The sequence below is a fragment of the Anaerococcus porci genome, from assembly GCF_009696575.1.
GTDB classification, from domain to species: domain Bacteria; phylum Bacillota; class Clostridia; order Tissierellales; family Peptoniphilaceae; genus Anaerococcus; species Anaerococcus porci.
The window spans coordinates 1-115,343 of sequence record NZ_VULQ01000004.1 but is presented as its reverse complement, the minus strand read 5'-3'; the positions used below and the strand labels follow the sequence as shown (position 1 = coordinate 115,343).

The 115,343-nt window shown below is 29.7% G+C and carries 105 protein-coding genes (1 of these 105 running past the window's edge); 5 read left to right on the top strand and 100 right to left on the bottom strand.

The genetic code is table 11. The annotated features are described in order from the left end of the window. The 24 genes from FYJ26_RS04705 to FYJ26_RS04590 all read right to left on the bottom strand — a co-directional run. A protein-coding gene (locus FYJ26_RS04705; RefSeq protein ID WP_154540140.1) for an energy-coupling factor transporter transmembrane component T crosses the window boundary here: on the bottom strand, positions 1 to 134 show its start. The gene continues 568 nt to the left of window position 1, outside the view; 134 of the gene's 702 nt are visible here — the first part of the coding sequence; its start codon is at positions 132 to 134; its stop codon lies off the left edge, out of view. Position 135: 1 nt separating this feature from the next. Further along, on the bottom strand, positions 136 to 717 hold the full coding sequence (locus FYJ26_RS04700; RefSeq protein WP_154540138.1) for an MptD family putative ECF transporter S component: 582 nt from the start codon (positions 715 to 717) through the stop codon (positions 136 to 138). 20 nt (positions 718 to 737) lie between these two features. Then, positions 738 to 2,459: an ABC transporter ATP-binding protein gene (locus FYJ26_RS04695; protein WP_154540136.1), complete on the bottom strand. Its 1,722-nt coding sequence runs from the start codon at positions 2,457 to 2,459 to the stop codon at positions 738 to 740. A gap of 1 nt (position 2,460) precedes the next feature. Further along, positions 2,461 to 4,203, bottom strand: a complete 1,743-nt coding sequence (locus FYJ26_RS04690) for an ABC transporter ATP-binding protein (protein ID WP_154540134.1) — start codon at positions 4,201 to 4,203, stop codon at positions 2,461 to 2,463. Between the two features lie 204 nt (positions 4,204 to 4,407). After that, complete coding sequence (locus FYJ26_RS04685; RefSeq protein WP_154540132.1) at positions 4,408 to 5,649, bottom strand: erythromycin esterase family protein; 1,242 nt, start codon at positions 5,647 to 5,649, stop codon at positions 4,408 to 4,410. Between the two features lie 2 nt (positions 5,650 to 5,651). Next, complete coding sequence (locus FYJ26_RS04680; protein WP_326831240.1) at positions 5,652 to 7,664, bottom strand: FtsX-like permease family protein; 2,013 nt, start codon at positions 7,662 to 7,664, stop codon at positions 5,652 to 5,654. Further along, the gene (locus tag FYJ26_RS04675) at positions 7,648 to 8,415 is read right to left on the bottom strand and encodes an ABC transporter ATP-binding protein (protein WP_154540128.1); all 768 of its coding nucleotides are present in this window, start codon (positions 8,413 to 8,415) and stop codon (positions 7,648 to 7,650) included. Before FYJ26_RS04675 ends, FYJ26_RS04680 begins: the two co-directional genes overlap by 17 nt. A gap of 93 nt (positions 8,416 to 8,508) precedes the next feature. Continuing rightward, entirely contained in the window at positions 8,509 to 9,453 is a 945-nt protein-coding gene (locus FYJ26_RS04670) for a sensor histidine kinase (protein ID WP_154540126.1), read from the bottom strand. Then, a complete protein-coding gene (locus FYJ26_RS04665; RefSeq protein WP_154540124.1) occupies positions 9,450 to 10,121 on the bottom strand; it encodes a response regulator transcription factor in 672 nt (223 codons plus the stop codon). Before FYJ26_RS04665 ends, FYJ26_RS04670 begins: the two co-directional genes overlap by 4 nt. A 92-nt stretch (positions 10,122 to 10,213) precedes the next feature. Further along, positions 10,214 to 11,506, bottom strand: coding sequence for an NAD(P)H-dependent oxidoreductase (locus FYJ26_RS04660; RefSeq protein WP_154540122.1), 1,293 nt, complete (start codon positions 11,504 to 11,506; stop codon positions 10,214 to 10,216). Next, positions 11,499 to 12,701 carry an aminoacetone oxidase family FAD-binding enzyme gene (locus FYJ26_RS04655; RefSeq protein ID WP_154540120.1) on the bottom strand — a complete coding sequence of 401 codons (1,203 nt, stop codon included), beginning with the start codon at positions 12,699 to 12,701 and terminating at the stop codon, positions 11,499 to 11,501. Before FYJ26_RS04655 ends, FYJ26_RS04660 begins: the two co-directional genes overlap by 8 nt. Further along, positions 12,698 to 14,128 (bottom strand): UDP-N-acetylmuramoyl-L-alanyl-D-glutamate--2,6-diaminopimelate ligase, encoded by a 1,431-nt coding sequence (locus tag FYJ26_RS04650; protein WP_154540118.1) that lies wholly within the window; start codon positions 14,126 to 14,128, stop codon positions 12,698 to 12,700. The genes FYJ26_RS04655 and FYJ26_RS04650 overlap by 4 nt, the downstream gene beginning before the upstream one ends. Continuing rightward, on the bottom strand, positions 14,129 to 15,313 hold the full coding sequence (gene ilvA / locus FYJ26_RS04645; RefSeq protein WP_154540116.1) for a threonine ammonia-lyase: 1,185 nt from the start codon (positions 15,311 to 15,313) through the stop codon (positions 14,129 to 14,131). 290 nt (positions 15,314 to 15,603) lie between these two features. Beyond that, positions 15,604 to 19,104, bottom strand: a complete 3,501-nt coding sequence (locus FYJ26_RS04640) for a hypothetical protein (RefSeq protein WP_154540098.1) — start codon at positions 19,102 to 19,104, stop codon at positions 15,604 to 15,606. Between the two features lie 76 nt (positions 19,105 to 19,180). Continuing rightward, positions 19,181 to 22,825: a coiled-coil domain-containing protein gene (locus FYJ26_RS04635; protein WP_154540096.1), complete on the bottom strand. Its 3,645-nt coding sequence runs from the start codon at positions 22,823 to 22,825 to the stop codon at positions 19,181 to 19,183. A 313-nt stretch (positions 22,826 to 23,138) separates the two neighbouring features. Next, positions 23,139 to 23,369, bottom strand: a complete 231-nt coding sequence (locus FYJ26_RS04630; protein WP_154540094.1) for a glutaredoxin family protein — start codon at positions 23,367 to 23,369, stop codon at positions 23,139 to 23,141. A gap of 68 nt (positions 23,370 to 23,437) precedes the next feature. Then, positions 23,438 to 24,277, bottom strand: coding sequence for a 16S rRNA (adenine(1518)-N(6)/adenine(1519)-N(6))-dimethyltransferase RsmA (rsmA, locus tag FYJ26_RS04625; RefSeq protein WP_154540092.1), 840 nt, complete (start codon positions 24,275 to 24,277; stop codon positions 23,438 to 23,440). Continuing rightward, positions 24,274 to 24,804, bottom strand: coding sequence for a ribonuclease M5 (rnmV, locus tag FYJ26_RS04620; RefSeq protein WP_154540090.1), 531 nt, complete (start codon positions 24,802 to 24,804; stop codon positions 24,274 to 24,276). Before rnmV ends, rsmA begins: the two co-directional genes overlap by 4 nt. Positions 24,805 to 24,807: 3 nt before the next feature. Next, positions 24,808 to 25,572 (bottom strand): TatD family hydrolase, encoded by a 765-nt coding sequence (locus tag FYJ26_RS04615; protein WP_154540088.1) that lies wholly within the window; start codon positions 25,570 to 25,572, stop codon positions 24,808 to 24,810. Further along, positions 25,572 to 27,512 (bottom strand): methionine--tRNA ligase, encoded by a 1,941-nt coding sequence (gene metG, locus FYJ26_RS04610; protein WP_154540086.1) that lies wholly within the window; start codon positions 27,510 to 27,512, stop codon positions 25,572 to 25,574. The genes FYJ26_RS04615 and metG overlap by 1 nt, the downstream gene beginning before the upstream one ends. Before the next feature lie 287 nt (positions 27,513 to 27,799). Next, complete coding sequence (locus FYJ26_RS04605) at positions 27,800 to 31,288, bottom strand: hypothetical protein (RefSeq protein ID WP_154540084.1); 3,489 nt, start codon at positions 31,286 to 31,288, stop codon at positions 27,800 to 27,802. A gap of 387 nt (positions 31,289 to 31,675) precedes the next feature. Next, complete coding sequence (locus FYJ26_RS11495) at positions 31,676 to 31,975, bottom strand: hypothetical protein (RefSeq protein WP_154540082.1); 300 nt, start codon at positions 31,973 to 31,975, stop codon at positions 31,676 to 31,678. 120 nt (positions 31,976 to 32,095) lie between these two features. Further along, positions 32,096 to 33,361, bottom strand: coding sequence for a tyrosine--tRNA ligase (gene tyrS / locus FYJ26_RS04595; RefSeq protein ID WP_154540080.1), 1,266 nt, complete (start codon positions 33,359 to 33,361; stop codon positions 32,096 to 32,098). A gap of 1,016 nt (positions 33,362 to 34,377) precedes the next feature. Then, a complete protein-coding gene (locus FYJ26_RS04590; protein ID WP_154540078.1) occupies positions 34,378 to 35,532 on the bottom strand; it encodes an iron-containing alcohol dehydrogenase in 1,155 nt (384 codons plus the stop codon). Positions 35,533 to 36,216: 684 nt separating this feature from the next. Here FYJ26_RS04590 and carB point away from each other — a divergent pair. Next, positions 36,217 to 39,426 carry a carbamoyl-phosphate synthase large subunit gene (gene carB, locus FYJ26_RS04585; protein ID WP_154540076.1) on the top strand — a complete coding sequence of 1,070 codons (3,210 nt, stop codon included), beginning with the start codon at positions 36,217 to 36,219 and terminating at the stop codon, positions 39,424 to 39,426. A 467-nt stretch (positions 39,427 to 39,893) separates the two neighbouring features. Here the strand turns inward: carB and FYJ26_RS04580 are convergent, their stop codons facing one another. The 49 genes from FYJ26_RS04580 to FYJ26_RS04345 all read right to left on the bottom strand — a co-directional run bounded on the left by FYJ26_RS04580 (position 39,894) and on the right by FYJ26_RS04345 (position 84,900). Continuing rightward, positions 39,894 to 40,307 (bottom strand): SH3 domain-containing protein, encoded by a 414-nt coding sequence (locus tag FYJ26_RS04580; protein ID WP_154540074.1) that lies wholly within the window; start codon positions 40,305 to 40,307, stop codon positions 39,894 to 39,896. Continuing rightward, positions 40,304 to 41,083, bottom strand: a complete 780-nt coding sequence (locus tag FYJ26_RS04575; protein ID WP_154540072.1) for a tyrosine-protein phosphatase — start codon at positions 41,081 to 41,083, stop codon at positions 40,304 to 40,306. The genes FYJ26_RS04580 and FYJ26_RS04575 overlap by 4 nt, the downstream gene beginning before the upstream one ends. Before the next feature lies 1 nt (position 41,084). Continuing rightward, positions 41,085 to 41,738, bottom strand: coding sequence for a CpsD/CapB family tyrosine-protein kinase (locus FYJ26_RS04570; protein WP_154540070.1), 654 nt, complete (start codon positions 41,736 to 41,738; stop codon positions 41,085 to 41,087). Positions 41,739 to 41,747: 9 nt separating this feature from the next. Next, positions 41,748 to 42,446: a YveK family protein gene (locus FYJ26_RS04565; protein WP_154540068.1), complete on the bottom strand. Its 699-nt coding sequence runs from the start codon at positions 42,444 to 42,446 to the stop codon at positions 41,748 to 41,750. A gap of 37 nt (positions 42,447 to 42,483) precedes the next feature. Next, a complete protein-coding gene (gene wecB, locus FYJ26_RS04560; protein ID WP_154540066.1) occupies positions 42,484 to 43,581 on the bottom strand; it encodes a non-hydrolyzing UDP-N-acetylglucosamine 2-epimerase in 1,098 nt (365 codons plus the stop codon). Then, the gene (locus tag FYJ26_RS04555) at positions 43,578 to 45,005 is read right to left on the bottom strand and encodes a lipopolysaccharide biosynthesis protein (protein WP_195837847.1); all 1,428 of its coding nucleotides are present in this window, start codon (positions 45,003 to 45,005) and stop codon (positions 43,578 to 43,580) included. The genes wecB and FYJ26_RS04555 overlap by 4 nt, the downstream gene beginning before the upstream one ends. Position 45,006: 1 nt before the next feature. Beyond that, positions 45,007 to 45,990 (bottom strand): nitroreductase family protein, encoded by a 984-nt coding sequence (locus tag FYJ26_RS04550; protein WP_154540062.1) that lies wholly within the window; start codon positions 45,988 to 45,990, stop codon positions 45,007 to 45,009. Between the two features lie 14 nt (positions 45,991 to 46,004). Continuing rightward, positions 46,005 to 47,171, bottom strand: a complete 1,167-nt coding sequence (locus FYJ26_RS04545; protein WP_154540060.1) for a polysaccharide pyruvyl transferase family protein — start codon at positions 47,169 to 47,171, stop codon at positions 46,005 to 46,007. Continuing rightward, positions 47,140 to 48,306, bottom strand: a complete 1,167-nt coding sequence (locus tag FYJ26_RS04540; RefSeq protein ID WP_154540058.1) for a glycosyltransferase family protein — start codon at positions 48,304 to 48,306, stop codon at positions 47,140 to 47,142. Before FYJ26_RS04540 ends, FYJ26_RS04545 begins: the two co-directional genes overlap by 32 nt. Before the next feature lie 79 nt (positions 48,307 to 48,385). Beyond that, entirely contained in the window at positions 48,386 to 49,441 is a 1,056-nt protein-coding gene (locus tag FYJ26_RS04535) for an EpsG family protein (protein ID WP_268234521.1), read from the bottom strand. A gap of 110 nt (positions 49,442 to 49,551) precedes the next feature. Then, entirely contained in the window at positions 49,552 to 50,646 is a 1,095-nt protein-coding gene (locus tag FYJ26_RS04530; RefSeq protein WP_154540054.1) for a glycosyltransferase, read from the bottom strand. Further along, positions 50,643 to 51,548: an ATP-grasp fold amidoligase family protein gene (locus tag FYJ26_RS04525; RefSeq protein WP_154540052.1), complete on the bottom strand. Its 906-nt coding sequence runs from the start codon at positions 51,546 to 51,548 to the stop codon at positions 50,643 to 50,645. Before FYJ26_RS04525 ends, FYJ26_RS04530 begins: the two co-directional genes overlap by 4 nt. An 11-nt stretch (positions 51,549 to 51,559) precedes the next feature. Then, on the bottom strand, positions 51,560 to 52,342 hold the full coding sequence (locus FYJ26_RS04520) for a glycosyltransferase family 2 protein (protein ID WP_154540050.1): 783 nt from the start codon (positions 52,340 to 52,342) through the stop codon (positions 51,560 to 51,562). 4 nt (positions 52,343 to 52,346) lie between these two features. After that, a complete protein-coding gene (locus FYJ26_RS04515) occupies positions 52,347 to 53,033 on the bottom strand; it encodes a sugar transferase (RefSeq protein WP_154540048.1) in 687 nt (228 codons plus the stop codon). Positions 53,034 to 53,038: 5 nt separating this feature from the next. After that, positions 53,039 to 54,247, bottom strand: a complete 1,209-nt coding sequence (locus tag FYJ26_RS04510) for a DegT/DnrJ/EryC1/StrS family aminotransferase (RefSeq protein WP_154540046.1) — start codon at positions 54,245 to 54,247, stop codon at positions 53,039 to 53,041. 10 nt (positions 54,248 to 54,257) lie between these two features. Beyond that, positions 54,258 to 56,216 (bottom strand): polysaccharide biosynthesis protein, encoded by a 1,959-nt coding sequence (locus tag FYJ26_RS04505; RefSeq protein WP_154540044.1) that lies wholly within the window; start codon positions 56,214 to 56,216, stop codon positions 54,258 to 54,260. Positions 56,217 to 56,285: 69 nt separating this feature from the next. After that, complete coding sequence (locus tag FYJ26_RS04500; protein WP_154540042.1) at positions 56,286 to 57,446, bottom strand: nucleotide sugar dehydrogenase; 1,161 nt, start codon at positions 57,444 to 57,446, stop codon at positions 56,286 to 56,288. A gap of 26 nt (positions 57,447 to 57,472) precedes the next feature. Then, positions 57,473 to 58,885 carry an LCP family protein gene (locus tag FYJ26_RS04495; protein WP_154540040.1) on the bottom strand — a complete coding sequence of 471 codons (1,413 nt, stop codon included), beginning with the start codon at positions 58,883 to 58,885 and terminating at the stop codon, positions 57,473 to 57,475. Positions 58,886 to 59,074: 189 nt separating this feature from the next. Next, on the bottom strand, positions 59,075 to 60,160 hold the full coding sequence (locus FYJ26_RS04490; protein ID WP_154540038.1) for a 1-propanol dehydrogenase PduQ: 1,086 nt from the start codon (positions 60,158 to 60,160) through the stop codon (positions 59,075 to 59,077). Positions 60,161 to 60,170: 10 nt separating this feature from the next. After that, positions 60,171 to 61,022 (bottom strand): MerR family transcriptional regulator, encoded by an 852-nt coding sequence (locus tag FYJ26_RS04485; RefSeq protein WP_154540036.1) that lies wholly within the window; start codon positions 61,020 to 61,022, stop codon positions 60,171 to 60,173. Continuing rightward, positions 61,012 to 61,656, bottom strand: a complete 645-nt coding sequence (locus tag FYJ26_RS04480; protein WP_154540034.1) for a DUF4125 family protein — start codon at positions 61,654 to 61,656, stop codon at positions 61,012 to 61,014. The genes FYJ26_RS04485 and FYJ26_RS04480 overlap by 11 nt, the downstream gene beginning before the upstream one ends. Further along, positions 61,657 to 62,583, bottom strand: a complete 927-nt coding sequence (locus FYJ26_RS04475) for a DUF4037 domain-containing protein (RefSeq protein WP_154540032.1) — start codon at positions 62,581 to 62,583, stop codon at positions 61,657 to 61,659. Then, positions 62,580 to 63,371 (bottom strand): tetratricopeptide repeat protein, encoded by a 792-nt coding sequence (locus tag FYJ26_RS04470; protein WP_154540030.1) that lies wholly within the window; start codon positions 63,369 to 63,371, stop codon positions 62,580 to 62,582. Before FYJ26_RS04470 ends, FYJ26_RS04475 begins: the two co-directional genes overlap by 4 nt. 11 nt (positions 63,372 to 63,382) lie before the next feature. Next, positions 63,383 to 63,661 (bottom strand): ethanolamine utilization microcompartment protein EutM, encoded by a 279-nt coding sequence (gene eutM / locus FYJ26_RS04465; RefSeq protein ID WP_326831241.1) that lies wholly within the window; start codon positions 63,659 to 63,661, stop codon positions 63,383 to 63,385. A gap of 36 nt (positions 63,662 to 63,697) precedes the next feature. Then, on the bottom strand, positions 63,698 to 65,272 hold the full coding sequence (locus FYJ26_RS04460) for an acetaldehyde dehydrogenase (acetylating) (protein ID WP_154540026.1): 1,575 nt from the start codon (positions 65,270 to 65,272) through the stop codon (positions 63,698 to 63,700). Between the two features lie 55 nt (positions 65,273 to 65,327). Next, complete coding sequence (gene eutM / locus FYJ26_RS04455; protein WP_154540243.1) at positions 65,328 to 65,609, bottom strand: ethanolamine utilization microcompartment protein EutM; 282 nt, start codon at positions 65,607 to 65,609, stop codon at positions 65,328 to 65,330. Between the two features lie 147 nt (positions 65,610 to 65,756). Beyond that, positions 65,757 to 66,401: a phosphate propanoyltransferase gene (locus FYJ26_RS04450; protein ID WP_154540024.1), complete on the bottom strand. Its 645-nt coding sequence runs from the start codon at positions 66,399 to 66,401 to the stop codon at positions 65,757 to 65,759. After that, on the bottom strand, positions 66,402 to 66,722 hold the full coding sequence (locus tag FYJ26_RS04445) for a hypothetical protein (protein WP_154540022.1): 321 nt from the start codon (positions 66,720 to 66,722) through the stop codon (positions 66,402 to 66,404). Positions 66,723 to 66,733: 11 nt separating this feature from the next. Next, positions 66,734 to 67,003 carry a EutN/CcmL family microcompartment protein gene (locus FYJ26_RS04440; protein ID WP_154540020.1) on the bottom strand — a complete coding sequence of 90 codons (270 nt, stop codon included), beginning with the start codon at positions 67,001 to 67,003 and terminating at the stop codon, positions 66,734 to 66,736. After that, positions 66,997 to 67,290, bottom strand: a complete 294-nt coding sequence (locus FYJ26_RS04435; RefSeq protein ID WP_154540018.1) for a BMC domain-containing protein — start codon at positions 67,288 to 67,290, stop codon at positions 66,997 to 66,999. The genes FYJ26_RS04440 and FYJ26_RS04435 overlap by 7 nt, the downstream gene beginning before the upstream one ends. Further along, positions 67,280 to 68,116 (bottom strand): ethanolamine utilization protein EutJ, encoded by an 837-nt coding sequence (gene eutJ, locus FYJ26_RS04430; RefSeq protein ID WP_176269765.1) that lies wholly within the window; start codon positions 68,114 to 68,116, stop codon positions 67,280 to 67,282. Before eutJ ends, FYJ26_RS04435 begins: the two co-directional genes overlap by 11 nt. A 4-nt stretch (positions 68,117 to 68,120) precedes the next feature. After that, positions 68,121 to 68,645, bottom strand: coding sequence for a cobalamin adenosyltransferase (locus FYJ26_RS04425; protein ID WP_154540016.1), 525 nt, complete (start codon positions 68,643 to 68,645; stop codon positions 68,121 to 68,123). After that, positions 68,633 to 69,088, bottom strand: a complete 456-nt coding sequence (locus tag FYJ26_RS04420) for a EutP/PduV family microcompartment system protein (RefSeq protein WP_154540014.1) — start codon at positions 69,086 to 69,088, stop codon at positions 68,633 to 68,635. Before FYJ26_RS04420 ends, FYJ26_RS04425 begins: the two co-directional genes overlap by 13 nt. Beyond that, complete coding sequence (locus tag FYJ26_RS04415; protein WP_154540012.1) at positions 69,085 to 69,423, bottom strand: BMC domain-containing protein; 339 nt, start codon at positions 69,421 to 69,423, stop codon at positions 69,085 to 69,087. The genes FYJ26_RS04420 and FYJ26_RS04415 overlap by 4 nt, the downstream gene beginning before the upstream one ends. An 8-nt stretch (positions 69,424 to 69,431) precedes the next feature. Further along, positions 69,432 to 70,394, bottom strand: coding sequence for a choline TMA-lyase-activating enzyme (gene cutD / locus FYJ26_RS04410; RefSeq protein WP_154540010.1), 963 nt, complete (start codon positions 70,392 to 70,394; stop codon positions 69,432 to 69,434). Between the two features lie 20 nt (positions 70,395 to 70,414). Then, complete coding sequence (gene cutC / locus FYJ26_RS04405; RefSeq protein WP_154540008.1) at positions 70,415 to 72,964, bottom strand: choline trimethylamine-lyase; 2,550 nt, start codon at positions 72,962 to 72,964, stop codon at positions 70,415 to 70,417. Positions 72,965 to 72,972: 8 nt separating this feature from the next. After that, entirely contained in the window at positions 72,973 to 74,406 is a 1,434-nt protein-coding gene (locus tag FYJ26_RS04400) for an aldehyde dehydrogenase family protein (protein WP_154540006.1), read from the bottom strand. A 12-nt stretch (positions 74,407 to 74,418) separates the two neighbouring features. Next, positions 74,419 to 74,709 (bottom strand): BMC domain-containing protein, encoded by a 291-nt coding sequence (locus FYJ26_RS04395; protein ID WP_154540004.1) that lies wholly within the window; start codon positions 74,707 to 74,709, stop codon positions 74,419 to 74,421. A gap of 8 nt (positions 74,710 to 74,717) precedes the next feature. After that, positions 74,718 to 75,011 (bottom strand): BMC domain-containing protein, encoded by a 294-nt coding sequence (locus tag FYJ26_RS04390; protein ID WP_154540002.1) that lies wholly within the window; start codon positions 75,009 to 75,011, stop codon positions 74,718 to 74,720. Positions 75,012 to 75,018: 7 nt separating this feature from the next. Next, entirely contained in the window at positions 75,019 to 75,282 is a 264-nt protein-coding gene (locus FYJ26_RS04385; protein ID WP_154540000.1) for a hypothetical protein, read from the bottom strand. Continuing rightward, entirely contained in the window at positions 75,282 to 76,376 is a 1,095-nt protein-coding gene (locus tag FYJ26_RS04380; protein WP_154539998.1) for a DMT family transporter, read from the bottom strand. Before FYJ26_RS04380 ends, FYJ26_RS04385 begins: the two co-directional genes overlap by 1 nt. A 1,141-nt stretch (positions 76,377 to 77,517) precedes the next feature. Next, complete coding sequence (locus FYJ26_RS04375) at positions 77,518 to 78,921, bottom strand: carbohydrate ABC transporter substrate-binding protein (RefSeq protein WP_154539996.1); 1,404 nt, start codon at positions 78,919 to 78,921, stop codon at positions 77,518 to 77,520. Positions 78,922 to 79,154: 233 nt separating this feature from the next. Then, positions 79,155 to 80,474: an ABC transporter substrate-binding protein gene (locus FYJ26_RS04370; RefSeq protein ID WP_154539994.1), complete on the bottom strand. Its 1,320-nt coding sequence runs from the start codon at positions 80,472 to 80,474 to the stop codon at positions 79,155 to 79,157. A 9-nt stretch (positions 80,475 to 80,483) separates the two neighbouring features. Then, positions 80,484 to 81,794 carry an MBL fold metallo-hydrolase gene (locus FYJ26_RS04365; RefSeq protein ID WP_154539992.1) on the bottom strand — a complete coding sequence of 437 codons (1,311 nt, stop codon included), beginning with the start codon at positions 81,792 to 81,794 and terminating at the stop codon, positions 80,484 to 80,486. Then, positions 81,775 to 82,593 (bottom strand): carbohydrate ABC transporter permease, encoded by an 819-nt coding sequence (locus FYJ26_RS04360; RefSeq protein ID WP_154539990.1) that lies wholly within the window; start codon positions 82,591 to 82,593, stop codon positions 81,775 to 81,777. Before FYJ26_RS04360 ends, FYJ26_RS04365 begins: the two co-directional genes overlap by 20 nt. Then, positions 82,594 to 83,478: a carbohydrate ABC transporter permease gene (locus FYJ26_RS04355; protein ID WP_154539988.1), complete on the bottom strand. Its 885-nt coding sequence runs from the start codon at positions 83,476 to 83,478 to the stop codon at positions 82,594 to 82,596. Beyond that, positions 83,478 to 83,858 (bottom strand): TOBE domain-containing protein, encoded by a 381-nt coding sequence (locus FYJ26_RS11010; protein WP_326831239.1) that lies wholly within the window; start codon positions 83,856 to 83,858, stop codon positions 83,478 to 83,480. Before FYJ26_RS11010 ends, FYJ26_RS04355 begins: the two co-directional genes overlap by 1 nt. A gap of 48 nt (positions 83,859 to 83,906) precedes the next feature. Next, on the bottom strand, positions 83,907 to 84,548 hold the full coding sequence (locus FYJ26_RS11005) for an ABC transporter ATP-binding protein (protein WP_229771210.1): 642 nt from the start codon (positions 84,546 to 84,548) through the stop codon (positions 83,907 to 83,909). Between the two features lie 61 nt (positions 84,549 to 84,609). Next, a complete protein-coding gene (locus FYJ26_RS04345) occupies positions 84,610 to 84,900 on the bottom strand; it encodes a hypothetical protein (protein WP_154539986.1) in 291 nt (96 codons plus the stop codon). 72 nt (positions 84,901 to 84,972) lie between these two features. On the opposite strand from FYJ26_RS04345, the gene FYJ26_RS04340 reads away from it, so the two are divergent. After that, on the top strand, positions 84,973 to 86,292 hold the full coding sequence (locus FYJ26_RS04340) for a C1 family peptidase (protein ID WP_154539984.1): 1,320 nt from the start codon (positions 84,973 to 84,975) through the stop codon (positions 86,290 to 86,292). A gap of 888 nt (positions 86,293 to 87,180) precedes the next feature. Here the strand turns inward: FYJ26_RS04340 and FYJ26_RS04335 are convergent. The 12 genes from FYJ26_RS04335 to FYJ26_RS04280 all read right to left on the bottom strand — a co-directional run bounded on the left by FYJ26_RS04335 (position 87,181) and on the right by FYJ26_RS04280 (position 98,296). Next, complete coding sequence (locus FYJ26_RS04335; protein ID WP_154539982.1) at positions 87,181 to 88,008, bottom strand: energy-coupling factor transporter transmembrane component T family protein; 828 nt, start codon at positions 88,006 to 88,008, stop codon at positions 87,181 to 87,183. After that, entirely contained in the window at positions 88,005 to 89,717 is a 1,713-nt protein-coding gene (locus tag FYJ26_RS04330) for an ABC transporter ATP-binding protein (protein WP_154539980.1), read from the bottom strand. The genes FYJ26_RS04335 and FYJ26_RS04330 overlap by 4 nt, the downstream gene beginning before the upstream one ends. Before the next feature lie 2 nt (positions 89,718 to 89,719). After that, positions 89,720 to 90,271, bottom strand: a complete 552-nt coding sequence (locus FYJ26_RS04325) for an ECF-type riboflavin transporter substrate-binding protein (protein ID WP_154539978.1) — start codon at positions 90,269 to 90,271, stop codon at positions 89,720 to 89,722. Continuing rightward, complete coding sequence (locus FYJ26_RS04320; protein ID WP_154539976.1) at positions 90,271 to 91,107, bottom strand: SAM hydrolase/SAM-dependent halogenase family protein; 837 nt, start codon at positions 91,105 to 91,107, stop codon at positions 90,271 to 90,273. Before FYJ26_RS04320 ends, FYJ26_RS04325 begins: the two co-directional genes overlap by 1 nt. Before the next feature lie 660 nt (positions 91,108 to 91,767). Beyond that, on the bottom strand, positions 91,768 to 92,268 hold the full coding sequence (locus FYJ26_RS04315; protein ID WP_154539974.1) for an SH3 domain-containing protein: 501 nt from the start codon (positions 92,266 to 92,268) through the stop codon (positions 91,768 to 91,770). A 9-nt stretch (positions 92,269 to 92,277) separates the two neighbouring features. After that, positions 92,278 to 92,883: a P-loop NTPase family protein gene (locus tag FYJ26_RS04310; protein WP_154539972.1), complete on the bottom strand. Its 606-nt coding sequence runs from the start codon at positions 92,881 to 92,883 to the stop codon at positions 92,278 to 92,280. Further along, positions 92,876 to 93,784 carry a YveK family protein gene (locus FYJ26_RS04305; RefSeq protein ID WP_154539970.1) on the bottom strand — a complete coding sequence of 303 codons (909 nt, stop codon included), beginning with the start codon at positions 93,782 to 93,784 and terminating at the stop codon, positions 92,876 to 92,878. The genes FYJ26_RS04310 and FYJ26_RS04305 overlap by 8 nt, the downstream gene beginning before the upstream one ends. 1 nt (position 93,785) lies before the next feature. Beyond that, positions 93,786 to 94,565, bottom strand: coding sequence for a glycosyltransferase (locus tag FYJ26_RS04300; protein WP_154539968.1), 780 nt, complete (start codon positions 94,563 to 94,565; stop codon positions 93,786 to 93,788). Positions 94,566 to 94,569: 4 nt separating this feature from the next. Then, positions 94,570 to 95,715 (bottom strand): glycosyltransferase, encoded by a 1,146-nt coding sequence (locus tag FYJ26_RS04295; RefSeq protein ID WP_154539966.1) that lies wholly within the window; start codon positions 95,713 to 95,715, stop codon positions 94,570 to 94,572. Positions 95,716 to 95,814: 99 nt separating this feature from the next. After that, complete coding sequence (locus FYJ26_RS04290) at positions 95,815 to 96,699, bottom strand: undecaprenyl-diphosphate phosphatase (RefSeq protein ID WP_154539964.1); 885 nt, start codon at positions 96,697 to 96,699, stop codon at positions 95,815 to 95,817. Beyond that, entirely contained in the window at positions 96,696 to 97,505 is an 810-nt protein-coding gene (locus FYJ26_RS04285) for a tRNA 2-thiocytidine biosynthesis TtcA family protein (RefSeq protein ID WP_154539962.1), read from the bottom strand. The genes FYJ26_RS04290 and FYJ26_RS04285 overlap by 4 nt, the downstream gene beginning before the upstream one ends. Beyond that, on the bottom strand, positions 97,505 to 98,296 hold the full coding sequence (locus tag FYJ26_RS04280) for an MBL fold metallo-hydrolase (protein WP_154539960.1): 792 nt from the start codon (positions 98,294 to 98,296) through the stop codon (positions 97,505 to 97,507). The genes FYJ26_RS04285 and FYJ26_RS04280 overlap by 1 nt, the downstream gene beginning before the upstream one ends. A gap of 197 nt (positions 98,297 to 98,493) precedes the next feature. On the opposite strand from FYJ26_RS04280, the gene FYJ26_RS04275 reads away from it, so the two are divergent. Further along, positions 98,494 to 99,555 (top strand): zinc-binding dehydrogenase, encoded by a 1,062-nt coding sequence (locus tag FYJ26_RS04275; RefSeq protein WP_154539958.1) that lies wholly within the window; start codon positions 98,494 to 98,496, stop codon positions 99,553 to 99,555. A gap of 53 nt (positions 99,556 to 99,608) precedes the next feature. Here the strand turns inward: FYJ26_RS04275 and FYJ26_RS04270 are convergent, their stop codons facing one another. The 5 genes from FYJ26_RS04270 to FYJ26_RS04250 all read right to left on the bottom strand — a co-directional run bounded on the left by FYJ26_RS04270 (position 99,609) and on the right by FYJ26_RS04250 (position 104,153). Then, positions 99,609 to 100,421: a Cof-type HAD-IIB family hydrolase gene (locus FYJ26_RS04270; protein ID WP_154539956.1), complete on the bottom strand. Its 813-nt coding sequence runs from the start codon at positions 100,419 to 100,421 to the stop codon at positions 99,609 to 99,611. A gap of 17 nt (positions 100,422 to 100,438) precedes the next feature. Then, positions 100,439 to 101,746 carry a radical SAM protein gene (locus FYJ26_RS04265; RefSeq protein WP_154539954.1) on the bottom strand — a complete coding sequence of 436 codons (1,308 nt, stop codon included), beginning with the start codon at positions 101,744 to 101,746 and terminating at the stop codon, positions 100,439 to 100,441. Continuing rightward, positions 101,743 to 103,032 carry an HAD-IA family hydrolase gene (locus tag FYJ26_RS04260; RefSeq protein ID WP_154539952.1) on the bottom strand — a complete coding sequence of 430 codons (1,290 nt, stop codon included), beginning with the start codon at positions 103,030 to 103,032 and terminating at the stop codon, positions 101,743 to 101,745. Before FYJ26_RS04260 ends, FYJ26_RS04265 begins: the two co-directional genes overlap by 4 nt. Before the next feature lies 1 nt (position 103,033). Then, entirely contained in the window at positions 103,034 to 103,453 is a 420-nt protein-coding gene (locus FYJ26_RS04255; RefSeq protein WP_154539950.1) for a PPC domain-containing DNA-binding protein, read from the bottom strand. A 157-nt stretch (positions 103,454 to 103,610) separates the two neighbouring features. Beyond that, the gene (locus FYJ26_RS04250) at positions 103,611 to 104,153 is read right to left on the bottom strand and encodes an ECF transporter S component (RefSeq protein ID WP_154539948.1); all 543 of its coding nucleotides are present in this window, start codon (positions 104,151 to 104,153) and stop codon (positions 103,611 to 103,613) included. A 209-nt stretch (positions 104,154 to 104,362) separates the two neighbouring features. Here FYJ26_RS04250 and FYJ26_RS04245 point away from each other — a divergent pair, with 209 nt between their 5' ends. After that, positions 104,363 to 105,019 (top strand): hypothetical protein, encoded by a 657-nt coding sequence (locus FYJ26_RS04245; RefSeq protein ID WP_154539946.1) that lies wholly within the window; start codon positions 104,363 to 104,365, stop codon positions 105,017 to 105,019. A gap of 58 nt (positions 105,020 to 105,077) precedes the next feature. Here the strand turns inward: FYJ26_RS04245 and FYJ26_RS04240 are convergent, their stop codons facing one another. The 8 genes from FYJ26_RS04240 to FYJ26_RS04205 form a co-directional block, all read right to left on the bottom strand. Further along, positions 105,078 to 106,298, bottom strand: a complete 1,221-nt coding sequence (locus FYJ26_RS04240; RefSeq protein WP_154539944.1) for an ABC transporter permease — start codon at positions 106,296 to 106,298, stop codon at positions 105,078 to 105,080. Then, entirely contained in the window at positions 106,291 to 107,181 is an 891-nt protein-coding gene (locus tag FYJ26_RS04235) for an ABC transporter ATP-binding protein (protein ID WP_154539942.1), read from the bottom strand. Before FYJ26_RS04235 ends, FYJ26_RS04240 begins: the two co-directional genes overlap by 8 nt. 80 nt (positions 107,182 to 107,261) lie before the next feature. Continuing rightward, positions 107,262 to 107,786 carry an FUSC family protein gene (locus FYJ26_RS04230; RefSeq protein ID WP_154539940.1) on the bottom strand — a complete coding sequence of 175 codons (525 nt, stop codon included), beginning with the start codon at positions 107,784 to 107,786 and terminating at the stop codon, positions 107,262 to 107,264. Next, positions 107,787 to 108,650 carry a nucleoside hydrolase gene (locus FYJ26_RS04225; RefSeq protein ID WP_154539938.1) on the bottom strand — a complete coding sequence of 288 codons (864 nt, stop codon included), beginning with the start codon at positions 108,648 to 108,650 and terminating at the stop codon, positions 107,787 to 107,789. 53 nt (positions 108,651 to 108,703) lie between these two features. Then, positions 108,704 to 109,135 carry a GyrI-like domain-containing protein gene (locus FYJ26_RS04220; RefSeq protein ID WP_154539936.1) on the bottom strand — a complete coding sequence of 144 codons (432 nt, stop codon included), beginning with the start codon at positions 109,133 to 109,135 and terminating at the stop codon, positions 108,704 to 108,706. After that, positions 109,099 to 109,479: a MerR family transcriptional regulator gene (locus FYJ26_RS04215; RefSeq protein ID WP_176269764.1), complete on the bottom strand. Its 381-nt coding sequence runs from the start codon at positions 109,477 to 109,479 to the stop codon at positions 109,099 to 109,101. The genes FYJ26_RS04220 and FYJ26_RS04215 overlap by 37 nt, the downstream gene beginning before the upstream one ends. A 39-nt stretch (positions 109,480 to 109,518) precedes the next feature. Then, entirely contained in the window at positions 109,519 to 110,898 is a 1,380-nt protein-coding gene (locus FYJ26_RS04210) for an MATE family efflux transporter (RefSeq protein WP_154539932.1), read from the bottom strand. Positions 110,899 to 111,076: 178 nt separating this feature from the next. After that, positions 111,077 to 112,240, bottom strand: a complete 1,164-nt coding sequence (locus FYJ26_RS04205; protein ID WP_154539930.1) for a M20 metallopeptidase family protein — start codon at positions 112,238 to 112,240, stop codon at positions 111,077 to 111,079. Between the two features lie 301 nt (positions 112,241 to 112,541). Between FYJ26_RS04205 and FYJ26_RS04200 the strand changes: the two genes are divergently transcribed. Then, a complete protein-coding gene (locus tag FYJ26_RS04200) occupies positions 112,542 to 113,564 on the top strand; it encodes a PTS transporter subunit IIC (protein ID WP_154539928.1) in 1,023 nt (340 codons plus the stop codon). Between the two features lie 292 nt (positions 113,565 to 113,856). Here the strand turns inward: FYJ26_RS04200 and FYJ26_RS04195 are convergent, their stop codons facing one another. Together FYJ26_RS04195 and FYJ26_RS10800 are read right to left on the bottom strand one after the other, a co-directional pair. Then, on the bottom strand, positions 113,857 to 114,516 hold the full coding sequence (locus FYJ26_RS04195) for a winged helix-turn-helix domain-containing protein (protein WP_154539926.1): 660 nt from the start codon (positions 114,514 to 114,516) through the stop codon (positions 113,857 to 113,859). A gap of 709 nt (positions 114,517 to 115,225) precedes the next feature. Beyond that, positions 115,226 to 115,343, bottom strand: a 118-nt coding sequence (locus FYJ26_RS10800; RefSeq protein WP_154541029.1) for a transposase, incomplete at its 5' end; no start/stop codon positions are given.

Here is a 115,343-nt window from a genome sequence, read left to right as displayed (position 1 = left end):
AAAAGTGATAAAAAAAATGGAAAAAGGGCTAAAGAAAGCCCAATAAATCCATATCTTTCAGAAAGCGTCCCTTCTGTCGCAATAAAGCCTACAACAAGAGTCATAAAAAGTTTTGACCTAAAATCAAATCTCATTTTAAGCCATTCCTGCTTTTTTGAAATGTTTATTAAGTAGCTTTATTCCTATAGTGCAACCAATAAATCCACCAACAATTCCAAGAAGAGTTACTGGTATGAATGACCAATTTGGCATAACTGCAAATAAAGTTTTTACATATTCCTCACCATAACCTTGAGAGATTAATTTTTCAATATAAGATTGCCTTGCATAATACATAGGTAAGATATTTACTCCTCCAAAAAGCATAAAAGTTGCAAAAGATAATCTTGCATATTTAATTGATTTATAATTTCCTTTTTTAAGAATCCATTCTGCAAGTAGTGAAATTATAACTATACCAGGAAAAACTATTGCTCCATGACCTGATAGAGAAAAGGCTATTCCAAATAGTATTCCCATTATTAGAATCATACCAAACTTATCTATCTTTGTTGAATAAAGCATAAATACTATTCCTCCTAATATTCCACAGGCAAAGGGTACAAAAGGCATAGTTTGAGGGATAAAGCCAATCATACCTCCACACCATGAAGCTACTAATACCAAAAGAGAAAATACTCCTGCGTTTACTAAGTCTCTTACTGAAAATTTATTCATATACTTATCCTTTCTTTATTTTAATAGACAAACTCTTCAGAAAGTCTTGATGATTCTATCATTTTCTTATAAGCTGAACTTTCTTTTAAAAGTTCTTCATGTTTACCCGATTTTTCTATCCTTCCATCTTTCATTACTATTATTTGATCTACATTTTGAATTGATTTCATTCTGTGAGATATTATTACTAGAGTTTTATCCTTGCTTAATTTATTGAGAGAATCTTGGATATATTTTTCATTTTCTACGTCAAGATTTGCTGCAATTTCATCTAGAAGAATAATATCAGCATCCTTTAAAAATGCTCTTGCAATAGAAATTCTTTGTCTTTCTCCTCCAGAAAGCTTAGAGCCATTTTCTCCAATTTTAGTATTGTAGCCATCTTTTAATTTATTTACAAAATCATCACAAGAAGCAAGCCTTCCTGCTTTAAGAACTTCCTCATCACTTGCATCCATTTTTCCTATCCTAATATTATCCATTACTGTTCCATCTATAAGAAGAACATCTTGAAATACCATGGAGATATGGGAAAATAAATCCTCAGTTCTACTTGTTTTAATATCTTTTTTATCTATTTTTATAGAACCTTTATCATAGTCATATAACTTTGCCATAAGTCTTAAAAGAGTGGTCTTACCACAACCAGATGGTCCCACAAGGGCTGTACTTTCGCCTTCCCTTGCCTTAAATGAAATATTATCTATAACTTTTTTATCCTTTAGATAAGAAAATTCTACATTTTCACCTTCTATATCAAAATTTTTAAAATTAGTTTCTTCTCCTTCTATTATTGGAAAATCTTTTAGACTTCTAATCTTTTCAACTGCTGGGTTTATATACATAATTTCACCAAAATATTGATTAAAAGCTGTTACACTATCTATAATCCTTGCAGCTGCAAAAAGATAGCCTGCTAAATATAAAACATTTATATTTCCACTTATTAATTCTCTTAGACCAAAAAACATGACAAGTCCCAAAGATAGGTTTGAAATTGAAGTTGCTATTGCTATAGGTATAACTTGACCAAGCTCTGATTTTATGTGCTCTTTTTCCAAAACTTTTATAAAATTTAAAATTTCTTTTTCTTTTTTATCTCTTAGTTTATATTCTCTTATTTCTTTTTGAAGGTCTATTATCTCTTGAAAAAGTTCAGACGATCTTCTTTGCTTTTTGTAATAAGTACTTGTTGCCTTACTTTGATTTTTAGCTGATAGGAAACTCGCTCCTATGCTTAAAGCAGTAGGTATTATAATAGAAATCCCTAGAATTGGACTTCCTATAAGTAAAAGTATAGAGATAATTAAAAAGCTTATTAAAAAACCATAGTAACCTGGGAGAGCATGACTTAGCGCATGTTCAATTGTTTCCACATCCTTCATTATAGTTTGAGAAAGATCTGTAAGATTTGTTTTTGTATAAAATGAAAGTGGAAGATCTTTTATCCTGTCAGCTATCTCTATTCTAAGATTAGCTGATTCTTTGTAGGTTTCATTGTAGGTTGTAATATAGTCCCTATTAAGAATAAAGACCATTAGTAAGGCTATTAGTAAAAATCCTATAAGACAAATTTTAAAATCAAATTTTCCAAGCCCCATAAGACCTTGTATTGCATACATCATTAAAATTATAGGAGTCATAAAGGATAAACTTTTAAGTGTTGAAAAAAATATAGCTTTGCATAAGCCACTTGCTCCCTTTTCTGTTATGGAATATTTATTTATCAAGTAATTTTTCATATCAAATCCTCCACTCATTAGCTTTATCATAAAGATCTACAAAATACTTATAAGATCCATCTTTTGCCATAAGGTCTTTGTGATTTCCTTTTTCTTTTATCTTTCCATCATCTATAAGAAATATTTCGTCTACTCCCCTAATAGATGAAAGTCTATGGGCAATCATAATAGTTGTCCTATTTTTCATTAATTCTTTGAAAGCAATTTGTAATTCATGTTCATTTTCGGGATCTGCCGCAGCCGATGCCTCATCTAAGATAAGAATTCTAGGATTTTTCAGAAATATTCTTGCAATAGAAATTCTTTGAATTTCTCCACCAGAAAGATTCACTCCAGCATCTCCTATTACTGTATCAACTCCCTTTTCAAACTTATCTATAAACTCAAAACAACGTGCTTTTTTAAGTGCTTCTATTACTTCTTTTTTCTCTGAATTTTCTTTAGCAAGGGCAACATTATCATAAATTGAAATCCCCTTAAAAAGCTTTGGATTTTGAAAAACCATTCCAATGTTATCCATCAGAAAATCCTTGTCATAGGATTTTATATCACGACCATCTAGAAGAATCTTTCCCTTATCAAGTGGATAAGAACCTGAAATAAGCCTTGCTATAGTTGACTTTCCAGAACCCGAACTTCCCACAAGAGCATAAGACTTACCTTCTTGAAATTTTACAGAAAAATCTTCTAAGATATTTTTTTCATCATCATAAGAGAAATCTACCTTTTCAAAAACAATATCCGCCTTATCTATTTTCTTTGCTTCTCCAAAAATAACTTTCTTTGATTGCATCTCTTCAAATAATCTTTCTAGGTTATCAACCGCAGAATTTGCTTGAAAATGATAAGTTGATACGTACATAATCTTCATCATATTGGCAAAAAACATACCTGTAAAAAGCGTAAAAAACAAAATCTTTGCTGACCATAGATAAGGATCAGATCCATTTTTCACCATGAAAATCGCAAGAAAAATCGGACTTACAATAAATATGTTTAATAACCATTGGAAAGTTACAAAAGGTATCCTACAAGACATTGAATATTCATATACGATATCCCTATAATCTATTATTGATTCATATAAGCTTTTAATTCCCTTAAGAGGAGCATTGAAAATTTTAACTACTGGAATAAATCTTACATATTCTACAGCTCCAGCATTAAGCTTATCTAATTTTTTCATATAGATTTCCATAAAAGTTTTATCTCCCATCATAGCCTTCATTATAAAAAATGAAGCTAGAACAACTCCTACAAAGAATAATCCTAAAAATAGATCAATCTTAAATACTAAAATTAGCATTAAAATTGGAGTAATAATAGCAGCTGTTTGATCTGGAATAAGATGTGCTACTGCCATATGGGTTCCTTCAACATTATTGTCTATAATTTTTCTAACTTCACCTGAGCTATGTGTATCAAAAAAACTTTCGCTAGCCCTAAGAAGTTTTTTTGCTCCTTTCTCTCTTAATCTTGTTTCAAGCCTAAAGGCTAATAAATGACTTTGCCAAAGCCCCAAAAAATATATAAGACCATAAGCTATAAAAAGAATTACAATAAGATTTGAATATTTGATAAGTCCATCGCTTGAATTTTTAGTAAAAATCACTTTAATTATTGTCCATATCTTATAATAAGCAAAAAATAAAGTCAGATTAGAAATAGCTGTAAAAATTACAGCAAATATTGCCTTATTTTTTATCTCTGGTACATAGGCAAATAATTTTTTATATGTGTTCATCTTAACCTCCTAATTTATGATATTAATAACTATTATCATTATATACGAGATATTCTGATTTTTCTTATCATTTATCGTTTCTTATTCATAAAGTATCTAGAAACAAAATCTAAGAATATTAAAAACTATAGGAAAATTAAAAAATACCAGATCTAAACTAGAATTAGATCCGGCATAAACTAAACATATATAAAATTAATTTTTCTAATTTATTATTTCAGTAGGATTGGCTTCATAGATAAATATCATTGAATCATACAAATCTTTTGGAACTTGGTCTATTCTATAAGTTTTTGCAATTACATTCATCATAGGAAAATATCCTTCGCCCAAAGAACCCATTTTCATTTTACTTTCTACTATGGACTTAGTAGCCCCATTTTGAAGATTGTTAAAATCTAGGTAAAAAATCCCATCATATTTTTCTGCCTTTTGGGCTATTGGGTCTGCTGATATAAATTTTTTGATAACTCTTTTTTTATCTGTCATTGAGCTTATATTAACCCTTGTCTTATAAAAGTCTGTACCTATGGTAAAGTACTTATCTTTAAAAAATTCACTAAGGTGGTCACCCATGATTTTGTAAATATTTGAAGTCTTTCCTATATGGCCATTGTGTCCTGCTATCATAAGCTTTGAGTTTCTATTATCTTCAAATTTACTAATCCAGATTACATTTTCTGCCATTAGCCTATCTCTTGTTTCATATTCTTTAAAATTATCATCAAGGCTATAGTAGGAAAATCCTTCAAGAAAATTGTCTATCGCTTTCTTAAAAATTATATCATCATCGCTTTCTTCTTTTATCTTATCTTTAAGAACTTTAAGATTTTCTATCAAGTCTTTTACTTTTGAATCTTTTACTTTTATAGGATAAGTTTCAAGGACTTTTAGCTTATCTAGGGCAAATTCTATCCTATTTTTTCCCACATAATCTTTTATGGTTGGTATAAGCTTCTCTGGATTTTGCATATCAAAACCATAGAAGGAAAGTTTCTCATTGTGAATCTTGTTATATTCTTTCATCCATTCTATTAGATTTTTCATTTCTTCAGTCTTATATATAGAAAATGAAAAATATTCCAATGGATTTACTTTAATATTTGGATTTTTTATATATTTGTCTATAAGAATTCCCTCAGAAAAATCACACTCTAATGCAAAGGCTCTCACATCATTATTTTCTACCAGATTTTTAAATACATCAAGTTTAAGCTTTTGAAACTCTTTATTTCCATGGCTTGCCTCTCCAAGGGCAATAATCTTTGCTTTTTCACCTATTTTAATATCAGAAATTTTACGAGCATTTTTGTCAAGATCTGATATTTCTTTTCTTGCCTTAAACTCAGGATATTTAGTCCAAATTGTAAGTCCAAGTCCTATTGCTATAAATCCTATTATGCTTATACAAAATATAAGTTTTAAAATTTTCTTTAATACTCTCATGCTTACTCCTTGTTTAACTTTCCAATTTCAAAATATATAGGTAGAGTTATCCTAAATATAAGAAAATATATTATAGCAAATATCAATATACATAGAACTTCAATTTTTATAAATAGGGACTTATCTAACACAGTAAATAATTGTAGGATACCAAAGGCTAGCTTACTTGCAACTAGTATATGAATTATAGCAAGGACTAGGGGTGCAAAAAATGTCACATAATTTTGCTTGGCTACTGATTTTCTAATCTCACTATTACTCATTCCGATTTTTTTAAGAATTCCTATACTACGTCCATCATCGATTCCTTCTGCCACTTGTTTGTAATAGATTACAACTATAGCAGATACAAAGAACATGAAAGAGAGAAGTATTACAGTTATATAGGCTCCTTGGTGTATTTGGTCGAATTCAAGTCTTGCTTCGTAGGCATTCTTAAATTCAACCTTTCCTTTTAAATTTTGATTTTTTGATATATGATCAATCATTATCTTAGAAAATTCATCCATTTTTTGGACATCTTTTTCTTCTACATCAAAGTACTTTAAATGAATACTCCTTTCACCAAAATCATACCCAGGTCCTTTTTCTTCAAGTTTTTTTAAAAAGTCACTTTTATCTTTTACAACAACTAAAAGATTATGAAAAAGAGTAGCGGTTGTATCTGTTAAAATGTAGTCTATTTCCCTTAAGTTTTTACTAACATTTAAATCTACCCCATCTATGGATAAGCTTTGGTAGGTCTTGTTTTTAGAATCATAAACTAAGGCCTCTCCATCATTTAAGCTTTCTTTTGTATTATTGGCCTTATTAAATGAATCTATGTCAGTAAGAGATACTATTGTTATGCTTTTATCCATCATAATATTTTTAAATTCATCATCTTCCACTAACTTTAATTTTTCATCTTCTATCTCATTTGTTGTAAGTAAGCTTATATCTGCAATCCCCTCATTTTTTTCTTTTATATTAAAATCGGACTTTTCTAGATTTATAAGCTTATCTATGTTATCTTTTAAGTCTTCACTTTGATAGGATATTACAAAATCTCTTGGACTTATCCTATCTAAAAGACTATTTTTTCCTATAAACATAGCAACCATTACTATAAAGCTCATCAAAAGCATGGATGCTATTATGCTTATAGATGAAAGGGCCATAGCTGATTCTTTGCTTCTTTTTATAAGTTCTCCTATAAAAGTCATATTTGTAGATTTATAATAAATTCTTTTGTTTTTTCTAAGTAGTTTTAATATCCAAATTGTAACTGACCTAAAGAATAAGAATGTCCCAAAAATAGCAAGAATAATCGCAGGAAAGAACTTTGGTATAGCATCCAATGCCCCATCTATTGATAGAGCTATTTTATAGGATAAAGCTAAAAATATTATGGATAAAATAAAACTTATCATTGAAAACTTAGGTTGAGCTTGTCCCTTTTTTGCCATTTGAGAAAGTTCTAATGGATTTTTCTTTCTTATAGAATTCAAACTTATGATAGTTATAAGGATAAATATAAGAGAAAATACTATAAATCCCAATTTTATAGCATCTATATTAAAATTAAGATTTATTTTTCCATATCCTAATAACCTCCCAACCAAATTTATAATTAGGGGTGATAAAAGTAAGGACAAAAATGTCCCAGATAAAAGGCTAAGAAGAGCTAGGATTATATTTTGAATAAATAAAATTCCTCTTAAAGATCCTTTATCCATGCCTAGTCCATATAAAAGTCCCAATTCCTTATAACGACTTTTTACAACAGCATTTGTCATATATATTAGAAATAATACTGCAAAAAGTGCAATTACAAATTGACCATATCCTAGTATAGATTCAATAAAGGCTCCACCCCTAGAATTTAAAATAAAGTCTTCTGTCTTTAAGTCAACTATAAGGTTAAATATAAAAAGCATGAGGGATGATGCTATTATATAAGGTAGGTACAAATACTTGTTTGTAGAAATTTGCCTTTTAGCTAGGGTAAAGTTTAGCTTATTCAAGACCCTCACCTCCAGCAAGTATTATCATTTGGCTTTTAACAAGTTTTTCATACATTTGCTCATTAGTCATTTCTCCCTTATAAAGATCATAAAATATTTTCCCATCTTTTATAAATAAAACCCTAGACGCTCTTGCTGCAGCCATGGTTGAATGGGTTACCATCAAAATAGTTTGACCTGTTTCATTTATCTTTTCAAAAATATTTAGAAGTTCCATTGATGAATTTGAATCAAGTGCACCTGTTGGTTCATCTGCAAGTAGTATTTCTGGATTTGTAATTATTGCTCTTGCAACAGCTACTCTTTGTTTTTGCCCTCCTGAAAGCTCATAGGGAAACTTATAAAGAAGACTGTCAATCTTTAAAGCCTTAGCTATAGGATTTAGTTTTTCTTCCATTTCTTTATACTTAGTATTTTCTAAAACTAAGGGTAAAAATATATTATCTTTAATATTTAAAGAGTTAAGTAAGGAGAAGTCTTGGTAGACAAATCCTAGTTTTTCACGACGAAATCTCGCCTTTTCCTTGTCATTTTTATTTTTTATCTCTTCATTATTTAAAATTATTTCACCACTTGTAGGATTGTCTAAAGTTGCTATAAGGTTAAGTAGGGTTGACTTGCCAGAACCAGACTCTCCCATTATAGCTACAAACTCTCCCTTTTTTACCTTAAAATTTATATCCTTTAAGGCTGTCACTTTTGTTTCTATTTTCCCTTCATTATATACTTTTCTTAAATTATTAATTTCTAAAATATTCATACTATCCTCCGTAAGTCTATATTAGTACAAATCAGAAAATTAATCCCTAATCTAATATTACAATTTAAAAAATTAAACTTACAAAATGTAAGTTTAATCTTGAATTAATTTATTTCTCTTCAAATTTATAGAAAAATCAGTTCCTTTATTAGGCTCTGATTTAATAGAATATGAATATCCAAGTTTAGCAAGTATATCATCAACCAAGAATAATCCTATACCAGTAGAGTTTGCATCTCTTTTATAAGTATCTCCAGAATATCCAAATTTTTTAATATTTTCTATATCCTCTTTCTTTATTCCAATACCACTGTCGATAATTTCCAAGACATTTTCCTTATATCTTATAGATATAAAGCCTTTTTCTGTATATTTTATAGAATTAAATAAAATTTGCTCTATAACAAAAGAAAGCCACTTTGGATCTGATACTATCATTTCATCTTCTATACAAAGATTTAGACTTAATCTTTTTTCTATAAAAAAACTCCTATATCTTTTTGCTATATCTTTTATAAGGCTTTCAATAGAAAATGACTTGAAATTATAATCAAGGCTTGCCCTCCTAGATTTTATAAAAGAAAGTAGAGATGAAATATAATCATCAATCTTTATAAGTTCTAAGTCTATATCCATACAATCGTATCTTTGGCTAATAAGTGAAATTGCTGATATAGGGGTTTTAATCTGATGAGTCCATATGGTTAAAAGCCCTTCCAAATCATCTTGTCTTATCTTGCTTTTAAGTACTATATCCTTAAGTTCCTTATCTTTTTTTTTGAAAATTTCACCTATATGTTTTTCATATATATCATCTCTAAGATAGGTAAATTCGCTGTTTTCTAACAATTTTTGAACTTTTACATATCTAACAATACATAAAATTAGTAAAATAAAGGAAACTAAGGCTAAAGTATAAAGAAAAATCAACCAATCAAGTGAAAAGGCAAAAGAGATAAGTCCAAATGTAAGCGAAAATACAATCAAAGAAATGATATAGTCTTTATTTCCTGAACAAAAATTTTTCAACTTTTTCATTTTATATAATAACCTACTCCCTTTTTTGTATGAATAAGATTATCTAAGCCAAGAGCTTTTATCTTTTTTCTTATCCTATTTATATTCACAGTTAAGGTATTGTCATCTATAAAAGATTCGGTAGCCCAAAGTTTATCCATAATCTTCTCTCGACTTACAATCTTTCTTGGACTTTCAAGTAATATTTCCATAATTAAAAATTCATTTTTAGAAAGAGCTATGCTTTTACTATCAATTTCTAAAATCATCTTATCTCTATCAAGAACTAAGTTCTCATATTTTAACTTTAAATCATCTACATCATTAAAGTCAAAAGACCTTCTAAGAATTGCTATAATTTTAGAATGAAGGACTTGCATAGAAAATGGCTTTGCAATAAAATCATCTGCTCCATAGTTTATAGCAGATATTAAATTTATATCATCTGATGCAGAAGTTAGAAAAATAATTGGAACTTTGGATACTTTTCTAATTTCAGAAGTCCAGTAAAATCCATTTTTATAAGGTAATTTCAAATCCATAATAACAAGGCTAAAATCACTTTTATTAAAATCATCTATTACTTTTTCAAAATTTTCCACCCTACTTGTCTTATAGCCCAAAAGCTCAAGCTGGAAAGATAGCTCTTCTCCTATTTTCTTGTCATCTTCAACTAATAGTATTTTCATAAAATCTCCTTTATATAATTATAAGTGATTTTTAAAAAATATCATAAAAAAAGACTCCTGCAAAATTAATTCTTGCAAGAATCTAACTTAAATTAAAGTTTCATTGAATTTTGTCTTCTTCTAAGTTTTGTAATTATGGCATCTTCATCAAGCTCTACCATAGATAAGTCTATTACTGTATCCTTTTTGATATCAACAATAGCTCTTGTTTTTTCTGTAATAAGGGCTATTGGTAGTAGGTCCTCTTTAATTGACCTATTGTGGTCAGTTAGCTTTCCAAATACCTTGTCACTTCCAATACCATCGAGGGTTTCTCCCTTTTTTATATCTCTTTTTGCAACTGATACAGTATCAGCAACTTGACCATGAAGTGGAGCTATAGTTGGTTCATTTTCTACTACTGCATTAAAGATAGTTATAGGAGTTTCAAGACTTGTTAAATGGTATGGCCTAAATAATAAATAATTTGGACCATCTCCGAAGCCTAAGAATTTCATCAAATCTCTTACTTCTTTTTTATCACTTGTTACTATAAGAAAAACTCCTGGAGCCATACCAGGTGAAAAGTCTACTACCTTATATGAAGATAAAACTCCTCCCTTATCTTTCAACCTAAAGTCTTCTACTGCTGTTTCAGGACTTGTTTTTATACCATGACACCCAAAAGTATCTGGTAAAAATCCTAGGCAGTTGCATACTGAGTTAAGCTCAATCATTGTATTTGTTCCGTCGACAAAACTTGTAAGCATTCTTGGTGAAAGTCCCTTTTTTTCTGCCTCATCTTTTAATTTTTCTGCTGTAGCATAATTATCAAGAGGGTTATTTTTACCCTTGGCAGCTACAAGAATTTCAAGACCTATCCCATAGGCAAAATCACATAATTCAATTATAGAACCTGGTTCATCTCCAGCAATTCCAGTATAAATAACTCCAGCCTTTTTGGCCATATCATAAAGAACTGGCCCAACTACTGCATCACATTCTACATTAAGAGTTATAAAATGTTTATGATATTGGATAGTTTTTGTAGCAAGTAGGGCCCCAAAAGGTGGATTTCCTGTAGCATCTATAACCGCTGTAATTTGTAAAAGTTTATAGGCTAGTTTGTAATTTGAGCTAACTACTACGAAACCTCTATTTAGTGCCTCAAAAGCCTCATCAAAAGAATCAGTATTTATGATTTTATCTTCTGAAATTCCAGAATCGATAAGAGCCTCTTTACCCTTTTTAGGTGTGTGTTCTACCACTAGGGCTACGTCTATTGCATCGATGCTACCTAATTGGTTAATAAGACTTGCTCCCATTTTTCCACATCCTACAATAGCCAATGATATCTTTTCTCCATTGTGCTTTAATTCTTTAAGCTTTCTATTAATTTTAAACATTTAATCTCCTTATATCATCTGATGCAGCCTTTGCCGATGAAAAAGCCCACTGAATATTATATCCTCCACAATCTCCAGCCACATCCATAATCTCACCTATAAAATAGGTATCAGCCATATCCTTTGACTTCATCGAATTCTTATAAATTCTATCGCAAGCTACACCCCCAAGTGTTACTTGGGCATTGTTTTTGTCATGTATATCTACTATATTAAAAGAAAATTTCTTTAATATTTTTACCAACTTTTCCAAGTCATTTTTTGATATTTTTACCGAATCCTCATTTATTTTAGCCCTTTTTAATATATCAATTATGAGTTTTTGGTCAATATTTCCAATAAGTAAATTTTTAATAGCTCTTTTTGGAAATCTTTGGGCTTTTTTTTCTAAAATATCAAAAAGTCCCTTTTTTTTATACTCTGGATAAAAGTCAATGTCAAGCCTAATCTTTCTTTTATCTTTAAGAGCTAGAGAAATTATATTGGAAAGATCAAGTATTGCAGTTCCAGTAAGACCATAGGATTGAAAAATTATGTCATCTGTTGACGATTTTTGGAATTTATCATCTACAAAAAGTGAAGCCTTGGCAAATACCTTACAGCCCTTAGCAGTCTTTGATAGGGGATTCTCAGTCTTAAAATTAGTTATACCAAATGTTTGATCAATAAGTTTAGTGTGTTTTTTTAAAATCTTTAAAATAGACCCATCAGAACCCGAATTTTTAAGGCTAAGTCCTCCACTTGCAATAACTAAAATATCATATTTAAAACTTTTTTTATCGGTAATAATAAGTTTTTTCTTAAAATCAATGTCTACTACTTTTATATTGTAGATAAATTTAGCGTTTTCTTCTGCCTTCATCAAAAGTGAGTCCCTGACAGTTTTTGAGGATTGGGTCTTAGGATAGCATCTTCCAGATGGAAAGTTAATCCATTCTATTCCCAAATATTCAAAATACTCTAATAAATCCTTGTTTGAAAAGCTATCAAGACTGTAATTTACAAAATCTTTTTCGTTTGAGTAAAAGTTTTTATAATCCATATTTATATTTGTAAAATTACACCTTCCATTTCCAGTTGCAAGAAGCTTTCTTCCAGAAAATTGATTTGATTCCAAAACTGTTATATCATTTTTATCTAAAAAAGAGCAGAAGGCAAGCGAGCTTACCCCTGCTCCTATTACAAATATTTTCATATCTCTTTTAAAACTTCCCTTATTGTGTCTTTTTCATAATAATGAGTCTTGATATTTGCCTTAAGTTTTAAGAAATTTTCTTCACCCTTCCCAAGGCAAAGTACAAAGTCGCCTTTTTTTGCACTTTTGATGGCATATTTTATAGCATCTTTTCTATTTTCTATTATTTTATATTTACCATTTCTCTTTTTTATACCTCTTACTATATCATTTGAGATATTTTCAAAGGTATCAAACTTGGGATCATCAACTGTAATTACAGAGAAAACTCCATATTTGGCAGAAATTTCTCCAATAGCTTCCCTAATTTCTACTGTCCTATCCCCACTTATACCATAAACTGCATATATGTCCTTATCTTTTGGCAAAACCTTGTATATATTTTCAAAGGCTGTGCTTGTGTGGGCAAAGTCTACTACTATATTTATAGCAAGGTCATTTTCTATAAATTCAAGCCTTGATTTTACCCCTTTAAAGTCTTTCAATACATCTGCTATATCTTCTAATCTATATCCTAAATCAGAGGCAATCGCTATGGCACAAAGTGCATTGTATATATCATAAATACCAAATCTTTTAAGCTTAAAGTTTATTCCTTTTATCTTAAATGATAGTCCTTCATCAATTTTTTTAATATCTAATGCCCTAAAGTCACTTTCTTCATTTATGGATATGCTTATAGGATTTTTAACAAGTTTTAGGGCTTTCTTACCATAATCATCATCCTTATTTATAATAGCTTTTTTACAATTTTGAATCAAAATCATTTTAGCCTTAAAATAATTTTCCATATCCTTATGAAAATCCATGTGTTCTGGTGAAAGATTAGTAAATACACCATAATCATAGTCTATACCAAAGCATCTTTTTAGATATAAACCATGGGATGATGTCTCCATAACTATATTTTTAAGATTAAGTTTATTTGCTTCTATGAGTATATTATTTATATCTGTAATCTCAGGAGTTGTGTGTTCTGTAGCTATAGTTTTATATATCAAATCTGCCCCATCTGTTCCTATATTCCCACAACTGTCCCCAAGTTTTGTTAAAATAAAAGAAATCATATTGGCTGTTGTTGTCTTGCCATTGGTTCCTGTAACTCCTATCATCCTTAGTTTTTTAGAAGGATAGTTAGAAAGTTTATTTGAAATTTGGGCAAGAGCTATCCTTGAATCATCAACTCTTATATAATTTATACCATCTCTAAAGTCTATATCCTTATTTGTATAAACTATGGTATTTGCTCCATTTTCAATGGCTGAGCCTATAAATTTGTGTCCATCAAATTCTAATCCTTTGATAGCTAAAAATATATAATTTTCTTTTATTTCTCTAGAATTTGAAGAAATCCCCTCTATATCTCTATCATTTCCTATATTTTTGTCAATATAGTCGATTCCTTCTAGTAATTTTTCAATATTCATCTAATGAACGTTATATCCTTTCTCAGTAAGTAAATCCTCAATCTTCCTGATATGGTCTTTTCCGTTTGTTTCTAGTGTCAACTCTACTTGAATGTTCTTATACCTACTTGCTGAAGCTAGAGAATCATGCACTACACTTATAATGTTTGCCTTTGTATAGGCAATTATATCAAGAAGATCTCTAAGTTTTCCTGGTGCATTTACAAGTTCAACTGTAAATCTTGCAATCCTTCCATCTTCATAAAGTCCTTTATGAATAAGTTGAGAAATAAATGACATATCAATATTTCCACCACTTATAACACAAACAACATTCTTTCCTTCACAATCAAGTTTTTTGCTTGCAGCAAGACTAAGAGCACCTGAAGGCTCTGCTACTAGTTTATGTTTTTCCATCAAAGTAGTCAAGGCCACCATAATTTCTTCTTCTGTTACTGAGATATATTCATCAACATATTCTTTACAAATCTTATAAGTTATATCTCCAACTCTAGCAACCGCTGTACCATCTGCTATAGTATCAGCTGAAGCGAGGGTTACCGGACCACCATTTTTAATTGCAGCTTGCATAGAAGCAGCATTTGCTGGCTCTACCCCAACTATTTTAATTTCAGGTTTAATTTCTTTTGCAGCCTTTGCTATACCTGAGATAAGTCCACCTCCACCGATTGGAACTAAAATGTAGTCAGCTTCTTTAAATTTTTCTAATATTTCAAGAGCTATTGTTCCTTGTCCTTCAATAACATCTTCATCATCATATGGTGGAATAAAGGTATATCCCTTTTCTTTGGCTAAATTTTGTGCATATGTATTTGTTTCATCAAATGTTTGTCCATGTAAATCAACTTCTGCTCCATATTTTAAAGTCCCTTCTACTTTAATCATTGGTGTTGTTTCTGGCATACAAACTATAGCCTTTATACCTTGATGGTTTGCAGAATATGCTACACCTTGGGCATGGTTTCCAGCTGAAGCTGTTACAATTCCTACAGACTTAGAAGCTTCATCTAATTTAGAAATTTTGTTATAGGCTCCTCTTAATTTAAAAGAACCAGTCTTTTGTAAGTTTTCTGGTTTAATATATACATTATTCTTTGAAAGGTTAGAAAAAACCTCTGAATAAAGCATATAGGTTGGGTCAATTGCTTCGTCTACTCTTTTTTTTGCATTTTTAAAATCAAACATAATGCCTCCTTTATTTGATTATAACACAAGTAAAATTTAAAATAATGTTTTTTCATAAAGAATAAAAGCTTAATATACTCCAAAAGAGAAATAGCTAAATATAGATATTTAAATGATACTTTTAATCTTTTTTATATAGTTTTTCCCCTTATCTATCTTGTAAAAACGTTTTTTTAAACCTTAATAAGTATACTACAATTCAATCAAAAAAACAAAGATTTGATTAATTGGACATTATTTTTTAAAAATAAAAATCAGAGCCTTAATTTAGAAGACTCTGATTTAAAATATTATTTTATTTTTTTGCTAATTATTAAGCTAATAGAACTTATGATTATAATAAACAGTGCTGGTAAGGAGCTTCTTATACCTGTTCTTACATTTGATGAACTAGACTTAGATTTATTTTTACTTGCATCCATCTTATTTTTCTCATGTGTATTCTTGTCTGATTTAGCATTACTAATTGGTGAAAGCTCAGGCTTATCTTTTTTATCTGTGTTGTTAGAATTGTCATTTATTTCTGAGCTAGATTCTTCTGTATTGTTAGTTTTAGAATTTTTATCTTCTTTTGATTTATTGTTGCTTTCACTAGCATTAGAAACTTGTGTTTTTCCATTTACCTTTGAATTTCCTTCTTGACTATTAGGATTTGTAACCATTTCTCCCTTTTTAACATTTTCTTTAGAAAATTCTTCATCTTTATTTTCACTAGATTTTACTTCTTTATTTTCCAAACCATTTGACTTGCTATTATAGGATGTGTTTTCTTTATTATCAGTTTGTACACCCTCATCTTTCTTATTTTTATCTTTCTTATTTTTAGAATTCTTTAACCCCTCCATTTTCTTTTCAACAGATGATTTTTCTTCTTCTAATTTTTTTACTTTATCTAGAAGTATTTCCTTTTCACTTTGAACTTTTTCTAGTTTTTCTTTAGCTACTTTTTCTTTTTCTAAGGAAGCATTTAGCTTAGCATCATTTTCATTTTTAAGCTTTTCTAGATTTTCTAAGGCTTGTTTCTTATCTTCTTCGGCTTTGTTTTTAGCTTCTTCTAGAAGTCTTATGTTCTCTTTAAGCTTTTCTTTTTCTTCTTCTGATTTTTCCTTATCATTTATTGCTTGGTTTTTAAATTCATTTAGCTTATTGTTCGCATCATTAAGAAGACTTTCCTTTTTCTCTAATTCTTTTTCACATTTTTCTTTTTCTAAAGTAGCCTCATCTTTTTCCTTATTTGATACTTCTATTTCTTTTTCAAGATATTGGGATTGAGAATTAAGATTTTCTATATCTTTTTGTAGTTTTTCATTTTCATTACTTAAAGCTTTTATCTTCTTATCTAAATTATCATCTTTTATTTCATCAACATCTGTCTTCTTATCTGAGTCTTTTTTAGAATCTTTTTTATCCTCTTCGTTTGTAATTGGCTTAGTTTCTTCTTTTTGCTTATTATAATCTGTTTGTTTTTTATCTAATGGCTTGGCTTCATTTTTATCTATCTTAGAATCTTTTTCTTCTATTTTGTTGCTATTAGTTTCTTGAGATTTTTCCTTTTCCCTTTCTATTTCTAGGTCATTATATACAAACTTTTCCTTATCATAGTTAGGAAGTTTTTCATTTTTAGGTGATTGTTGAGAATTTAGCCAATATCCTGGTTGGTCATCATCGTTTTGGAGTTTTTTGTATTCACTATCTTTGGCATATCCTACAGTTTGTTTAGATAGTTTTATATTTTCACTATCAAAGGCTTTCGCTTTTTTAGCGTCACTGGCATAGGTATTTCCTGCCTTTAGATAAGCTTCTTTATTAGATATCTCACCCTTACCACTTACAGCAGCTCCTCCTTCATATGAATGTCCACTTCCTCCTATAGCTATAAGTCTACCTTCTCCATCAACTTTTCCATTATTAAGGATTAAGGCATCCCCTCCAATAGATGTTGTAGCCATTCTTCCTGCCCCATATAGGCCTAGTGTAGAATCTTTTTCTATACTTAATTTAGCATTTTCTATCTTTAATGCATTTTGACCAGTATAGACTCTTTTTGTTTCAGGATCCTTTCCTGTTGGTGCTTCGTCTCCTCTTACATAAACTTCTCCAACAATCTTACTATCTCCACTTACGAGTACTACAGGTTTAACATTTTTATTTGCCTTATTTGAATCTGTTAAAAAGTTTGTGTTTGAATATATGAGAGAATTTTCTAAAATCCCGCCTTTTTTAAGCTCTATTTGACCATTTATAGATGCTCCATTTAAAAACTCTTTATTATATGGGTCATAGTTTACAGAAAGTCTTCCGCCGTTTTCTACAGTTATTTTTCCAAAGATTGAAGAATCTCTTACATTTAATATTCCACCATCTTTAACAATTATATTTACCGATGATAAGACTTTCATATTTTGTATAGTTAAATTTCTTCCCTTACCTACGATTAGTGTTTGTGTTTTTTCCTTATTTAGATAACCAAGCTCTCCTAGCTTTCCACTTTCATGGGAACCAAACCATGCTTTTAAATCTTTTGGAACTTCAACCACTTCTTTATCCTTATCAAATCTTGTAATAAGCCAAGGACTCATATCCCACATAAATTTACCATCTTTAGTCTTTTTGAAGTTTTCTTCTTTTATGAAATCTGATAGATACTCATCTGTCCTATAAATTTTAAAGTCTAAAGAATTTGTAGTAATTTCGTTTCCCATATTATCTACTAATTGTACAGAAATAGGATATATTCCCTTTTCTTTAGGATCTCCATTTAGGATTATAGCTGAGTTATATGAATCATATTTTCCTTTCATCCCTGATTTTTCATTAAGGATTATATTTTTTACCTTAAGATCTCTAAACTCATTAAGTTCCTTATAATCTTCGTCTGTTGGGTTTTCTTTGTCACTTACAAGAATTTTTACATTTGAATTTTTACTATTTGTTGCCGTTCCTGTCGCCGCTGATACTCCGTCATACTTTTTTTGTCCAATGACTGCTGGCTCAAAACTTCCAACAAGTTTTACCTTATAAATTCTTTGTGTCTTATCAGTAATATTTAGACTATTATTACTTTTGTTATAGACATAATTATAGTCTTTATCAGCTATTTTTATACTTACTATATCATTGTTAGCTAATCTATTTATATAGATTTTGTTATCTGAAATAGCATAGGCATCTCTATTAAATATTACTAGTTTACTTGAAGCTTTTTCTAAGACTTTTCCCCTTATTTTTATAGAATCAATTTTTCCTATAAGACTGTTATCCATAAGTTCTATGTAACCGTCAGACACATCTTCATTGTAAGATTTTACTATAGAGTCAGTGTTGTTTTCTTTTTTTACTTCTTCTTTTTTCTCATCTATCTTATTTTCTTTCTTCTCGTCTGATAGCTTCTCCTCTTTTAGTGAATCTTTAGCAAAGATAAGTCCCATAAATCTATTAGGATCTTCAATATTTAGGCTTATTTTCTTATTATCACTTGTTATAATTTCAAGCTTATCTCCCTTTTTTAATTTTGATATAAATAATTGTGGATCTACTTGGTTTATACTATAACCTTCCTTATCTTTAAGCTCAATTTGCTCATCCCTTTTCTCATATGATTCTCCATTGATTTTCACATCTTTAATCTTATCTAAAATATCCCTATTAGAGAAAGTAAATGAACAACCATATATACCATTTGATGTGGTTGATACTATTGTATTTATATTATCGGCCTTACTTGTTAGGCTTGTAAAGTTAAGAGCTAGAGCTAGAGCCGATACAGCTACAACTTTTTTTATGCTTTTCATATTGTCTCCTTTTTTATTTTTATTTTATTTTTTCATTATAAGACCAGATCAAATAAGAATCTGGTCTTTAAGTTGATTATTTTCTTTTTTTAGTTAATTTTAATCCTATTGTGCTTATAGCTAGAACAAGTATGCTTGAAAGAGAAGATTCTACTCCTGTTTTTACATTTGAATTTTTTGATGTACTAGGATTTTTGATAGTTTTTTTATTATAATCTTTAGCTTGATTTTTATTCTCTAAGCTAGGCTTATTATTAGATACCTTATCATCTTGGGTATCATTATTTTCGCTAGACATTTGATCTTTTTTATCATCTTTATTTGTAATTGGCTTAGTTTCTTCTTTACCTATATCATTATCTAATGGCTTTGATGTATTTTTATCTATATCAGTATCTTTTTCAGTCTTTTTCTCATTTGAAATTTTATTTACTTTTTCATTAGAATTTTCTTCTTCAACATTTAGCTTATTGTCTGTGTCTTCTTTTAATTTTTCGTTTAATTCTTTATTTGAATTTTCAAGATAAGTTTTCTCTTCTTCAAGTTTTTCAAGCTTAGCTTTTGCTTGATTAGCTTCATTTATGGCCTTATCCCTTTCAGACTCAGCATTTGCTCTTTTATTATTTGCATCGGCTAATTCATTTTCTAATCTTGCAATCTCAGATTTTGCACTTTCATTTTGGCTTTCTAATTCTTTTACTTTAGTCTTTTGATTATCTAGTTCTTTTTCTAAATTTACTTTCTCTTCTTCTGTTGTTTCAGCCTTATTTAAAGCCTCATTTAATTTATTTTCAGAATTTAGAAGCTCATTTTTTGCCTTAGCTAGATTAGATTCTAAATTTGCAATTTTGTCACTTGCAATTGTTTTTTCTTCAATGAGTTTGTTTTCATTAGCTTTTAAATCAGATATACTATTTTCTAATTCTTTAATTTTATTTTCAGCCTTATTTTTTACATCATTCGCTAAATTAATTTCATTTTCAAGGCCCTTTATCTTTTCATTTGCCTTATTTAAATCGTCTTGAGCCTTTTTCTTATCTAAGTTGGCCTCTTCTAATTTTTTATCAGACTTATTCTTATCTTCTAAAGCTTTTTGAGCTTTTTGTTTTTCAGATTCTAAGTCTTTTTTCTTATTTGATAGATCATCTAAAAGCTTATCTCTTTCACCTTCTACTTGTTTCTTTCCAGCTAAGGCTTCGTTTTTAGATTTTTCTAATAAAGCTAGGTCATTTTTAGCCTTATTTAAATCAGCCTGTGCATTTTCTGCTTCTTTTTTAGAGCTTTCTGCTTTTTTCTCTGCTTCTTCTTTTTGTTTTTCTAGCTTTTTAACTTGAGTATTAGCATTTTCTAGTTGTTTTTCAAGGCTTATAATCTCTTCTTTACTAGCTTCGTTGTCCTTAGCTTCCTTTAACTTTTTCTTTGCTTCTTCTAATGATTTTTGTGTATTTATAAGCTCATTTGTTTTGTCATCTAGAGATTTAACAGCATCACTTGATAGCTTATTTAATCTCTTGACTTCATCATTTAAAGATTTAATTTCTTTATTAGATTTTTCTAATTTTTCTGATAAAGTATTTTTATCATTTTCGGCCTTATTTTTTGCAAGTTCTATAGAATTATTTTTTTCTACTAGTTTCTTTTTCTCATCATTAAGATTTTCTTTATCTTTTTCTAAAGATTTGATTGTATCATTTGCCTTAGCTAATTCATTTTTTATATTTGATATTTCCTCTTTTGAGACATTTTGATATTTTTGGAGTTCATTTAATTTATCTTGAGCTTTTTTGGCATCTTCTTTGACCTTAATAAGTTCCCTATCCTTTTCTTGTATAGACTCGTCTGCTTTTTGGATAGCTAATTTTAATGAATTGGCTGCATCCTCTTTAGCTTTTTCTAACTCCTTGCTTTTTTCTTTTAAGTCTTTTTTAAGCTTTTCAAGTTCAGTTTTTGCTAGGGCTTTTTCTGTTTCTGATGCTTTGTTTGATTTTTCTAATTCAGCAATTTTATCTTCAGCCTTCTTTTTAGCTTCACTAGCTATTTTTTCAGCATCTTGAGCCTTTTTCAAAGCATCTTTTATTCCTTCTAATTCATTAGTTTTATTTAAAAGCTTATTATTGGCTTCTTTTAAGCTATTTTCTGATTCTTTACTTTTTGCTAGGGCTTCATTTTTAGATTTTTCGGCTGCAAGTTTTTGAGATTCTGCCAATTCTTTTTCTTTTAAAGCTTGCTTTTTGACCTTTTCTGCTTCTTCTAATTTTTTATTAGCATCATCTTTTTCAGCTTTTAGTGTCTTTAATTCTTCTTTTAGACTTTCTAGATTTTTTATAAGCTCAGCCTTTTGTTTGTCTGTTGTACTTGTTGATTTCTTAAGAATTTCTAGGTTCTTTTGAGCTTCTGTAAGTTTATTATTTGCATCTTGTAATTCTTTTTCTTTTTGATCTAATATAATTTTATTATCTGAAGCTTTCTTATTAGCATCATCTAGCTTTTTATTAGCTTCCGCTAATTTTTTATCAAAATCTGTCCTTGCATTTTCTAAGCTCTTTATAGCCTCATTCTTTTCACTTTCAACCTTATTTTTCTCTTTTTCAACATTAGCCTTTGCTATTTCAAGACTCTCTTTTTGAGATTCTAGAGTTTTTTTTGCCTCATTTGCTTCACTAGCTTCTTTTTTAGCAGCATTTGTTTCTTCTTTTGCTTTTTCTAGACTTGTTTCAGCTGCTTTTTTGGCGTTTTCTGCTTCTACAAGCTTATTCTTTGCATCTATTACCTCTTTTTTAGCTCTTTCTATTTCAAGATCTGAGGAATTTTTAGCTTTCTCAAGTTCGCTTACCTTAGCCTCTGCTAGGTTCTTAGCCTCAATTGCTTTATTTTCAGCTTCCTTTGCATCATTTAATTTTTTTTCTGCAGTTTCTTTCTCCTTAATAGCTTTATCTTTATCATTGTTTGCCTTTGATAGTTCTTCTTTAGCTTTCTCTATTTCCTTTTTCAGATCAGCTATTTTCTCATCTGACGTTTTTTCTATAAAAAAATCGCTTAATTCTATTTCATTAGATGAATCATCACTGTACTTAAATTTTAATTTACCATCACTTGTTTTGCTTATTTCAGCTTTGGGATTTAAGTCTTTAACTTCTTTTATAAGCTTGTTGATAACTTCATCACTTAGATTTTTAATATCATCTACTTTTGTTTTCTCATTAGGTCTGATTACGGGGTTTAATTCATTTTCTTTTTTATTTTCTCCTTTAGAATCAGCATATCCTCCATCCGTTAGATCAATTTCTCCCTTTTCTTTATAATCAACCCAAATTGGTTTAGCTAAAAATCCTTTAGATACCTCAAATTCAATTTTATCTGTACTTGAAACTGCTGGGAAAATATAAATAGCATATTCATTATTATCTTTAAGATATGAATTAGGATCTGCTTTTAGATTTCCTGCCTTTACCCCATTGATACTTATATAACTGTAATTTAATTCTTTTCCATTGATTTTTACTTTATTAATCCCACTAATACCAAGATAGCCACCTTTTATCTTTATCTTAGTATAATTGTTCTTATTGGAAATTGATTGTGACCTTCTATGCCTACTAATATTCTCGTTTTTTATATTTATTTGTTCTTTATTAGTATTATTATTGACAATAGGTACAAAATTAAGTGCAAGAGCTACAGCCGTTAATGATATAGCTCTTTTTATGTTTTTATTTTTCATTTTATCTCCTTACAATATTTAATATTTATCAAGTCAAATTATAGGGTGATATTTAAAAAAAGTCAATGATATTGATTATCAATATAATTATTATTTGAATACAATCTATTTTAATAAATATTTATTTACAAATAATTTTTAAAATATTTTTTTGTTTTATATATAAATCATTAAAAATTTGATAAAAAGATAAGTTTGAAATTAATAGTTTTATAGTAGATAAATTTAGCCTTAATTTTAATACCTAACTCATTTGAATATATATAAGTTTTTCTGCACTAAAAAAGAACCCTAAGGTTCTTTTATATTAGTTTTATAATCCTAGCTTTTCAGCTACTAGATTTTTGTTAAATCCAACCATATCTTCACCATCTATGTTTATTACAGGAACTCCTCTATATCCTTTTTCAACAAGATAGTCTATAGCTGATCTGTCTTCATCTACATTTTTTTCTTCAAAGTCTATATTATTTTCTCTTAAATAATTTTTAGCTGCCTTACAATGTGGGCATGTATTTGATGTATATATTGTTACTTTACTCATAAAATCTCCTTTTGTTTTTCTTAAAATCTTTTTCTGTATAAGACATTATACTAAATTGATAGCTAATTTCAATTGTCAAGTTCATTGCTTATCTTAATAAAGTCATCTAGGGATAGATTTTCAGCCCTTAAATTCTCCTTTAATCCTAATTTTTCAAAAATCTCCCTAAGTTTTTCCTTTTCAATAACACTTGATAGAGAATTTAAGATAGTTTTTCGCCTTTTATTAAATCCTGCCCTTACAAGTTTAAATAAAATATCCCTATCAACATCTTTATCATAGATTCTTAAATCAAGTTTTAAAACTTGGGAATCTATCTTTGGTTGTGGCATAAAAACTGATTTAGGAACCTTGAAGCCACTTATAAGATTTGAATAAAATTTTATAAATATAGAAAGAGAAGAATAATCTTTCATGCTTTCGTCAGCTTTTATCCTATCTGCAACTTCCTTTTGTACCATTATAGTCATATCTTTACAAGCTAGATCATTTTCAACAAGTTTTTCTATGATTGGAGTTGTAATATAGTAAGGAAGATTTGACACGACCTTAAAGCTTTCTCCATTGAAGTTTTCTTTTACAACTTTTTCTAAATCTATCTTTAATATATCGGCATTTATTATATCAATATTTGAAAATTCTCCAAGATTATCCTTAAGAATTGGAATAAGGGTTTTATCAATTTCTATTACTACAAGTTTTTTGCAAGTTTTAGCCATCTCTTGGCTTATTGTTCCGATTCCCGGTCCTATTTCTAGGATGTTTTCTCCCTCTACTTCAGATAAGTCTATTATTTTATCTACAAAGTTTTTATCTATAAGGAAATTTTGCCCAAGAGACTTAGTAAATTTAAATCCATATAGTTTCTGGATATCTTTTATTGTCTTTGGTGAATATAGTTTTTTCATATCTTTTTTACTGCACTTTCAAATTCTTCTCGGCTTATATTAAAGGAATTTAGTTTTGATAGGAGTTGTTTTGAATTAAAATATCCTATAGATAGAATATCTCCAAGTCTTGCTCGTCTTTCCTTGCTAGATTTAGATAAGGTTAGGTTATTATCTAGTAGGTCTTTGATTGTAAATTCTTCTCTTCTTTGTCTAGTACTTGCATGAGCATTTTTTAAAGCATTTATTATATCATCTTTTGAAGCATTCTCAATACCTAAATCTCCTTTTTTTATTGCCTTATTCCTATCAAGAAAGGCATGTTTTGCATTTGGTATTTCTTTTGCAATCTTTTCCCTTATCTTTTTTCCGGCAAAGTCTGGGTCTGTAAATATAATAATCCCACATCTTTTGTCTATCTCTTTTAATCTATCTATTAAATCATGTCCAAAAGCAAGACCATTGGTTGCTATAAGCTCACAATCTATGGCAGATTTAATATTAGTAATATCATCTTTTCCTTCAACTACTATTGTTTCTTTTATCATAATCTATCCTATATTAAAAAATCTTTTGGCATTTTTAGAAGTTTTCTTACAAAGCTTTGATAGTTTCATACCTCTTAGGCTCGCAATTTCTCTTGCAACTTCTACTATCTTTCTTGGATCATTTCTATAGCCCCTATATGGCTCTGGTGTAAGATAAGGTGAGTCTGTTTCAAGCATAAGCTTATCCAAATCTACATTTATAGCTGCATTTTTTTCATTTTCTGCATTTTTAAAAGTCACTACCCCACCAATTGAAATATAGTATCCTCTTTTCATACACTCTCTTAGATGATTATAAGTATAAGAAAAGCAATGAATTTGAACACTTAGATCAGGAAAGTTCTTAAGTACATCAAGACAATCATCAATAGAATCTCTAGAATGAATTATAACCGGAAGATCTACTTTTCTTGCAAGCTCTAATTGTTTAATAAAGATATCCTTTTGTAGATTCTTATCATCATCTCTCCAATAATAATCAAGACCTATCTCTCCAATAGCAACAACTTTTTCATTTTCACAAAGCTCTTCTAATCTTTCTATATCCCCATCTCTATATTCATGCACATCTGATGGATGAAATCCAACCTCTCCATAAATGTTGTCATATTCATTACAAAATTTAACAATTTGTCTTGAATTTTCAAGGTTTACTGATGGCACTATTACATAATTTACACCAAAATTAGACAGATCCCTTATAAGAAAAGATCTGTCATCATTAAAATCATCACTTAATAAATGAGCATGTGAATCAATTAAATCCATTAAGATATCACCGTACCTGGTTTTACATCTTTTATTGTGGTAAGAAGAACAGCTTCATCTCCTGCTGCAAGTAGCATACCCTCTGAAAGTATTCCTCTCATTTTTACAGGTTTAAGATTTTTGATTACTACAACATTTTTTCCAACCAAATATTCTGGTTTGTAGAACTTTTTAATACCAGAGACTATAGTTCTCTTTTCACTTCCTATATCAATCTTGAAAACTAAAAGTTTGTCAGCATTTGGATGTTCCTTTGCTTCAAGAATTTTACCGACAACTAAGTCAAGCTTATCAAAATCATCTATTTTGATTTCTACCTTATCCTCTTTTTCTTTTTTGTCATCTTCATCCATTTTAACTCCAAGTCTTTCTTCAACTAATTTGTTATTTAAGTCATGAAGTTTTTTAAGTTCTTCTTCTGTATCAAGCCTATTGAATAGGTTTTTACCTTTGTTCACCTTTGTTTTCTCTTTTATAAGGCCAAATTCTTTAGCTGATTCAAAGCCAAAATTTTCTACACCTAGTTGTTTTAGAATCTCACTAGTTGTATTTCTCATAATTGGCTCAACAAGTTGAGCTATAATTCTTAAACTTTCTGCAAGATTATATAAAACAGTATTTAGTCTATCATATTTTTCTTCACGACCTAAAATCCAAGGTTCTGTTTGATCTACATACTTATTAGATCTTCTTACAAAATTCCATAAAACTTCTAGAGCTTCATTGAATTTGAATTCATCCATCAAAGATGTGAACTTATCATAAGTAAGACCTGCAAGTCTTATTAGATCTTCATCAAAAGCATCAAATTCCTTGCCTTTTTTTATTTCTCCACCATTGTACTTTGAAATCATTGAAATAGTTCTTGAAAGAAGGTTTCCTAGGTCATTTACAAGATCAGAATTGTACCTATCCATGAATTTCTTAGATAAAAAGTTTCCATCTGATCCAAAGTTAAATTCGCGAAGTAGGAAGTATTTTAGGGCATCTGTTCCATAAAGCTCAACAAGTGGTTCTGGATACATAATATTTCCCTTAGACTTACTCATCTTATCATTATCAAATAAAATCCAACCATGAGCAAAAACTTTTTTAGGAAGTGGCATATCAAGTGCCATCAAAAGTGCAGGCCAAATTATAGTATGAAATCTTACTATATCCTTTCCAATCAAGTGAACTGATGCAGGCCAATATTTGTTAAATTTCTCTTGATCATAACCATATCCTATTGCTGTAAGATAACATGAAAGTGCATCTATCCATACATAAACAACATGTTCATTATCAAACGGAACATCTACACCCCAATCAAAGGTGTTTCTTGTAACTGACAAATCCTCAAGTCCCTTATTTATAAAATTATTCAACATTTCATTTTGCCTAAATTTAGGCTCAAGAAACTCTGGGCGGTCTTTGAAAAGTTCCCTTAATCTATCTGTGTATTTTGAAAGTCTAAAAAAATAAGACTCTTCCTTGTGATAGTCAACTTTTCGTCCACAATCTGGACAGTTTCCATTATCTAGCTGACTTTCTGTAAAATAAGACTCGCATGATTCGCAGTAATATCCCTCATACTCTCCCTTATAAATATCACCCTTGTCATAAAGATACTGAAATATCTTTTGTACATTTTCTTCATGTTTTGGATCAGTTGACCTTATAAATGAATCATAATCTATATCAAGTTTTTTAAGTAAAAGCTTAGTTTCTCCAGCTATTTTATCTACAAATTGTTGAGGTTGGCTCCCATGAGATAAGGCTGCATTCATAATCTTTTGACCATGTTCATCTGTTCCAGTTGTAAGAAAGGCATCATAGCCTTGTAAATTTTTATATCTTTTTAAAACATCTGCTATAACAGAAGTATAAATATTACCAATATGTAGGTTACTATTTGGATAATATATTGGTGTTGTTATATAATATGCTTGTTTATCCATAAACTCTCCTTTAATTAAAATACTATTAAGTATATCTAAAATTTTAATTATATCTATCCTTATTATAGCCTTTTTGTCCTTATTTTCCAATTTTTAATAAAGCTATGTAAGCTAAAATAGATTTCAGTTTAAGGCCTGCCTATAATTGAAAATAAAATATTAGCAAACTTTACTTAAATACTAAACACTTTCACTTACTTTAATCAATGAGACCCAAAGGGAGAATGATTTAGACAAAAAAACTGACACCTTGATTAACTCTTGATGTCAGTTATAAATTTATCTTATTATTTTTCTTTTTTTCTTAAAACAAAGCTTGCAGCAGAGCTAATTGATCCTATTACTAGACTTAATAGACCACTTGATACTCCTGTTTTAGGATTTTTCTTTTCATAAGTGTATTTTATTTCCTTTGAACTTTGTTTTTGATTAGATTTTTTTCTATTGTTTATTTTTTGACTGCTATTTTCATATTTATCTTTAGTTTCTGGATCTTTTTCATCTACCTTATTTTCTTCTTCATTTTCTACATTCTTAGAAGGTTTCTCAACTTTTTCTTCATCCTCTAATAATTTTTGTTTTTCAAGTTCAGATTTTTCTTCTTTTAGCTTATCTACTAATAATTGAAAATCTAGAAAAGAGGCTTTGGCTTTCTTATAAAGATTTTCTAATTCTTCTAATTTATCTTTACTAAGCTTCTTTTTATCTTTTACTTCCTTAAGTAAATTATTTATATCATCTAAGGATTTTTGACTTTCTTTAAATACTTTATATAAAGCTTTTATATTATCAAAATCTTCAAAACTTTGAGGATTATCTAAGTTTATGGCTTTAGCCATTTGCAATAATTTTTCTAATTTACTATATTTTTCATTAGTTAATTTAATCTTATCTTCTAATTTTTTAATAGTTGCCTTATCTTGGTCATTTTTATTTTTAGAAGCTTTAAGTTTTTCTTCTTTAAGTTTTAAATTATTTAGTTCTTCTTCTAATGCCTTTAAGCTAGCCTTACTGTTAGAAATATCTTCTTCATTTGCTTTTATTTCTTTATTTTTATCATCTAAAAGTCTTTGAGAATTTGCCTTTTCATTTTCTAATATTTTTACACTTTCATAAAGGTCATTAATATCCTTATTAAGAGCTTCATTTTGAGATTCTAAAGCTTTTACTTCATTAACTTTTGTATCCCTTTTATCTTTTAGATTTTTAAGATTTTCTTCTTCAAGTCTTATTTTTTCACTTAATTCTTTTGAATTTGATGATGAATTTTGAATTTTATCATTAAGCTCTTTTATATTTCTAGCCAAATCACTTTTTTGATTATTTAAGGTGTTTTTTTCATCTTTCTTAATCTTTAGTGAATCGTTTAAAGTTTTGGATTCTTTTGTAAGTTCAGACAATTTATTTTGCTTTTCTTTTTTCATGCTATTCTCATCTGAGATTTTTCCATCGAGCTTAGCTATATTTTCTTTTAAAGTTTTAACCTTATTATCAAGAGCTATTTTATCAGTTTTTAGCTTTTCTAAATCCGCCTTATTTTTCTTTATTATCTCTTTATTGTCTTTGTTTATCTGATTATTTGCACTAATTTGATCATCTAATACAGCTATATTTTCTTCTAAGGCTTTAATTTCTTGTCTTTTTCGGCTAAGAGCATTTTCTTGATCTTTAATTCTAGCTTCAAGTTCTTTTATTTCTCGACTTGTTTTTTCATCAAGCTTAGCTACCCCATTTATAGTATCTTTGAGGTCTTTCATATAGTCATCTAATCTTTTTTCGTAGTCTTCTATTGAATATAATTTTTCATTATCTGCTTCAGGATTTAAAACTACGGAGTGAACATAACCGTATAATCCTTCTCTTATAGCGTAACCTGCACTAATTGAATCGCCAAATTTAAAATTATTATACATATTATCATCTACTAAAGTTGTATAATGTCCTACTTTTGGTTCATATCCTAATTGTTTTAATTCATTTTTATGGTTTGCTATATACTTTTGCATATCCATTCTAGAATTGACCCCTATGGATCTAAGATAATCGAATGTTCTTTTTTCTATATCCCACCATCCTTCTAATGGACTCTCTATATTTGGATAATCTGATTTACCTGCATTAAAATTAGGATTCCAAGCTAAATTTTCAAATGTTTGGTCATGAATTTTAGCATGATCCATTTTATTGGCTGAATAATTTGCATTAGCTTGTGCAACAGCCATTACGTAATCATTTACTTTTAAAACACTTAATTTCTTACCATCAATTCCACCATCTTTTTGTCTTTTTTCATTTATTATTTTTAAAGATTCGATTGATTTTTTCATGTATTCAAGTTTTCTTGAATCCTCTTTACCTATTAGCTTGTTTTTTTCTAAATACTCTGCTCCTATTTCATCAAGTCTTTCTTTGTGGCTACCATCTTTTGGTATAGGAAGTTTTGTAAATACATCTAGAGCCTTTTGTGATCCCATCTTCTCGAAAAATCCTACTGAACCCTTATCCCATTGAGCTTGGGCTTTCTTTTTATCTTCTTCTGTTATAGTTTTTGTAGCAGAATTTTTGAGATTTTCTAGATCAGCTTTTCTTTTATTTATTTCATCAAGTAAGGATTTTTCTTGATTTTTTAAGTCAGCTAAACTTTGATCTTTTTTAGCTTTTTCTTCTTTTATAGGCTCAATATTTTTTATATTTTCTGTTATAGCACTTTCTATATCATTATTATCTTTAATAAGTCTTTCTTGGTCATTTTGATTTTCTAAAATATCATCATTTGCCTTGGCTAGGTCAGTTAGAGATTTAGACTTATCATTGTTTAATGATGATATTTTTTTATCAATTTCTTTGATAGAATTTTCAATATCTTTTATAGACTTATTAACTTCACTTAGCTTATTTTCTAAACCTGTGATTTCTACATCTTTTGACTTTATATTATCCTCGATTTTTTTAAGTTCATCTTCTTTTAAGCTAAGTTCTTCTTTGATTTTTTTAACTTCATCAGAAGTCTTATTAGAATCGTCTAAAGATTTTTTAAGATCTTCTATGGTTTTAGATGAATTTTCTATAGATTGTTCTAAAGTTTTTATCTCTTTATTGATTTTTTCAATATTTGCTTTATTACTTTGAACAATTTCTTTGTCCTTGTTTAATGAATTTGTCTTATCATTTATAGCCTTATCTTTTTGTGAGATATTATTTACAAGATTTTCTTTTTCCTTATTCCTGTCTGATAAACTTTTTTCAAGGCTTTCAAGGTTTTTCTTTTCATCTAAGGCTTTTTTGTTATTTTCCTTAGCTTTTTTCTCTTCAGATTCTTTAGCCTTAGTATCTTCTTCTAGTTCTTTTTTTGATATGCTTTCTTCTTTTTTAGCCTTTTCTAAGTCTTCTTTTTCCTTAGCTAGACTAGCTTGGGCTTCTTTTAAAGTATTTTCATAATTTTTCTTATTATCTTCTACGCCTTTTTCTAAATTATCCTTGCTTATATCTACTTTAGATTGAGCGTTTTTCTTATCTTCTTCAAGTTTTTTTTCACTTTCTGATAAGTCCTTATATGATTTTTCTTCATTTTTTAGATCATTATCTGCCTTAATTAGGTCAGACTCGGCCTTATTTAGTTCATCTTGAGCCTTATTAAGATTTTGAGGGCTTACTTCATTTTTGTCTTCAATATTATTTTTATTAGTATCTGCATGAGAAACATTGTCTGTTTGTATAAGGACAGATGTTGAAATAGCTGCTAATAATACTAATTTTTTTAAATTATTTGACTTCATTTGCTACTGTAATTCTCCCTTCTACATTTTATAGCTTACATATATTATAGCAAATTTGTATAATATTTGGGATTTTTTTTATATATTTTAAGGCGAAAATTATTTAATAAATCCAAAAAACACCAAGTCCTATTTGGACTTTGTCTTAATACGTTATTTATTTTTCAGCCATCTTCTCTTGGCAGTTTGATTTTTCGTAAATATCAACTCCACCCATAGCCATGTTTAGTATTACTTGTCTATGAATTTCAATATAAGGATATGTATCAATTTTTGTTAAATATTTTATATCTACTCCAAATTCTAAATCTTCTCCCTTGTCACAAAAAATTTATTGTATCTTTTAACTTGCTCTATAAAACTATCTACATCTTCTATCTCAAATTTTTAGGCAAGCTCTTCTAAGCTATCTGGCATACAGGTGTTTATAAGTTCTGGAACTACACTGGTTCTTTCTTCTACTTCTTCATCTGGCATATATTTTTTAAGCTCCTCTAGCTCTTCAGCCTTTCCAGGGAAGTTTTCGGATTTTTCTATATAGTCTGAGTCAAATATTTGCATATAGTAACCCTCATCTTCTTCTATTCCATAAGCCTTTAAAGCCTTTGGAGTGGATCCAACACTTTGATCTAAAGTTTCTATAAAGTCAGGGTCATTTTTCATTATTAAAAACATTTCTTTATTCATAAAAATCCTCCCTTTTATAACATTATATGACAAGATAAAAAAATCACTTTTTAATTTTAATATAGAAATTAGAATAGAAAAGAAAAAAACTTCCAAGTTTTGACTTGGAAGCCTTTTTCTTTATTTTATTGTCAGCTTATGAAAGCTCTTTTTACCTTTTTTTACTATTATTTTTCCATCTTTAAATAAGTCTTCATTTATTTCAAATCTAGGATCTGTAATTTTTTCATCATTTATTGAAACTCCACCACCCTTTACGGTATCTCTTGCTTGAGAATTTGACTTTGTAAGAGATAATTTTGTAAGGAGGGTTAAGATTCCCATTGGAAGTTCATCTTTTTTAATTTCTGTTGTAGGCATTGCTGATTCATCTCCAGCTCCACTAAACAAGGCTTTTGATGCTTCTAAGGCTTCTTTTGCCTTATCTTCTCCATGGATTAGCTTTGTAACTTCATAAGCCAAAACTTCTTTTGCATGGTTTATTTCTTTGGCATCTTTGCCATTTCCAAGTCTTCTACATTCATCTGTTGGAAGGAAAGTTAGCATTAGTAAAAATTTCTCAACATCCCTATCATCTACATTTCTCATGTATTGGAAAAGTTCATATGCTGATGTTTTTTCTTCATCAAGCCATACAGCTCCCTTTTGGCTTTTACCCATCTTAACTCCATCAGCAGTTGTAAGAAGTTTGAAGGTCATACCATATACCTTCTTATCTTCTTTTTTTCTTATTAAATCATATCCACCTATGATGTTTGACCATTGGTCAGAACCACCAATTTGAAGAGTACAATTATGTCTTCTATAAAGTTCTAAGAAGTCATATGATTGAAGTAGCATGTATGAAAATTCAAAGAAGGTAAGTCCCTTATCCATCCTATTTTTGTAGGCATCTTTTTTAAGCATTTCATTTACAAGGAAATTACTTCCTACATCTCTTAAAAATTCTACAAATGGAAGCTTGAGTAACCAATCTCCATTGTTTACCATTATAGCTTTCTCGCCTGTATCTTCTCCTTCATCTTCAAATTCTAGAAATCTTTGGAATTGGTTATAGAAACATTGGGCATTGTGATCTATTCTTTCTTTAGTCATAACCATTCTCATATCTGACCTTCCTGATGGATCTCCTATCATTGTAGTACCTCCACCTAGTAGGGCGATTGGTCTGTGACCGTAGTTTTGCATTCTCATCATTACCATAATTTGAATAAGGTGGCCGACAGTTAGAGAATCAGCTGTAGCATCGAAACCACAATAAAATGTTAGCTTCTCATCTTTTAATTTTTTTGCTAATTCTTCTTCATCTGTGGCTGCTTCAAAATATCCACGATCTTTTAACTCATCAAATACTGAGTCATATTCTTTTGGGTATTGAAATTTCATTTTATTCTCCTTTTCTTGAATTTGAGCACAAAAAAAGAGTACTAAGAAGGCATGTATATGCGGTACCACTTCTTTTTATACTCATCACTTTCACTAGGTAGAAAGTCAACCTTGGACAAAGAATTTTGTAATTCGAAGATTTTTACTTTCTTCTACTGGAAACCCTGTAAGTCCTATTTACTTATTTTGTATTATACACGCTTATTCTTAATTTATCAACTAGTCTAAACATTTTAAAATAAAATAGCAAAAGGTATAATGCTATCCCTTTTGCTAATCTAATCATAATTATATATATGATAACGGTCTTTTTCTCACCACGCTTATATATCCTAAATTTACTAATTTATCAAGACCTTTTTTATTCTACTTACTGGGTATCTTTCTTTTTTCAAAATATCAATAATTTCATTTCTTGTAATTTCAAGGTTATATAAATATATAGCGTTTGGTATGAATCCAATAAGAAGAAGTCTTTGAAGTTCACTAGATATAGCATCTATAATAAGTGACTCATGTACATGACTTGGGAATTCATTTTAATATTTATAAGAATATTATCATTTTCTCTAATCTTTTCTAGATTATTCCATGTGTTAATATTAGGCAAAAAATATACATTTGATTTGGCATGATTTTTATGAAGTATAGAAAGATCAGTAAGAAAAGATAATTCGTTATTTACCCTATTTTTATATACATCTTATATTTATTTCTATCTTGATAGTATATTTTATAAATATAATCCATAATATATACTCTATTTAATTTTCTATGTTTTTTTTAAATTTATAGAATAAATATACCCATATAAATTAAAAATTCTAGATATCTTTAGTTTATTCTTTAGTTTTTATATTATAAACGTAAATTTCTCGCTTAATTTTCAAAAAAACAATAAAATTTAATATAACAATAATTTTTGTATTGACTCCTTACACAAAAAACCGGGTGGCGCCCGGTTTTTATATCGATTTTATTAGGTTTTATATTAGTATATTAAGTATTTTTTGGATTTAGAAGTCTATTTCTTTTCCGTAGTATGAAGCTTCGTAAATCTTCTTAATATCTTCTGCTGAAGTTTCTCTAGGATTTGTTAGGGTACATGCATCTTTAAAGGCATTTTCACTCATTTTATCAAGTACTTCTAAAAATTCATTTTCCTTTATTATAGTATTTTTGCCATCTTTTATATTTGCTGAGATTCCAACAGCCTTGTTTAATTTTCTAATTTCTTCTGCAAGATCATCTATACCAAGAATTTTCTCAATCACATCATATCTATCTGTAGATTTTCTATTGTAGTCAATGATGTATGGAAGCATTATTGCATTAGCTTCACCATGTGTTAAGTGGAAGATTCCACCAATTTTGTGAGCCATAGAGTGAACTATACCAAGGGATGCATTAGAAAATGCCATACCAGCTATAGTTGATGCATCATGCATCTTCTCCCTTGCATCAAGATCTTCTCCATTGTCATAAGCTTTTTTAAGATTTTCAAAAACAAGTTCAATTGCCCTTATAGCTAGTGGTGATGAATAGTCATCTGCACTTGTAGATACGAAGGCCTCAACTGCATGAGTCATAACATCCATACCTGTTTGAGCTGTAATCTTTGGAGGCATTTTACTTGCTATAATTGGATCACAAATTGCTACATCAGGTACAAAGTCTGGATGTACTAATGGGTATTTGATTTCATTTTCTGTATCAGTAATAACTGAAAAAGCTGTAATCTCTGAAGCTGTTCCTGATGTTGATGGGATGCAAGCCATTCTTGCCTTAGTTCTAAGTGGTGGGTTGTCAAAGTTTGCAAGCTTTTCGAAACTATATCCAGGATGTTCATAGAAAATCCACATAGCTTTAGCAGCATCCATAGCAGAGCCTCCACCTATAGGAATTATCCAATCAGGGCCAAACTCTTCCATCTTCTTTCCACCTTCAAGACAAGTTTTAACTGATGGATCTGGTTCCACTCCATCAATAATTAAAACTTCAAATCCACCTTCTTCAAGATAAGCCTTTGCCTTATCTAAAAATCCGAATCTTTTCATTGAAGATCCACCTGTAACAAGAACTGCCTTCTTTCCTTCTAAGTTTTTGAGGTATTCTAGACAATCTACTCCATGAACAATAGTTCTAGGTACTTGAAATGTACTATAAGTCATATACTCCTCCATATGTATTTTATTTGTTAATATTTTATCACTACAGTTATTATATATCTTTGTATATTTTTGTCAACATTATTTTTATCTTACAGTATTTTAATGTCAATTTGATAACATTGTTAAAAATTAACTTTTCTTAGCTATACAATATATTTTTTAAGATAATTAAAATTATATAAAATATATAATAAATATTAAAAATATATAAGCTAATAATAAATTTTCAGATTATTATATTGAAAATATTTTGCAGGTTTTAATTCTAAAAATATCTTTACTAAATTATACAAAATCTAAGGCTATACAATTTTAAAGTTTTTACCTCTCTCAATTAAAGCTTTATTAAAATATAAACAAAGTTTTATTTGTTTATTTTTGATAAACTTGTTAAAGATATTAGATTAAAGTGATATTTTACATATCATATTCGAAATATTGTATTTCTAAATAAATTTAAATTTTTTCTTGATTTATCTTTTAAAAAGTGTTTTAATTATTAAGAAAATAAATTAAAAGTTTGAAAAGGAAAGTTTTGCCCATATTTGCTAGGCTTTCTTACAAATTTTTTTTGCCTATTTTTAATAGTATGTAAATTTTTTTACTTACTTCTAGTTAATCGCAAAATTTTTTTGCCCAATTTTAAGGAAAAATTGTATTTCTCGAAAATAAGAAGGAGTTAATATGTCCAAAGAATTTTCAGTAAAAAAGACCCTAGTTATAGGTTCAGGTCCAATTATCATAGGACAAGCAGCCGAGTTTGATTACTCAGGAACCCAAGCCTGTGAGACTTTGAAAGCATGTGGAGTTGAAACTGTTCTCATAAACTCAAATCCTGCTACTATAATGACTGACCCAAATGTTGCTGACAAAACCTATATAGAACCTATCACCCTTAGAAGTGTAGAAAAGATTATAGAAATTGAAAGACCTGATTCAATTATAGCCACAATGGGAGGACAAACTTCTCTCAATATGACACTTAAGCTTAATGAAAATGGAATCCTTGACAAGTATGGGATTAAGGTTATTGGAACTGATATTAAAGCTATAGAAAAAGGGGAAGATAGGGACCTATTCAGACAAACTATGTCAGAAATTGGTCAACCTCTTATCTCATCTGAGATTTGTCATAAGCTTGATGAAGGTGTAAAATTAGCCAAAAAAATCGGCTATCCTGTAGTTATAAGACCAGCCTATACCCTAGGTGGAACTGGTGGTGGATTTGCAAATAACGAAGAAGAATTAAGGGAAGTCCTATCCCTTGGCCTTTCCCTTTCCCCTATTACAGAATGCTTAATAGAAAAATCCATTAAAGGTTGGCTTGAGATAGAGTTTGAAGTTTTAAGAGACAATATAGGTCAAAAAATTGTAGTTTGTGATATGGAAAATGTTGATCCTGTTGGAGTACATACAGGAGATTCTATAGTAGTTGCTCCTTGTCAAAGTCTTAAAAGAGAAATCGTAGATAAACTCAAAAGGGCATCTTTAGATATAGTAGAGGCAATTGGTGTAAAAGGTGCATGCAATGTACAACTTGCCTACAACAGGGAAAATGATGAATATGCAGTAATCGAAATAAATCCAAGAGTTTCTCGCTCATCTTCCCTTGCCAGTAAGGCTGTAGGATATCCTATAGCAAAGGTTGCTACAAAGATTGCCCTTGGTCTTAACTTTTCTGATATCTTAAATGAAACTACTGGAAAGCCACTTGGAAATTATGAACCAAAATGTGACTATGTAGTAGTTAAAATTCCAAAATGGGCATTTGATAAGTTCAAAAATGCAAAGAGAAAACTCGGTACAAAGATGATGGCAACTGGTGAAGTTATGGCAATTGGACACAACTTCAAGGAAGCCCTTCTTAAGGGAATTAGAAGTCTTGAAATAGGAAAAACCTCTCTTGAATCAGAGTTTTCAAAAGAAAAATCAGATCAAGAGCTTATATCAAGGATGCAAAATCCTGATGATGAAAGACTCTTTGACCTTGCAGAGTTTATCCGACGTGGTCACAGTATAGAAGAAGTACATGATATAACAAGAATTGAAAACTACTTTCTTAAGCTTATAAAAGAAATCATCGATGATGAAGAAAAACTTAGAAAACTATGCCTAGAAGACCTTGATAGTAAATATTTAAGAAAATTAAAGGAAGATGGTTTTTCTGATAAAACAATAGCAAGGCTTATAGGCTGCCACAGTCACGATATAGCAAAAATAAAAAAAGAAAATAAAATCTATCCAAAATACAGGAAACTTGATGTATCAGCCTTTAGGAAAAATGGCCAATACATATACTCATCATATGTAGGTAAAGATGAGTCTGAAATATCTGATAAGAGAAAAGTAATAGTAATAGGATCAGGTCCTATAAGGATTGGACAAGGTATAGAGTTTGACTATTGTTCAGTTCATGCTATAAAAACTTTAATCAAAATGGGAATTGAAACAATAACTATTAACAATAATCCAGAGACAGTATCTACAGACTTTGATACATCAGACAAACTTTACTTTGAGCCGCTTACAGATGAAGATGTTATTAATATCATAAAAAAAGAAAATCCAGAAGGAGTTATCCTCGCCTTTGGTGGACAAACTGCCATAAAACTTGCTAAAAACTTAGACAGACATCACATCAACATTATAGGAACAGGCTTTGATATTATAGACAGGGCAGAAGATAGGAAAAAATTTGAAAGACTTCTTGAAAAACTTGATATCAATAGGCCAAAGGGAGCAGGAGTTACAAGCGTTGAAGAAGGTCTCAATTTTGCAGAAAGACTAGGCTATCCAGTCCTAATAAGACCATCATATGTTCTTGGTGGACAAGGAATGGAAATAAGCTATGAAAAAAATATACTAGAACAATACCTAAATGAAGCATTCAAGAGAGATAAGGAAAATACAGTACTTATAGACAAATACCTCATAGGTCGTGAAATAGAAGTAGATGCTATATCAGATGGTGAAGATTTTCTTATTCCAGGAATAATGGAGCACTTAGAAAGGGCGGGGGTACATTCTGGAGACTCAACCTCAATCCATCCATCAATCAATATCTCTGATAAAATAAAAGAAAAAATCTACGACTATACTAAAAAAATTGCCAGAGAGCTTAATGTTAAGGGAATGATAAATATACAATTTATAGAATACAAAGACGATCTTTATATTATTGAAGTAAATCCACGAGCATCTAGAACTGTTCCCTACATATCAAAGGTATCAACAGTACCAATAGTTGATATAGCAACAAAAATAATGCTTGGTGATAAACTAAAAAACCTAGGATATGGTACAGGAATCTACAAAGAAAGCAAGATGACCTGTGTAAAGGTCCCAGTTTTTTCCCTAAACAAGCTCAATCGTGTAGAAATTTCTCTAGGACCTGAAATGAAATCAACAGGGGAAGTTCTAGGTATAGGAAAAGACATAGATGAAGCCCTTTTTAAGGGTTATGAAGCAAGTGGTGAACCTATAAGCAAAAATCATAAAAAAGTTCTCGCTTCAATCAAAAACTCTGACAAAGAAGAATTTCTTGAAATCGCAAAAATAATGAAAGAATTGGGTTATTCATTTATAGCTACAGAAAATACTGCTAAATTCTTAAATAAAAATGGTATAGAAACTAAAACTGTAGCAAAAATAGACCAAGATAAAAAAGATATACTAGACCTTATCAAAGAAGGAAAGCTTGATATAATAATAAATACCCCGACCAAGGGTGGAGATAGCCAAAGAGATGGTTTCAAAATAAGAAGAGCTGCCATAGAACATGGTATAGAAACTATAACAAGTCTTGATACAATAAAAGCAAGGTTAAGAGTAGAGGCAAAAGACTTTGACCAAAAAGACATAGGCGTATATGAAATATCAGAATTAGGCAAATAAGACCACATAAAAAACCCGGATTAAACCGGGTTTTAAATTTACTTATAGATGTTACTATTAATTACAAGACAATATTTTAAAAGAGTAAGCAAAAATGATTTCTAACAAGAGCACAGAGCCTAATAACAGATATCTTTGGATATTTAAAAAAATCCAAATCTTTAACTGACTGATAGCTGAATAAGCTAATAATAGTGCATAAAGGATCAAGTCTAAGTTATATATAGTTTTATAGAAAATTCCTATATAAGAGAAATTGTCAAAATAAGGACTATGTAGAAGATGATTTGATAGTCGATATTCTCTTTAGCTATGAAAATCTAAAACAATCCCTCTCATCAAAAACATATATTAAATTTTATAAAAAAACAATATCTTGGTATAAATCAAAATATATATAAGCTATAATATATGGATAAATTTATAAAATTAAGCTACAATATATTCATATTTTACCAGGGCAAAAACTATCTATTTACAAAATCACTTTTTACAAAGCCTTCCCTACCCCTATAGGAAATCTTAAGCCAAGCTTCACCATTGGCTTGAACTTCTTCTAGAATATTTACTTCTGCATTATTTGGTAAAGAAGTTATAAAATTATCCTCTTTTGTTGTAGGAGACTCTCTTAAGTTTACCTCTGCATTAGTCCTAGCCACAGTGCTTTCATCAGCCTTATCTTGATTTTCTGCTACTTTATTAGAATCTTCTTTTAAATCTTCTTTAGCTTCATTATCTTTTTTATCTTCTTTACTTAAATTAACATTATCAAAAACCGAATCGATTTTTACATCTCTTTTTTCATAAGACTCTTCCTTTTTACTACAAGAAGCAAGAATTATAATTAGAAAAAGAGATAGGATTACTTTTTTTAAATTCATTTCTTTCTCCAAAAACTAAAAATAGATCTCTTTTTTGGCTTGTCTTCCGCCTTTATAATATGGTCATAAGAGCTTGAAAGAAATTCATCTTCTAAAACCTTCTTAGGATTCATAGTTGATAAAACCTCTAACTTTTCATCACCTATTATATCGGCTATTTCTTTTTTATAATCACCAATATTTGGAGACCTCCACACTGCTTGGTGGCTGTCTGTAGCCAAAATATGAACCATATTTCTCATCAACAACTCTGTCAAAGTATCCCTATGTGACCTTATAGAAGAATAATTAGCCTGAATCAAGGCACCCATCTTTATAAATTCTAAAAGATAGTCTATGTTTTTTTCTACATAAGGATACCTTTCTGCATGAGCTATAATTGGAATAAGACCCTCAAGCTCTATATTGTAGATTAAATCTTTTAAAAAAGTAGGCTTATTTAAAAATGAAAGCTCTAAAAGAATATATCTAGAATCATTTAACTTTAAAAGCTTACCTTCTTTTATCTTTTTTAAAGAATCTGGCTGAATTTGAATTTCATGTCCCCTATAAATTTTAAAATCAAGACCTCTTTTTTTTACCTCTTCATTTAAAACTTTAACCTTATCATTTATTTCACTTGCCTTTACCATGTACCTTCCTGGATCGTAGTGGCTTGTGGCAATAATATCGGTAAAGCCATTTTCCATAAAAATATCGACCATCTTAAGGCTTTCATCAAGACTTTTTGACCCATCGTCAACACCATAGACTATATGATTGTGTATATCAATCATTTTAATAATATCCCTTATAAGATGATTCCTTTACATCAGCAAAAGTCAAAACCGCCCCAATTATTTTAGCGTTTACTTTTTTAAGATTATCCAAGGCATGATTAACTTCATCAATTTTAGTATCATTAGACTTAATAGCAAAGATTACCCCATCACACAAGGTAGATACAATAGATGCATCAGTAAAAAGTCCGACAGGTGGTGTATCTATAAAAACATAATCAAATTGCCCATTTAATAATCTAACAAGCTCTTTAACATGATCTGATGCTAAAATTTCTGTAGGATTTGGTGGAACAGGACCAGACAATAAAACAAATAAATTATCTTCATATTGATCCTTAATAAGCGCCTTATCTAAACTGACTTTTCCTGTTATAACATTAGTTACACCCATGTTGGTCTCTATACCAGAAACCTTACCAACCTTAGGAGCTCTAAGGTCAAAATCAAGAAGGGCAACCTTGTCCCCATTTTGGGCAAAGGACTTGGCTAAATCATAAATTACAGTAGTCTTACCCTCACTAGGCTTGGAAGAAGTTATAGCAAAAATCCTATTTTTATTATCTATATCTGAAAATTGTATATTAGTTCTAACAGAACGAATAGCCTCATTGTAGACTGAGGAAGTGTAGTAATTATTCTTATCACTCATATAAAACTCCTATTTTTCTATACTCTTATCAGGTATCATACCCAAAACTGGTATATCAAACTTTTCTCTAATATCATCTGTAGTTTTGATACTTGTATCTGATAATTCTTTAAAAATTGCTATTGTAAGACCTATAAGAAAACCTAAAACAAGTCCTATGGCAGTATTTTTCATAATGTTGGGTGATGATGGTTCCTTAGGTAAGGTAGCCTTGTCAAGGATTTGAACATTATCAACCTTCATAATCTCAGTTATGGACTCTTTAAAAATTTTAGATGTCTCATTAGCTATATCCATAGACCTTTCAGGAATAGTATCAATAACCTTTACTGATATAATTTGGGTATCATTAACTGGCTCAATAGACACCTTCTTAGCAAAATCAGGATAATCCATATCAAGATTTAAGTTCTTAATAACATTTTCTGCAACTCCTCTAGACTTTACAATCTCAGAATAAGTAGAAACCAAAGCTCTATTTGCTTGAATCTGACTATAATCTACATTGTTTTGTTGAGGATTTTCTTGGTTGTTTTTATTAGTGTTTCCTACTATCATTGTTGTGTTTGAAGTATACTTTGGTGTAAGTACGAACTTTGAACCAGCATAAACAAGTGTAGCTACTAATATAGCAAATGCTATAATAGCAAAAATATATTTTTTAAGCTTTTTTGCTAGTTCTAATAAATCAATTTCTTGTTCGATCATTAATATCTCCTTAATAAATTAAATGAAAGATAAATATTTAAATATTCTTTAGTATGTTAGCTATTTTATAAGAAGCTGTACCATCTCCATATGGATTTTGCGCTTTAGACATTTTTCTATACTCAGCTTTGTTTTCTAATAAAAGTTTAAAATTATCATAAATACTTTTTTCTTCTGTTCCTACTAATTTTAATGTGCCAGCTTTTATACCTTCTGGTCTTTCAGTAGTATTTCTCATAACAAGAACTGGTACTCCAAGACTTGGTGCTTCTTCTTGTATTCCACCTGAATCTGTAAGTATCAAGTGTGAATTTGCACAGAAGTTATGAAAATCAACAACATCAAGCGGCTCTATTATCTTTAGTCTATCAAAATCTTCAAAGATTTCCTCAGCCGCTTCTCTTACCAAAGGATTTTTATGAATTGGATAAATAGCTTTGACATCTTCGTGTTCATCTAATACTCTTCTTATTGCTCTAAACATATTTCTCATAGGTTTTCCTAAATTTTCTCTTCTATGAGCTGTTATAAGTATCAGTCTACTATCAGAAGCCCAATCTAAATATTCGTTTTTATAATCATTTCTTACTGTTGTTTTTAATGCATCTATTACAGTATTTCCCGTGACAAAAACATATTTAGGATCTTTACCTTCTTTTAATAAGTTTTCTTTTGCCCTCTCTGTTGGTGCAAAATTGAAATCTGAAATTATCCCAACAGCCTGTCTGTTAAATTCTTCTGGATATGGAGAATATTTATTGTAAGTTCTTAAACCTGCTTCAACATGTCCTACTGGAATTTGTAGATAGAAACAAGCTAAAGCTGTTACAAAAGTTGTAGACGTATCTCCATGTACTAGAACTATATCGGGATTTTCTTTTTCTAAAACTTCCTTTATTCTATCTAGAATATTTATTGTTACATCAAAAAGACTTTGTTTTTGTTTCATTATATGAAGATTATAATCGGGTGTTACATTAAATACTCCTAGTACTTGATCTAGCATTTCTTTATGTTGACCTGTTACACACACTATTGTTTCAAAATCTTTTTTTCTGCTTTTCAGTTCATTTACTAAAGGACACATTTTTATTGCTTCTGGTCTTGTGCCAAAGACTAATATTATTTTTTTCATTTACAATTCCTTTTTTTAATATTTTTAAAAAAATGCTTTAAAGTTACTAATAAATTATTCAAAAGTTTTTGGTTAATTATAGCTGCTAAAATCACAATTATTAAAAAAGCTATTATATGAATAATTAATATCCTTAAATAATAACTTAGTATCGAAACAGTTCCCATTATACTAATTAATAAAAAGAGTTTTTTTTCGATTCTTATATTAATGTACTTCCTTACATGAAAATATCTATAAATTGCCATAGTCATATAGGCTATCAATGTTGAGAAAGAAGCAGCATATAAACCAATAAACTTTATCATAATTAAATTTGTAACAATATTTATAATAGCAGAATAAATTGAAGTTTTCATAATCTCTACTGATTTTTTATATGCAGTATATATAACGCTATATAAACCTACAATAACTTGAAATAAAACCGCTACTAATAAAATTGGTATTTGATTATAGGAAGCTTTATAGTTTTCATTAACAAAAATATTAAATACAAAAGGTAAAATAACAATTATTCCAAAACAAACCGAAGCAAAAAAACTTAATGAAGAATTTATTACACCAGTTATATATTCTTGACTATCTTCATCTTTAATATGTAATGAAACAGATTCAGTCCAAGATAGGTGGAAAATATTATAAAAAGTTACAAACAATCCAGAAAATTTATTGGCAACAGAATAGATACCATTTGCTGCTATACCAATAAAAATACTTATAATAGTCCTATCCGAAGCATCTATAACCCACCAACATAATTGATTTGGTACTAACGGAAGAGAATATTTTAATACTTCTTTAAATACATTTTTTTTAAATTTTCTAAAACTAAAATACTCCATTAATCTCATTCTTATAATCAGATAAATACATGTTAATATTTTTCCAATTATTGTAGATAAAAACATACCCAATATACCTAATTTAAAATATACTATAAATAGAACATTTAATATGACTATAGAAGTTGCTGAAACAAAACTTCCAAAGGCATAAGTAGAGTTATCTCCCATTCCCCTAGGAAATTGTAACAAAGTATTTAATATTATATTTATTGATACATCTAAGGCAAGATAGAGTTTAAAATCTAAAGTTAAAAAATCTTGTACTAATATGTAAAAGATCAAATATAAAACAACTTGACCCATATTTACAATAAACACCGTTGAAAAAAAACTCTTTATAATATCTTTATTATTTCGATAATTTATCATAAACCTGAACATACCATTATCAAATTGCCAATTAAATAAAGGTACTAATAAAGCTACGTAAGTGTTTAATAAATCAAAAATACCAAATTCATTAGGCGATAAAAATGTAGTATATAGTGGTAATAATAAAAAGCTAATAAATTGTGTACATATTTTTCCTATAGTAAGTATAAGTGTATTAATAGCAAGCTCTTTATTTTTATTCATTTTACTCTCCAACATAGTTTACAATTTCTTCCAAATTTCTCCTTTCTGATTTTGCTACTAGAATGCTTTCTTTATCCACAATTTTATTTAATATTATAAATGATGATATGATTTCATAATCACTTAAACCAAGGATTTCTTTACATTTCCTATCTTGAGTTTCATTAAACGAACCATTTAAAATACACGTACCTAAGTTTTTTTGAAAAGCAGAATAAACAAGACTCATTGAAAAAGATCCACAATCATACATCGGTAATCTACGTTCAGCTACAGTATAATATCTCAAATCAGATACAACCACCAATAAAGCTCCTGAGTTTATACCAAAACCATTTGAACCCTTTTGAATATCACATAATTGCTTAATCTTTTCTTTATCCTTAACTATGTGAATTCTGACCGCTTGACGATTACAAGGACTCGGTGTATTTTGAGCAACTCTAATTACTTCATTAATTTCATCATTTGAAATAGGTTCACTAGTAGAATCATATAATCTTACAGTTCGCCTAGATTCTGCTAGTATATTGAAAGATTCTTGAGAATTTTTAAAAAAATCAGATTTAGATATTTCATAAGTTCCTACATTAGATTTATTTATTTTATCGACATCAAAATCGATTTTAGGTAATTCATTAGAAGGAACCCCTATCGATTCATTTATATTTATATATTTTCTTAATATTGATACCCCATTTGAAAGTACAAAATTATTTATATCATTAACCTTTACATATTGTGATAATTTTTTAGCAAGTAAATTAGCAGAATCTATTCCGAATTTTGCTTTAATATTTTTATGAGATAGTCCCTTTTCAATAGTATGACCTAGAACCAAAATATCTCTTTCATAAGTAGTACATGACTCAACATTACTATAAGAGTCACAACAATAATTCTTATATTTTTTCAAATCGTATTTTATTGTCTTTGTTTGATTATACTTATCTTTTAAAGCTCTTAAAATATCCATTAATTTCATAATAAAACACCTATCTATTTACTATATAAAATTGAATTTAAATAATTCATTATTAGTTTCTTATTTTTTTCTATACCTTTTTTCTCCAAATCTATAATTTCACACTTATTTGATAAAGCTCGATTTACTAATTCTTGTAGATTCTCAGTACTAGCAAACTCATCTTTTATACTATATTCCATTAAATTAATTTTTTCCATGAATTCAATACTTTTTGGATGATACGCTATAGCTACAACAGGAACATAATTTATTAATGAAAATACCACAGAATGAGTTTTATAAGCTAATATTAATTCTTTTGATGAGAAAAGCTTTACTGTATCTAGTATAGAATTAGTTTCTGGTTTCTCAATATTAACAACGCTGCTATCGAATTGTGTATTAACTTCTCTTAAAATATCGTTAGAAACTTCTAAATCATTTGGATCCATTGATATTATACTAAATTTATAGCCTTCTTTAACATAAATGTAAATTAAGTCAATAAGATTTTTTTTAACAAAAGGAAGTAGCTTATCTTTCTTATCTCCTACATAACTACAATATAAAGCTATTCCTATTCTTTTTGATTGTGTCTTCGAATTATATCTTGGAAGAGTGAATACTATATCAGGAACATATATATATGGAGTATCTATGCTCAACTCATCCAAAAATATTTTTGACGACTTATCTCTATATGCAATATTATTTACTTTCTCTAATATATATTTACTTACATTTCTCATATTGTTCTCATCTACAGGGCCTATAGATTGAGGCATTAAATATATTTTTTTATCTTCAAAAATAGGTACCAGATAATTAATTGCCAAGTTATAAAAATTTTTAACTCCTAATATATCTGTCAAGTGATGTCCACCTGTAACTAAAACAATATCTGATTCTTTAATTGCATTTAGATATTCTTTATCAACAAATAATTTATAATATTTCTTAAGTAAAGAAACTCTTCCTAGTGAAGCTATTGCCCGAAATATTAATTTATATATTTTTTTATTTTTAACTGGCCAATCAACAACTTTAAATCTTTTATCTATTAAATCACTCGGATCTGTGGTTGATACAGTAATCTCTATATTATTATCAATTTCTTTTAATATTCTTACTGTTGATTCTAAAACTGCTCTATCTCCATTGTTTCTATTATAATGCGAAGCTATTAGTATTTTTTTCATTTAATATTTGCCTTTCTAAAATTTTGAATAACTCTTTTAATATTTCAGTATAATTACAATTATTATAATAATTCAATGAATTGATCGAATAATCTTTAAAATTATCTTCTAATGTTTTAATTGCTTGACTTATACAATCTTCTGTAAATTTATCAAAGCAAATTCCACAATTCTTAGTTTCAAATAGAAACTTTAATCCGGGTATATTATTACCTAACATTGGAATACCAAATTTTGAATACTCAAAAGTTTTATTAGGAGCACAATAAAGTGTATTCAACTTAGAATATCCAGTATTTTCAGTAGGTGTATATGATAAAACACCTATGTGAGCATGACTTGTTATTTCTAAATGAAGAGGTGGAGTAACAAAAGGTATAAAATAATAATTATCACTGTTGTGATTTCCATATATATTTTTTCCACCTGACATTATAACAAATGCATACTTTCCATTAAATTTATCTACTGCATCTATAAAAGCATTTAAAGGTCTTTCAGGACTAATTATTCCTTGATATAATATAATTTTTTTATTTCCTATTTTTTCTATTACCTTTTTAGCGTTGTAATCACTTATATTTGAATTCTTACTTATTCTCACATTATTAAATGGTTTATTTGGTAATATAAAGGGTAGTTCATTTAACCCCCATAAAGCCTTAGTTATATGAGCACGATTATATTCAGGAACCACTATCATTTTTGCTGAGTTTCCTATTTTATTTGTATTCATCTTTAAGAAACTTAGCTTGTAATAATATCTAATATCTTCTGATAATTCAAGTAAATGTAAAACAAAATTTTTTCCTGTTATCTTATCTCCTAATATTTTCAGTGAAACATCTGTAATAACCCATATTATAGTATCCTCTTCATAATAAGAGTTTATAAGATTCCAAATATTTGATCTCCACTTAAATAAACTAATCATTTTATTTATTGGACTTTTTATTCCTTCGTAATCAATATTAAGTTGCTTAATTGTAGTATATTTAAAATCCTCTCTTAAATCCTTTCTACTTTTTGTTGTAATTAACGTATTTTTTATTTTTAAATATTCAAATGCATGCAAAAGGTTCAAAACTGGCGGATAACCGTAAGGATCACCTATTAATACTGTTATTATTTTCATTAAATCTCCTATGAATTAATTATTTTACTTAAGTTTTTTGCCAACTATAGTCAGATACTATAATCTAATTAAAATTAGACTACAAAGTGAAATTAAAACTATAAGGGTATATATTATTCCATTCAGGTTTATAAATTGCAATTATTATAAAATATAGAGTAAATAAAAATACCAATAATAAAGTAATAATTATTCTATTATTCTTAAGTTTCATTCTTCTTAAAGTATTTGGTATTAATACTATAGAAAAAACGCTAAAAAAATAACTACATCTATCAAGCAAGTTAAATCTTAAAGATACAAATAAAATCAAAAAACTTACCCATGTCATATTTAATTGTAAAGCTAAATCATTATCATAATAATATTTATTTTTATCTGATTTATAAAATAAAATACCAAAACAAAATATACTCAAATATATGAACATTTTAATTACTGACGCTAATTTAACATCATTTAATAAATATTTACTACCTTGATATAAGTAGTGTTCATAAAAATAAGGTATAATTTTTCCAATTATATTCATTAAATAAGGTAGAATAATAATTGAAATTATAGCAATCACACTAGACCATTTGATAAATTTTTTACTCAAACGTTTAGGCACCAAGAAGCCTAAAGAATATACTATCGATATACGTTGAAACAATGGTGATATTAATGCATATATAGTTGCTATTAGTTTATTTGCTTTTTTTAAATCATACATCATATAACCAGTAAGAACAACTGTAACAGCTAGTTCCAATCTGAGAATACTTATTGTATTAGCCCAAATTCCTAAAGTTATAAAAAGAAAAAGAGATATGCAATAGTTTTTAGAATAATTTTTAATAAAATAATAATATATCATATAAATATATGAATTTATAATACCTAGAAATATTGTGAAATTATTAGTATATCTAGATATTGTTTTATTAATAAATAAAAAACCTTCCTCAAATCTCCATGTCATTTCAGTATAATCTTGTGTATAATGTAGAATATTGAATAGATTATAATAACTTCTTGTATCATTTCCAACATTTAAACTTCTAAATGTTGCCATAAACCATAATAAAAAAATTGTAAATTTTAAGATGAACTTATTTTTTGATTTTTCTGTAAAACTAAGAAGTACAAGCATTGTAATTAAAAACGCATATATTGTCATATTTCCTCTCTTGCCAAGCAAAGAAAATAAATAAATTAATGCCAAGATATTTTATCAAATTATACCTTTTTTATTTATATTATTTATTCGTTTATCTCTTTATATTTTTCAGTAACTTTTAATGCCTCAATTTTTATGTTAAAACCCATATTTTGCATTGTTAGATATCCACTGTCACGATTAATATTTGATTCTGCAAGCTTTATAGAAATTTCAGCCCATTGTTTAAAGGAATCATTTAAAGATAAAAAATCTGAAAAATCGGTTCCTATTTCTCTAGTTATTGTATCAGCAAATACTATAGGTAAACCAGAACATTGAGCTTCAACTCCAACCATAGGTAATCCCTCGTATAATGATGGCAAAATCATACAATCCATTACTTGATAATAATGGTATACATCCATTTTCTTTCCAAACACAATTACTTTATCAGTTAGATTGTTTTCTCTAATTTTTCTTTCAATTTCATCACGTAAATATCCGTCGCCCAACAATATTAAAATTGAATTTGAATTTAATTTAATAATTTCCTTAAATACTTCTAATAAAAACATGTGATTTTTCTGAGGAACCATATTACCAACATGACCAAAAACTAACTTATTATTTAAATTAAGCTTGTTTCTTAAATCATGTCTAATATTTTTATTAAAAGCGTACCTATCTAAATCAATAGCATTATTCATAACATAAAAATCTGCTCTTTTATACAAAAAATTTCCTGCAGCACTGGAACAAGCAAATTTATAATCTACTTGAGAATTTAATTTATAACATAAAGCTCTATTCCTTATTCCATTTAATTTCTTATCAGACCATTTTGTTGCATGACTATGGACAATTATATTATCTACATTATTTCTTCTTAGAGTTTTATATATAAATATTAACACAAAAGGATCATGAATTTGCACAGTACTGTAGTGATTATTTTTTAAAAATTCATCAAGTTTTTTATTGAATTTGAAAATATTTTTTAAATTAGCAATCTTATAAACATTTCCACCTAATTTTTGAATCTCATTTTTATAAGTTTTAGAATTAGGATTTATTTTATCAAAATATAAAAAATCAAATTGAACCTTATTTTTATCTATATTTCTAAAATAATTCATTAAAACACTCATTACACCACTATTAACAACTATAGTAGAATTAATATGTAAAATCCTCATATATTCTCCTGTTTTTCAAACATAGAAATATCTATCATTTTACCTAATTTATAATCATATTCAGGTGGATTAAATGGTATCATACCTCCAGCTGGGGTAAATGTTAGCTCTGCGAAATAGTAATTTCCATCAGCTATAAAAAAATCCACCCTCACAAAAACAAAATCCTTAGATAAAACTTCAGCTGCATTCTTCATTTCGTCATAAAAACTTGGCAACTCTAATTTATCTATTTTTATGGTTTTATAGTCATCTCTACTAAAATCAAGTTTTTCACCTTCCATGCTAAAAAAACCAATTTCTGCATCTCTATCATTAATCATGTTTGATGAAACATATATAAACTTAGGAATTCCGTTAAAACAGAAAAACTTGTAGTCTACTATATTTTCTCCTAAGAATTTTTCACATATAATATGAGGAGTTATTTTAGAATAATGTCTTTCAATATTAAATTCTCCGAAGTCTTCATTCATCCATTTATTTAGTAATTTCAAAGCTTCTGATTTATCAAAATCATCCTTATCAGTACAAATTATATTATACGCACATCCGTGATTACATTTTATTACAAATTTTTTTGGCAGTTTATCCCAATTTATATTTTCAACAGAATCCCATTGTCCAATTAAAGGAACTAAAATATTATCTAAACCTTTATTAGCTATATAATTTCTTACTCTATATTTATCTGTTCCTTTTACTACAAGGGCATTATTTGGAAAATAATTTATCTTTAACCATTGTATCTTTTCATTAAAGGTTTTTGGATTTTTTAAATTAATACTTTTCTTAAGGATTGCTCTAGAATATATTTTACATAATAATTCATCTGAAATAAATTTACTTGCTAAAACTTGTCCTCTTCTCCTTAATTTGTATAGAATGTTATCTCTGTTCATTTATATCCTCATTAATTTTCATATTTAATTTTTTTAAAAACACCATAAAACATATTTCTACATGCATACAATAATGATATTATTGAATTTTTTTTATCACATATATGAAATAAGTTATAATGACTTTTAAATTTTTTGATAAATTTATCGTGACTTATACTAACTTTTCTAACTCTATATTTTGCTAATTTTTGTTTCAATAGGTATGCTTTAGTATCTGGAATAGTGTTATATAGCTTTAATCTTATAGCATAATCGTTATTTTTACTTATATCATCTATTTGAATTACACCAAATTTATTGGCATTATATATCATTGTTAATTGCCCAATATAATCATATCTATATATTTTCTTTTTATCTACGTGCTCTGGACCAGTTACAGTTATATTAAAGGACTTAGATTTTTCATCAATTTTTTCATACTCTGTATATGAAAGAATATAACCATTTTTTTCCATAAAGCTAATTTGTTTTTCAAGTTTATCCTTACACCGTACATCATCAGAATCAAGAAAAGCAATCCATTCACCTTTTGCTTCTCTTAATGCCTTATTTCTAGATAAAGCCGCACCTAAATTCTTTTCATTCTTAAAAAATTTAATTCTCTTATCATTAAATTTGGAAACTATTTTCTCTGTATTATCTGTAGAACAATCATCTACAATTATTAATTCCCAATTAGTATAAATTTGGTTGATTACAGATTGTATAGCCTCCCCTATATATTTTTCTGTATTCCAAGATGGCATTATAATGGACACTAAACCTTTTATAAACTTTGAATTATCCATCTAACTAATCCTTTCTAATTACCGCTATTATTGTATTAAACAATATTTTAAATTCATTTATTAAAGAGAAGTTTTTTAATGTATTTATATTTATTTCCATCTTACCTGGCAATATTTTATTTATATAAATATTGTCTACATTTTCAGCCATATTAAGTAATTCAGCTTCATCCTTATATTCTATACTAGCTTTAGATGTTACTCCTGCTCTCATAAGTAATGTAGCATACATTTCATTAGTATAATATTTAACATAATGAACACTCTCGGGTCTTGTTCCTACAAAGCTCATATCTCCCTTTAGAATATTAAAAAGTTGAGGTAATTCATCAAGTCTATATTTTCTTAGTGTTTTACCAATCCTAGTGATTCTCGTATCATTATCTATAGTAACCTGACTTCCTAGTTTATCAGCACCTTCTATCATTGTTCTAAACTTGTATATTTTAAAAACTCTATTATATTGAGTTACCCTATTTGATTTATATATAGGACTTCCTTTAGAATCAATTTTTATTAAAATACCCAAAATAATTAACAATGGTGATAGTATAATTATCATAAAAAGTGACATTATTATATCGAAAACCCTTTTAAAAAACAAGCTAATTTGTTTATTTTTTAAATATTTATAATATGGAAATACTTCATCATTTTGTAATTCTTTTGGCAAATCTTTCCAATTTCTCAAAATTATTACCTTATAATATAATCTGTTACTATATCTATGTAATTTTCTATCACATAATCCACTTCTTTATCACTTAATTTTGTATGAAGTGGAAGAGTAACTTCATTTACAAAGTGATTATAAGCATTTGGATAATCTTTTATATCAAATCCTAAATTTTTATATGCAGTTAAAAGTGGTAATGGCTTATAATGAACATTACAAGCTATACCTCTTTTAGCCATTTCTTCTATAATTTTATTTCTTTCATCACCATTTATATTTGGTATTCTAGTTAGATATAGGTGCCCTGATGATTTATAACCGTTTGCAAAATGATCAAGAGTTTTAATTCCTAGTGGTCTAAATGCTTGATCATATTTTTTAATTATATCTTCTCTTCTTTTTAAGAGTTTTTCATATCTTTTAATTTGGGCTAGACCAATAGATGCTAAAACATCAGTCATATTACATTTAAACCAAGGCCCTATTACGTCATATTCCCATGAGCCTAATTTTGTTTTACTTAGAGCATCCTTTGATTGACCATGCAATGATAAAAGTTGATATTTTTTATAAAGTTCTTCATTATCAAGTCCATCCCTATCTTTCCAAGTAGCAAGTCCACCTTCTGCTGTTGTGAAATTTTTTACTGCATGGAATGAGAAGTTTGAAAAGTCTGCAATTGAGCCAACCTTTTTCCCATTAATTTCTGCTCCAAAAGCATGGGCAGTGTCAGCCATTACAATTATTCTATTGAAATTTTCTTGTATTTTATTATTTGCTTTAAAGAGATCTCTCTTAGAATTTACTATATCAAATATTCTTTCGTAATCACAAGGTATACCTGCAAGATCTACTGGAATTATGACTTTTGTTTTTTCGTTTATTGCTTCTGCTAACTTAACATAGTCCATTTCTAGTGAATTTTCTTGTGTATCTATTAGTATAAGCTTTGCTCCAACATGATTTACTACTGATGCAGTAGCTGTATAAGTATAGGCAGATGTTATCACCTCATCTCCAACACCTATTCCCAAAACTCTTAATGTAAGTTCAGCAGCTGCAGTTTGAGAATTAAGGCAAACCGCCCTATTTGTTCCAGTAAATTTAAGAACTTCTTTTTCTAATTTTTTTGTCTTAGGACCAGTTGTTATCCAACCTGATTTTAAGGCATCTACTACTTCATTAATTTCTTCTTCTGTTATATCTGGTGGCGAAAACGGTATATTCATCTTATTCTCCTTATCTTTTTTTCCCTATAAAAGTGCTTATCAAAGTGTTTATAGTTTCAAATATATTTATATCATCTATGTGGTCTTGGTTTATAATATTATCAAGTTTTTCAAAGAAATCTTCCCTTGAAAACTCAAGTGGCTTTCCTATGGCTATTCCCTTATTTTCTGTTCCTTCAAGGCATTCTTCATCCATTAGTTTTTCTTCATAAAGTTTTTCACCAGGTCTAAGACCTGTGTACACTATTTTTATATCAATATCAGGTTCATATCCTGATAGTTTTATAAGCTCTCTTGCAAGGGTATCTATCTTTACTGGATCTCCCATATCAAGGACAAAAATTTCTCCACCCTTGGCCATTGAGCCTGCTTGAAGTACTAGTTTTACAGCCTCTTTTATTGTCATAAAATATCTTATAATATCAGGATGTGTTACTGTGACAGGTCCCCCTTCTGCAATTTGTCTTTTAAATAGGGGTATAACTGAACCATTGGATCCTAATACATTACCAAACCTTACTGCTACAAATTCCGTAGTAGGATTTTTTCCTTCAAGCTCTTTTGATGGATCTATTACTATAGTATGATCCCCATCTCTTTCAATTATCTTTGAAAGTTTTGAGTATTCTTGGTCTTTTTTTACATCATTTAGACCTTGAATTATTTTCTCACATACTCTTTTTGTAGCTCCCATTATTGATGTTGGATTTACCGCTTTATCTGTTGATATAAGTACAAATCTTTTAGCATCATATATAAGTGCTAAAAGGCCAACTATATAGGTTCCTCTTACATTATTTTTTATAGCTTCAATAGGACTTACTTCCATTAAAGGTACATGCTTATGAGCTGCCGCATGAAATATAATGTCAGGCCTATGTTTTTCAAAAACATGTTTTACTCTATTGTAGTCCCTTACAGAACCTATTAGTGTTCTTAAGTTTAAATCTTTGAAATTCCTCTTAAGCTCTTGCTCTATCTCATAAGCATTGTTTTCATATATATCAAAGATTATAAGCTCTTTGGGACCATATTGGGCAATTTGCCTACATAATTCTGAGCCTATAGAGCCACCTCCACCTGTAACTAAGACTACTTTATCATTAAGATATTCAAATGTTTCATTGTTAAATACCTTTACAGACTCACGTCCAAGAAGGTCTTCTATTTGTATGTCTTTCATCCTTGATACTGAAATCTTTCCTTGAACTAGCTGATAAAGACCTGGAAGAATTTTAACTTCACATCCTGTACTATTGCATATCTTGAGGATATCTTTCTTTTGGTCACTTTGTGCTGATGGTAAGGCAACTAATATAATATCTATATTTTCTTTTACTACTAGATCTTTTATATCATTTCTTCCACCATATACCATCGCTCCATCTATGTATTGACCTTTTTTGCCTGGATTATCATCTATAAAGGCTATTACATTTATTTGAGTGTTTTCTTGCCTATTAGATTTATTTATATCTTCTTTTATAGTCTGTCCAGCAGATCCTGCTCCTACTATGATTGCTCTTTTAAATTTAGGATTTTTTTCAATTGCGTTATATCTTCCTTGGATAAGCATTTTTTTGGAAAATCTTAGACCGACTGTAAGAACATATTGGATTAAAAACCCAAAGATAAAATAAGATATAGGCATCCTATGTACAAATATTGTTATACCTAAAATATGAACTAGTAATGACAAGATAACTGCTTCCGTTATTTTTATTAACTCATTGTAAGATGCATACTCTAATATCATCCTATATAGCTTAAACATAGAATAAATCATTATAGTTATTATAGTATTTATCAAAGCATAGTTTCTAAATCCATCATAATATTCTTTGGGTATAAGTGAAAAATCTAAATCAAATCTGAAATAAAGTGCTAGAAAATATGCCAAGTTTATTATCATGATATCAAATGCTAAGAGTATAAAATTTTTTTTGTTAAATATATTTTTGTAATCCATTTGCATTCCTTTATTTTAGTATTCTATATTTTAGTTTATTTAACTATAATGATAGACAATTAATTTTTGTTAGTCTCTAGTAAATATATCTCTAGAATATACCTTTTCTTCTATATCTTTTAAATCATCTGATATTCTATTAGCAATTATAATATCAGCCTCCTTAAATTCTTCTAAGTTATTTATGACTTTTAATCCTTCAAACTCATCACTATCTACAGTTGGTTCATAAATAATCAAATCTACATTTTCTTTTTTAAGAATTTCTATAATGTCGAATATAGCTGATTTTCTAAAGTTATCAGATCCTTTTTTCATTACCAATCTATATATCCCTATTTGTTTAGGTTTGTAAGTCATAATATCCTTTGCTATAAATTCTTTTCTTACTTCATTAGATTCTATTATTGGTTTAAATAAAGCATTAGGTATTTCTTTATAGTTTGCGTAAAGTTGTCTAGTATCTTTTGGAAGACAATATCCACCATATCCAAATGAAGGATTGTTATAGTAGTTTCCAATTCTAGGATCTTCCGAAATACCTTCTATAATATTTTTGCTATCAAGTCCTTTTGCTATAGCAAATGTATCTAGTTCATTGAAAAATGAAACTCTCATAGCTAAGTATGTATTTGCAAATAGTTTTACCGACTCTGCTTCATCGCTTTTCATTAATAATACTTTTGGATTATTAAGTGCTTCACTTTTATATAGTCTTGCAATTTCTTTTTCAAATCCACCGTTCTCACTTACTATAATCCTTGATGGATGTAAGGAATCGTATAGTGCCTTGCCCTCTCTCAAAAATTCTGGTGAGAAATATATATTATTAGACTTATACTCTTCGTTTTTTTCTCTAGTATAGCCTATAGGAATAGTTGATTTTATTAATATAGGTAAGTTATTCCTAATCTCTTTGATTTCTTTGATAGCATCATCTAAAAAATGTGTATCAAAAAATTCTTCTTTTTCATCATAGTTTGTAGGTAAAGCTAAAATAACTAAATCACTATCTGCATAATCATCTTTTCCTGAAGTTTTAGCTACAAAGTTTAAGTTTTTATTTTTTAAATAATTGATTATATAGTCATCTTTTAGAGGTGATTTTTTATTATTAATCAAATTAACCTTCTCACTAACTACATCTATACCTATTACTTCATTTGACTGAGATAGTAAGATTGCATTTGATAATCCTACATATCCCATCCCTAATACTGTTATTTTCATCTTAACCTTCTTTCACTTAGATAATTCTACTTATTGTTCTCTATAATATTTTCCCTAACCTCTTTAACTGAATCCTCACTTGGTATCATCATGTATAATTGTGCATTTGGCATGAGTAGAGATTCTTCTCCCATGCTTCCGTATCCTTCAAGAGATTGGCTTTCTATATCCCAGTTTTGCCCTTTTTCTATTTGCTTGTTGACAAGCTCTATCATCTTATCATAAGACATATTTGTGTTTACTGATTTTAGGGCTATTTCTGCAAGAGTGTTGAAATTTAGTAGCATCTCTGGACTTAATAATTTTTTTATTATTCCTGTCATTATCCTTGTATGGTTTCGCCCTCTATCGAAATCTCCCTCTTCTAGATGATATCTTTCTCTAGCAAAGGCAAGTGCCATATCACCATCCATATATATTTCACCTTGTGGAAAGTGGTAGGCTCCTCCTGATGTAGTGAATTCTACCGGATTTTCTACTGTAATTCCCCCAAGTATGTCTACTAATTCTTTTAAACTAGTGAAATTCACTTTTCCAAAGTAGTCTATGTCTATATTAAAAAAGTTCTCTATACTTTTAATGGATGTATCTACCCCAAAAAGCCCAGCATGGGTTAGTTTATCATAACCCATATCACCTATTTTAAGGTAGGTATCTCTTGGTATTGATGTAATTAAGATTTTTCCTTTTCTTGGATTTATACTCACTATCATATTTACATCAGATCTTGAGACATTGGAAAGAGCTCCGTAGGTGTCTATACCCGATATAAATACATTGAAGCTTTCATCTTCTTTTACTTGCTTTTTTTCTTGTTTTTCTTTTTTCTCATCTATTAAAACTGATTTTAAAACTCTAGTTTTTTCACTAAAGCCTTCAATGTTTTCATCTACCATAGCTCTAAAGCTTTCATTAAGAAGCATAAGATCTGCCTCACCATTTAAAAGTCCCTTAGCACCTGTTACATAGTCGGTATAGTCGATTGGTTCTAAGTTTGTAGAATCAAGTGATTCTAGTGCTTTGGTGGTACTTTTAGAATCTATAGTTTCTGCTGTAATTATATTTTTCCCATCTATTTCCTCGATTGATTTTATAGGAGAATCCTTTAATACAAGAAAGGATACTTCATTTTTTATTTGATGTTTGCTATTTGATATCTCTTCAACTGTGCTAATGGATTTGTGTGCATAGGAAATAAATAAAACTTCTCCAAGACTTAAGAGAAGTAGGATAATAAAAAGTAAGATTTTCCCTATTAGAAATTTTTTACCTAAAAAGCATAAGATTAGATTTCCTAGTACTGGAATAAATAGTATAAATAGAATTAATATTCTGTAATTTATTGGTAGAATGTTATATTTATTTATAAATACAAAAAATATTGCATATGTTATTAGAAATATTATGGAAGTAATTTTCCCAAATACCGACTTATTCAATTTTCTCTCCTTTATTATAAAACATATTATTTCAAAAAATATTCTATACCACAAAAGATTATTTGTCAATCTAGGCAAAGGTTAATCTTTGATAAATTATGTCTTTTAATTTATTAAAGTTAGTAAGAAAATTAAAAAAATCCTACTTAATCGTAGAATTTTTTGATTTTTTTGTAAAATTTTTCATAATTAGAAAGAATCTCTTAGTATATTTGCGAGATCAAATTTTGTTACAAGGGCAGGATTTGTAGGTGTACACCTATCATTGAGAGCTGTATCTGCCATCTTATCTATTGCATTTGCATAGTTTCTTGCATCAATTTTTCCAAGTCCTGATAGCTTTTCTGGAATTTTAAATTTTTTGTTTAGTTTTTCTATCTCTTTTATTATACAGGTGTAATCATTATGTCCTAGTTTCTTAGCTAAGCTATCTAGTTTTTTTCTTGCTCTTTCATCATTCTTACAGTTATAGTCTAGGACATATGGAAGAAGAATTGCGTTTAATCTTCCATGGGATATATGGAAGTTTCCTCCTATTGTGTGGGCAAGGGAGTGGTTTATGCCAAGTCCCGCATTGTTAAAGGCAATACCTGCTATGTTCGATACTTCAAGCATTCTTTCTCTAAGTGAAAGTCTATCCCCATCATCATATACCTTTGGTAGAATCTCAAAGACTGTTTTTATACAAGTTTCTGCAAAGGTATCTGTATAAATTGAAGCATTTTTACTTATATAGGCTTCAAGGGCATGGGTTAGAACATCCATTCCTGTATCTGCTGTTATAAAGTTTGGGACTGTTTTGGTGAATTTAGCTACCAAGAGAGCGTAATCTGGTAACATAAGATCATCTATAAGAACCTTTTTGCTATCACCAACTGTAACTACAGCAAAGTTTGTAGCCTCTGACCCGGTTCCTGCTGTTGTAGGTATAGCTATAAATGGAATTTTTTCTCCTATTTCTTTGTAGATATTGTATATAATTGCCTTTGTTGCATCTATAGCACTTCCCCCACCTATAGCTATTACAAGATCTGGATTAAAGTTTTTAAGAGCGCTTTTCCCATTATCTACTAGCTCTTGGTTGGGGTCAGGTCTTATTTCACTAAATATAGTATAGTTTACTGACTTATCAAGTAAATTTATAACTTGATCTATCATTCTACTTTCTACTACAAAAGGATCAGTTATGAAAAATATTTTTTTTGCCCCAAGGGTATTAATTGTTTCAAGGCTATCATCTCCAACCTTTATAGTAGATTTTACTGAAAATGTCATCTGTTCTCCTTTAATTTACTTTCATTTCTATCGGTATAAGTATTTCTGTTAAGTACTGGCTCTTATCCCTAAAGGTCCATGTATCCACAACAAATCTTTCTATGGATGAACCCTTTAATTTGTACCTATAGCTTTTGCTCCATTCTATGAGCTTTTTGTAGGATTTCTTTATATTATTATATGGTCCAAAGTGGTAAACTGATGCATAAAATCCCTTTTCTCTTTTGAATATATGGTTTCTATTTTCAATATCTTTCACAGTTTTTTGGATGTAGATTGCATCAATATCTCTATTTTCATCTTCATGTTTTATCCTATCTACAAAGGAGGAAAAATAAAACATGACTGCGCCTGTAATCTTGTTATTTTCTTCTTTTACAAAGTTTGTATAATCAAGACTTAGGATAGACTTTTCGTAATTGTAGTCAAAGTCAAATGGATAAGCTATAAACTCTTCTTCTTCGAAGTATTTTACGCTTGGATTGCTATTTCCCAAGGTAAAAGCTGCTGCTGCTTCGTTTATAAGCTCATGCCAATCTTTTATTATAACTAATCTTTCCCTAAGTTTTTTTATTTCATTTTCTGTATTTTTTATAAGTTTGCTAAAGCTTTCATCTATGTCATGGTAATTTGCTTTGAAGATGAATTCTTTTATCTCATCTAGGGAAAAGTCCATAAATTGTAGGTATTTTATTATTGACATCATCATTATGGTGTCCTTATTATAGTATCTGTAGCCATTTTCTTTGACATAGTCTGGTTTTATTATTCCTATAGACTCATAGTGTCTTAGGGTTCTTGTAGATACATCTGCAAGCTTTGATGCTTGTCCTATAGAATAAAGTTCATTTTTATCTTTCATTTCCCACCCCATAATTCAATCTTTTATATAAATATATAGTATTTTGATATATTTTTTCAACTAAATTATGGTTTTTCATTTTTACTAACTCTTCTATTTTCCATAAGGTTTTTAGGGACATAAAAGATATCTCACATATAAAATAGTCTGTGGAAGAGATTCTTTTTGACTCACTTTTTTCTGGCCTTACTTTTTCAAGCTTATCTGGAAGTTTGACTTTTTGATTTTGTAGAGCATTTTTGATAGATAAAAGTGTAGATCTTTTTACTGGTGATAAATAATTTAGACTTTTCTTTATTTTTTCAAAGTTTTTCTTATCTGTATATTCCATCATTCTAGCATACTTATCATAGATTGGATTAAATTTTTCATCTTTTGCGTAAGCCATGTCATCAAAGATTAGACTTATAAGCTCTCTATCATATGATAGGTATTGGGCAAGTCTCATTATCATAAACTCTATAGGAGAGTCTTGACATGATGCCCTTCCATTGAGTCCTTTGACTTTGTCAAATTGATCCCATTCAAAGTTTACAATAAAATTTATCTTTGCCCTAGACTCTTTGCTTATATTTTTTTCTTTATAGATTTCATCTAACTTTTCCTTATCTACATATAAAAATATATCTCTCATTTAATTTCCTTTCATAAGACTTATATTTCTAATTTGTGGATTTCTTATAGATTTTTGTACTTGCTGAGCTTGGATAAGTAAAAATGACTCATCTATCCTTGTCATATTTCTAAACTTTAATATTTCTTTTATATATATAGATAGTTTTTCGGATAAGTCTATAAGCTCTTTATAATCATTTGAAAGGATAAATTTTTCTATATCATTTATAAGCTCTTTTGGATAGTAATCTATTTGTTTTAATCTTCTTAGTCTGAGTTTATAATATGGCATATATACTTTAGCAAGTAAGAAAAGTGAACCGAATAATCCCTCTATAAATTCACTTTTTGATAAAAAAACTCCACCAATATCTTTTCTATCAAGGCTTCTTTTTAGGTTATATTGTCCAGCTTGTCCCATTTGAAATAAGTAGGCTGCAAGTTTTTTCTTTAACACATCATCTGGATAGAATTCTTTTAGGTATAATCTATATCTTGTAAAAATCTTACAATTATCAAAAAATACTTCGCCATTAGTTGCTGTCGCTAGATATGATTCTGGAATTTTAAGAAAATCAATATCTTCTATAGGAAATTTCCTAAAAGATGTGTACTTGTAATAAAATTCTTCTATAGAAAAAAGTCCCGTTCTTTTGCCAGCAGTAGCTGTCTCGATTCTTTCATATCCCATATATTTTTTAGGGATTTTCTTTAAAATTTCTTCTATTTTTCTTTGGTGCTTTATCTTATCTTCTTCTTTTAACCATATACAAAATCCCGGACCATAGTCATGGTCTTTTGAGATTTCATCATCTAGCCTAAAGTTTTCTGATCCTTCTCCAACCAAGCCTGTAGCCCAGATGTCTTCAATTTGTGGATATTCTTTTTTAAAGATAGGATAAGCTACATCATAGAAGTAGTTTTTTGATAATTCTATTGCCTTCATAAGATATCTCTTTTCCTTTTTGCCTCTTCTAGATTTCTTTCTAGAACTTTTTTAACTGGACCTTCTCCTACTGTTTGATCGAATACTTCAATTGCTTTTTTGTAATATTTGATTGCTATATCATATTCTCCTAGTTTATAAAAGATATTAGCACAAGTTGCATAGGCATTAGCTAAATGAGGTACTTTAAGATTATTTTTTTCATAATAGTCTATGGCAAGCTTTGCATTTGTAAGGGCCTTGTTATATTCTTTTTTAAGTATTAAAATTTCTGCAAGATTTATCCTAGATACTGCAATTCTTTCCTTTTTATCTATTAAGTCTAGGGCTTTTTCTATATCAGCTTCAGCTTTATCTAGGATAGATTTTGCCCTATAAGCTTGTGACCTATTATTATATAGACTAGCTAGTAGATAGCCTATATCATCAAAGTTTTTAAGGATTTCTTCACATTCATCAAGCCTTTTTATGGCCTTATCGTAGTTTTTTGCTACTATATCACAGTTTCCTATATTTAAGAGAAGACTTGCATATTCTTTAGATTTTTTGCCATAGTTTTTTATAACTAAGTCAACTAATATTTTATAAATCTTATAAGCAAGGTCTGTCTGTCCCTTTACTCTAAGAAAAGATGAGAGCTCATTACCTACAAAGATAATGGCTCCTTCATCCTTTAAACTTATTGTTTTAGAGAATTCTTCTAATAGGTATATTAGGGTTTCTCTTGCTTGAGATTTATTAAACTTTTCTTCTAATTTTCCATAAAAGTTCGATAAATCATATCGCATATTTTTTATTCTTATTTTCTAGAAGGAAGAATTGTTTCTACTTCTGTGTGTGGTCTTGGAATTACATGTACTGAGATTAATTCTCCAACCCTTTGTGCTGCTGCAGCTCCTGCATCTGTTGCTGCTTTCACTGCTCCTACATCTCCTCTTACAAGAACTGTTACAAGGCCTCCACCTACATGTTCTTTTCCAACTAATGTTACATTTGCTGCCTTTACCATTGCATCTGCTGCTTCGATACTTCCTACTAAACCTTTTGTTTCAATCATTCCTAATGCTTCGTTCATTATAATTCTCCTTTATTTTTATTTTAATTTATAAACGTATTATTCACCTTTGAAGGCTTTTACTAGTGAGTCAACCATATCTTTTAATTCTTCTAGGTTAATCTCTCCTGTTTCATTAAAGTTTGAATGTTTTCTTTCTTCCTCAGTTTTACAATTGTTACATCCTGTTGAATATTCAAAGTATTTTGGTAGTCCATTATTTATTTGACTTGAGCAATTTCCATGATACTTAGCAAATATTTTGTCTTCTGCTACTACCTTATCTGCATCAATTGTTCCATATACTAGTTTTTTAAAGTTTACTAAATGTTTTGGTCCAACATTTTCAGATACACTTGAGCCACCCATTGTTCCACATCCAAGTGTTAATGCTATTGGAAGTCCTGTTGAAAGTCCAGTACCACCCATTGTTCCACCTGTATTTACTAAGATTCTACTTGCTGGTTTTATAGCAAATTTCCTTGCAATTTCCTTATCTTCTGTGTGAAGACTCATTGTGTGTCCTATACCATTTTCAAGAAGTTTAAATGATAGATCGCATGCTTCTTTCCAGTCACTTACTGTATAAAATCCTAATACTGATGTAAGTTTTTCAAATGAAAGTGGATATTCTTTACCAACTCCATATTGTTCGCCTATAAGTATTCTTGTACCTTGTGGAATTGATATTCCTGCAGCATCGGCTATTACCTTTGCACTTCTACCTACAAAGTTAGGGTTCATTGCTGTCCCATTTCTAAATAAAAGGGCACAAACTTTTTTGCATTCTTCATCATTCATGAAGTAGGCGCCGGCTTGTTTAAATTCTCTTATAACTTCTTCTCTATTTGATCTTTCTACTATTATTGATTGCTCTGAAGCACAGATAGTACCATTGTCAAATGTCTTTGAAGCCATTATATTTCTTACGGCCCTTTTAATATCTGCAGTTCTTTCAATATAAGCTGGTGAGTTTCCTGCACCTACTCCAATAGCTGGTTTCCCAGCTGAATATGCTGCTTTTACCATTGCTGGTCCACCTGTAGCGATGATAAGTTTAACTTCATCAGCATGCATTAGGGCGTTGGTTGCATCCATAGAAAGTTTTGATAATCCTTGAACTATGTTATCTGGTGCTCCAGCCTTTACTGCTGCTTCGTTTACTATCTCAATTGCCCTGGCTGTACACTTACTAGCCTTTGGATGTGGACTAAAGATAATCGGATTTCTTGATTTTATAGCTATCATTGAATTATATAAAACAGTTGATGTTGGATTTGTTGATGGAACAATTCCCATTATTAGGCCAACTGGATCTGCTATTGTTATTACTTGACCAGCTTCATCAGCATCTACTATGCCGATTGTTTGTTGGTTTTTGATTCCTTCATATAGAAGTCCGCTAGCCATGTGGTTTTTATAAATTTTATCTTCAACTTTACCAAATCCTGTTTCTTCTACTGCCATTTGCGCAAGTTCTTTTGCGTGGATTTCTCCAGCTTCTGCTATGGCTTTTATGATTCTATCAATTTGGTCAAATGTATAATCTCTTAGTTTAAGTTCTGCTTCGTGTCCACGTCTTGCAAGGTCTCTTGCGGCTTGAATAGAAGCAAGATCAAAATCGAATTCTTGCATACTTACCTTCTTTCTATATTTTTAAATTTTTATCTATTAATTTTAAAGGTTTTTCTTATTCTTTATGAGGTAAGATTGTTTCTACTTCTGCATGTGGTCTTGGAATTACATGTACTGAGATTAATTCTCCAACTCTTTGTGCTGCTGCAGCTCCTGCATCTGTTGCTGCTTTCACTGCTCCTACATCTCCTCTTACAAGAACTGTTACAAGGCCTCCACCTACATGTTCTTTTCCAACTAATGTTACATTTGCTGCCTTTACCATTGCATCTGCTGCTTCGATACTTCCTACTAAACCTTTTGTTTCAATCATTCCTAATGCATCTAATTGTGCCATTGTTTTTATCTCCTTTTTTTCTTCTTTTTTATTTTTTGTTTTATTTGATATTTCTTTTACTTCTTCTTGAACTTTTTTTTCGTTTTCTGTTTTTTTGTTTACAGTTTCATTTTTAGCTTGTTCTTTTTTTTCAGTCATCTAAACCCCTTATCTTATAATCTCTGCATAGTCTTTTGGGCCAAGTCCTAAGGCATTTGCCTCTTCTTGGTCAATGTGACAATCAAGGTATCCATTATCTCCTACCCTGATGCTTACATTTTCTAGAATAGCTGATCTTTGTCCACCTACTCTTATGGAAACTATGTCTCCATTTTTATAACCACGAACTCTTGCTTGTTCATTGTTAAAGTGGATATGTCTTTGGGCTACTATTACACCTTCTTTAAGTATTATGCTTCCTTTAGCTCCTATAATGGTAACTCCTGGAGTATTTTCTAAATCTCCTGAAAGTCTTAAAACAGGTTTTATTCCTAGTTTAAAAGCATCTGCCCTAAGTATTTCTACCTGGCTTTGACTTCTTACAGGACCTATTATCCTTACATTTTCTATACATCCCTTCCTAGCTGCTATTGTAAGTGTTTCTTTACAAGCAAATTGACCAGGTTGTGATAGTTTTTTTATGGGTGTAAGTTCATATCCCTTTCCAAATAAGGTATCTAAGTCTTTTTGTGAAAGGTGAATATGTCTTCCTGATATACCTATAGGTATTTTGTAAAGGTCTATATTAATTTTTTCATTATTTTCTTTATAATTTTCCACTAATTTACTAAGTAACAGACTAAACTCACTCATCTATCCCAACATCCTTTCAATATCACTTTCTGATATTAGTCCTTGATTTATACCATCTTTTAGGATGTTATAGATTTGGTTTTCTGATAAAACAGCTTGGTTTTCTTTTTTATTTTCTTTTTCTTTAATTTCTATATATTCTTTTTTTGTAGATTCTTTATTTTCTTCTACCTCTTTAACTGAATTAATACACTTTATTTCTATACCTAAGTCCTTACAAAGGTCCCTAGCTGCTGCAGTTATTAAGGTATTTTTATCAACAAAGATTTCTTTTTGATCCTTATTTTTTAAGACTTCTTCTTGGCTTATAAGTCTTTTCATTAAAACCTCCCTTAAAAATCGCAATCCTCATCTATTATTCCAACTATGACAGCATCAACAGGAATTTTACTATGAGATTCTTCTTCAAGGATTGCTCTTGCTGATGAACCTTGGGTTATTATAACCCTATCTCCCCTTCCTGCTCCTATAGTATCTACTGCTACAATTTTTTTATTTTTATCACTTCCGTCTAAAATTTCTACTAACATAAACTTTAAACCATTTAGTGAATCATATTTTCTTGTTGCCCATACATTGCCAATAAGTTTTGCGATTACCATATGTCTTTTTCCTTGCTTTTTTCTTCAATATTTCTAAGTGCTACCTTGACTTCTTCCATATCACCTACTATGGCAAGCATGACCATATTTTGAGGACAAGATCCTCTTACATCTGACACTTCTACACCACTAGTCTTATAAGCTATATCACAAGCTACGGTCATTTCTATCATCTTTCCTTGAACAAGTCCCATGGCTCCAGGGCTTTTATCAAATTTAAGCTTTGATCTGTTTTGTATTATATCAAGTGTTGCAGGACTTGGTGCCTTTATTAGCTTAATGTCCATTTTTATCATCCTCTATAAGTGAAAGAGCAATTCCAATTGGTGTTACAAACATTGGATTTGATGGTTTTAAAGTCCTTATACCAAGTTTTTTCTCAATATATTCTTCCATACCAGTTAAAAGTGCTGTACCACCTACAAGAACTATTTGATCTATGTCATAACCCATACAAGCATTATCAATTATTGAAATTATTTTATCTATTACAGCTCTTACCACAGGAAAGATTTCTTGATGTTTGTTGAAGTCTCTTTTTATCTCTTCAGCCTTATCAAAGTCTACCTTATATGCCCCTGATAAAACTAAGGAAAAGTGAGTACCTCCACTGGCCTCATCCAAAACTTTTATTACCTTATTATCCTTTATTATAGATATACCTGTTGTGCCGCCACCTATATCTACCACTGCTCCATTATCAAGCTTTAGGAGTGTATTTGCTGCACTTGGCTCATCTAGAACTTTTTCTGTTATAAAACCTGCGGATTCTACGACATTTTTGACAGCTCCACCGTCAATGTTTTCTGTTCCTGGAGGGATTGCACATCCTGCATAGATAAGCTCATCCCCAATTTCTTCTTCAAGCTTACTTTTAAGTTTTCTTACTATGTCACAAGCTCCTATATAATCAACTACCATCCCATCCCTTACTACTTGAGCAAATTCATAAGCACCGGCTATTGGTTTTTTATCTTCATCAAAAACACAAAGTACAATAAAGGCTGTACCTAGGTCTACACCTGTGTAAAGTTTTTTGCCCTTGGATTTTTTAGGATTTTCTATTGATTTTTCGAAATCTTTTATAACTTTATTTACATTTTCTAAATTAATAAGACTATCCTCCTTTGCTTATATTTATAAACCAGTCATATAGGATTGATGATATTTTTTCTACATCATCATCATGAATTTCTTCTAGTTTTTCTATGGCCTTATTTATACTTGTAAATGCCCTTAGGTATGGACTTATGAGATCTAGCTTTATGTATATCTCAATCGCCTCATCTTTACTAATATCTGTTTGATCGATTTTAATTTCTTTTTTCTTATAAAAGTCTAAGGCATATTGATTTATTATTAAGGCAAATTCTTGATCAAATTCTCTTATATCTAGGGCAAGTTCTTTTAGAATTAGAACTTTTTTTATATACTTCTTATCTTTAAAGACTTTATCTTCAATCTTTAAATCTTCTTTCTTTTTTATAGGCTTAGGATTTTCTTCATTTATGATTTTTATCCTAAAGTCTATGAGAAATTGTCTTGCTTGAGGAGTGAGCTTGTTTCCTTTTTTTAGTAGGTATGAGTCAAAAGGGCTTTTTTTATATTGATTTCTTAATTTATCTTCTGTTATAAAAAGCATCTTTCATCCTCAATTTCTTCTATATATTTTTTTAATTTATCGACTCCCTCACCTGTTTTTAAGGATATTTCAAATCCTATTTCACTTCCTATTGAATCTTTTATCTCTCTTAACCTATCCATGTCCTCTTTGTCATAAAGGTCGATTTTATTTATTATGGTAATGGTTTTTCTTGTAAATGTTTTGGCAAAGTTAGGTGGAATGTGGTTGTCTTTTTCATCATCAAGCATAAAAACAACTACTTTCGCTTGGTTTTGCCCGACCATTATTAAGGCATTGTTTAGGTAGGAGTTTTCTATAAAACCTTCAGGAGCTTCTATTGTCTTATCCCTATATTGAAAGTCGAGGCTTTTTTTCTTGTTTAGGTCTTTTTCTTCTATAATAGATGATAAGCTTGTTTTCCCAACCCCGTCATTTCCTATAATAAGCCACTTTAGTTTCATGATATTGTTACAGGAGATGATGTAAATTTAAGCATTCTTTCAAATGTATCTTTTACTGCTTCAAGAGATTGTCTTACACTTTCATTATCTCCTTGCAAAAGAACACATCCGTTGAACCTATCTATAAAACAAATTTCCACACACGCAGCCTTTGATGCTACATCTGCTGCTATAATTGAGCTCTCTGTGGGTGTAAGTGTCATTATTCCTATGGCATTTCCCTTGTCAAGTCCAATTTTTTCGTTAACTTGTGAATCTGGTGAAGATATTAAATGAAGTAGGGTTATTTGTTTTCCTGGTACTGATTCTTGTACTATTCTTTGTAGATTTTCCATTTTTTCACCTAATGCCTTACTAAGTTTACTTCTATATTTTCTTCGTCAATCCATTTTTGAATCCTGTCAAGTTCTTCACCTGATAATCCAAATTCCCCTTCCATTTCCTTATCCATTGGATATTCCATGTCTAGTTGTCCATACTTTCCTACTCCATATCTATGGTATGGTAGAAGATCTATTCCATCAAAGTTTTTAAAGCACTTGTAGTCTTCTAGAAAGTCTACTACTGCCATTATTTCTTCTTTGCTATCATTTACTCCTTTAAGAATTGGCATCCTTACTCTAACCTTGTGCCCATTTTCTAAGAGATAGGCTAGGTTTCTTAGGATTCTTTCGTTATTTACTCCAGTCCAATATTTGTGTTTTACAGGATCCATTTGTTTTATATCAAATAGGAATAAGTCAACATGATCTTTTATTAAATCAAGGGATTTTTGAGACATATATCCACAAGTTTCTATGGCTGTATTTATCCCATCCATATGGCTTGCTTCAAGGAGTGATTTTAGGCTTTCTGCTTGATTTGAACATTCGCCTCCTCCAACCGTAAGTCCTCCACCACTCATCAAATAAAAATCTTTGTCCTCTCTTACAATATCCATTATCTCTGATATTGTCTTATCTTCTCCAACTATTTCTATGGCATTTTGAAGGCAGGCTTTTTCGCATTTTCTACAACCTATACAAGTTATATCACGATTTATCTTATGGACTCCATTTTCCATATAGTGGATTTTCTTAGGACAAACTCCAACACAGAGGCCACAGTTTATACAAGCATTCTTCTTCATCATTACCTGGCAGTCACTTCTAAGTCCTTCTGGGTTAGAGCACCACTTACACCTAAGTGGGCAACCCTTGAAGAATATTAAAGTTCTAACTCCAGGACCATCGTGGACGTTGTATTTTTGGGTATTAAAGATTCTTGCACATCTTTCAATCCCATCTTTTTTTAAATCTACATCCATCCTTAATCCTTTCTATTATCTTAGAAATGTTCTAGCATTGTACGGCTTATAATCTCGTCTTGTACGTCCTTACATAATTCTACGAAGAATGCTGAATATCCAGCTACACGAACTACTAAGTCTCTATGTTTTTCTGGGTGTTTTTGTGCATCTAACATTGTTTCATTGTCTAAGTAGTTAAATTGCATTTCACCATTTCCATACATACAAGCTGTACGAAGTAGTGTAACAAGAGCATTTTCTCCTTCTTTTGAATCAAGAATTCCTTTTTGAATCTTAAAGTTGTGAACCATCCCCATATTCATTGAATCATTTGCCATTTTTGATACTGACTTAATGATTGCTGTAGGACCCTTGTAGTCTGCACCTTGAGTTGGTGATATACCATCTGAAAGTGGTGTCCATGCACCACGTCCATTAGCAGAAGCTCCTGTCATTTGACCAAATGGTGTGTTGTTTGATATTGAAAGAGTTCCGTGACAAAGTCTTGAGTAAAGTGTTTTGTATTTTGCGTGTTCTCTTTCTGTAAATGTGATTATGTCATTACAAATATTATCAGCATAATCATCATCGTTACCATATTTTGGTGCATCTAGGCAGTCTCTTTTGATTTGGTCATAGCCTTCAAAGTCTGCTTTAAGTGCTTGGTTTAATTCTTCTAGTGTATATTTTTTGTCATCGTATACAAGTTTTTTAATTGCTGCCATACTATCTGCATATGTTGCAAGTCCTGACCAAACTACTCCTGGTCCGAAATTATACATTGCACCACCTGCTGATACGTCCTTTCCACTTTCCATACAGCCTTCATACATGATTGACATAAGTGGCTTTGGTGCCATGTCTCTGTGTACTATTTGTGAGATTGTTGTGGCTGCTGCTGTAAGCTTTGTTATATATGAAACTTGTTCATAAACTGCTTTTTGGAATTTTTCATATGTGTCATATTGTGATAGGCTTCCAAGATCTGGTGTTACCTGTTTTCCATACCAAAGTGGAACGCCGTTGTTTAGTACAAGCTCAATTGCTATTGGCCATTGTGTATAAGATGTTGATGTCCATTGGTATAGTCTACCTGATTTTTGTGGCTCAACGCATCCCATCATACAATAGTCTCTTGCATCTTCCACACTTACACCTTTTGCAAGCATCATCTTAATGTGAGTATCATCAAAGTGACAAGCCGGAAATCCCATACCACTTCTTACTACATCTACAATCTTTCTTAGATATTTTTCTGGTGATTTGGTATGAATTCTTGTTGCAAGTGATGGTTGATATACCTTTACGTGCCTTACTGCATCCATTAAAAGATATGTTAAGTCATTAGTAGCATCTCTTCCTTCTCTTGTAACACCACCTACTGTCATGTTTACGAATGGTTGGTATCCTGCAAAGAATTTAGATGAACCTTCACTTGTAAGCCACATCATCTCACTCATTTTTATAAGCATACATCCTGCAAGTTCGAACGCTTGATAGTCATTAATTCTTCCCTCTTCGATGTCAGCTTTGTAAAATGGATACATGTATTGGTCAACTCTTCCTATTGACATACCTGTTTGATTTTCTTCTACTACAAGTAGAGATTCTATTGTAAATACTGATTGAATAGCTTCCCAGAATGTTCTAGGCTTGTGAGCTGGAACATGAGCGTTAACTTCGGCTATCTTTTCGAGTTCTCTTTTTCTTTTTGGATTAGATTCTCCTCTAGCAAGTTCTTTTGCATATTCACTCATTCTCTTAGCATAGATCATTACACCTTCTGTTGTTTCTATTACTGATTTGTAGAAATAGATTTTGTCTATATCTTCAGGATTTGAGTAGTCTAGTTTTTCTAGGTGTTCTTTTGCTTCGTTTTGGATATCAAGCATACCCTTTTTCATAAGAATTACGTCATAACCTGGGTTTGAGTCCCCACCTCCATTTATTTGATGGTAAGAACAGTCAGATACGAATGATTCTCCTGATAATTCCCATACTCCAGCATCTCTATATTTTGCCTCACAAGCTTCGTCAAGTGATCTTCCTTCCCAATATGGAAATATTATATCTTTACAATATTGCTTGTCTTCTTCTGAAATATAGAATGGATCTTGTGGTCTATCTCCTATAGTATCAAGCTCATCTCTTAGCCATCTCCATGATATATCTGGTGAGAAGGCTCCACTTCTTGGTGCTCCACATGGTGCTCCAACTATAAGCTCTTCGTCTTGGATAACTAATGGTGCTGTTTCACAACATTTTCTAAATGATTTTGCTCTAAGAATTATTTCAGGCATTCCTGGATTTTCTTTAGCAAGTTCTGTTACTATCTTTGCTCTATGTATAGTAATAGTTGGTACTTGCTTTAAGAAATTATTTTTAAGGTCTACTAGTCTTTGAGTAGGACCATCTGGAATTTCTTCTCCTTCTGATTCAAATCCTGCATTTAGGTTTTGGCTTGATTCTGTTTTTTTATTTAATTGGTCTTGTACTTTTTCAAATAATTGACGTACACTTTGTTTTTCTTCATCAGACATGTGCTCTGTAGCCATGGCTAACTTCTTAGAAAATTCTCTTAAGTCCATTTCTCCTCCTAATAATCTTTGTTTAATGAATTTAACACTTTACTAAATAAATTTTTATCTTTTTCTATTTCTTTTTTGTTTAAAAATGAGTTTATATCATCTCTATCGCATATACCAATTTCCCTAAATTTCATAAAGTGATTTGGACTAAGGGAAGTTTGGTTGCTTCCGTCTATCTTCTTAGTTGATAAGGAAAATGATATAGGTAAATTTGTTCCTATCCCTACTGAGCCAAGTCCTGTTGGCGAATTTACTAAAACTCTTGACACTGGCTTTTTCTCTATAAATTGCTCTATTACATAAGAATCGTTTGAGTAAATTGAAAGGCTTTGACCCTTTTTATCATTTAAAATTAACTCTACACATTTTTCACAGGCGTTTAACCAGTCATTTTCTATATATAAAGAAACTATAGGGTTATATTTTTCTTTTGAATAAGGACTTGTTTCTGATACGTAAGGTTTTGTAACTACAAGTATTTTTGTATCATCATCCACTTTTATCCCTGCTATATCTGCAATTTCTTTAACTGTTCTTCCTATAAGTTCTTTTCTAACCTTATGGTCTTTGTCATAGATTATCTTTTCAAGTTCCACATGCTCATCTTTTGATAAAAAGTAAGCACCATGTTTTTTAAAGCTTTCTACTGTTTTTTCATAAACATTTTCTTCAACTACTATGGATTGTTCAACCCCTGGAAGAAGACCATTATTAAAAGCCTTTGAATTTATTACTTCATAGCTTGCCTTATCAACATCACAAGACTTGTCTATAAAGACAATGTTATTTCCAACTTCTGCTTCGAAAACTTGAGCATTTTCATTTTTTATTTCTCTTTTATTATCACTTAAGATATTTTCTACAATGAAGGAAACTTTATCACTTTCATAAAGTGTTCTTTCTCCAAGTTTAGAGCCATATTCTAGTATTGATAAAGATCCCTTTGGATAGTAGAGTTCATCTTCTATCTTTATGATATCCTTAACCATCTTTGTTACTGTCTGCTTACACCTTGAATCGCTTACAATTATTACTGGATTCGCTGCTCTTGTTGCAAGATATATTGCTTGAAAACTTGTAAGGGTTGAAAGATATGGTGCTATAAAGATTAGACTTACTCCCTTTGCTAGAGCTACTTCCTTGTTATGGCCTCTTTCGACTACATCAAATATTTGAGGATAGTCCCTAAGTTCTTCATCTAAGTTATCAAGATAAAATTTAGCAAGTCTTAGTTCATCTTCACTCTTGCCATAATTTGTTTCATCAAAAGCAAGTTTTGTAAGCTTTTCCAAATTTTCCTCGTAGTATTTTTTGATTTTTCCTAGTAGATAAGCTCTTGTTTTCTTATCAACTTCTAGAAGATTTTCCCTGCTATGGTAGGCTTCTTCTAGAAGAATTCTTGCTTCTTGTACAGAAAGAAGGTCAGTATCTATAACTTTCATAATTCTCCCTTTCTATACTAAATTGTCTAAATTATATATTTCGGTTACCTTGTTAAGGTCTGGGTGAGGAGATGGTATAACTAGAGATGAATAAACTTCTGCTCCCATGGCTTCTACCGCCCTAACTCCTGCCTCAACTGCTGCTTCAACTGCTGATACGTCTCCTTTTATAAGAACTGATATATAACCACTTGCCACATTTTCGTAGCCTACTATTTCTACATCACTTGCCTTTTCCATCGCATCAGCAGCCTCAAGCACATACACTAAACCGAAAGTTTCTATACCTCCGAATGCTTGCATATTTTCTCCTAATTTTCTACTTTGTGAACTGATATAACTTTACTTACATTTGTAACCGGTCTTTTCATAACATTGTGAGCTGTAATTTTTCCAATCTTTTCGCCTTCTTTAACACCTGCTTCAACTGCACTTATACAAGATGATACATCTCCTCTTACTATTACAGTAACAAGAGTTGAACCTACATTCTCGTATGATACAAGCTTTACATCAGCTGCCTTTAACATTGCATCTAGGGCCTTAAGTGCTGGCAGCATGCCAAGTGTTTCTATAAGACCGATTGCCTGAGATTCATATTCCATATGGCACCTACTTTATATAATAATTAATCGTCTTCTTTTGTTCATCACTTGCCTTATAGTAAACTACTAACTTGTTGTCTATAAGTTCGTATGAATCCTCATCTATAAGACCGTTTTCTTTAGCTGTCATCAAACTTTCTACTATATTATCGTAATTAAAAGCTTTGTGGTCTTTATATTCACTTTCTAAAGCAAGGTAGATATCTTGAGCTGAAGCCTTGTCTACATTAGTAAAATATTTTAGTATTTCATAATTTAATGGTCTTCTCATTAATTCTTACCTCTTTTAAAATAATCAAGTGGGTTGACACTCATTATAAATATTCCAATTGCCATAAGGATTGAAGCTATCCAAGCTATTGGAGCTATTTCATATCCTGGATTTTTAAGGATTACTCCAAGTATTATCCAACAGAAGAACGGTCCCCAAAATGCATATGTACCATTACATGCCATACCTAGAGCTGCTCCACACATTGAATTTCCTTTATACCAAAAATTAAAAGATATAAATGTGAAAAATCCACTAGCAAATAATAATAAAATTGTCGGATCTGTTATGGCTTTTGTGAATAGACTTCCAATAAGTCCAATTCCTGTCCCCTCAATTAGTGCAAGTATTGGTAAAACTATAAGTAAGTTTGATAGGGCTGATGTTGATTGTCTAATTGCTATTCCAATTTCTGAATCAATCATTGATGTACCAAATCCTGCTATAACTCCTTCAAGTCCCCATCCAAAAGCGGCTATAAGAGCAAGAATAATGCCAAGTAGCATTCCATCTTTAATCTCTCCTGTTAAGCTTGTTGCACCAATAAGTAGAGAAGCTATAAGACAAATTACAATACCAGCAATCATCCTAGCTGATAATTCTTGTTTTAGGATTATTCTTCCAAGAATTGCTCCAATCGCAACATTTAAACCTGCTATAGGTATTACAACTGGACCACCCATTTGCACTGCTAGGATATATGTAACTCCTGCAATAGGACCTCCGACTATGGCTGCAAATATCATTATAAGGCCTGGTTTTGTCTTAATGGTTTTAATGAAATCTCCGAATTTACCCTTTAAAAGTGAATTGCCTAAGGCCCAAATAGCAGATGTTAAGTCGTTGATTCCTGTAGCAAGGGTACCTAAGATAAAAGCTAAGGTCATTTCAGATAATCCAGCTTCTCCTGAATACCAGAACTTCCATATACCATAAACTGTAGCAGTAGTGACCAAAGCTGTATAAAGACCGTAGTAAATACCAGATTGGATTCCAATATTAAGGCCTTTGGAAAAGTACTTCTTATCTAAAGCTTCTTTTGCTACACTGGCTTTTGTAGTATTTGTGTAGTTTTGTGATTTCTCCACTCTCATTCTCTCCTTCTTTCTTTAAATATTTAAAAACTATAAATGTTTTCCTTGTCTAAATAGTATCAATATCCCTAAGGTTAAGGTCAAAAATTTTTTTGGAAAACAATTTTTCGTTGGAATTTCAAGCTTAATTGCTATCAAAAAAAAATCAATAGTTTAAAAAATAACAATGAACTCTTACCTTAACGTTAAAGTTTTGACTTTTTCTAAATTTTTTTTTGCTAATATTTGTTTTTTAAATTTTTATAAAATTAATAAATTTATTAATTTCTTTAATAAACCCTTGATTAAAGCCTTATCTCACCTTCTTCCTTACTTAATTTTAAATTCTACCACAGTTGTTTTCCATCTTTTTAAAAACTTTACTAAAAAAGCAATAAGCACATGATAATTTTAAGCTATCTCTCTATAGTAAGTTTATCTTTAACTATATGCTTTTTTATACCTTTACCTTAATTAAATTATCATTTAATTAAGGTAATGTATAGTTTTAATTTAAATAACTACTAAGGGTCAAACTGGCAAATAGTTATTTATAGATTAAATACTTTAAGTAAACGTTTTTCTAGATGTTTTTACATCCCTTTTAAAGACTTAAGTTAGGATAGGTACAACTTCATTTCTCTTAATTATATAGTGATAAATAATAACTATAAATATTAATTCTCTTTATATTAAGTAGTTTAATTTCTTTATAAAAACTTTTAACAATTATTCTTCCTAAAGAATTTATAATATTCTACCTCCTGTAAAATTGAATCATTAATTTTAGGAATTATTTGTATCTATATTAGCATAATCTTCCTTTATCCCCTATAATTTGTCAATAATTCTTCTTTAGATTGGTATTTTAAATAATTTCGTTTAGCTTGATTTATAGCTTATTCTCTTTGAAATTTCGTCAATATTAATAATAAAATAAAAAATTAAAAATACCATATTTATATAAACTTACATAAAAGTATGAATCATTTTACAAAGTTGCCAAATAAGTTTATAGGAAAATCTAGACCATTATTCTCTAATTTTAAAATTTTAAATTATTTATAAAAATCATAATTTTAATTATTACAAATAAAAAGCATCGACAAAATCAATAATTGCCGATGCTTTGAACAATCTTTTCGACTGATCTTATAATTTTTTATTTCATTGCGTCTTGAATTTTTCCTGCTGCTTCTACTACTTCTTTGTGCCAATCTTCTACTGATTTGTCCCCATTTGCTACTGAGTTTATAGAATCAAATATTGTTTTAGTCATATCTACTCCCTCTACTGATGGCGTTGCTGTCCATCCACCTAAAGCTGCTTTTACGCCATTTTCATAGATAGAATAGTAAGATTTTTTAACTTCATCTTTAAGCATACCTTCTGCACCTTCTATAGGTTGAACTGCTCCACCATTTTCAGCAAAAGCTTTAGCTGCTTTATCTGAGTATAGGAAGGCTACGAATTCTTTTGCAAGTTCTTTTTCTTTAGCATCCTTAGGGATAAATCCTTGCTCAAAGAATGAGTATGCATATCTTTCACCATCTTTATTAACTTTTGGAAGTGGCATTAGACCCCATTCGAAATCTTTTGCAACACCTTCAGCATCTTTCATCTCTTCTACAACCCATGTACCATTTGGCATAAATAATGATTCATTTTTCATAACTTGTAGTTGGTTTTTAGTGAATGATTCATTATTTGCTTGAGCTACTGTGTCCTTATTTACATATTTAAGAATTTTGCCTGTGTTTTCAAAATATGGTGTAGCTTCATTTTCCCAAGCATCTTTGTCATAGCTCATAAGTTTATCAAATAATTTTTGTCCACCTATATCATAAAGCATGGCAAATGTGAATGTATCAAAGTATCCTGTTGTAGGATATGTGAATAATGCTATACCATCTTTTTTAGCTTCTTCACCAAGTTTTATAAAGTCATCCATTGTTTCTGGAAGTTCATATTTTCCACCACCTTCTTTAAACATTGCCTTGTTGTACCAAAGTCCTGTTGGTGAATAGAATAATGGGGCAAGATATGTTTTTCCATCTCCATATGGATTTGTTACTGCTGTATCTAAGAAACCTGGGATTATTTTTTCTCTTACTGTTTTATCTTCTCCAGGTACTTTCTTATCAAGAACATCTGTAATCTCATCCACCATGTTTTCTTTAACCATTGTTTCTGTAAGTGCTGATTCTGTTCCCACAGAGTGATAAATAAAGTCTGGTGAATTTCCAGCTTGGATTTCTGGTCTAATAACATCTGCTATATTTTTTTCGAATTTAGCTTCAACTTTAGCACCAGTTTCTTCTTCAAAGTCTGCTATAACTTTTTTCCATCCTTCAGTACCATAACCTGAATCAAGACCTGCTATAGTTAAAGTTTTTCCACTAAAAGACTTTTCACCACTAGATTCGTTACTTCCGGCATTACTTGTAACGTTTTCTTTTGAAGTATCTTGATTTGATGCCTTATCGTCAGCTTTATTGTTCCCACCACAAGCTGTTAGGGCTAAAGCTGCAGCTAACGCTACCAATCCTGCTTTTATTTTTTTCATAATTTCCTCCTAATATGGTAATTACCTTTTCCATTATTATATAAAGTCTTTGCAATTTTGTCAAGAAATAAAGTAAACATTTTCATAATCTCTTAAAGATTCAAATGTCTAAAATAGTTAGTATTAAAGATTTTGTTGATGAAAAAGGAAAACAATACTTTCAAATAAAAATCCCCTCCTTACTGCTTTGTCTAGTAAAGAGGGGATATATCATAAACCCCTAACAGTTTTTATTATTGTTGTTGGTAAGCTGACTCATAAGTTTGTTTGAAAGATTCCAATTCCTTATCCAAGTCTACATTTTCTGGATTTGAGAATATTTTTTCAAGGAAGGATTGGGTATCATTGTAGGCTTGTTGGCTACCTGGTTCAACTACTCTTGTATAAAGTTCTTTTGTTGCTTCACCTATGATTGGGGCAACTTTTGAGTCGGAATTTTTATAGGCATCATCTTTTATAGCAGATTGTCTTACTGGTATATATCCAGTATCAAGTCCAAATTGGATTTGACTGTCTTTTTCTGTTAAGAATTTCAAGAATAGGTATGCTGCAGTTTTTTCTTCCTCTGTTGCATTGTTAAACATGTAGATATTTGTACCTTGTTGAACAGATTTCTCTGCTGGATATGCTGCCGCTTCATATTCAAATTTACCTTGAACTCCATCTTTTACATACACTTCACCTGCATTTGAACCAATATAGGCTCCTACTTGTTCATTTGCAAATGGAGCTGACATATATTTGTCACTTCCTGCAATTCTAAAGTATCCTTCTTTTATACCATCTAGATAATAGTTTATAGCCTCTTTTGATACATCACTTGTTACATCAAGTTTTGAATCCATCTTGATTCCTTTATTCTCAAGGTAGGTTTGATAATAGTTTGAAAGCGAGTCAAATCCTACTCCAGCAATTCCCTTCTCATCGTGAATTTTCTTTGCTACTTCCTTTAGTTCATCGTAATTTCTTGGAACCTTAAGTCCTAATTCATCAAACAATGACTTATTGTACCAAAAGATTTCTGTAGACTTATTGAAAGGAAGGGCCATTATTTTGCCATCTTTTTCTACTTCATTTCTTAAGCCTTCCACTATGTCATCATAGTTATCAAATTTCAATTTTTCATTTTCTATATAAGGTTTTAGATCTTGAACTAATCCCCCATCTATAAATTGTACCATCCAGTCTGGGTAAGCTTGAGTTATAGTTGGAAGTTGGTCAACTGATTGCATAGTTGCTGTTAGTTTTTGATTTAAATCCTTGTAGGCTGCTTGATTTTGAAGATTTACCTTGATATTAGGATTTTTTTCTTCAAATTCTTTTACCAATTTTTCTAATGCTTCACCTTGGCCACCACTCATCGCATGCCAAAAAGTGATTTCTACCTTCTTGTCTTTTAGGTCTTCAACTATTGTACTTTCCTTTTTCTCAGTACTAGCATTACTAGCATCATTTGATGCAGTATTAGCCTTTTCATTTCCGCCACAGCCTACTAATACGCCTAATGATAAGGCTAGTGCCAAAGAAGTTTTTAGAATTTTTTTGATTTTCATACTTTCTCCTTACAAAATAATTTCTTCTCCATCATAGGGAGCATATCCCCTATCTTTGAATCTACTTCTACTATCATTATATACCCATTCTGGATTTTTAGAGTGAATTGTGAATAACTTTTTAGGATTAATTTTCTCTATTATATAATTTATATCCTCTGTAGGAGCATGACCAGAAGTTTTCATAATTAAAACTTTAATATTAAATTTTTCTAATTTTTTCATAAAAGGCATATATTCCGGATCATAGTCTCCCAAAGGTTCTGCATCTGTGTGAATATAAATACCTCCTTCAAAAAATTCTCCCAAATCTACATCATCTTTTCTAATTTGTAAAAGATAAGAAGATTTATTTTTTACAATATCATCTAAATTGATTTCTAAGTCTTTATCTAGTTTATAGTCATAGTCCCTATCTTTTATATAGTAGAGATTAAGACCTAGAACCTTTTTTATGGTATAAGCATTGTATTCAGAAAAAACAAGTTTTCTTATACCCCTAAGATTTTCTATAAGCTTCTTTATTCTTTCAAAATTTCCTTGATAGTAGTTAAATAAAATAGGTCTATTCTTATTTTTTTTAATTACCTTTACAATATTTTCAATAAGTTCAGCTTCACCTATCTCAGCTTCATCTTCTCCTAGCCTATTAAATGAAAAGCTTACTCCCTCAGTTATAAGATAGTCTGAGTTTTGAGCATGTTTTATGAAGTTTTCACTATCTTTTCTTCTAAATCCATGAAGTCTGATATCTCCAGTATAAGAGATTTTCTTATCGAAAGTTTTTATAATAAAACCACAAGCTCCAAAACCATCATGATCAACTCTTATAAATTGAACTTCTATATCTCCTATTTTAACGATATCGCCATAGTCTACTCCCTCAATATTTCTAATATATCCTTCTAACTTTTGATTTTTACTAAATGGATAGACAAATTTATTATTTATTGATAAGGCCTCTAACGCTTTCTTGGAATCTTTGGAGCAGTAAACTTTTATCTTAGGATTAGTATAGTTTATCAAAGATGTATGGTCTAGATGAATATGGGAAAAAAACAAAGCTTCATTTTCATAATAATAGTCATCTTTTACCATATCCTTACTACTTGCATTTTTATCATAAAGACCATCTACATAAGCACAAAGATTGTTTTCTATTAAATCATCTAAATCTTTTATCACAATTTCCCTGTTAAATAGGGCTCCTAAATCAAAAAATATCCTTGATTTTTTATATTTTATTTCTATAAGAGTTCCCCCTATGGTATGAGTTCCCTTATGAAAGACTATTCTTGTCCTATCCTTTGATTCCACCATATGAAACTCCTTCTAGTATTCTCTTTCTAAACAAAAAGTAAAGGATAAGTATTGGAAGAATTGTTATTGTTGAAGCTGCCATTTGAAGATGAATTAGGGAACCTGCCTCTGTTGCAAAAGCTGATAGACCATTTGAAATCATCCTCATCTCCTTTGAGTTTGTAACAAGGATTGGCCATAAAAATGAATTCCAACCTGTTATGAAATTTAATAATCCTATGGTAAATAAGTTTGACTTAGACATAGGTATCATAACCTTTCTGATAAATTCAAAGTCGCTTGCTCCATCTACCTTGGCAACATTGTAATATTCTTTAGGGATAGAATTTAGAAATTGTTTAAGGTAGAAGATATAATAAACACTTGCCATAAAGGGAAGAATTAAAGCAAGATAGGTATCTATTAGTTTAATGTTTGCAATTGTTCTAAAATTTGTAAAAACTACTATTTCAAAAGGTATCATCAATAGTGATATGAGAAAGGTTTGAAGGGCATTTTTGTATTTAAAATTCATAAAGTTTAAGGCAAAAGCTGCTAGTGTTGTTGTAATTAAGGTTGCTATAGTATTTATACTTGTTACAAAAATTGTATTTAAAAAGTATCTAGCAAAAGGTGCAACCTTCATAGCCTCAGAGTAGTTTTTAAAGTTTAAGCCTTTTGGTATCAAAGTTGGCGGTATAGATATTACTTCTTGGTAAGTCATTACTGATGATAAAATCATGTAGACAAAAGGAAAGAGAGTAATAATTGCCATTAGTATTACAAATATATATTGAAATAATTTACCTATTTTTTTCATTTAGTCCTCAAGCTTTCTAAATATTAGCCTTTGAATAAAGGTCAATATTAACAAAAATATAAACAAAATTACAGCTGCAGCCATAGCTTGACCATACCTATTTTCTACATAAAACTTATTAAATATATAAAATACTGCAGTAACCAACCTATTGCCAATACCTGCCGAACCATTAAAGAGGGCAAATATTTGGCTATAAACCTTAAAGGCCCCTATAAAACTTGTTATAGTTAGAAAAGTCATAATAGAGTTAAGTTGAGGTAGGGTTATTTTTACAAATTGCTCAAACTTGCTTGCACCAAAGGTTTCAGCAATTTTATAGTAGGATTTATCTATACCCCTAAGTCCTGCAAGAATTATTATTATGTTAAAAGCCAAACTATTCCATATACCAAACACAATTAGGGCTGGCATGTTGTAATTTGGGTCATCTAGGAAGTTATATGGTCCAAGCCCTACCTTCTCTAAAAGAAAGTTAATTATACCATATTGACCATTAAATAAATACCTAAATACAATACCTATAGCTATAACAGAAGTAAGATAAGGAATAAAAAATATTGTTTCAAAAAACTTCACTCCCTTAATCTTAGTATAAAGAATTAGGGCAATTATCATAGCTATAATAATTGAGCCTGGCACTACCGTTATGGCATATATAAAAGTATTTTTCATAGCTAAATGAAATTGTGGATCTTTTAAAACATAGGAAAAGTTTGAAAGACCAAGGAATTCTGGATTTAGTATATTGTTTGACTTCATAGCCATAGTAAATGTCCTAATCAAAGGGTATACATTAAATATTAGTATAAATATAAGAGCAGGCAATAAATAAAGCCAAGCCTTAGGTGAATTTTCGGCCTTATATTTGAATCTGTTTTTCATCAGTAGACTCTCCTATCATCCTTATCAAATATATAAATTGAAGGATAATCTATGGAAAGATTGATCCTATCACCCTCATTTATCAAAATATTGGAATCTACCAAAAGCCTTGATTTCTCATTATCTAAATCAAAATGGACAATCATATATCTTCCTATCATCTCAATTGATATAACTTCTACAGGAATTCCTCCCTCACTTATCTTAAGGTGTTCTGGTCTTATGGCAAGGGTATAATCTTCACCACTTTTAAACTCTTCTCTAAATCTACTATTTTCTAGCTCAGATAATTTAATAGAGAAATCTTTTGTAATCAAAGAGTTTCCATCAAAGCTTGCCTTATATGTATTAATTATAGGAGTTCCTATAAATTTCGCCACAAAAAGATTGGAAGGATTTAGGTATAAGTTTTGTGGAATATCAACTTGTTAAATTATCTCCTTATCCATAAGGGCTATATAGTCAGAAATAGATAAGGCCTCTTCTTGATCATGTGTTACAAAAACTGTAGTTACCCCAAGTTTTTTTACAATCGATCTAATTTCTTCACGAATCTTTATCCTTAGCCTTGCATCTAGGTTACTTAAAGGTTCATCTAAAAGTAAGATTTTAGGATTTTGTACAAGAGCCCTTGCTATAGCAACCCTTTGTTGCTGCCCACCTGAAAGTGCCTTAGGCTTTTTGTCTTTTATATCAGAAATATCAGTAAGATCTATATATTTTTGAGCAATCTTAACTGCCTCTTGTTTTTTTATTTTATTGCTTCCAACTGTAAGTGGAAATATTACATTTTCCAAAACACTCATGTGTGGGTAGAGAGCATAGTTTTGAAATACCATTCCAATATCTCTATCCTTAGGATGCTTATTAATTACTGACTCTCCATCAAACTTTATATCACCCTTTGTAGGGTCCAAAAGTCCTGCAACAATATTTAATATTGTAGATTTCCCACAACCACTTGGTCCTAAAAGTGACATCAAAGCTCCTTTAGGAACCTCTAAGTCAACACTTTTAAGAGCTTCGTATCCATTCTCATAGACCTTGTTTAATTTTTCAATTTTTATCATATAAACCTCTTATAAATTTTATCCCTTATAACTTAATACTAAAATATTAATCTTATAATAACTATAAAAGCGGGTACTTAAATAATATAGCAAGCATTACGAGCATAAGGGCAATTGCTATGACTGTGAAAGATTCTATTTCTTTTCTTAAGGATATAATAATAAGTCCTATGGATAAAAGAAAGGAAAAGAAGTAAATTTCCTTAAAGTTTAAACCAAAAACAAAACCATATCCAAGGGATAAAACAGCCATAAATAAGGACAAATATAGGTTAACTTTCCTTCTGTCTAATATAAAATTAAGCATAAATATTACAAATAATGCTGTAAATATAGGCCAAATAAAGTCCATACTATCCCCCTTTTCATGTTTTAATTATATCATAATAAAAATATGTAGTATAATTTAGTCAAAGGAGTGGATATGAAATTAGATAAAAATTTATATAAAGAATTAGAAGAAATATATGATAGAGACCCGTCAAATAAAATAATATCAAATGCTATCTCAAATGTTGGAATAAGGGAAGCATCTTTAAATAAAAATGTAATAAATAAACATAATTTTATTTTCTCTAATGAAGTTAAAACAAATGATGTCACAGACCAAAAGAAAACTGGTAGGTGCTGGATGTTTGCAGGTCTTAATATGATTAGAATGAAAATTGCAGAGAATCTAAATATGGAAAACTTTGAGCTTTCTGAATCATACCTTTACTTTTTTGACAATATGGAAAAAACTAATAGGTTCTTACAAAGAATAATTGATACAAAAGATTTGGACATAAAGGACAGAAGGGTTGAAGATGTACTTTTCTCAGAACCAAACGATGGTGGATACTTTGAATTTTTTTACTATCTTATAAAAAAATATGGAATAGTTCCAAAAACAGCTATGGGAGAGCTTTTTAATTCTCAAAATTCTTTCTATATGTTTTATACTTTAGAAAGAGCCTTAAAGAAAATAGCTGTGGATATAAGAAAGTCTGATGATAAAAAAGAAATTGAAGATTTAAGAAAAAAAGGCCTATCCTATGCCTATAATATTTTCACCAAATCTATAGGAAAACCAGTAGAAAAATTTGATTTTAAATACTATGATAAAGATCATAAATATCACATAGAAAAAGATATGACCCCAAAGCTATTTTTCGAAAAATATGTGGGAGACTTTTTTGATAACAAGGTAAAACTATTAAATGATCCAAGACATCCTTATAATAGGGTTCTAGTGGATACAATGTCCAAAAACGCAGTAGACCTAGAAGATTTAAAGGGAATAAACATCGACATGGATACCATGAGTAAAATTGCTCAAAAATCTATAAAAGACGGAGAAACCATGTGGTTTGCTTGTGATGTTGATATAAATGAGGATAGGGAAAGTGGAATCCTAGACGAAAACTTGTTCAACCTAAAAGATACCTTCATAAACTATGAAGATATGACTAAAGCTGAAAGAATAGACGCAAGATTTTCAACAGCTTGTCATGCGATGAACCTTACAGGCTTTGATAAGAGAGGAAAAAAAATAAATTATTGGAAAATAGAAAATTCTTGGGGAGATGAAAATGGCCACGATGGATATTTTTCAATGACTGATGAGTGGTTTAGAGAAAATACTTTTGAGATAATAGTAGACAAAAAATATCTAACACAAAAAGTTTTAAAAGCAATGGATAAAAAAGAAATTGTTTATGATGAGTTTGATCCTATGTATAGGATGCTTAAAAATATAAGATAGTTCTAGAAATAATTTTAATTTAAGCCTATATTTTGATTTGAATTTGGACCTTTTAAGGTCCTTATTTATTTGAGTTTTAGCTTAATCATTAATATTTAAAGTCCATTATTAACTATATTTTATAATAGATAGTAATATTCATACTTCACTTTTTTGGCTTAGGAAAAAAATATTATATTAATTATTGTTTTAAAAACAAAAATAAAAATTTAAATAGAGTTTGAATTTAGATGACTTTTAAAGTATAAAGCCCTTATTCTTCTACTCTAATATGAATAATGAATTATAGAATTAAAAAACATAATTATAATTTTAGGAAATAAAAAAAGCATCAACAATATCAATAATTTCGTGAGTTTGTCGATGCTCTTAGAGAATCCAAAGACTCCTCTTTTTTCATATTTAATTTTTCTCATAACAAGTTTTGTCTTATATATTTTTTACTGCCTTATAATAAGATACCGGCCAATCTAGCCTATTTATTGTATGATTTATGTCTTAGTTAGATTTAATTACCACTTTGATATTTTGTTATGCACGTTTATTTGTAATCTATCTTAGTCAGAGCTTATAAATACAAAATTACCTACTTTTATATTATATAAAATGCTACTTGTATTAGCCTAAAATCCTTATGAACTTACATAATCATTTCCAAAAGATTAGTATAAAGTTCATTTGCTCCAGATCAAAATATTTCTATTGCTATTTTATAATAAGATGAATCTGTAGTATCAAATTCTATATTCTTTTCCTATATTATTGAGAAAGAAATTTAGACAATTTCTACCATGTCTAGAAAAATTCACATAGTTATTATAGGCGTTGTTTATCATATATACTCTATAAAGAGTATGTTAAATCTTTCAGATCTATTGCTATATATTTTTATAAAAATGGATTGTAAAATCTTCCATCATTTACAAAAAATAGTGAAACGCCCAGAGCTAGTAAAATTATTACTCCTATTATAACTAGAAAGTCATTTCTTGAAAAATCCTTCGCCCTATACCAAGTCCTAGTCTTGTTTTTGCCAAAACGCCTTAGTTCCATTGCTTGGGCTATGGTTTCTATTCTTCCAAGGCTATCAAAAATTAGTGGCATTACTATGTTTGCACTCTCCTTAACTCTATCTATTAGTCCTACCTTACTGCTCATTTCTATTCCTCTGGCTTGACTTGCTTGTCTTATTTCATAGTATGAATTCTGTATATCTGGGATATATCTTAAAGCAAGAGCAACTGCGTAAGAAATTTTATATGATATTCCTATTCTATTTAGACTTGATGAAAATTCACTTGGATCTGTTGTTAGGATAAAGATTAGGGCTAGTGGGATTGTTGAAAAATATTTTAAAACTACATTAAATTCATAGAAAAGCTGTTCAGCTGTTAGTGAATACCTTCCTATTCCTTCAAATATTACATTTCTTGATCCGTAAAGTTTAACTCCATATTCTGGTTCAAAGATATAGATTGCTATAATATTTATCAGCGAAAAGACAAATACCACCTTTACCAAAAATGATACATCTTCCCATTTAATCTTTGCTATTTTCATAGTTATAAGTGATATTAGCATAATGAAAAATAAGTATCTTGTATCAAATGTCGTCATTACAATTATCGAAAGAAGGATAAAGACCATTAGTTTTGTTGTTCCTGATAGCCTATGAATAGGAGTATCATTTTTTATATACCCTAGTGTACTATTCATTTTCTACCCCTTTCATAAGAAATAAATCTTTCTATAAAATCTTTTGGATTCACACCTTTTATCTTTTTGCCAAGAGTAAACAGAGAGGTTTCTGCAAGATTTGCAGCTTTTATTAAATCCTTATTTGAGAAAAGTTCAGCAGGTTTTAAATCTGCTAAGATATTTTTGTCAGCTACAACTATAGACCTATCTGTGTATTCTTGGATTAAATGCATATCGTGGCTTATCATAAGGATTGTTAGTCCATATTCTCTGTTTAGCTTACCGATAAATTCCATCATTTGTGTATAATTCCTAAAATCCTGACCTGCAGTTGGCTCATCTAAAATAATTACAGACGGATTTAAAACAAGAATTGATGCAATAGTTACTCTTCTTTTTTGTCCATATGAGAGAGCAGCTATTGGCCAATTTCTAAATGGATAAAGCCCACAAACCTTTAAAATTTTTTCAACCCTTTCCTTTAATTCTTTCTCCTCTACTCCCCTTACCCTAAGACCAAAGGCAACTTCATCAAAAATCATTGTCTTTGAAATCATAGCATTTGGGTTTTGAAGCACAAAGCCAATCTTATCAGCAATTTCCTTAATTGAAAGAGTTTTTGTATCTACATCCTCAATTATTATAGAACCACTATTTGGTCTTAAAAATCCACATAAGAGCTTAGCAAGCGTTGATTTACCTGCACCATTTGGCCCAACAATAGAGATGATTTCTCCCTTATTAATAGTTAAATTTATGTTTTTTAAAACTTCTACCTTACCATAAGAAAAAGAAAGATTGTTTATATTTATTTCTCTAATAGCCTCTTTGTGGTCTTCTTTATAAGCAATTTGATTTGACCAATCTCTTAATTTTAATAAGTCCTCATAACAAAAATCAATCTTACTTATATCTGATAAATCCTTATATTTACTAAGATCAATACTCGCATAATTTAAAGCATCTATATATAAGGGCTTTCTAATACCTATCTTGTCTAAAATACCTGATTTTAATATATTTGTAGGATTATCATCTGCAACAATTTTTCCATCACTTACTGCCACAATCCTATCTGGATCTAAAAGTAAGGCTTCCTCGAGCCTGTGCTCTATTACAATTACTGTATAGCCTCGTCTTTCCGATAAGTTTTTTACAAGCTCCATAGTAGCTCGCCCGCTTTTTGGATCTAGGTTTGCAAGTGGTTCATCTAATAATAAAATTGGAACATCTGAAACTAATACTCCTGCAATTGATACAGTCTGTTTTTGACCTCCGGATAGATCAGATGGTTTTCTATCTAGTAGGTATTTAATATTTAATTCATCTGCCCACTTATGGACTATTTCTCGCATTTTTTCTATATGGACATTGTCATTTTCTAAAGAAAATGCTATATCTTCTGCTACTGTAAGACCTACAAATTGACCGTCTGTATCTTGAAGAACTGTTCCTACTGATAGGGATAAATCAAATATCGAAGATTCCTTTAGTTTTTTACCATCTATAAAGCAATCACCTAGTATATTGCCATCAAAAGTATTAGGAATTTGCCCATTTAGACTTTTAGCAAGAGTTGACTTCCCAGAGCCAGATGGGCCTACTATTACAATTTTTTCCCCTTCCTTTATCTCTAAGTCAACATCATAAAGGGTTGGAGCTTTTTGAGACTTATACTTAAAATTGTATTTATTAAATTTTACTAGTAGTTGCTTTTTAACTTCCATAATTAATCTCTACTTAATGAACCTTCTTTTATTTGAGTTTTAGCATAGGCTGTGATTAAAATTGTACCAAGGATTGCTACAGCTAGTGAGTTAAGTCCTGCTGAAACTAGACCTTGTGTAAATACCTTGTTTGCCGGCTCTGAATAGATAAGGATATCTAAAATTGGAGCAACAACAGCCCAGGCTACTATATTTGTGATTACTTGTCCAATATTAAATTTGATAATGTCTTTTTTTGTAAATTCACCATTTCTAAGATTTAGATTTTTGCCTACAAGTCCATAACCCAAACCTGTTACCCCAGATGAGATAACCCATGACCACCAAAGACCATATGTTAAAAGATCTTTAATTGCATGTCCTATAAAGCCAATTAATGCTCCTGCTACTGGTCCAAAAAGTACTGACATAAGTGCTAAAAATGGATAGGTTGTTTCAATTGATGTATTAGGAATAAAGCCAACTGGAATAGATAAAAATCTACCTAAGATAAAAAATACTGCCGCACCAATACCAATTGCTACTATTGTTGTAATCGAATTATTCTTTTTCATTATTTTTCCTTTCTAATATAAATTATCCAATCAGATCCTGTTCCTATTTGATAAGTATCTGAAAATGACGCTTGATTTATAGCAATTCCTAAGTTAATTAGCGAATTGATATAGGCTATAGTTTCACCAAGAGCAACATCTGAAAATGAATGACCAAAAGTCATTTGATTTTCATATTTTTTAATTTCTTTATTATAAATTGTGACTTTGATGCTATCGCCTTGATTTATACCAACTTTTTTTAAAAGATCTAGGCTTATATTTGTCCATAAAGAGCCAAATCTAATATCAAGTATATCAATTGTTCCTTCAATAACTCCATTTGTAATTGTAGCTTCTTTAATATCCTTAATCACGAGATTCTTTATTTCACAAGATTTAAGCTTTTCATAATAGTCTTCGTTTGTTGCAAGTTTTGCACCATTATAGGCATAAACATCCCTACCATGGAAGGTATGGCTATTTTCTGAAAATGGTAGCCTATCCTTAAGCTCATCTATAATTTTTGCTGATTTAAGTCCAATAAATTTTGCCACATGAGAAATAGTTCCATTATCAGGTGTTACTATATAGTGGTTTGAATTTGTTTTGACTACTATAGAATGTCTATCAGAACCTACCCCAGGATCAACTACAGATACAAAAACTGTTCCTTCTGGCCAGTAAGAAATAGTTTGTAAGAGCCTATATGACGCTTCAAATATATCGTATGGCTTGATTTCATGAGTTAAATCATCAACTTTGATATCAGGATTTACCATGTTGCTAACTCCATGCATTGCAGAAACTGCACCATCACCTAAACCAAAGTCAGATTGAAAAACTAGTGTACTCATTTTTATCCCCCTAAAAATAATTCATATGAAATTATCATATAATTTAATTATATTTAAAAAATAGACCTAGTCAATAAAAATAGCAATATATATTAAAAAAACACCATTCTTTACCAAGAGATGACTATGTATCTATCTCAAGCTTTAGTGCCTTACAAAAGATAGGTTCTAAAAAGCTCATCAAGCTTGCTATAGTCTTATTTTTATTATTATAGGTATATACTACTATTTTTTGTTAAATTATAATTTGACATTTACATGAATATTCTAAACAAGATAGTTTTATGTCCTTATTTAAAAAGTGCTTTTATAGGTTTTTCACATAGATTTTCTATTACCTTTGTTATTCTTAGCTTTAAAGTTACTATTTTCACTTTTACTTACATTTATATTATCCGTCAGTATCTCTATATTAGATAGCTTTACTACATAAATACCTATCTTTTTTCAAACAATTGATTGTAAGATTTAATTAGGTAATTTGATTTACCTATTTATTTTTAAAATATTCTACTAGATAAGCTTTCAAATGACTTTTTTTACACAATTATATATATGTATAATTTTTAAAAGTATAAAGTTCTTTCACCATAATATGAATAATAAATTATATACAGATATAAAAAATAGGGCTTTTTTGCCCTACATTAAAAATAGATATTAATTTGCTGGAACAAGAAGTTCTGTCAAGATATATCCTTCATATGACTCGAATATAACCTTTGACCACTCTCCATCAATTTCTGTTCTGTTTACTATATTCCCTGGTTGTAATTTTGCTACTATTTCTGAGTCTGTTGTTGTATTTCGTCTGATATTTGTTATATTATCTACTGTAAATGAACCTTCTATATTTTCATCTTTATTTTCTGTTTTTTCATCTTGATTTTTTGTTTTTTCTTCTTCATTCTCTATCTTTTTATTTTCTTTATTGTCTGTATTGGATGCATTTTTCTCATCCTTTTTCTCTTCTGATGGATTCTCTTTTTTAAGTTTAGCATTACTTGTGTCATTAGATTTATCTTTTTTACTATATTGTACATTGGCTTCAACTTGGCTTTTATTGTTTTCTTCAGGATGTCTTTGAGACTTGTAGTCTTCTTTTTGACAAGCAGACAAGATAAGTCCAAGGCTTAAAATAAATAAAATTTTCTTTTTCATAATAGCTCCTTATTTTTCTGTTTTTATGATTGCACTTATTTTTGCCCCAACATTTTCAAGCTTTTCTAGGGCATTTTTTAATTTTTTGTCCCTGAAATCTTTTTTAGGTGCAAGAATCATTACTGAGTCTACTAAGTCAGCATAAAAATGTGCATCATCATTTTTTTCATTGCTTGCTGTATCAAGTAAGATATAGTCGTACTTTTCAGAAAGTAAGTAAAATATATCATCAAGCCTATCTATATCAAGAAAACCTAGAGTGTCTTCTCTTTTTTCCGGAGCAAGTATCATATCAAGCCCTTTTTCTATGGAATCATTTATAATATAATTTTCATAAGGTCTTTCTTTTTCTAATATATCAACTAGTCCCCTATTTATCTCAACTTCTGCCTTTTCAGAAAGTGTTGGATTTCTAAAGTCTGATTCTATTATTATGACCTTATATCCATTTTTCGTGAGTATTCTTCCAAGATTGAGAATTATAGAAGTCTTATCTATTTTTTCAGTAGCTGGTACAAATTGAATAACTTCGTGTCTATCAACCGACTTTATAAAGTTATCTTTAAGATTTTCAAAAGCTTTTTTTACTCTTAAATTCTTGTTCTTATTAAACATCTAAATCACCATCTTCATATTTTGGTATATCAGATATAATCATATATTTTTTACCGTCATTTATGAATATTTCCCTTGTTTCTACATTTTCTTCTTTATCCTCTTTAGTATTCTTATACCTATATCCATAGTCTTCTTCTACTTTATTGAACTCATCTATTTTTACAGATTCCTTAGTTTTTTCATCTTCTTTGTCTTCTTCAACTTCTTCATAAACTACAAATTCTTCATTATCTTTATTCTCTTCAATTTCTTCTTTATCTTCATAATCTTTAGCTTTTTCATTATCATTATCTTCTTCAAAGACTACTTTTCTTATAACTTTTCTATTGTCGTCTATAATTTCATCTTCTATTCTAGAGTTTGATAAGAATATTCGCAAAGAAGATAGGATAAAATATGTTACAAAGGCTGCAAGACCAACTCTAGTTGTCATTTCTGCCGAAGGCTTTAATAAAGATCCGTTTTGATAAGCATAGTCAAGAACTTTGGCATTTGCATTATATAATTGATTTATTACTGAAACCGTAAGATCTGCATACTCATCTGCTATGTCTTCTGCCCTTAATTTTACACTATCTTTTACATTTATATTAATAATATGGGTGTTTGATACTGTATCAATATCCATCTTTTCGTCAAGTTCTGCTGGATTTAAATTAAGTTTTAGATTTTCTATAACCTTATTTTTAATAGCATCTGAATTTATAGTTTCTGCATAAGTGTAGGCAGTCTTATCATCTTTTTCTATATTTTTAGTATCAGTTGTAAGTATTTTGGCTTGCGCCCTATAACTTTTAAGACCAAGTCTTGGTGCCAAAAAGTAAAATCCTATACCCACTATAATACCAAAAACTAGAGCTTTGGGTATAACGCTTAATATCGATTTTTTCTTTTTCATCTTAACCTCCAAAATATTTCGCCCCTTCCAACATCTTCTTTCTAGCTGTCTTTTTATCTATATTTATCATTAATTTTTCGTGACCTTTTAGGTAGTATTCTATATATAACCTATAAGCTTTGGGAAATAAAGCCTTAGAAAGCACTCCTTTATCAAAAAAATGTTTTTCATCATAGCCTGTAAACCATGTAGACTCATCGTTGTATACTTTTGCAATAAGCTTATTTGATGATCTTACTTTAAGATTATTTTTGAAAGCATCTCTTAGAAATAAAGAATCCTCACCTGAGCCATGATTTGTACCTGCTCCAAAGTAAGTCGAAAATGACATATTGTACTTTTCTATTACTTCTCTTTTAAAGGCAAAGTGAACTGACCCATATTTTAAACTATTATATAGTTTAAGTTCACTATCATCTTTTACCTTTATAATCTCTTCTCCATTTTGATAAATTATAGTCTTCATTATGAAAAAATGTGTATCAGAATAATTTTCAAATTCCGATTTAACTTTTTCAACATAATCATCTTCAAATACTTCATCATCATCACATAATAATATTATATCAGCTTTAGAATTTAATAATCCAATATTTCTACTCCTACCAAGTCCCCTTGTTTTTGTAGATATCATCCTTATCTTGTGGCCTTTATCTATCACTTCATCATAGTTTTCTTTATCAGTTTGATTTATTATTATGCAATCTGATTTTATATTTAATTTCTTATAAAAGTCTATGCTATTTTGATGCATAGTTGATACTAATACTTCTAATCTCATAATTCTACCTTGTTGATTCTGCCTTCTCCCATGTTGGCTTGCTTTTACCACTTGCTTCGTTGATAGCACCCTTTATTTGTGCAAGCATCATCATAGAATAATAAAGTGGAAAATATAATAATTTTGATTGAGATTTCGTTAAATATCCAAGTAGGGCTATTAGGTAAAATAAAATTTGTCCTAAAAATGTAATTTTATAAAATGGCCCTTCATTTAACAAAAATATGTTGCTTACAAATAAAACTATATGAAAAAAGCTTTGTAAAAACCTAAGGGTCTTGTGATTAAAGTGAAAGAAAGAAAACCAACCATATTTAAATACATTGAGTCTTTTTAAGTTTGTAAAAATATTTGTCAATATCCTTCTTTGCATCCTAACCTTTCTTTTGAATTCATCTTCAGTTGTAGCTCCTGCCTTTTCTACTGCTATGGCATCCTTATTGTAAAGTGCTCTTTTATTACTAAGTCCTGCATAAAGTGGCATTTCATAGTCATGACTTGAAACAAGATTATAGTGTCTGTAGTCTTTTTTTCGACAAGCATAGATTGCCCCATTTCCTGCAGCTATAGTATCAATCTTACTTTCTATTTCACGCATCTTAAGCTCAAGATTCCAATAAGTATTTTCTGCAACAACACTTGATATATCATCATCTTTTTTATATATTAGTGAACCACATACATATTCTATATCATCTGAGGTAAAATATGACACTAGTTCTTTTATAGCATCTTCCTTAAACATGGAGTTTGCATCAGAGAAAACTATAATCTCACCATTAGCCACAGCAACTGCCTCATTTTGTGCATTAGTCTTTCCAAAGTGGTCTTTGGCTGTATTTATTTTTATGTCTATATCTGGATGATTCTTTATGAAATTTTGAGAAATTTCTACAGTCCTATCATCAGAGCAGTCATTGGCTATAATGATTTCGAGATTTTTGTAGTCTGATTTTGTGATATTTTCAAGTTTTTTTTCTATAACTTTTTCTTCATTATAGGCTGAAATTATCATTGATACCTTGGGTTTATATGTATAGTCCTTTTTGTTTTTCTTTTTTAAAATTTTATCCAGTAATATTAAAGTAATTGGATAACCTAGCATTGCATAAAAAAGTGCAAATGCTGATATAAAAAATAATATTTTCATCTATTTTCCTCTTTGTCTAATTTTAACTCTTAGTCTAATTTTACACCATTAGTAAGTTTTTTTAAAGCATAAAAATAAGGGGAATAAATCCCCTGATATTTACCTAAATATTACAAAGAATAAAAATACAAGAATAGATAAGACTATCCTGTACTTCCCAAAAATTATAAAATCATTTCTTTGAACATAAGATATAAATTTCTTTATAACTATATAGGCAACTATAAATGATAAAACCATTCCTACAAGGATTAAAAACCACTCATAGCCTGAAAAACCTGATACATTTTTAATAACCTTAAGTAGGGTTGCTCCAAGCATAGTTGGGATTGCAAGAAAGAATGAGAATTCTGCACTTGCTCCCCTTGACAAGCCTAAAAGCATGGCTCCTATTATAGTTGCAGCTGATCTACTTGTTCCTGGTACCATTGCAAGAACTTGAAAGCATCCTATAAAAAAGGCTGTTTTAAAAGAAATCAAGCTTAGATTATCAAGTCTTTGCATTTTTTCTCTTTTATTTTTATTCTCAACCAAGATTATAATTATACCCCAAATCAAAAGCATTGCTGCAACGACCATTGGCTTAAATAAGTGTTCATCTATAAAATCATCAAGTAAAAGTCCCAAAACTCCTGCAGGTATAACCCCAATTATTACCCTTTTCCATAATTCTATGGTATTTTGGTCAGGGTGACTTAGCCTATAATATGCCTTTGATTGCATATTTAAATTATTGTAATTTTTGGGAAAGTAGTTTCTTGTCTTCTCATAATCCCAAGGGTTAAGTTTTCTAAAATATAAAACTACTACTGAGAGTATAGCCCCAAGCTGGATTATAACGTTAAAAGCATTGGCAAAACCATCTGGTTCAAGTTTTACAAATTCGTTTACCAAAATAAGGTGTCCTGTTGATGAAACAGGTAAAAATTCTGTAACTCCCTCTACAATTGAAAGGATAGCTACCTTTAATAAGTCTAATATCATTGTTCAAATTCCTCCAAGAATGAATGTTTTTTGCCATTTAAGGTATAACCTAATACCATGTCGCAATTTACATTGTCGGCAGATCTTAGGATTGATTTTTCAAGATTTGGTATATCGTCTTTTAAGTCATCAATTAGATTTTTAATCTTTTTTCTAGTATAGGACTCGCTTTTTTTTGTTACTGTACAGGCACAATTTAGAGCATTAAGTCCAGCATAGTCCCTCCAAGCTATTATATCTTTTTCTTCTATAAAGTACATTGGCCTTATAAGCTCAATGTTTTCAAAGTTTTGAGCTTTAAGCTTTGGCTTCATGGTCTTGAAATTCCCAGCATAGAATATATTCATAAGAGTAGTTTCTATGGCATCATTCATATGATGACCTAGAGCAATCTTATTACAACCTAACTCTTTGGCCTTGGCATAAAGAAATCCCCTTCTCATCCTTGCACACATATAACAAGGATAGTTTCCAGAAATCTTCTCACTTACTTCAAAGATATCTGAATCATATATATGGGCATCTATATTTAAGTAAGCCAAGTTTTCTTCTAATAGCTTTCTATTGTAGGAGTCATATCCCGGATCCATTGAAAGATATTCTACTTCAAAATCCACATTTGAGTGTTTATGAAGCTCTTCTACAAGTTTTGCAGTAAGGAGTGAGTCCTTTCCTCCAGAAATTGCACAACATACCTTATCTCCTTCATTAATAAGCTCAAACTTTTTGACAGCCTTGACAAACTTAGACCAAAGTTCCTTCCTATATTTTTTTATTATCGATTTTTCTATTTCTTCTATATCCATTATAACTCCACTATGGTTGAAGGTTCATACCTTCTAGCAACCTCTAACTTTATATCTCTATCAGTATCTAAGCCACATGATTTTAGGTAATTTTCAACTGTTAACTTACACAAATCAGCAGAATTATTAGTATCTGAAAGGTGAGCAAGAAATATTTTCTCATTCTTACCTTCTAGGGCATCAGCCAAAGCCATAGCTGATTGCTCATTTGATAAATGTCCCATGTTTCCCATAATCCTAACTTTCATAGGATAGGTGTATGGACCTCTCTTGAGGGCCTCAAGGTCATGATTCGCCTCAAAATAATATATATCAGAGCCCCTAATTTCAATTGCAATCTTTTCATCTATAATTCCTGTATCTGTAAGGACAGTTATCTTTTTATTGTCTAAGTATAGGATAAATCCAACTGGTTCTTTGGCATCATGGTGGATTCTAATTGGCAAGATATCAAATGTCTTAAAATTTAAAAACTCATTACTCTTGAATAATTTGATATTTTCTTCTTTTATTTTTCCACATGATTTTATCAAAGAAAGCCAAGTTCCCTTATTGGCATAGATAGGTAAATCATACCTTCTAGATAAAACTCCTGCTCCTTTAACATGATCTGCATGCTCATGAGTTATGAAGATTCCATCTAGATCGTTAGCATTTTCTCCGATTTTCTCAAGAAGTTTTTCTATAGTTCTTCCTGAAAAACCACAATCTATAAGAATTTTTTTACCTCTATGCTCAACAAAGACACAATTTCCCGAAGATCCTGAGGATAGAGAGCAAAATCTACTCATATCTCCTCCTTCATATCTGATTTTATATTTCAATATAAAATATTAAAGATTTTTAAAATCTTACGCAAACAATTACTGTTTTATAATACTAGTTTTTAGCTTATTTTCAATATTTTATAATTTAATATTTTTAATTTCTATCTTCTTGGGTATAAATTATTAGAAGATTTTGAAGTTAAACATAAAAGGAGAGATATATGAAAGGATTTGGAGTAATAAAGACACCAAAAACTGGTTGGATTGAAAAAAAGAAGCCATCCTTAAAGGGAAATGATGCTATTTTAAGACCTATTGCTCTAGCACCTTGTTCATCTGACACTCACTCAGCTCATGGTGGAGCTGGAGTTAAGGAAAATTTAATCTTAGGTCATGAGGCTGTAGCTGAAGTTGTTGAAGTTTCATCCGAAATAAAAAGATTTAAAAAAGGTGATGTAGTAGTTGTTCCATGTGTTACACCAGATTGGAACGAAGTAGGTCTTCAAGACCGTAATATAAACAACGCTCATGATAGTAGCTTTATGGGATCTTTTAAATTTTTAAATTCAAAAGATGGATCTTTTGCGGAATTTTTCCATGTCAATAATGCTGATGCTAACCTAGTTCACCTACCTAAAAATGTAACTGTAGACCAAGCTCTTATGACTTGCGATATGATGAGTACAGGTTTTTATGGGGTAGAAAATGCTAGGGTTAAGTTTGGCGATAATGTTGTAGTCATAGGAATTGGTCCAGTTGGTCTTATGGCTGTAGCAGGAGCTAAACTTCAAGGAGCAGGTCACATTATAGGTGTTGGTACAAGACCTAATTGTGTTGAACTGGCAAAAAAATATGGGGCTAGTGAGATTATAAATTATAAAGAAGGTCCTGTAGATGAGCAGGTTAAAGAACTTTTCCCAAACGGTATTGATTCTGTGATTATAGCTGGTGGAAATGCCAATTCAATAAATCAAGCTTTAAGAATGGTTAAACCAAATGGTTTTATTTCAAATGTTAATTATTTTGACTCTAAAGATACCATATCTTTCCCAACCCTTGAATGGGGACTTGGTATGGGTGATATATCAATAGTGGGAGGATTTTGTCCAGGTGGAGCAAAAAGAATTGAAAGGCTCTTAAATATGATTGCAAATAAGAGAGTTGACCCATCACTTTTACTAAATAAATCATATGATGGTTTTGAAAAAATTGAAGATGCCTTTAATATAATGCATGAAAAACCAAGAGATTTGATAAAACCTGTTGTTCATATTAAATGGTAAAAAAAAGGCTATTGCAAATAATCAATTATTGGCAATAGCCTTTTTTAATAAATTCATATATCAAAAACTTCTTCTATTATTCTTGCTACTCCTGCCTCATCATTTGAAAAGTCTGATACTATCTTACATATATCCTTAACTGATTTTAGTCCATTTGAGCAAGTCGCAGGAATTCCAACGATTGAAAGCATTGACTTATCATTATTTGAATCTCCAATTGCAAGCATTTCATCAAGCTCTATACCAAGCATTTTCCCAAGTTCTGTTAAGGCTTTTCCCTTATCTGCTTTTTTGTTTAAAATTTCGAAAACTTCTGGTACATTTCTTACTGTTTGGTAATCTCTTAATAATTTTTCGTTATATTTTTCAGAAAACTCATCCATTATATGGGTATCTCCAGTTATAGTAATCCTATCAACATCTGTATTCATATCGCTTTCATCAAATTTTTCTATAGGCATTTTTAATATATCTGCCTCAAATAAGAAATGTTTGTTTATAACCTTATAATTATTTAAAATAGAATATTTATTGTAAATTCCTATTTGCATATTGTCTTTAATAAGAGTTTGGGCAAATTTGAAGTCTTTCATGCTAAGACACTTTTTCCAAACATCTGACTTATCCATATTCTTCATGATAAGAGTACCGGTATTTGTTATAGAATAGTCATCATCATGAAAAAGATTAAGCTTATCAAGTATCCAAGAAAATCCAGCACATGGCCTACCTGTAGAAATTACCACATAGACTCCATTGCTTCTAATTTTATTAATAGCATCAATATTTCTCTTTGCAACTTCCTTATGAGAGTCTAAAAGAGTTCCGTCAAGATCAATTGCAACTAATTTTATATCCTTATCCATGGCTACTCCTTTTATTTTTAATTATTAATGAAAAATTCTTCAATCAATTTATTTTTTTTATATATCTCATCTCCTATATTCTTATAATAATCTCTGAGATTTCTGCTATTTCTGTATTTTTTGCCATTAGTAAGCTTAGTATTGGAATTCATACCAAGTCCTATAATATTTTCAAGCTCTTCATTTATTAAGATATTATATCTTTGTGCTGTATTACCTATCTCATATCCTACATTTTCAAGGTTTCCTATTATATTTTTTTGCCTATATAAATAATAAGGCTTATAGGAATTTTCTTTAATGAAATTTTCTATATCATTTGAAATTTTATAGGCTTCATCCTTATCTCCATTTACCTTATTTTCAAAAAACTTAGATCCTACCTTTTGAGCCAAGGCATGAAAGGTTATATTGTTTGGTCTTAGCTTTTCTAAAATATTGAAATTTTTCCTAAAACTTTCCCTGCTTTCTCCAAAAAGTCCTATGATAAAGTCCATATTTATGATAAATCCCAAACTTTTAGCATAATCATATAATTTTATAAAGTTATCAAAGTCTAAAGGTCTATCTATATTTTTTAGCACACTTTTAGTAAAAGTCTGTGGATTTAGGGATATTCTGCCAACTCCCATGTCTTTTAATAATTTAAGTTTATCAAAATCTAGACTATCTTCTCTTCCAGCTTCAAATGTAAATTCCATGTAGCTAAATTTATTATCTAAAGCTTCAAGGATTCTTTCTATATCTTCTATATCAAGATTTGAAGGAGTTCCTCCTCCTATATATATAGTATCTAGTTTTTTTGGAATATTAATCTCACTAATTTCTTTTATGATGGTTTTGATATAAGCTTTTTTGTCTACTGTGTTAGACACAATAGTAGGATAAGAGCAGTAAGAACATCTTTTTGGGCAAAATGGAATATTTATATAAATATTAAAATCATTTTTATTGAAATTTTTCTTATCTTGACTAAGTTTTACAGACTTTAATAAGCCAATTTTTTTATCAGAGACCTTATATATATTTTTTAAGTCAGTAAGGCTATGATTTTTTAAAAGCTTTAATGGTTTTGAACCTGTTAAGATTCCCCAAGCCGATGATTTTCCTGTAATTTTTTCTAGGATTTCATATAGGGAGATTTTCATATCTAATTTATCTTTCAAGAAAATCTCCTTCCCATCATATATTATCTTTTTATCTTCAATTAAAAGATCTGCTTTACTCTTTTCTTCTACAAAGTAAAAGTCATACCTTTCATAGAAAATATTTAAGATATCATAGACATCCTTTCTTAAATTTTCCTTATCTAAATATACTATCATAGAGATTTTATCATATCATAAGCCCAAGTTTTATCAACAAGACTTACTTCCTTTTCATCTATCAAGTCCCCATACTTATCTAAAAGCGATTTATATAAATCTTCTATAAAATCCATTTCGTATGAACCAGTATTGGTGATAATCTTAAATTTATTATGATTTTTATAGAAAAATCCTTTAATAGATTTAGTATCTACTTTAAAGTCTGGATTCTCCTTAATTACAATTTTCATAAGTTCAACTATATTATCAATCTTCTTATCTTCATATATCCTAATCTTTTCCCTTAAATCTTCTATATTTGTGGTCATCCTTATAATAAATCCATCCATACTTTCTCCCTTTATCCTATCCACAAGTTTAAGAGATGACTTAAAGGCTAATTGGTTAATTCTTTTTTCAAATTTAGGGTCATTTAAAAACATGAGTTTTTTCTCATAGTCAGTATAAGCAAACCTATAATTAAGCCTAAATTCATGACCACATGAAGGACATTTTACAAGGTCTAATTTATTATCTTCCAAAAGATTATAGCTTTCCATGTGCCTTAGAATTGCTGTGGGAAGAGATTTTTCGAAAGTAGTTTTACAATAAGGACAATTTATCTTAAAATTTTTATCCCTTCTATCTTCAATTTCATTTTTTTTAATAAAGTTTAAAAAATCTAAAAGTGAATTGAAAACAAGGTCTGCATGAGATTTTATCTCATCACTTTTATCAAGATCAAGGATTAAAACTGCTACAGCACCACTTGCCTTGGCAGCTTTTATCCCAGCAAGAGAATCTTCGATTATATAAGTTGTTTCTTTATTTGAGTTTAATCTTTCCATACAAAGATTAAATATTTCGGGATCTGGTTTCCCCTTTACTATATCATCTGATGAAATTACAGTATCAAAAAATCCACCTACTCCTTCCCTATCAAGCAAAAAATTAATCCTAGATTTTATAGATGATGAAGCAAGACCTATTTTTTTATTTTCCTTTTTAAGATAGGATAGGATCTCTAAAAGTCCCTCCTTTTTTAAGGAATAATCAAGTGTTTTAAATTTCTCATCCCTTAATTGATTTAACTCAGCCCTCAAAGAGATAGCCCTATCCTCATCCATTTTGAAGTTTTTCACCATGTAGGCTATGGCTTCCTTATTTTGTTTTCCTGATAAGTTCATCTTATCTTCAATACCAAAATCAAGGCCATGAATCTTAGCTAAGTCAATCCAAGTTTCATAATAAAAACTTTCAGTATCAAAGATAGTTCCATCCATATCAAAAATAAAAGTATTCATATTAAAACTCAATTAAATTTAGTCCCAATTCTTCATCATAAATTCTATTAATTTCTCCATCAATAATAGTGATAAAAATCTCTGCAGTTAGAGAAATTACAGCTTCATTTAAGTGACCTGCAATAGCTGTTCCATCACTTTTTCCACAAGTTATATGAAAATGGGTGTAAAGCTTGCCATCCATATTTGAAATATTTCCAGCAAAATTTGTTATCTCCAAGTCTTCCTTATAAGTTTTACTATTGTATTTTTTCTCTTTTGGATCATATAAACCTATATTAAGGTCATTAGTAGCTCCAATTCCTGTAACAAAACCTGCTTTAATATTTTCTTTTTCTAAGATTTCTCTTACACTTTCTACAAGTTTGTCACCTTTTCTAAGTCTAATTACTAATTTATCATCAAATCTTTTATAAATCATTACTTATCCTTTCTTCTTTCTCTTTCCTTAAAAATTAATATTCTTTTATATACATTATACCCATAAGCTTTTAGATTCCTTAATATATTAAGCTCGTTTTTATATAAAAAAAAGACAGAAATAAAAATCCGTCTTTTTAAAAATTATATTTTTAAATTTAATCTAATTTAACCTTTTTTATTATTGCAAGAGCAAATATAGAAGCTATTATTACAGAAATAAGCCCATTTATACTTGAGACTCCAAGTTTTTGTACTACTTCTGTAAGGTTTGCTACATTTGATAAGCCCATTGCTATTTTATTTTTTAGGAAGGTATAGCTTAAATAAAGTATTATATATGTTATTTGTCCTAGTATTCCTGCTATTACAACTGATTTTTTTGAATCCTTTTTTCCTAGTTGTTTATAAACTAGGCCTGCCACAAATCCCATCATAAATTTATTTATAAAAGTAAAGGGTGCTGATGCAAAGTAGAGCGGGTTTGTTAGGTCAAATATTACAGAACCCAATCCTGATGCAAGTCCTCCAAAACCTGGTCCAAGAATTATTCCTGCTAGAATACAAAAAGTATTTCCTAAATGAAATCTTGTCTCTCCCATTGGTGTTGCAAGAGGTATTTGGAAAAATGCCGAAAAAATAAATACTAAAGCTATGAATAAGCCTGTATATGTAAGTTTTTTAGTATTAAGATTATTCATCTGATCCTCCTTATCAAATTAATCTATGAATCTATGTAAGATATACAAATCAATTATATAATAGGCATGGTAAATTGTAAATTTATTCTTTTTATGCCAGCCTATCTTTTAAAATTAATTTTTCATTGTAAAGTAGATATGTAACATTTGTTACGGTATTATTTTAAAATTTTTATTATAATACTAAGATAGAATAAAGGAGTGATTAAATGAGTGAATTTCTAGGACCTATACATTATATGATGTATGATAAAATAAAATTTCAAGATGAGATTACAAACTATCTTCTTGATGGAAATACAGAAAAATTAGATAAACAAATCAAAGCTGTAAGTCATGAAAGTTTGGATACTTTAATAGATCAAGAAAATATTCATGGTTGGCTTGACTCAAAGATTGATGTGGTTGAAAATAGACTTGCCTATGCCATTAAAAATTCAGATAATGCTAAAGGTAAGTTATTTGAATTTGGAAGGGAAAAGGCTAAAGGTAAATGTTTTGACAATTTCAATGATATTTTTTCTGATTTAAATATGTACTTGCTTGATGGAATGCCTTGTGATAATGGACTTTCTGCAAGTATTGATAAAAACGGAGACTTATTTTTAATAACCAATGTAAATTGTCATGAAAAATACTTTAAAGACTTTGTCAATCCTGAGGATTCTTTAAATAATACCTGTGAAGGTGGACATAGTCACGACCACCATGAATCCTTTGAAATAAATACAAAAGACTTTGAACTAAGAGTTGAGAATTCCCCTTATCATTTATATAGGTATGAGTTTTTAAAAGGATACTTTGATGAATCAGACTACCAAGTTGACCTTGTTGGTGGAATAAATTACAGAATTTATAAAAAATAAACAAAAAATCAGGGATTGATACAAAATAATTCATTATTTTGCATCAGTCCCTCTTATTTTATTTATTTTTCTTTTTTAATTTAAGTTTCTTTCCTCTTCCAAATAGTTTATCTGTTGAATAATTTAGTATATTTTTCTTGTATACCCTTGAAGCTATTATATACATTACTATAATTCCTACAAATAGGATAAGAAGTGATATAGAACCTTGTATGAGTGTTGCATTTTCATAGATTAATCTCATTGGCATAAAGAAAGTTGATACAAATGGGATATATGAAAGTATTTTTATAAATAAGTTTGGCTCACTTCCAACAAAGGATATTGATATAAAGTAGGCAAACATAATTATAAGCATAATAGGCGTAGACATCTTTCCAGCATCTTCTTGCTTTTGTACCAAAGAGCCTAGCATGGCTGAAAGTATAATAAATATCATTATTCCTAATACCATGAACAAAAATATTTCTGCAATTAAAGGATAGTTGACCCCCTTTAAAATATTATTCAAATCAATCATTTGCCCTATCTTATCCCACAAACCAGTAAGCCTTATTATAGCAAAGCTTATTAATCCAAAAACTATATATATACCTATGTGAATTATTAGGGCTAGTATTGTCCCAAAGATTTTACCTGCCATGTAAGTTCCAGCTTTAACTGATGAGAAGATAAATTCTAGCATCTTAGAACCCTTTTCTACAGCTATATCAAGCATTATAATTTGTGAATAAATTATTAATACAAAATACATTATCATAATTGTTCCAAATAAGGCAATCATATTAACTGGATTTTGCAAATTATCCTTTATTTCATGAAGATTAACAGATGCTTTTTGAGAAAGTATAGCATTTTGTTTGGCATTAATATTAGAATTTTTCAAATTTTCTTCATGTTGGATTTCTTCTGAAAGTGAATTTATAGCAATAAGGGGAATTCTCGCTGTAGTATCTCCATAGTAATCAAAGTTTATTATCCCTTCCTTGTTTTCCACTAGAAGATAGGCTGATATTTCCTTATCTTCTAGAGCTTTTTTAGCCTCATTCCTATTATTTATAAATTTAAAATCAATCAAGGGATTTTCTTCAAATTTTTTCTTATAGCTATCTTCAGTAACAACTGCTATAGTATCTGGAGTTTTATTTGAAGATGATATATAGCCTATTACCCATATTATAATAGCCATTATAAAAGGCATAAGAACCATAATCCAAAAGGAAGCTGATTTGATATGTTTTTTGGCTGTATCTAAGGATACTGTTAAAAATCTAGACATTTTCTTTCACCTTTCTTGCAAATATTTCATTAAGGCTTGGTGGGGATTGGTCAAAATATGGAACAAATCCAATTTCATCAACTATCTTTCTAAAAATAACCTTAGCATAATCCTCATCTTTTAAGATAAAAGTCCACATATTTCCATCTTGAGATAAGATTTCAATATTCTCGTCATTTAGGAAAAATAGGTCCTTATCACTTTCTACAATAAGTTTTTTTCTCTCATAAGAATTTCTTATCTCAGATGGTGAACCATTCAAAACTATTTTTCCCTTTTTAAGCATGATTAACTTATTACATAGACTTTCTACATTTTCCATATTGTGAGAAGAGAACATAATTGTAGTTCCCTCCTTATTTATATCCTTTATGATAGATTGCAAAAGCCTTATATTGTAAGGGTCAAGTCCTGAGAATGGCTCATCTAGAATTACAAATTCTGGCTTATAGATTAAAGAACACAAAAGTTGAACCTTTTGTTGGTTGCCCTTAGAAAGTTCCTTTATCTTTGATGATAGTTTTCCATCTATTTCAAAGTAATCAAACCATTCTTTAAGTTTAGTATCTGATAAAAATTTCATCTTGTTTAATTTGGCAAAATATCTAATTTGATCTTCTACCTTTCTTTTTGGATCAAGTGATCTTTCTTCTGGCAAAAATCCAATTTTTTCAAGAGCAAGTTTTGAAAATTTCTTATCATTATAAGTGATTTCGCCATCATATTTAGAATAAAAATCCATTATGCACCTAAAAAGCGTGGACTTGCCAGCACCATTTTGACCTATAACTCCAAAAAGCTCTCCATCTCCCACTTCAAAAGTTACATGGTCTAAGGCAGTAACATCACCAAAGCTTTTTGTAACATTGTTAACCTTTAACATAATATCTCCTTGTATTTTTCTATTAAATTACTACCCTTTATTTTAAAATATAAACCTATCCAAATAATAAAAGCTCTAGACTACAAGTCCTTAGAGTCCTTATTTTTCTTAAATATCATAAATTTTCTAAGCTCAAAGTCTATAGAATTTATAAAGATTGCTATAACAACCCCTACCAAGGTATCTAAGGTCCTATTTAAAGCAAATTCTATAGCTCCAAAGCTTTCTCCTGCGTGATTTATAGATATAGAACAAAAAACTATTGCCATAATAGATATGGCATTAGGTTTATTAATACTTGACATAAACCATATCAAAAAGGCTATTATTATTGAGATAAAAAAATAATTTATAAGCTCACTATTGAGTCTATTTTTTACAAACAATAAATATAAAAATCCACAAATACCACCTATGAGTGTCCCAAAAATCCTATTTACCCCAACAATTATAGAGTCATTAAAGTCTGATTTGGTACAAATAATCGCAGCTATGGCAGAATAAAAAGGCAAGGCATAGCTTGACCTAAAATGGGAAAAAACAAAGGATAAAAAAACTGCCAGTGATGTTTTTAAAATTCTTTGCCCAGGTCTTTTTAACTTCATCTATATATCACCTAGTTTGTCCCTTAAAAAGTCATAAAAACTTTTCTCATTTACCCTATTTGCTATATATTTTTTCTTTTTCCCATCAATTTCTAAAATTCTTCCCCTATCAATATCTTCACTTACCTTGATAGACTTTTCTTCAAATATAAATGCCTGTGGAGTCATGGCCATATAAAGTAAAAGTGCCCTAGATATATCTCTTTGATCCTTATCAAGTTTTTTATAAAGATTAAAAATCTTAGATAAAATCTCATCATGAGTATCAATTTTTAAAATATCATCAGAAAGTCCTAAACTATTTGAAAGATCAATAGGCAGAATAAAAGTTTCTATATCTTCATTTAAAACGATATTTACAGCCTTTGGATCTGTAAAGAAATTAAATTCTGAATTTAGAGTGATATCGCCCATGCCAAAACTTGAACCAAATATAAAAATATGGTCAATATAGGAAACAAAGTCTGGATATTTTATAATAGCCTTGGCAATATTTGTCAAAGGTCCTGTAGTAATTATATCAAGCCTTCCACAATCTTGGGCTATTTGGTACAAAGCCTTATATCCTTCATCTTCTTGTAAATAATCTAATGGCTTATTAAAATAAGTCTTATTTTCACCAAGACTAAGTATATCTTGTCCCTTTAAGTTCTTATTCTCTCCAGAAGCTATAGGAAAGATAAGACCTTCCTCACCTGCCATAGAAAGGATATTATTGGCTGCTGTCTTACTATCCATAAAAGATGTTATAGTTGATAAACCTACAAGCTCAAACTCACTTGAATTAAAGGCAAGTTTTATCATTAACATCTCTGATAAGCTAAAATTTGTATCTATGTAAACAAATGGTTTTTCTCTTTGCATAATTCACTTCCTTTAAAAGTAATTATACCAATTAAGCTAATATATTCATAGCTCTAACAAGTTATATGGCTATCACTTATGGGAATTTGTATCTCTGTAAGAAACCTTGACTTATCATTGGAATAACCATAATCAATTAGAGTGATTTCTTGTGAAAATCCAGTTATTTCAAGATTGTTTTCTTTTATAAATACCATTAATTTTTCATATAGCTTAAAGGCATCTTCATGCCCTCCAAAATACCTAATAATTACACACTTATGCTCTTTTATAAAAGAAGTTTCTCCGTTGTAGTTATCTTCCTCATCAAGAATTAAAAAAAACCTATCATAGGTATTATAATTTGATTTTTGAAGATTTTCTTTGGATATTCCCAACCCAACCTTTCCAAAAAACACCATGGCATTTTTTTCGTTTTTCTCAAGTTCTCTTATAGAAAATTCTATATTTATTTCATTTCTAACTTTAGAAGTTTTTTTATCCAAACAATTTTTCTAGATGGAACTTTTTTAATCTTAATAATTACAGGTTTACTTTTTTCTACACTTTCAAGTTGAACTAATCTATTGTCTATTTTTCTTTTTATAAGTGTAAGTTCCTTAATTTTTTTAGAAATTTCATCCTTTTGTTCATTAAGCATATTTTTTATACTTCCTATAGACCTATCATTTAAAAATTCAGATACCTTATCAAGTGGCATGCCTAGGATTCTTAGATATCTTATAGTATTAAAGTTTTCAAATTGACTAGTATGATAGTATCTATAACTAGAATTCAAATCTATATAATGAGGTTTTATAAGTCCTATCTTTTCATAATATCTTAAAATCCCACACTTAGATGAAAAATCTTTGCCATCTCTCCTATTCTAAATAAGTCTTTTTTTTCCATATATCTTTTCCTTCAATAATTCTTTTTTTATAAGCTTATCCTCATCTTTTTTTATAAATTTATAGGCTATAAGACAAATTATAACTGAAATAAGAGAGCCAACTGCTGGTGCAAGTCCCATTGGGAAAAGTGTATCTTTAAAGTAAATTGATGCAAAATATGATATAGGAATTCTTGCACATATGATTGATACGCAGTTATGAAAGAAAGATATAGAAGATTTTTTGCAAGCAAAGAAATATCCACTAAAACAGAAGTGAATTCCAGCAAGAACACAATCAAAAGCATAACCTCTCATATATTGGCCTCCCTTTATTATTACCATCTTATCACTTGTAAAAAGTCCCACTATGTCTTCTGCTACAAACTGCATTAATAAAAATGATATCATACAAAATGAAAAACAAAGTAAAATCGCATATTTAAGAGTTTTTCTAGCATGAATAATTCTTTTACCACCAAGATATTGAGCTGATAAGGCTGATACTGTAGAAAGCATTGTAGAGGGAACTAAAAATAAAATTCCTATAATTTTTTCAACTATGCCAACTGCAGCTGCATCTTCTATTCCTCTAAGATTGGCAAATAAGGCTATAAGTAAAAATGATATTTGTATAAACCCATCTTGCAGAGAAATCGGCACACCAGTTTTAAGTAGTTCTTTTATAATCCTATTATTTATAATGAAATCGGATTTTTTTACTTTTATACCCATATCTTTAATCATCATAAAAAGAAGAGAAACAATCACACTTACAGCCTGGGATAAGACAGTCCCAAGTGCTGCACCCATAGCTCCCATTCCTAGCACACCTATAAGAATTAAATCTAGGATAATATTTGAAACACAAGCAATAGCTACAAAATACATTGGTGTTTTGCTATCACCCTTTCCTCTAAAAATAGAGCTTATTACATTATAGAAAACAATGAAAGGAATTCCCAAAAAGCATACCCTAAGATAATGAATCGTTTCGCTTATAGCATCTTTTGGTGTTGACATAAGATAAACTATAGACTTTAGAAAATATAATAAAATTATAGTAATGATTATAGAAAATATAAAAAATATATTTACAGTATTAGCTATAATCTTTGCTTCCTCATCTTTTCTTCCACTACCTACTGCTTTTCCAATAAGTACTGTAGTTCCCATAGCAAGACCTATAATCATTACGGTTATCATATGCATAACCTGGCTACCTATAGAAACTCCTGTTATACTTTCTACTCCATTAAATTGACCTACTATAAATAAGTCTGCCATACCATACAAAGCCTGCATAAGGATTGATATAAGATATGGTATAGAAAATAAAGCCATCTTTTTTAATATATCTTTTCTTTTATAATTCATCGTTAATTCTCCTTAAAATATTATCATACCTTAATACTATAAACTCTATAGTTATTATAGAGTCAAGAAATATTTATGTAAAAGTGAACTTTTTAATATGCTTTATTTTCAATAATGTAATTTTCTTTAATTTTTGTAAAATAAAACCAGCCCTATGGCTGGTCAGAAATTGTAAAATTTAATTGTTATTTAGCCAATTAATAGCACAAGTTAGGAATAAGCCTACTCCTATAGGCATAGCATCTTCTGAAAAGTCTACCTTTGGATTATGATGAGAAAATTCATTTCCTTCAACTTTTGAGTTAAGCAAGAAATAAACTGTTGGAACTTTTTCTGAAACAAAAGCCATATCCTCGCTTGCCATAAGTCTTTCACTGCTTATCATTTCTACATCTGAAGAATCTTTTACATATCCTACAAGTTCTTTTGTAAGGTCAGGATTTGAGTAAAGACTTGGAACACTTGCAAAAAACTCAAGGTCTACTTGGCAATTTGTAAGCTTAGCTACTCCCTTTACGATATCATCCATTCTTTTAAGAAGTTTTTCCCTAATTTCTGGATCATATGTTCTAATAGTTCCTTGAAGTGTAGCTGTATCAGGAATTATATTAGAGTTTGAGCCTGAAGCAAATTGTCCAAATGTTAGGGTAGTATGCTTTGATGGATTCGCATCACGACTTATAAGTTGGTTAAATTGTTGATATACTATTACACCTGCATTTATTGGATCCTTTGTAGTATGAGGATAACCACCATGACCACCTTGACCCTTTATATTTATTTTAAAGTTATCACAACTAGTTGCCATATATCCTTCATAATAAGAAATTGAGCCTGCCTTGTGATTTAGATTTGTATGAAGAGCTAAAGCAATATCCACTCCATCAAGCACTCCATTTTCTATCATCATTTTAGAGCCTTTAAAGATTTCTTCTGCAGGTTGGAACATAAATCTTACCTCACCCTTGAAGTCTTTCTTATGCTCTGTTAGAAGTTTTGCAGTAGAAAGTCCAATAGCTGTATGAAGGTCATGACCACAAGTATGGGCTACCCCTTTATTTTTAGATGAAAAATCAAGTCCTGTTTCCTCATCCATAGGAAGAGCATCCATATCGCACCTTATAAGCACTGTCTTTCCACCACCTGCTTCTCCCTTAATGGTCGCTTGTATACCACTTTCCCCAATTTCTTTAACTTCAGCACCCAAGTCCTCTAGCCTTTTTTTTACATAAGCCTTGGTTTTTGGTAATTCTAATCCAAGTTCTGGATTTTCATGAATGTGTCTACGGTCTTTTATTAATTGATCTTTTAGTTCTTTTGCTTCTTTAAAATAATCTTTCATAATAACATCCTTTCTTTTCAAAATAAAAAAAACATCAAATGATGAGATTTTTATTCCTATACTTCTATACCCATTTCTGAAAATAATTACTAATAATCAGAGATAAAATTAATAATTTTTATATGTATAAAATCTTCTTGTTTAAAATATGGATTAGCAAGAATTTAATGCATTATAATCGTTTGATAAAATACAAATTAGTCTAATTGTTAAAAAAAATTCGCCATATTTTAAGAATATTTACAAAAAATAAAATATATTATAAAATAATTTTAATATATAAAAACTTAGGAGGAATATAATGAGAAAATTTTTAGAAAAAAAAGGTATAAGCCTTTCAGCAAAAGTCTACTTTATAGATGCCTTGGGAGCTATGGCTTTTGGTCTTTTTGCAACACTTTTGGTAGGAACAATCCTAAATACTATAGGACAATCTTTTAATATAAAATTCTTATCCGAAACAATTTGGCCACTTGCACAAGAAGCTACAGGTCCTGCAATAGCTGTATCAATTGCCTATGCTCTAAAGGCTGACAGAATGATTTTATTTTCATCAACTATTGTTGGTATAGCCTCTAACAAATTGGGTGGGCCTATGGGAGTATTCATAGCAAGCTTAATTTCTGTTGAAGTAGCAAAACTTATTTCAAAAGAAACTAAGATTGATATAGTTGTAACCCCAGTTGTAACAGTTCTGGTTGGAGTTGCAATTTCAAGTTTTGTAGGACCTGTCATCCAAAAGTTCATGACTCAAATCGGAATTATAATAATGGATGCTACAAAACAAAAACCTTTTATTATGGGAATTATAGTCTCAGTCATAGTAGGAATTGTCCTAACCTTGCCTATTTCATCTGCCGCTCTTTGTATGACCATATCTCTATCAGGCCTTGCCGCTGGTGCTGCGACAATAGGATGTTGTTGTCAAATGATAGGATTTGCTGTAATATCTTACAGAGAAAATAAGATGGAAGGTTTGATTGCACAAGGGCTTGGTACAAGCATGCTTCAAATGCCAAATATAATGAGAAATCCGAGGGTACTTATACCACCAACCCTTGCTTCTGCAATACTTGGACCCGTATCTACCCTTGTATTTAAACTTGAAAACTCCCCAATAGGAGCTGGAATGGGAACCTGTGGCTTGGTTGGTCAAATATCAACCTTTACAGAGATGAGTTCAACTCCATTTTTCACTCTTCTATTAATAGTTTTATTGATGCATATAATATTACCTGCCATTGTTTCTCTTATAATTGATTATTTTGTAAGAAAGTTAGGATGGATAAAAGAAGGAGACTTAAAACTTGATTTTTCTAAGTAATAAGAAAGCAAAAACTCTTGCCAATATAAGACAAGAGTTTTTGGAATTTAATCTAAAAAATATTTGAAAATATTTTATTTCTCTTATGAAATACTGCTTTTGGTTTTTATAAATAATTCTTTATATAATTATAAGAAATAAAAAAACAGTATTAAGTCCTTACTGAAGCTATTAATCCCTATCTCGGTTTTTAAGCTTCAGTTTAAAACTTAAATACTGTTTTTAAACTGTAATTAAAAACTAAATTATTAAATAGAAAAATACTATCTTTACTTAGTTTTAAACCTATATGCTAACACTCACAAGACTCCAAAACCCAAGTGTATCCTTCCCCTCTTACAGTCTTAATTGGGGCAAGTTTAACTTTTTTGAATTCCTTTCGAACCTTTCTGATATGTTCTCTAACCGACCTATCAGTCGTTTCTATACCCATCTTTGCCATCTCTTTTACAATTAATTCCTTAGAAACAGGATTTCCCATTCTTTTAATAAGAATGATACAAAGATTGATTTCACTTTTAGTTAGGTTTAAAATATCATTGCCTATCCTAAAAATACCATTATCAACTTCTATCGAACAAAAACCAAAATTTATAATCTTAGAATTGTTAATCTCCTCTACCTTCTTTAAGGTAAATTTCACAAATTCTTCTCTTGAGTAAGAATGAATCACAAAGTCTTTATCATCTAATTCTTGTTCATAAGGACTTTTTTTGTACCTATTAGTAAGATATATAACAGGTATATCAGTTGTTTGCTTTATGTATTGAATTAATTCTATACATCTATTGTGAGTCATATCAACCAAAATAAGGTCAAATTCTGATAGATCCTCCTCTAAGATAATATCCTCATAATTTTCATACCTTTTAACGACAACTTCATTCTCATCAAATTTAGAATTCAGCAAATTAGAAATTCCATTTTCATTCTCCATAGACGCTATTTTCATTGTCTCTCCAATCTATAAACATAAAAGTTTAATTTTAAATAGAATTATCCGCTTACAACTAATTATATAATTGTAAGGTCTTTAATTCAATTAATTTAGCGAAAAAATTCATTATCATTTCATATTTTTTCAATAAAAGCTTAAAAAAACTATCCTTAATCTTTAAGATACAATTAATAATTTATATGTAAAGTTATTAGCTTCTTACATATTCTTAATCATCCACACCTAGTTTTTCAGTATTATTTATATGTATAATAGTTAGAGGAATTGTCCAATCTTTTAACTTTTTTATCAAGTATAAGAATATATTCGCTATGATTTTTATAATATTTTTAACTACTTGACTAAATATATCAACTTAAGTTAAAGGAACTTATCTTTATCTTATCAACTTATAGAATAAAAACCTTATCTTATTATGTATCAAAATAAATCAAATCTTTCTTAATATATTCTTAGAGAAATCAAGTCAATAGTATAATAAAATTTTTCATTTATCCTAATAAGCATATAATCAAAATCATAGTTAGGATACTCCTCTTCTCGCCTTTATTAGACACTCATTAAATTTTATTTTTTCATTGTTTCCTATCTTTCTAATATCTATATATCTTGTAAATATATCTTTTAATTATTTTATACCTTTTAGTGTCATTTTATTAGTCAAGTCCATAATATTGTGTAAATTATCCTAGTCCAATATTTACTATTTCATTCTAATATACAATTTAGAAGATGTTATCCAATCCTCATTGATATCAATGAGGATTGCTCCTATTAGTCTAATAGCCGATTCTTGATTTGGAAATATTCTAATCACTTTT

Coding starts and splice junctions, on each gene's coding strand:
- FYJ26_RS04700 (WP_154540138.1), bottom strand. CDS start 717: ATGAATAAATTTTCAGTAAGAGACTTAGTAAACGCAGGAGTATTTTCT.
- FYJ26_RS04695 (WP_154540136.1), bottom strand. CDS start 2,459: ATGAAAAATTACTTGATAAATAAATATTCCATAACAGAAAAGGGAGCA.
- FYJ26_RS04690 (WP_154540134.1), bottom strand. CDS start 4,203: ATGAACACATATAAAAAATTATTTGCCTATGTACCAGAGATAAAAAAT.
- FYJ26_RS04685 (WP_154540132.1), bottom strand. CDS start 5,649: ATGAGAGTATTAAAGAAAATTTTAAAACTTATATTTTGTATAAGCATA.
- FYJ26_RS04675 (WP_154540128.1), bottom strand. CDS start 8,415: ATGAATATTTTAGAAATTAATAATTTAAGAAAAGTATATAATGAAGGG.
- FYJ26_RS04670 (WP_154540126.1), bottom strand. CDS start 9,453: ATGAAAAAGTTGAAAAATTTTTGTTCAGGAAATAAAGACTATATCATT.
- FYJ26_RS04665 (WP_154540124.1), bottom strand. CDS start 10,121: ATGAAAATACTATTAGTTGAAGATGACAAGAAAATAGGAGAAGAGCTA.
- FYJ26_RS04660 (WP_154540122.1), bottom strand. CDS start 11,506: ATGTTTAAAATTAATAGAAAGCTTAAAGAATTAAAGCACAATGGAGAA.
- FYJ26_RS04655 (WP_154540120.1), bottom strand. CDS start 12,701: ATGAAAATATTTGTAATAGGAGCAGGGGTAAGCTCGCTTGCCTTCTGC.
- FYJ26_RS04650 (WP_154540118.1), bottom strand. CDS start 14,128: ATGAATATTGAAAAATTACTAGAAGGAATCGACTATATTGACAAAAAT.
- ilvA (WP_154540116.1), bottom strand. CDS start 15,313: ATGTTTGATTTTAAAAATGCAAAAAAAAGAGTAGACGAAGCAATTGAC.
- FYJ26_RS04640 (WP_154540098.1), bottom strand. CDS start 19,104: ATGAAAAGCATAAAAAAAGTTGTAGCTGTATCGGCTCTAGCTCTAGCT.
- FYJ26_RS04635 (WP_154540096.1), bottom strand. CDS start 22,825: ATGAAAAATAAAAACATAAAAAGAGCTATATCATTAACGGCTGTAGCT.
- FYJ26_RS04630 (WP_154540094.1), bottom strand. CDS start 23,369: ATGAGTAAAGTAACAATATATACATCAAATACATGCCCACATTGTAAG.
- rsmA (WP_154540092.1), bottom strand. CDS start 24,277: ATGAAAAAACTATATTCACCAAAGACAATAAAAGATATCCAGAAACTA.
- rnmV (WP_154540090.1), bottom strand. CDS start 24,804: ATGATAAAAGAAACAATAGTAGTTGAAGGAAAAGATGATATTACTAAT.
- FYJ26_RS04615 (WP_154540088.1), bottom strand. CDS start 25,572: ATGGATTTAATTGATTCACATGCTCATTTATTAAGTGATGATTTTAAT.
- metG (WP_154540086.1), bottom strand. CDS start 27,512: ATGGATAAACAAGCATATTATATAACAACACCAATATATTATCCAAAT.
- FYJ26_RS04605 (WP_154540084.1), bottom strand. CDS start 31,288: ATGAAGTCAAATAATTTAAAAAAATTAGTATTATTAGCAGCTATTTCA.
- FYJ26_RS11495 (WP_154540082.1), bottom strand. CDS start 31,975: ATGAATAAAGAAATGTTTTTAATAATGAAAAATGACCCTGACTTTATA.
- tyrS (WP_154540080.1), bottom strand. CDS start 33,361: ATGAAATTTCAATACCCAAAAGAATATGACTCAGTATTTGATGAGTTA.
- FYJ26_RS04590 (WP_154540078.1), bottom strand. CDS start 35,532: ATGACTTATAGTACATTTCAAGTACCTAGAACTATTGTTCATGGAGTA.
- carB (WP_154540076.1), top strand. CDS start 36,217: ATGTCCAAAGAATTTTCAGTAAAAAAGACCCTAGTTATAGGTTCAGGT.
- FYJ26_RS04580 (WP_154540074.1), bottom strand. CDS start 40,307: ATGAATTTAAAAAAAGTAATCCTATCTCTTTTTCTAATTATAATTCTT.
- FYJ26_RS04575 (WP_154540072.1), bottom strand. CDS start 41,083: ATGATTGATATACACAATCATATAGTCTATGGTGTTGACGATGGGTCA.
- FYJ26_RS04570 (WP_154540070.1), bottom strand. CDS start 41,738: ATGAGTGATAAGAATAATTACTACACTTCCTCAGTCTACAATGAGGCT.
- FYJ26_RS04565 (WP_154540068.1), bottom strand. CDS start 42,446: ATGATCGAACAAGAAATTGATTTATTAGAACTAGCAAAAAAGCTTAAA.
- wecB (WP_154540066.1), bottom strand. CDS start 43,581: ATGAAAAAAATAATATTAGTCTTTGGCACAAGACCAGAAGCAATAAAA.
- FYJ26_RS04555 (WP_195837847.1), bottom strand. CDS start 45,005: ATGAATAAAAATAAAGAGCTTGCTATTAATACACTTATACTTACTATA.
- FYJ26_RS04550 (WP_154540062.1), bottom strand. CDS start 45,990: ATGAAATTAATGGATATTTTAAGAGCTTTAAAAGATAAGTATAATCAA.
- FYJ26_RS04545 (WP_154540060.1), bottom strand. CDS start 47,171: ATGAAAAAAATACTAATAGCTTCGCATTATAATAGAAACAATGGAGAT.
- FYJ26_RS04540 (WP_154540058.1), bottom strand. CDS start 48,306: ATGAAAATAATAACAGTATTAATAGGTGATCCTTACGGTTATCCGCCA.
- FYJ26_RS04535 (WP_268234521.1), bottom strand. CDS start 49,441: ATGCTTGTACTTCTTAGTTTTACAGAAAAATCAAAAAATAAGTTCATC.
- FYJ26_RS04530 (WP_154540054.1), bottom strand. CDS start 50,646: ATGAGGATTTTACATATTAATTCTACTATAGTTGTTAATAGTGGTGTA.
- FYJ26_RS04525 (WP_154540052.1), bottom strand. CDS start 51,548: ATGAACAGAGATAACATTCTATACAAATTAAGGAGAAGAGGACAAGTT.
- FYJ26_RS04520 (WP_154540050.1), bottom strand. CDS start 52,342: ATGGATAATTCAAAGTTTATAAAAGGTTTAGTGTCCATTATAATGCCA.
- FYJ26_RS04510 (WP_154540046.1), bottom strand. CDS start 54,247: ATGAATATACCGTTTTCGCCACCAGATATAACAGAAGAAGAAATTAAT.
- FYJ26_RS04505 (WP_154540044.1), bottom strand. CDS start 56,216: ATGGATTACAAAAATATATTTAACAAAAAAAATTTTATACTCTTAGCA.
- FYJ26_RS04500 (WP_154540042.1), bottom strand. CDS start 57,446: ATGAAAATAACAGTATTAGGGATGGGATATGTAGGATTATCAAATGCA.
- FYJ26_RS04490 (WP_154540038.1), bottom strand. CDS start 60,160: ATGACATTTTCAGTAAAATCTACTATAAAGGTTGGAGATGATAGCCTT.
- FYJ26_RS04485 (WP_154540036.1), bottom strand. CDS start 61,022: ATGAAAGATAAAAATGAACTTTATTCTATAGGACAAGCATCAAAGCTT.
- FYJ26_RS04480 (WP_154540034.1), bottom strand. CDS start 61,656: ATGAGAGATATATTTTTATATGTAGATAAGGAAAAGTTAGATGAAATC.
- FYJ26_RS04475 (WP_154540032.1), bottom strand. CDS start 62,583: ATGAAGGCAATAGAATTATCAAAAAACTACTTCTATGATGTAGCTTAT.
- FYJ26_RS04470 (WP_154540030.1), bottom strand. CDS start 63,371: ATGCGATATGATTTATCGAACTTTTATGGAAAATTAGAAGAAAAGTTT.
- FYJ26_RS04460 (WP_154540026.1), bottom strand. CDS start 65,272: ATGCAAGAATTCGATTTTGATCTTGCTTCTATTCAAGCCGCAAGAGAC.
- eutM (WP_154540243.1), bottom strand. CDS start 65,609: ATGGCACAATTAGATGCATTAGGAATGATTGAAACAAAAGGTTTAGTA.
- FYJ26_RS04450 (WP_154540024.1), bottom strand. CDS start 66,401: ATGAGTGAGTTTAGTCTGTTACTTAGTAAATTAGTGGAAAATTATAAA.
- FYJ26_RS04445 (WP_154540022.1), bottom strand. CDS start 66,722: ATGAAAAGACTTATAAGCCAAGAAGAAGTCTTAAAAAATAAGGATCAA.
- FYJ26_RS04440 (WP_154540020.1), bottom strand. CDS start 67,003: ATGGTAATCGCAAAACTTATTGGCAATGTATGGGCAACAAGAAAATAT.
- FYJ26_RS04435 (WP_154540018.1), bottom strand. CDS start 67,290: ATGGACATTAAGCTAATAAAGGCACCAAGTCCTGCAACACTTGATATA.
- FYJ26_RS04425 (WP_154540016.1), bottom strand. CDS start 68,645: ATGCTTTTTATAACAGAAGATAAATTAAGAAATCAATATAAAAAAAGC.
- FYJ26_RS04420 (WP_154540014.1), bottom strand. CDS start 69,088: ATGAAACTAAAGTGGCTTATTATAGGAAATGACGGGGTTGGGAAAACA.
- FYJ26_RS04415 (WP_154540012.1), bottom strand. CDS start 69,423: ATGGAAAATCTACAAAGAATAGTACAAGAATCAGTACCAGGAAAACAA.
- cutD (WP_154540010.1), bottom strand. CDS start 70,394: ATGGATGTAGATTTAAAAAAAGATGGGATTGAAAGATGTGCAAGAATC.
- cutC (WP_154540008.1), bottom strand. CDS start 72,964: ATGGACTTAAGAGAATTTTCTAAGAAGTTAGCCATGGCTACAGAGCAC.
- FYJ26_RS04400 (WP_154540006.1), bottom strand. CDS start 74,406: ATGAAAGTTATAGATACTGACCTTCTTTCTGTACAAGAAGCAAGAATT.
- FYJ26_RS04395 (WP_154540004.1), bottom strand. CDS start 74,709: ATGCAAGCATTCGGAGGTATAGAAACTTTCGGTTTAGTGTATGTGCTT.
- FYJ26_RS04390 (WP_154540002.1), bottom strand. CDS start 75,011: ATGGAATATGAATCTCAGGCAATCGGTCTTATAGAAACACTTGGCATG.
- FYJ26_RS04385 (WP_154540000.1), bottom strand. CDS start 75,282: ATGAGAAGACCATTAAATTATGAAATACTAAAATATTTTACTAATGTA.
- FYJ26_RS04380 (WP_154539998.1), bottom strand. CDS start 76,376: ATGAGAGTGGAGAAATCACAAAACTACACAAATACTACAAAAGCCAGT.
- FYJ26_RS04375 (WP_154539996.1), bottom strand. CDS start 78,921: ATGAAAAAAATAAAAGCAGGATTGGTAGCGTTAGCTGCAGCTTTAGCC.
- FYJ26_RS04370 (WP_154539994.1), bottom strand. CDS start 80,474: ATGAAAATCAAAAAAATTCTAAAAACTTCTTTGGCACTAGCCTTATCA.
- FYJ26_RS04365 (WP_154539992.1), bottom strand. CDS start 81,794: ATGGTGGAATCAAAGGATAGGACAAGAATAGTCTTTCATAAGGGAACT.
- FYJ26_RS04360 (WP_154539990.1), bottom strand. CDS start 82,593: ATGAAAAAAATAGGTAAATTATTTCAATATATATTTGTAATACTAATG.
- FYJ26_RS04355 (WP_154539988.1), bottom strand. CDS start 83,478: ATGAAAAACAGATTCAAATATAAGGCCGAAAATTCACCTAAGGCTTGG.
- FYJ26_RS11005 (WP_229771210.1), bottom strand. CDS start 84,548: ATGATAAAAATTGAAAAATTAAACAAGGTCTATGAGAATGGATACGAA.
- FYJ26_RS04345 (WP_154539986.1), bottom strand. CDS start 84,900: ATGGACTTTATTTGGCCTATATTTACAGCATTATTTGTAATATTTATG.
- FYJ26_RS04340 (WP_154539984.1), top strand. CDS start 84,973: ATGAAATTAGATAAAAATTTATATAAAGAATTAGAAGAAATATATGAT.
- FYJ26_RS04335 (WP_154539982.1), bottom strand. CDS start 88,008: ATGAATAGTACACTAGGGTATATAAAAAATGATACTCCTATTCATAGG.
- FYJ26_RS04330 (WP_154539980.1), bottom strand. CDS start 89,717: ATGGAAGTTAAAAAGCAACTACTAGTAAAATTTAATAAATACAATTTT.
- FYJ26_RS04325 (WP_154539978.1), bottom strand. CDS start 90,271: ATGAAAAAGAATAATTCGATTACAACAATAGTAGCAATTGGTATTGGT.
- FYJ26_RS04320 (WP_154539976.1), bottom strand. CDS start 91,107: ATGAGTACACTAGTTTTTCAATCTGACTTTGGTTTAGGTGATGGTGCA.
- FYJ26_RS04315 (WP_154539974.1), bottom strand. CDS start 92,268: ATGAAAAAGAAAATTTTATTTATTTTAAGCCTTGGACTTATCTTGTCT.
- FYJ26_RS04310 (WP_154539972.1), bottom strand. CDS start 92,883: ATGTTTAATAAGAACAAGAATTTAAGAGTAAAAAAAGCTTTTGAAAAT.
- FYJ26_RS04305 (WP_154539970.1), bottom strand. CDS start 93,784: ATGAAAAAGAAAAAATCGATATTAAGCGTTATACCCAAAGCTCTAGTT.
- FYJ26_RS04300 (WP_154539968.1), bottom strand. CDS start 94,565: ATGAGATTAGAAGTATTAGTATCAACTATGCATCAAAATAGCATAGAC.
- FYJ26_RS04295 (WP_154539966.1), bottom strand. CDS start 95,715: ATGAAAATATTATTTTTTATATCAGCATTTGCACTTTTTTATGCAATG.
- FYJ26_RS04290 (WP_154539964.1), bottom strand. CDS start 96,699: ATGATATTAGACTTATTAAAGGTAGCTATCCTTTCAATTGTAGAGGGA.
- FYJ26_RS04285 (WP_154539962.1), bottom strand. CDS start 97,505: ATGGATATAGAAGAAATAGAAAAATCGATAATAAAAAAATATAGGAAG.
- FYJ26_RS04280 (WP_154539960.1), bottom strand. CDS start 98,296: ATGAGTAGATTTTGCTCTCTATCCTCAGGATCTTCGGGAAATTGTGTC.
- FYJ26_RS04275 (WP_154539958.1), top strand. CDS start 98,494: ATGAAAGGATTTGGAGTAATAAAGACACCAAAAACTGGTTGGATTGAA.
- FYJ26_RS04270 (WP_154539956.1), bottom strand. CDS start 100,421: ATGGATAAGGATATAAAATTAGTTGCAATTGATCTTGACGGAACTCTT.
- FYJ26_RS04265 (WP_154539954.1), bottom strand. CDS start 101,746: ATGATAGTATATTTAGATAAGGAAAATTTAAGAAAGGATGTCTATGAT.
- FYJ26_RS04260 (WP_154539952.1), bottom strand. CDS start 103,032: ATGAATACTTTTATTTTTGATATGGATGGAACTATCTTTGATACTGAA.
- FYJ26_RS04255 (WP_154539950.1), bottom strand. CDS start 103,453: ATGATTTATAAAAGATTTGATGATAAATTAGTAATTAGACTTAGAAAA.
- FYJ26_RS04250 (WP_154539948.1), bottom strand. CDS start 104,153: ATGAATAATCTTAATACTAAAAAACTTACATATACAGGCTTATTCATA.
- FYJ26_RS04245 (WP_154539946.1), top strand. CDS start 104,363: ATGAGTGAATTTCTAGGACCTATACATTATATGATGTATGATAAAATA.
- FYJ26_RS04240 (WP_154539944.1), bottom strand. CDS start 106,298: ATGTCTAGATTTTTAACAGTATCCTTAGATACAGCCAAAAAACATATC.
- FYJ26_RS04235 (WP_154539942.1), bottom strand. CDS start 107,181: ATGTTAAAGGTTAACAATGTTACAAAAAGCTTTGGTGATGTTACTGCC.
- FYJ26_RS04230 (WP_154539940.1), bottom strand. CDS start 107,786: ATGAAGTTAAAAAGACCTGGGCAAAGAATTTTAAAAACATCACTGGCA.
- FYJ26_RS04225 (WP_154539938.1), bottom strand. CDS start 108,650: ATGCAAAGAGAAAAACCATTTGTTTACATAGATACAAATTTTAGCTTA.
- FYJ26_RS04210 (WP_154539932.1), bottom strand. CDS start 110,898: ATGAATTATAAAAGAAAAGATATATTAAAAAAGATGGCTTTATTTTCT.
- FYJ26_RS04205 (WP_154539930.1), bottom strand. CDS start 112,240: ATGAAAGATTATTTTAAAGAAGCAAAAGAACTAAAAGATCAATTAATA.
- FYJ26_RS04200 (WP_154539928.1), top strand. CDS start 112,542: ATGAGAAAATTTTTAGAAAAAAAAGGTATAAGCCTTTCAGCAAAAGTC.
- FYJ26_RS04195 (WP_154539926.1), bottom strand. CDS start 114,516: ATGAAAATAGCGTCTATGGAGAATGAAAATGGAATTTCTAATTTGCTG.